The organism is Streptomyces sp. GL_148 (genome assembly GCF_057834205.1).
In genome coordinates this window covers 7439930-7554712 of record NZ_CM174396.1, presented here as the reverse complement: position 1 = coordinate 7554712, position 114783 = coordinate 7439930, and the positions used below count along the sequence as shown (strand labels likewise).

General features: G+C 71.9%; 98 protein-coding genes, 3 tRNA genes and 7 pseudogenes (2 of these 108 only partly in view). 47 read left to right on the top strand and 61 right to left on the bottom strand.

Annotated features, from left to right (window positions below):
• Both AC3IYI_RS34150 and AC3IYI_RS34145 read right to left on the bottom strand, forming a co-directional pair.
• On the bottom strand, nt 1-360 hold the 5' portion of the coding sequence (locus AC3IYI_RS34150) for a PaaI family thioesterase (protein WP_489407299.1). The gene continues 57 nt to the left of window position 1, outside the view; the window shows 360 of its 417 coding nt (coding positions 1-360); it begins with the start codon at nt 358-360; its stop codon lies beyond the left edge, outside the window.
• A gap of 58 nt (nt 361-418) precedes the next feature.
• Nucleotides 419-2452, bottom strand: a complete 2034-nt coding sequence (locus AC3IYI_RS34145; RefSeq protein WP_489407298.1) for an NADPH-dependent 2,4-dienoyl-CoA reductase — start codon at nt 2450-2452, stop codon at nt 419-421.
• Nucleotides 2453-2707: 255 nt separating this feature from the next.
• Between AC3IYI_RS34145 and AC3IYI_RS34140 the strand changes: the two genes are divergently transcribed.
• Nucleotides 2708-3421, top strand: coding sequence for an alpha/beta fold hydrolase (locus tag AC3IYI_RS34140; RefSeq protein WP_489407297.1), 714 nt, complete (start codon nt 2708-2710; stop codon nt 3419-3421).
• Nucleotides 3422-3555: 134 nt separating this feature from the next.
• On the opposite strand, the gene AC3IYI_RS34135 is transcribed toward AC3IYI_RS34140, so the two are convergent.
• Nucleotides 3556-3759: a glycosyl hydrolase-related protein gene (locus AC3IYI_RS34135; protein WP_489407296.1), complete on the bottom strand. Its 204-nt coding sequence runs from the start codon at nt 3757-3759 to the stop codon at nt 3556-3558.
• Between the two features lie 101 nt (nt 3760-3860).
• Here AC3IYI_RS34135 and AC3IYI_RS34130 point away from each other — a divergent pair, with 101 nt between their 5' ends.
• Nucleotides 3861-4982 (top strand): alpha/beta hydrolase family protein, encoded by a 1122-nt coding sequence (locus AC3IYI_RS34130; RefSeq protein ID WP_489407295.1) that lies wholly within the window; start codon nt 3861-3863, stop codon nt 4980-4982.
• 67 nt (nt 4983-5049) lie between these two features.
• On the opposite strand, the gene AC3IYI_RS34125 is transcribed toward AC3IYI_RS34130, so the two are convergent.
• The gene (locus tag AC3IYI_RS34125) at nt 5050-5406 is read right to left on the bottom strand and encodes a hypothetical protein (protein ID WP_489407294.1); all 357 of its coding nucleotides are present in this window, start codon (nt 5404-5406) and stop codon (nt 5050-5052) included.
• Between the two features lie 191 nt (nt 5407-5597).
• Here AC3IYI_RS34125 and AC3IYI_RS34120 point away from each other — a divergent pair, with 191 nt between their 5' ends.
• Nucleotides 5598-6047 (top strand): universal stress protein, encoded by a 450-nt coding sequence (locus AC3IYI_RS34120; RefSeq protein WP_489407293.1) that lies wholly within the window; start codon nt 5598-5600, stop codon nt 6045-6047.
• A gap of 42 nt (nt 6048-6089) precedes the next feature.
• Here the strand turns inward: AC3IYI_RS34120 and AC3IYI_RS34115 are convergent, their stop codons facing one another.
• Nucleotides 6090-7085: a serine/threonine dehydratase gene (locus AC3IYI_RS34115; RefSeq protein ID WP_489407292.1), complete on the bottom strand. Its 996-nt coding sequence runs from the start codon at nt 7083-7085 to the stop codon at nt 6090-6092.
• Between the two features lie 31 nt (nt 7086-7116).
• Nucleotides 7117-7761 carry a TetR/AcrR family transcriptional regulator gene (locus tag AC3IYI_RS34110; protein WP_489407291.1) on the bottom strand — a complete coding sequence of 215 codons (645 nt, stop codon included), beginning with the start codon at nt 7759-7761 and terminating at the stop codon, nt 7117-7119.
• Between the two features lie 192 nt (nt 7762-7953).
• Between AC3IYI_RS34110 and AC3IYI_RS34105 the strand changes: the two genes are divergently transcribed.
• The 4 genes from AC3IYI_RS34105 (at nt 7954) to AC3IYI_RS34090 (ending at nt 14342) form a co-directional block, all read left to right on the top strand.
• Entirely contained in the window at nt 7954-9675 is a 1722-nt protein-coding gene (locus tag AC3IYI_RS34105; protein ID WP_489407290.1) for a ricin-type beta-trefoil lectin domain protein, read from the top strand.
• Between the two features lie 110 nt (nt 9676-9785).
• On the top strand, nt 9786-12170 hold the full coding sequence (locus AC3IYI_RS34100; protein WP_489407289.1) for an alpha-N-acetylglucosaminidase: 2385 nt from the start codon (nt 9786-9788) through the stop codon (nt 12168-12170).
• A 226-nt stretch (nt 12171-12396) separates the two neighbouring features.
• Nucleotides 12397-12684, top strand: a complete 288-nt coding sequence (locus tag AC3IYI_RS34095; RefSeq protein WP_489407288.1) for a hypothetical protein — start codon at nt 12397-12399, stop codon at nt 12682-12684.
• A gap of 62 nt (nt 12685-12746) precedes the next feature.
• A complete protein-coding gene (locus AC3IYI_RS34090) occupies nt 12747-14342 on the top strand; it encodes a molybdopterin-dependent oxidoreductase (protein ID WP_489407287.1) in 1596 nt (531 codons plus the stop codon).
• A 52-nt stretch (nt 14343-14394) separates the two neighbouring features.
• Here the strand turns inward: AC3IYI_RS34090 and AC3IYI_RS34085 are convergent, their stop codons facing one another.
• Nucleotides 14395-15411, bottom strand: a complete 1017-nt coding sequence (locus AC3IYI_RS34085) for a metallophosphoesterase family protein (RefSeq protein WP_489407286.1) — start codon at nt 15409-15411, stop codon at nt 14395-14397.
• Nucleotides 15408-16190 carry a hypothetical protein gene (locus AC3IYI_RS34080; protein ID WP_489407285.1) on the bottom strand — a complete coding sequence of 261 codons (783 nt, stop codon included), beginning with the start codon at nt 16188-16190 and terminating at the stop codon, nt 15408-15410. Before AC3IYI_RS34080 ends, AC3IYI_RS34085 begins: the two co-directional genes overlap by 4 nt.
• A 515-nt stretch (nt 16191-16705) precedes the next feature.
• On the opposite strand from AC3IYI_RS34080, the gene AC3IYI_RS34075 reads away from it, so the two are divergent.
• Nucleotides 16706-17776 carry an alpha/beta hydrolase gene (locus AC3IYI_RS34075; RefSeq protein WP_489407284.1) on the top strand — a complete coding sequence of 357 codons (1071 nt, stop codon included), beginning with the start codon at nt 16706-16708 and terminating at the stop codon, nt 17774-17776.
• Here AC3IYI_RS34075 and AC3IYI_RS34070 read toward each other — a convergent pair.
• Nucleotides 17753-19054: a cytochrome P450 family protein gene (locus tag AC3IYI_RS34070; RefSeq protein WP_489407283.1), complete on the bottom strand. Its 1302-nt coding sequence runs from the start codon at nt 19052-19054 to the stop codon at nt 17753-17755. The genes AC3IYI_RS34075 and AC3IYI_RS34070 overlap by 24 nt on opposite strands.
• A gap of 144 nt (nt 19055-19198) precedes the next feature.
• Here AC3IYI_RS34070 and AC3IYI_RS34065 point away from each other — a divergent pair, with 144 nt between their 5' ends.
• Nucleotides 19199-20125 carry an SDR family oxidoreductase gene (locus AC3IYI_RS34065; RefSeq protein ID WP_489407282.1) on the top strand — a complete coding sequence of 309 codons (927 nt, stop codon included), beginning with the start codon at nt 19199-19201 and terminating at the stop codon, nt 20123-20125.
• 64 nt (nt 20126-20189) lie between these two features.
• On the opposite strand, the gene AC3IYI_RS34060 is transcribed toward AC3IYI_RS34065, so the two are convergent.
• The gene (locus tag AC3IYI_RS34060) at nt 20190-20600 is read right to left on the bottom strand and encodes a TetR/AcrR family transcriptional regulator C-terminal domain-containing protein (RefSeq protein ID WP_489411776.1); all 411 of its coding nucleotides are present in this window, start codon (nt 20598-20600) and stop codon (nt 20190-20192) included.
• 66 nt (nt 20601-20666) lie between these two features.
• On the opposite strand from AC3IYI_RS34060, the gene AC3IYI_RS34055 reads away from it, so the two are divergent.
• The gene (locus tag AC3IYI_RS34055) at nt 20667-20840 is read left to right on the top strand and encodes a hypothetical protein (protein WP_489407281.1); all 174 of its coding nucleotides are present in this window, start codon (nt 20667-20669) and stop codon (nt 20838-20840) included.
• Nucleotides 20841-20867: 27 nt separating this feature from the next.
• On the opposite strand, the gene AC3IYI_RS34050 is transcribed toward AC3IYI_RS34055, so the two are convergent.
• Nucleotides 20868-21941: an enoyl-CoA hydratase/isomerase family protein gene (locus AC3IYI_RS34050; protein WP_489407280.1), complete on the bottom strand. Its 1074-nt coding sequence runs from the start codon at nt 21939-21941 to the stop codon at nt 20868-20870.
• Between the two features lie 36 nt (nt 21942-21977).
• Between AC3IYI_RS34050 and AC3IYI_RS34045 the strand changes: the two genes are divergently transcribed.
• Nucleotides 21978-22544, top strand: a complete 567-nt coding sequence (locus tag AC3IYI_RS34045; RefSeq protein WP_489407279.1) for a dihydrofolate reductase family protein — start codon at nt 21978-21980, stop codon at nt 22542-22544.
• A gap of 145 nt (nt 22545-22689) precedes the next feature.
• Here AC3IYI_RS34045 and AC3IYI_RS34040 read toward each other — a convergent pair whose 3' ends face one another.
• Nucleotides 22690-24438: an FAD-dependent monooxygenase gene (locus AC3IYI_RS34040; protein WP_489407278.1), complete on the bottom strand. Its 1749-nt coding sequence runs from the start codon at nt 24436-24438 to the stop codon at nt 22690-22692.
• Between the two features lie 108 nt (nt 24439-24546).
• The gene (locus tag AC3IYI_RS34035) at nt 24547-25299 is read right to left on the bottom strand and encodes an AraC family transcriptional regulator (RefSeq protein WP_489407277.1); all 753 of its coding nucleotides are present in this window, start codon (nt 25297-25299) and stop codon (nt 24547-24549) included.
• A gap of 54 nt (nt 25300-25353) precedes the next feature.
• On the opposite strand from AC3IYI_RS34035, the gene AC3IYI_RS34030 reads away from it, so the two are divergent.
• A complete protein-coding gene (locus AC3IYI_RS34030; RefSeq protein ID WP_489407276.1) occupies nt 25354-26679 on the top strand; it encodes an MFS transporter in 1326 nt (441 codons plus the stop codon).
• Here AC3IYI_RS34030 and AC3IYI_RS34025 read toward each other — a convergent pair.
• A complete protein-coding gene (locus tag AC3IYI_RS34025; protein WP_489407275.1) occupies nt 26660-27250 on the bottom strand; it encodes a DUF6434 domain-containing protein in 591 nt (196 codons plus the stop codon). The genes AC3IYI_RS34030 and AC3IYI_RS34025 overlap by 20 nt on opposite strands.
• Before the next feature lie 278 nt (nt 27251-27528).
• Nucleotides 27529-29406, bottom strand: a complete 1878-nt coding sequence (locus AC3IYI_RS34020; RefSeq protein WP_489407274.1) for an ABC transporter ATP-binding protein — start codon at nt 29404-29406, stop codon at nt 27529-27531.
• A gap of 232 nt (nt 29407-29638) precedes the next feature.
• Between AC3IYI_RS34020 and AC3IYI_RS34015 the strand changes: the two genes are divergently transcribed.
• The 5 genes and pseudogenes from AC3IYI_RS34015 (at nt 29639) to AC3IYI_RS33995 (ending at nt 35948) form a co-directional block, all read left to right on the top strand.
• The gene (locus AC3IYI_RS34015) at nt 29639-31705 is read left to right on the top strand and encodes a phosphocholine-specific phospholipase C (RefSeq protein WP_489407273.1); all 2067 of its coding nucleotides are present in this window, start codon (nt 29639-29641) and stop codon (nt 31703-31705) included.
• Nucleotides 31706-31728: 23 nt separating this feature from the next.
• Nucleotides 31729-31842: pseudogene (locus AC3IYI_RS34010) on the top strand (RidA family protein); the annotation flags it as partial.
• A gap of 239 nt (nt 31843-32081) precedes the next feature.
• A complete protein-coding gene (locus tag AC3IYI_RS34005) occupies nt 32082-34616 on the top strand; it encodes a phosphoinositide-specific phospholipase C-related protein (RefSeq protein WP_489411775.1) in 2535 nt (844 codons plus the stop codon).
• A 71-nt stretch (nt 34617-34687) separates the two neighbouring features.
• Nucleotides 34688-35008: pseudogene (locus AC3IYI_RS34000) on the top strand (fused MFS/spermidine synthase); the annotation flags it as partial.
• 376 nt (nt 35009-35384) lie between these two features.
• On the top strand, nt 35385-35948 hold the full coding sequence (locus AC3IYI_RS33995; RefSeq protein ID WP_489407272.1) for a hypothetical protein: 564 nt from the start codon (nt 35385-35387) through the stop codon (nt 35946-35948).
• A gap of 52 nt (nt 35949-36000) precedes the next feature.
• Here AC3IYI_RS33995 and AC3IYI_RS33990 read toward each other — a convergent pair.
• The 5 genes and pseudogenes from AC3IYI_RS33990 to AC3IYI_RS33970 form a co-directional block, all read right to left on the bottom strand.
• A tRNA-Met gene (locus tag AC3IYI_RS33990) sits at nt 36001-36074 on the bottom strand.
• Between the two features lie 132 nt (nt 36075-36206).
• Nucleotides 36207-36797 (bottom strand): WD40 repeat domain-containing protein, encoded by a 591-nt coding sequence (locus tag AC3IYI_RS33985; protein WP_489411774.1) that lies wholly within the window; start codon nt 36795-36797, stop codon nt 36207-36209.
• Between the two features lie 93 nt (nt 36798-36890).
• Nucleotides 36891-36971 (bottom strand): annotated as a pseudogene (locus tag AC3IYI_RS33980) (hypothetical protein); the annotation flags it as partial.
• Nucleotides 36972-36978: 7 nt separating this feature from the next.
• Nucleotides 36979-39393, bottom strand: a complete 2415-nt coding sequence (locus AC3IYI_RS33975) for an NB-ARC domain-containing protein (protein ID WP_489407271.1) — start codon at nt 39391-39393, stop codon at nt 36979-36981.
• Between the two features lie 434 nt (nt 39394-39827).
• Nucleotides 39828-39901, bottom strand: a tRNA-Pro gene (locus AC3IYI_RS33970).
• Between the two features lie 119 nt (nt 39902-40020).
• Here AC3IYI_RS33970 and AC3IYI_RS33965 point away from each other — a divergent pair.
• Nucleotides 40021-40566 (top strand): DUF309 domain-containing protein, encoded by a 546-nt coding sequence (locus tag AC3IYI_RS33965; protein ID WP_489407270.1) that lies wholly within the window; start codon nt 40021-40023, stop codon nt 40564-40566.
• A gap of 98 nt (nt 40567-40664) precedes the next feature.
• Here AC3IYI_RS33965 and AC3IYI_RS33960 read toward each other — a convergent pair whose 3' ends face one another.
• From AC3IYI_RS33960 to AC3IYI_RS33945, 4 genes are read right to left on the bottom strand one after another with little or no spacing between them, the layout of a single operon-like run.
• A complete protein-coding gene (locus tag AC3IYI_RS33960) occupies nt 40665-41054 on the bottom strand; it encodes a VOC family protein (protein ID WP_489407269.1) in 390 nt (129 codons plus the stop codon).
• Nucleotides 41055-41058: 4 nt separating this feature from the next.
• The gene (locus AC3IYI_RS33955) at nt 41059-41691 is read right to left on the bottom strand and encodes a LutC/YkgG family protein (RefSeq protein ID WP_489407268.1); all 633 of its coding nucleotides are present in this window, start codon (nt 41689-41691) and stop codon (nt 41059-41061) included.
• Nucleotides 41688-43175, bottom strand: coding sequence for a lactate utilization protein B (locus AC3IYI_RS33950; protein WP_489407267.1), 1488 nt, complete (start codon nt 43173-43175; stop codon nt 41688-41690). The genes AC3IYI_RS33955 and AC3IYI_RS33950 overlap by 4 nt, the downstream gene beginning before the upstream one ends.
• Nucleotides 43172-43927 (bottom strand): (Fe-S)-binding protein, encoded by a 756-nt coding sequence (locus AC3IYI_RS33945; RefSeq protein ID WP_489407266.1) that lies wholly within the window; start codon nt 43925-43927, stop codon nt 43172-43174. The genes AC3IYI_RS33950 and AC3IYI_RS33945 overlap by 4 nt, the downstream gene beginning before the upstream one ends.
• A gap of 18 nt (nt 43928-43945) precedes the next feature.
• On the opposite strand from AC3IYI_RS33945, the gene cobF reads away from it, so the two are divergent.
• Nucleotides 43946-44698 (top strand): precorrin-6A synthase (deacetylating), encoded by a 753-nt coding sequence (gene cobF / locus AC3IYI_RS33940; RefSeq protein ID WP_489407265.1) that lies wholly within the window; start codon nt 43946-43948, stop codon nt 44696-44698.
• 181 nt (nt 44699-44879) lie between these two features.
• On the opposite strand, the gene AC3IYI_RS33935 is transcribed toward cobF, so the two are convergent.
• Together AC3IYI_RS33935 and AC3IYI_RS33930 are read right to left on the bottom strand one after the other, a co-directional pair.
• Nucleotides 44880-46151: an aminotransferase class V-fold PLP-dependent enzyme gene (locus AC3IYI_RS33935; RefSeq protein ID WP_489407264.1), complete on the bottom strand. Its 1272-nt coding sequence runs from the start codon at nt 46149-46151 to the stop codon at nt 44880-44882.
• A 38-nt stretch (nt 46152-46189) separates the two neighbouring features.
• Nucleotides 46190-47113 (bottom strand): LysR family transcriptional regulator, encoded by a 924-nt coding sequence (locus AC3IYI_RS33930; RefSeq protein WP_489407263.1) that lies wholly within the window; start codon nt 47111-47113, stop codon nt 46190-46192.
• A gap of 105 nt (nt 47114-47218) precedes the next feature.
• Here AC3IYI_RS33930 and AC3IYI_RS33925 point away from each other — a divergent pair, with 105 nt between their 5' ends.
• Entirely contained in the window at nt 47219-47611 is a 393-nt protein-coding gene (locus AC3IYI_RS33925; protein ID WP_489407262.1) for a YybH family protein, read from the top strand.
• Between the two features lie 50 nt (nt 47612-47661).
• Here the strand turns inward: AC3IYI_RS33925 and AC3IYI_RS33920 are convergent, their stop codons facing one another.
• Entirely contained in the window at nt 47662-49377 is a 1716-nt protein-coding gene (locus AC3IYI_RS33920) for a glycoside hydrolase family 71 protein (RefSeq protein ID WP_489407261.1), read from the bottom strand.
• A gap of 360 nt (nt 49378-49737) precedes the next feature.
• Here AC3IYI_RS33920 and AC3IYI_RS33915 point away from each other — a divergent pair, with 360 nt between their 5' ends.
• Complete coding sequence (locus AC3IYI_RS33915; protein ID WP_489407260.1) at nt 49738-50193, top strand: hypothetical protein; 456 nt, start codon at nt 49738-49740, stop codon at nt 50191-50193.
• 142 nt (nt 50194-50335) lie between these two features.
• Here AC3IYI_RS33915 and AC3IYI_RS33910 read toward each other — a convergent pair whose 3' ends face one another.
• Entirely contained in the window at nt 50336-52555 is a 2220-nt protein-coding gene (locus AC3IYI_RS33910; protein ID WP_489407259.1) for an NADP-dependent isocitrate dehydrogenase, read from the bottom strand.
• Nucleotides 52556-52780: 225 nt separating this feature from the next.
• On the bottom strand, nt 52781-53134 hold the full coding sequence (locus AC3IYI_RS33905; protein WP_489407258.1) for a DUF805 domain-containing protein: 354 nt from the start codon (nt 53132-53134) through the stop codon (nt 52781-52783).
• Between the two features lie 272 nt (nt 53135-53406).
• Here AC3IYI_RS33905 and AC3IYI_RS33900 point away from each other — a divergent pair, with 272 nt between their 5' ends.
• Nucleotides 53407-54411, top strand: a complete 1005-nt coding sequence (locus AC3IYI_RS33900; protein WP_489407257.1) for an NAD-dependent epimerase/dehydratase family protein — start codon at nt 53407-53409, stop codon at nt 54409-54411.
• A gap of 98 nt (nt 54412-54509) precedes the next feature.
• On the opposite strand, the gene AC3IYI_RS33895 is transcribed toward AC3IYI_RS33900, so the two are convergent.
• Nucleotides 54510-55655 carry a sensor histidine kinase gene (locus tag AC3IYI_RS33895; RefSeq protein ID WP_489407256.1) on the bottom strand — a complete coding sequence of 382 codons (1146 nt, stop codon included), beginning with the start codon at nt 55653-55655 and terminating at the stop codon, nt 54510-54512.
• Complete coding sequence (locus AC3IYI_RS33890) at nt 55652-56359, bottom strand: response regulator (RefSeq protein ID WP_489411773.1); 708 nt, start codon at nt 56357-56359, stop codon at nt 55652-55654. Before AC3IYI_RS33890 ends, AC3IYI_RS33895 begins: the two co-directional genes overlap by 4 nt.
• A gap of 216 nt (nt 56360-56575) precedes the next feature.
• Between AC3IYI_RS33890 and AC3IYI_RS33885 the strand changes: the two genes are divergently transcribed.
• The 3 genes from AC3IYI_RS33885 to AC3IYI_RS33875 are packed head-to-tail and all read left to right on the top strand — an operon-like array spanning nt 56576 to nt 58661.
• On the top strand, nt 56576-57343 hold the full coding sequence (locus tag AC3IYI_RS33885) for a glycosyltransferase family 2 protein (protein ID WP_489407255.1): 768 nt from the start codon (nt 56576-56578) through the stop codon (nt 57341-57343).
• A complete protein-coding gene (locus AC3IYI_RS33880) occupies nt 57340-57963 on the top strand; it encodes a TIGR04282 family arsenosugar biosynthesis glycosyltransferase (protein ID WP_489407254.1) in 624 nt (207 codons plus the stop codon). The genes AC3IYI_RS33885 and AC3IYI_RS33880 overlap by 4 nt, the downstream gene beginning before the upstream one ends.
• The gene (locus AC3IYI_RS33875) at nt 57960-58661 is read left to right on the top strand and encodes a class I SAM-dependent methyltransferase (protein WP_489407253.1); all 702 of its coding nucleotides are present in this window, start codon (nt 57960-57962) and stop codon (nt 58659-58661) included. Before AC3IYI_RS33880 ends, AC3IYI_RS33875 begins: the two co-directional genes overlap by 4 nt.
• Nucleotides 58662-58679: 18 nt before the next feature.
• Here the strand turns inward: AC3IYI_RS33875 and AC3IYI_RS33870 are convergent, their stop codons facing one another.
• Nucleotides 58680-59795 (bottom strand): serine hydrolase domain-containing protein, encoded by a 1116-nt coding sequence (locus AC3IYI_RS33870; protein WP_489407252.1) that lies wholly within the window; start codon nt 59793-59795, stop codon nt 58680-58682.
• A gap of 86 nt (nt 59796-59881) precedes the next feature.
• Between AC3IYI_RS33870 and AC3IYI_RS33865 the strand changes: the two genes are divergently transcribed.
• Nucleotides 59882-60763: an AraC family transcriptional regulator gene (locus AC3IYI_RS33865; RefSeq protein WP_489407251.1), complete on the top strand. Its 882-nt coding sequence runs from the start codon at nt 59882-59884 to the stop codon at nt 60761-60763.
• Nucleotide 60764: 1 nt separating this feature from the next.
• On the opposite strand, the gene AC3IYI_RS33860 is transcribed toward AC3IYI_RS33865, so the two are convergent.
• Together AC3IYI_RS33860 and AC3IYI_RS33855 are read right to left on the bottom strand one after the other, a co-directional pair.
• A complete protein-coding gene (locus AC3IYI_RS33860) occupies nt 60765-61193 on the bottom strand; it encodes a hypothetical protein (RefSeq protein WP_489407250.1) in 429 nt (142 codons plus the stop codon).
• Entirely contained in the window at nt 61190-62461 is a 1272-nt protein-coding gene (locus tag AC3IYI_RS33855) for a molybdopterin-dependent oxidoreductase (RefSeq protein ID WP_489407249.1), read from the bottom strand. Before AC3IYI_RS33855 ends, AC3IYI_RS33860 begins: the two co-directional genes overlap by 4 nt.
• Before the next feature lie 114 nt (nt 62462-62575).
• Here AC3IYI_RS33855 and AC3IYI_RS33850 point away from each other — a divergent pair, with 114 nt between their 5' ends.
• A complete protein-coding gene (locus AC3IYI_RS33850; RefSeq protein WP_489407248.1) occupies nt 62576-64006 on the top strand; it encodes a glycosyltransferase family 87 protein in 1431 nt (476 codons plus the stop codon).
• Here AC3IYI_RS33850 and AC3IYI_RS33845 read toward each other — a convergent pair.
• From AC3IYI_RS33845 to AC3IYI_RS33825, 5 genes are all read right to left on the bottom strand, one after another.
• Complete coding sequence (locus AC3IYI_RS33845) at nt 63979-64827, bottom strand: chitosanase (protein WP_489407247.1); 849 nt, start codon at nt 64825-64827, stop codon at nt 63979-63981. The genes AC3IYI_RS33850 and AC3IYI_RS33845 overlap by 28 nt on opposite strands.
• 160 nt (nt 64828-64987) lie before the next feature.
• The gene (locus AC3IYI_RS33840; protein WP_489407246.1) at nt 64988-65614 is read right to left on the bottom strand and encodes a GNAT family N-acetyltransferase; all 627 of its coding nucleotides are present in this window, start codon (nt 65612-65614) and stop codon (nt 64988-64990) included.
• 101 nt (nt 65615-65715) lie between these two features.
• Nucleotides 65716-66804 (bottom strand): magnesium/cobalt transporter CorA, encoded by a 1089-nt coding sequence (gene corA / locus AC3IYI_RS33835; protein WP_489407245.1) that lies wholly within the window; start codon nt 66802-66804, stop codon nt 65716-65718.
• 120 nt (nt 66805-66924) lie between these two features.
• Complete coding sequence (locus AC3IYI_RS33830; protein ID WP_489407244.1) at nt 66925-67317, bottom strand: TOBE domain-containing protein; 393 nt, start codon at nt 67315-67317, stop codon at nt 66925-66927.
• Nucleotides 67318-67431: 114 nt separating this feature from the next.
• Nucleotides 67432-68328, bottom strand: coding sequence for a LysR family transcriptional regulator ArgP (locus tag AC3IYI_RS33825; protein ID WP_489411772.1), 897 nt, complete (start codon nt 68326-68328; stop codon nt 67432-67434).
• 70 nt (nt 68329-68398) lie between these two features.
• On the opposite strand from AC3IYI_RS33825, the gene AC3IYI_RS33820 reads away from it, so the two are divergent.
• Nucleotides 68399-69034, top strand: coding sequence for a LysE/ArgO family amino acid transporter (locus AC3IYI_RS33820; RefSeq protein WP_489407243.1), 636 nt, complete (start codon nt 68399-68401; stop codon nt 69032-69034).
• Here AC3IYI_RS33820 and AC3IYI_RS33815 read toward each other — a convergent pair.
• Complete coding sequence (locus tag AC3IYI_RS33815; protein WP_489407242.1) at nt 69000-69662, bottom strand: universal stress protein; 663 nt, start codon at nt 69660-69662, stop codon at nt 69000-69002. The two genes, AC3IYI_RS33820 and AC3IYI_RS33815, sit on opposite strands and share 35 nt — an antisense overlap.
• A gap of 136 nt (nt 69663-69798) precedes the next feature.
• Between AC3IYI_RS33815 and AC3IYI_RS33810 the strand changes: the two genes are divergently transcribed.
• The 4 genes from AC3IYI_RS33810 (at nt 69799) to AC3IYI_RS33795 (ending at nt 74515) form a co-directional block, all read left to right on the top strand.
• On the top strand, nt 69799-70902 hold the full coding sequence (locus tag AC3IYI_RS33810) for an NUDIX domain-containing protein (RefSeq protein ID WP_489407241.1): 1104 nt from the start codon (nt 69799-69801) through the stop codon (nt 70900-70902).
• Nucleotides 70903-71094: 192 nt separating this feature from the next.
• Nucleotides 71095-73164, top strand: coding sequence for an ATP-binding cassette domain-containing protein (locus AC3IYI_RS33805; RefSeq protein WP_489407240.1), 2070 nt, complete (start codon nt 71095-71097; stop codon nt 73162-73164).
• On the top strand, nt 73161-73811 hold the full coding sequence (locus AC3IYI_RS33800) for an NUDIX hydrolase (protein ID WP_489407239.1): 651 nt from the start codon (nt 73161-73163) through the stop codon (nt 73809-73811). The genes AC3IYI_RS33805 and AC3IYI_RS33800 overlap by 4 nt, the downstream gene beginning before the upstream one ends.
• Nucleotides 73812-73819: 8 nt before the next feature.
• Nucleotides 73820-74515 (top strand): hypothetical protein, encoded by a 696-nt coding sequence (locus AC3IYI_RS33795; RefSeq protein WP_489407238.1) that lies wholly within the window; start codon nt 73820-73822, stop codon nt 74513-74515.
• 19 nt (nt 74516-74534) lie between these two features.
• Here AC3IYI_RS33795 and AC3IYI_RS33790 read toward each other — a convergent pair whose 3' ends face one another.
• Together AC3IYI_RS33790 and AC3IYI_RS33785 are read right to left on the bottom strand one after the other, a co-directional pair.
• Nucleotides 74535-74927, bottom strand: a complete 393-nt coding sequence (locus tag AC3IYI_RS33790) for a VOC family protein (protein WP_489407237.1) — start codon at nt 74925-74927, stop codon at nt 74535-74537.
• Entirely contained in the window at nt 74924-75226 is a 303-nt protein-coding gene (locus AC3IYI_RS33785; protein ID WP_243340248.1) for an ArsR/SmtB family transcription factor, read from the bottom strand. The genes AC3IYI_RS33790 and AC3IYI_RS33785 overlap by 4 nt, the downstream gene beginning before the upstream one ends.
• Nucleotides 75227-75605: 379 nt before the next feature.
• On the opposite strand from AC3IYI_RS33785, the gene AC3IYI_RS33780 reads away from it, so the two are divergent.
• The 3 genes from AC3IYI_RS33780 (at nt 75606) to AC3IYI_RS33770 (ending at nt 78142) form a co-directional block, all read left to right on the top strand.
• Complete coding sequence (locus AC3IYI_RS33780) at nt 75606-76076, top strand: RNA polymerase sigma factor (protein WP_489411771.1); 471 nt, start codon at nt 75606-75608, stop codon at nt 76074-76076.
• Nucleotides 76073-76387 carry a hypothetical protein gene (locus AC3IYI_RS33775; RefSeq protein WP_489407236.1) on the top strand — a complete coding sequence of 105 codons (315 nt, stop codon included), beginning with the start codon at nt 76073-76075 and terminating at the stop codon, nt 76385-76387. Before AC3IYI_RS33780 ends, AC3IYI_RS33775 begins: the two co-directional genes overlap by 4 nt.
• Nucleotides 76388-76690: 303 nt before the next feature.
• Nucleotides 76691-78142, top strand: coding sequence for an RNB domain-containing ribonuclease (locus AC3IYI_RS33770; RefSeq protein ID WP_489407235.1), 1452 nt, complete (start codon nt 76691-76693; stop codon nt 78140-78142).
• Nucleotides 78143-78180: 38 nt separating this feature from the next.
• Here the strand turns inward: AC3IYI_RS33770 and AC3IYI_RS33765 are convergent.
• The 4 genes and pseudogenes from AC3IYI_RS33765 to AC3IYI_RS33750 all read right to left on the bottom strand — a co-directional run.
• A pseudogene (locus AC3IYI_RS33765) lies at nt 78181-78323 on the bottom strand (arsenic resistance protein); the annotation flags it as partial.
• A 257-nt stretch (nt 78324-78580) separates the two neighbouring features.
• Nucleotides 78581-79027: a hypothetical protein gene (locus AC3IYI_RS33760; protein ID WP_489407234.1), complete on the bottom strand. Its 447-nt coding sequence runs from the start codon at nt 79025-79027 to the stop codon at nt 78581-78583.
• Between the two features lie 609 nt (nt 79028-79636).
• Entirely contained in the window at nt 79637-80005 is a 369-nt protein-coding gene (locus AC3IYI_RS33755) for a VOC family protein (RefSeq protein ID WP_489407233.1), read from the bottom strand.
• 443 nt (nt 80006-80448) lie between these two features.
• On the bottom strand, nt 80449-80901 hold the full coding sequence (locus AC3IYI_RS33750; RefSeq protein ID WP_489407232.1) for a YbhB/YbcL family Raf kinase inhibitor-like protein: 453 nt from the start codon (nt 80899-80901) through the stop codon (nt 80449-80451).
• Between AC3IYI_RS33750 and AC3IYI_RS33745 the strand changes: the two genes are divergently transcribed.
• Together AC3IYI_RS33745 and AC3IYI_RS33740 are read left to right on the top strand one after the other, a co-directional pair.
• Entirely contained in the window at nt 80900-81193 is a 294-nt protein-coding gene (locus AC3IYI_RS33745) for a nucleoside-triphosphatase (RefSeq protein ID WP_489407231.1), read from the top strand. The genes AC3IYI_RS33750 and AC3IYI_RS33745 overlap by 2 nt on opposite strands.
• A gap of 203 nt (nt 81194-81396) precedes the next feature.
• Nucleotides 81397-82542, top strand: a complete 1146-nt coding sequence (locus AC3IYI_RS33740; RefSeq protein WP_489407230.1) for a site-2 protease family protein — start codon at nt 81397-81399, stop codon at nt 82540-82542.
• Between the two features lie 149 nt (nt 82543-82691).
• Here AC3IYI_RS33740 and AC3IYI_RS33735 read toward each other — a convergent pair.
• The 3 genes from AC3IYI_RS33735 to AC3IYI_RS33725 form a co-directional block, all read right to left on the bottom strand.
• Nucleotides 82692-82765: transfer RNA gene (locus tag AC3IYI_RS33735), tRNA-Met, on the bottom strand.
• A gap of 229 nt (nt 82766-82994) precedes the next feature.
• Nucleotides 82995-83816: a hypothetical protein gene (locus AC3IYI_RS33730; protein ID WP_489407229.1), complete on the bottom strand. Its 822-nt coding sequence runs from the start codon at nt 83814-83816 to the stop codon at nt 82995-82997.
• 55 nt (nt 83817-83871) lie between these two features.
• Nucleotides 83872-85038 (bottom strand): oxygenase MpaB family protein, encoded by a 1167-nt coding sequence (locus tag AC3IYI_RS33725; protein WP_489407228.1) that lies wholly within the window; start codon nt 85036-85038, stop codon nt 83872-83874.
• A gap of 852 nt (nt 85039-85890) precedes the next feature.
• On the opposite strand from AC3IYI_RS33725, the gene AC3IYI_RS33720 reads away from it, so the two are divergent.
• From AC3IYI_RS33720 to AC3IYI_RS33710, 3 genes and pseudogenes are all read left to right on the top strand, one after another.
• Nucleotides 85891-87681, top strand: coding sequence for a virginiamycin B lyase family protein (locus AC3IYI_RS33720; RefSeq protein ID WP_489407227.1), 1791 nt, complete (start codon nt 85891-85893; stop codon nt 87679-87681).
• A 96-nt stretch (nt 87682-87777) separates the two neighbouring features.
• The gene (locus AC3IYI_RS33715) at nt 87778-88137 is read left to right on the top strand and encodes a hypothetical protein (protein WP_489407226.1); all 360 of its coding nucleotides are present in this window, start codon (nt 87778-87780) and stop codon (nt 88135-88137) included.
• A 46-nt stretch (nt 88138-88183) separates the two neighbouring features.
• A pseudogene (locus AC3IYI_RS33710) lies at nt 88184-88624 on the top strand (tyrosine-type recombinase/integrase); the annotation flags it as partial.
• A 41-nt stretch (nt 88625-88665) separates the two neighbouring features.
• Here the strand turns inward: AC3IYI_RS33710 and AC3IYI_RS33705 are convergent.
• Nucleotides 88666-88922 (bottom strand): annotated as a pseudogene (locus AC3IYI_RS33705) (transposase); the annotation flags it as partial.
• 125 nt (nt 88923-89047) lie between these two features.
• On the opposite strand from AC3IYI_RS33705, the gene AC3IYI_RS33700 reads away from it, so the two are divergent.
• Nucleotides 89048-90604 (top strand): carboxylesterase/lipase family protein, encoded by a 1557-nt coding sequence (locus AC3IYI_RS33700; protein ID WP_489407225.1) that lies wholly within the window; start codon nt 89048-89050, stop codon nt 90602-90604.
• Between the two features lie 307 nt (nt 90605-90911).
• Nucleotides 90912-91118, top strand: a pseudogene (locus AC3IYI_RS33695) (cyclohexanone monooxygenase); the annotation flags it as partial.
• A 75-nt stretch (nt 91119-91193) separates the two neighbouring features.
• Here AC3IYI_RS33695 and AC3IYI_RS33690 read toward each other — a convergent pair.
• Nucleotides 91194-91952, bottom strand: a complete 759-nt coding sequence (locus AC3IYI_RS33690; protein WP_489407224.1) for an SDR family NAD(P)-dependent oxidoreductase — start codon at nt 91950-91952, stop codon at nt 91194-91196.
• The gene (locus tag AC3IYI_RS33685) at nt 91949-92980 is read right to left on the bottom strand and encodes a glycosyltransferase family protein (RefSeq protein ID WP_489407223.1); all 1032 of its coding nucleotides are present in this window, start codon (nt 92978-92980) and stop codon (nt 91949-91951) included. Before AC3IYI_RS33685 ends, AC3IYI_RS33690 begins: the two co-directional genes overlap by 4 nt.
• A gap of 371 nt (nt 92981-93351) precedes the next feature.
• Between AC3IYI_RS33685 and AC3IYI_RS33680 the strand changes: the two genes are divergently transcribed.
• Together AC3IYI_RS33680 and AC3IYI_RS33675 are read left to right on the top strand one after the other, a co-directional pair.
• Nucleotides 93352-94308, top strand: coding sequence for a hypothetical protein (locus AC3IYI_RS33680; protein WP_489407222.1), 957 nt, complete (start codon nt 93352-93354; stop codon nt 94306-94308).
• Nucleotides 94305-95582 carry an NHL repeat-containing protein gene (locus tag AC3IYI_RS33675; protein WP_489407221.1) on the top strand — a complete coding sequence of 426 codons (1278 nt, stop codon included), beginning with the start codon at nt 94305-94307 and terminating at the stop codon, nt 95580-95582. Before AC3IYI_RS33680 ends, AC3IYI_RS33675 begins: the two co-directional genes overlap by 4 nt.
• Before the next feature lie 925 nt (nt 95583-96507).
• On the opposite strand, the gene AC3IYI_RS33670 is transcribed toward AC3IYI_RS33675, so the two are convergent.
• Nucleotides 96508-96897, bottom strand: coding sequence for a hypothetical protein (locus AC3IYI_RS33670; protein WP_489407220.1), 390 nt, complete (start codon nt 96895-96897; stop codon nt 96508-96510).
• Nucleotides 96898-97626: 729 nt separating this feature from the next.
• Between AC3IYI_RS33670 and AC3IYI_RS33665 the strand changes: the two genes are divergently transcribed.
• Nucleotides 97627-100293, top strand: coding sequence for a SpoIIE family protein phosphatase (locus tag AC3IYI_RS33665; protein ID WP_489407219.1), 2667 nt, complete (start codon nt 97627-97629; stop codon nt 100291-100293).
• A 122-nt stretch (nt 100294-100415) separates the two neighbouring features.
• Nucleotides 100416-101561 (top strand): ABC transporter substrate-binding protein, encoded by a 1146-nt coding sequence (locus tag AC3IYI_RS33660; protein ID WP_489407218.1) that lies wholly within the window; start codon nt 100416-100418, stop codon nt 101559-101561.
• Nucleotides 101562-101717: 156 nt separating this feature from the next.
• On the opposite strand, the gene AC3IYI_RS33655 is transcribed toward AC3IYI_RS33660, so the two are convergent.
• Together AC3IYI_RS33655 and AC3IYI_RS33650 are read right to left on the bottom strand one after the other, a co-directional pair.
• A complete protein-coding gene (locus tag AC3IYI_RS33655; protein WP_489407217.1) occupies nt 101718-103781 on the bottom strand; it encodes a SpoIIE family protein phosphatase in 2064 nt (687 codons plus the stop codon).
• A 199-nt stretch (nt 103782-103980) separates the two neighbouring features.
• The gene (locus AC3IYI_RS33650) at nt 103981-105276 is read right to left on the bottom strand and encodes a DUF2254 domain-containing protein (protein WP_489407216.1); all 1296 of its coding nucleotides are present in this window, start codon (nt 105274-105276) and stop codon (nt 103981-103983) included.
• A 196-nt stretch (nt 105277-105472) separates the two neighbouring features.
• Here AC3IYI_RS33650 and AC3IYI_RS33645 point away from each other — a divergent pair, with 196 nt between their 5' ends.
• A complete protein-coding gene (locus tag AC3IYI_RS33645) occupies nt 105473-107320 on the top strand; it encodes a glycoside hydrolase family 15 protein (RefSeq protein ID WP_489407215.1) in 1848 nt (615 codons plus the stop codon).
• Here the strand turns inward: AC3IYI_RS33645 and AC3IYI_RS33640 are convergent.
• The 6 genes from AC3IYI_RS33640 to AC3IYI_RS33615 form a co-directional block, all read right to left on the bottom strand.
• Nucleotides 107317-109089: a cation:proton antiporter gene (locus tag AC3IYI_RS33640; RefSeq protein WP_489407214.1), complete on the bottom strand. Its 1773-nt coding sequence runs from the start codon at nt 109087-109089 to the stop codon at nt 107317-107319. The two genes, AC3IYI_RS33645 and AC3IYI_RS33640, sit on opposite strands and share 4 nt — an antisense overlap.
• A gap of 113 nt (nt 109090-109202) precedes the next feature.
• Entirely contained in the window at nt 109203-110258 is a 1056-nt protein-coding gene (locus AC3IYI_RS33635; RefSeq protein WP_489407213.1) for a cytochrome d ubiquinol oxidase subunit II, read from the bottom strand.
• Complete coding sequence (locus tag AC3IYI_RS33630; protein ID WP_489407212.1) at nt 110255-111739, bottom strand: cytochrome ubiquinol oxidase subunit I; 1485 nt, start codon at nt 111737-111739, stop codon at nt 110255-110257. Before AC3IYI_RS33630 ends, AC3IYI_RS33635 begins: the two co-directional genes overlap by 4 nt.
• Nucleotides 111740-111777: 38 nt before the next feature.
• Nucleotides 111778-112572, bottom strand: a complete 795-nt coding sequence (locus tag AC3IYI_RS33625) for an SDR family oxidoreductase (protein ID WP_443067926.1) — start codon at nt 112570-112572, stop codon at nt 111778-111780.
• Between the two features lie 211 nt (nt 112573-112783).
• On the bottom strand, nt 112784-114364 hold the full coding sequence (locus tag AC3IYI_RS33620; protein ID WP_489407211.1) for a GMC oxidoreductase: 1581 nt from the start codon (nt 114362-114364) through the stop codon (nt 112784-112786).
• Nucleotides 114365-114512: 148 nt separating this feature from the next.
• Nucleotides 114513-114783, bottom strand: partial view of a cyclase family protein gene (locus AC3IYI_RS33615; RefSeq protein ID WP_489407210.1) — the 3' portion only. The gene runs 644 nt beyond the window's last position; only the last 271 of its 915 coding nucleotides appear in the window; the start codon falls outside the window, past its right edge — the gene reads right to left on this strand; its stop codon occupies nt 114513-114515.

Genomic DNA, 114783 nt, shown 5'->3' with positions numbered 1-114783 from the left:
GGGCGTCATGGTGATGTCGGCGAAGGCCATCCGCTTGCCGAGTTTGGTGATCCTCACGTCGATGAGCACGTCGGCGCCGACCACCGGCCGCTGGAAGCTCGTGGACTGCTGGACGGTGGTCATCGGACCGTAGGCCCCGCGCGCGGCGGAGATCGCGATGACGGTGGCGGTGTCCGCAGCGGCCATCAGGGCCTGTCCGCTGAGGCCCCCGCCGTCGCGGGCGAGGGTGTCGGACCAGGGCAGCCGCAGGACGGCGTGCCGTTCGCCCGTCTCCTGGACGGTGAGTCCGAGGGCGAGCACCCAGGGGGCGAAGTTGTCGTGGAGGATCTTGTCCGCGTCTGCCGGTGTCAGCGTCGTCACCGGGTGATTGTGGCGGCCAGGCCGCGGCCGCCACAACTCCCTTTGCGTCAGCCGGTCCTCAGAGGGAGGCGGCCAGTTCCGTGCCCTGGCGGATGGCCCGCTTGGCGTCCAGTTCGGCGGCCACGTCGGCGCCGCCGATCAGGTGCGCTTCGACGCCGGCCGCGCGCAGGGCCTCGTACAGGTCGCGGCGCGGTTCCTGGCCGGTGCACAGAACCACCGTGTCGGCGGGTACGAGGCGCTGCTCGCCCTCCACCGTGATGTGCAGGCCCTCACCGTCGATGCGGTCGTACGAGGCCCCCGCGACGGAGACGACGCCGCGGTGCTTGAGCTCCGCCCGGTGGATCCAGCCGGTGGTGGTGCCGAGCCCGGCGCCGACCTTGGTGGTCTTGCGCTGGAGCAGGTGGACCTGGCGCGGCGGGGCCGGCCGCTCGGGGGCGGTGAGGCCGCCCGGGCCGGTGTAGGCGGTGTCCACGCCCCAGTGGCGGAAGTAGACCTCGGGGTCCTGGGAGGCGCCTTCGCCGCTGTCGGTGAGGAACTCGGCGACGTCGAAGCCGATTCCGCCGGCGCCGAGGACGGCGACGCGCTGCCCGACCGGGGCACCGTCGCGCAGGACGTCGAGGTAGCTGACGACGTTGGGGCCGTCGACGCCCTCGATGTCGGGGGTGCGGGGGGTGACGCCGGTGGCGACGACGACCTCGTCGTAGCCGCGCAGGGTCTCGACGTCGGCGCGGGTGTTCAGCTTGACCTCGACCGCGTGCTCGGCGAGTTGGGTGCCGTAGTAGCGGATGGTCTCCTCGAACTCCTCCTTGCCGGGGATGCGGCGGGCGATGTCGAGCTGGCCGCCGATGTGGCCGGAGGCTTCGTAGAGGGTGACGGCGTGGCCGCGGCCGGCGGCGGAGACGGCGCAGGCCAGGCCGGCCGGGCCGGCTCCGACGACGGCGACGCGCTTCTTCAACTGTGTGGGCGAGAGGATGAGTTCCGTCTCGTTGCAGGCGCGCGGGTTGACCAGGCACGTGGTGAGCTTGCCGCTGAAGGTGTGGTCCAGGCAGGCCTGGTTGCAGCCGATGCAGGTGTTGATGGTCTCGGAGCGGCCGGCGGCGGCCTTGGCGACGAAATCGGCGTCGGCGAGGAAGGGGCGGGCGAGCGAGACCAGGTCGGCGCGGCCGTCGGCGAGCAACTCCTCGGCGATCTCTGGGGTGTTGATGCGGTTGCTGGTGATGAGGGGGACGGAGACCGCGCCCATCAGCCGCTTGGTGACCCAGGTGTAGGCGCCGCGCGGGACGGAGGTGGCGATGGTGGGGATGCGGGCCTCGTGCCAGCCGATGCCGGTGTTGATGATGGTGGCGCCGGCCGCCTCGACCTCCTTGGCGAGGTGGACGACCTCGTCGAGGGTGGAGCCGCCGGGGATCAGGTCGAGCATCGAGAGGCGGTAGACGAGGATGAAATCCTCGCCGACGGCCGCGCGGGTGCGCCGGACGATCTCCAGCGGGAAGCGCACGCGGTTCTCGTAGGCGCCGCCCCAGCGGTCGGTGCGCTTGTTGGTGGCGGCGGCGATGAACTCGTTGACCAGGTAGCCCTCGGAGCCCATGATCTCGACGCCGTCGTAGCCGGCCAGCTTGGCGAGGCGGGCGGCGCGGACGAAGTCCTCGACGGTGCGCTCGACTTCGGCGTCGGTGAGGGCGTTCGGGACGAAGGGGCTGATGGGGGCCTGGAGGGCGCTGGGGGCGACCAGGTCCTTGTGGTAGGCGTAGCGGCCGAAGTGGAGGATCTGCATCGCGATCTTCCCGCCCTCGGCGTGCACCGCGTCGGTGATCACCCGGTGCTCGGCGGCCTCCTCCTCGGTGGTGAGGCGGGCGCCCCCCTCGAAGGGGCGGCCGGCGTCGTTCGGGGCTATGCCGCCGGTGACGATGAGGCCGGCGCCGCCGCGGGCGCGCTCGGCGTAGAAGGCGGCGAGGCGCTCGAAGCCCCGCTCGTGCTCTTCGAGGCCGGTGTGCATCGAGCCCATGATCACGCGGTTCGGCAGGGTGGTGAAGCCGAGGTCCAGGGGGCTCAGCAGGTGCGGGTACCGGCTCTGGGAACTCTGCGGACTCATCGGGGTGTGCCTCCTCGCGCGGGGGGTGATGGATCTGTTCTAGCTGAGCAAGCGCTTATTGTGCAACTAGGTGCATAAGCGAGCTCCGGACCCCGCGCCCCGGAGATCCGGGGATTCCGGTGGCCACGGGCCCTCTCCGTCGACGCCTGTGGCGCAGTTCACGGCCCGGGTGATCGCCAAGGGCGGAGCCCTGCCCGCATCCCCCGCGCCGACGCTCAGCTCCCGCGCATCAGCCCGCCCGGTACCCTCGGCCGGATGACGCGGAAGCCCCGGACCACCCGGACGACCGAGCGCCACACCGTGACCGTGAACGGCGGAGTGCGCCTCGCCTACGAGGTCACCGGCCCGCCCGCCGGGCCGCCGGTGCTCCTCCTCCCCGCGCTGGGCCAGACCGCCGCCGACTGGGCCCTCGTACGGGACGAACTCGCGCGGGAGCGGCGGGTGTTCGCACTGGACCTGCGCGGCCACGGAGCCAGCGCGCGGCCGTCGGCGTACTCGCTCCCGCTCATGCGGGACGACGTCCTCGCCTTCCTCGACGCCCTCGGCCTCGACCGGGTGGACCTGGTGGGCCACTCGATGGGCGGCGTCGTCGCGTACCTGGCCGCCGCCGCACAGCCCCACCGCATCGCCCGCCTCGTCCTGGAGGACGCGCCCGCGCCGCTCCCCCGCGAGGCCGTGGCCCCCGTACGCCCCGAGGGCGAGCTCGCCTTCGACTGGGCGATGGTGCTCGCGGTCCGCCCCCAGCTCGACCGCCCGGACCCGGCCTGGCTGGCGGACCTGTCCCGCATCACGGCCCCGACCCTGGTCATCTACGGCGGCCCCACCAGCCACCTGCCGCCCGCGTCCTTCGACGAGGTCACCCGCCGCATCCCGGACGCCCGCCTGATCACCCTCCCGTACGGCCACTTGATCCACGCGGCGGCGCCCCGGGAGTTCACCGCGGCCGTCGCGGCGTTCCTCGCACGGTGAACCCGGAGGCGGAAGCACGCCCGGAAACGGCCCTGGCCACGGCCGGGCACGCGAAGCGCTACCGGTCGCCGGACGCGTGGAAGGGGGCGGGGCCCCCGCCCGGGTGATCCGAGCGGGGGCCCCGCCTTCGGGGGTCAGGCCCGGTGGAGGCGGTCCGTGACGATCTGGAACGGGCGCAGGATGAGGGGGATCGTGCCGTCCGGGGCGGGGGCGGAGACGGCCGTGCCCGCCAGGGGGCGTTCCAGGAGGTCGCTCTCGATCGCCGCCGACCAGGGGAAGCCCGCCGCCAGGGTGGCGTGCGCACGGCCGCCCCGGGATTCGTAGAGGCGGACGATCACGTCGCCGCTGCGGTCCGCCGTCGGGGCGCATGTCGCGGGTCACGTCGTGGCCGTACGTGGAGTCGTTGCGGCACCCCGCCCCCGGCGGCGGCGATCTGAGCGTGCAGACGTCCCTGGCGCGGGAGGGGATCGACACCTTCGCCCCGAACCTGCTCGGCTACGGGCTCTCGGCGCGCTTCGAGGACGGACTGGACGACCCCGGCAACGCGAGCCTGCGGCCGTTCGGGACGGACGGCAGCTGCGCCCACCCCGAGGGCTGCGACCGCACGCACAACCCGGCCGCCTTCGCCCTCGACCAACAGGGATCCCTGCTCCTGACCAATCCGCTCGGCGGCCAGCGCGCGGCGCACTCCAGCAGCACCCGGTTCGCCCGTACCGACGTCTGGGTACGCGACATCCGCCAGGTCGTCGACGACGCCGTCGCCCGGGCGAGGCCCACGGGCGGCAGGCTGACCCTGATCGGCTACTCGCTGGGCGCGGTGCAGGTGGGGCGAGCCCTGTACGCGGGCAACACGGTGGTGCCCGGAGCCGCCACCACCCTCCGCAAGGTGAACCGCGTGGTGTTCATGTCCTCCCTCTACGGCTTCCCGACCGAAGAGGCCGTCCCGCCGGCCGGTTTCACCACCTTCCCCCTCACCCTGAGCACCCGCGCCAATCTCAGCTCGGTTCCGCTGCCGCAACCCCGTGAGGCCGAGTGCACGGGACGCACCGTCCCGGGCGCCTCGGACGCGCGCTGGGACCAGATGCTCGCCCAGGACCAGATCGGAAGCACGTGGGGCGGGCCCACGCCCGGGAGCCCGACGGGCCTCAGCCGCACCCCCACCTTCTCCACGTACGGCTGGAACGCCGACGTCGCGGGTCAGCTGACCCCGCCCGCACTGGTCCTGCACGGGGTGGACGACAGCGCCCCGTCCGCGCCCTCCAATGCGACCGCCGTCTACGACGCCCTGCCCGCGGCGATGACGAACAAGGCGCTGGTCCACGTGGCGTGCGCGAGCCACGGCATGATGCTGGAGGCCTGCACCGGTGCCCGGTGCACGCTTCAGACCGGAACCGTCTACGGCGGCCGCCCCGGAGAGCCCTGGGGCGGCCCGCACGCCACGGTCAAGGCCGCCCTGACCGAGTGGATCCAGCGCGGCACCTTCAACGGCGCCTCGACCGGCCGCTTCCTGGTCAACGAAAGCGGCGTCGCCAACCCGGCCCAGGGCCAGGGCCAGGGCTAGGGCTGACCATGGGCCCGTACGTGCACCACTGTGGAGCGCGGCTGCGCGCGAGAGGCAGCCGGAAGCCCTATTTCACGCGGTAGTCGGCCTTCTCCGCGAGCTTGCCGTCCTTGTAGCAGAAGCGCAGCACCGTGTCGCCGCTCCCGGAGTCGGACAGGTACCAGGAGCACTGGCTGCCGGCGGGTACGGCGGGGCCGCCGTCCTTGAGGGCCGAGGTGACGAAGCTTTCGCCGGACGGCAGCTTCGCGCGGACCTCGGCCTCTGCGTCGCCGACCTTGACGGCCTCGTACACCTTCTGGTCGACGAGGGTCTTGTCGGCCACGTCAATGACCTTGCCCACCCCGAACAGCAGCGCCACGAGCAGTCCGATCCCCAGCACCCCGGCCACCGCACAGCCGATCAGACATCCATTGCGTCGCGCCACGTCGAACTCCTCGTTCCTCTGCCATCCGTCGGGTGGTTCCCGTCCGTCCTCCCGACTCTCGCAAGCGCAGTGGCGCCCTGCTGTTCTCCAAAGTCTTCGGTCCGCGCAACGATCGTCGTTCGAGGTCGGACCCGGTGCGGCGTGTATACAGGGATGAGAACGATCATTCGGACGAAACGCGAGGAACCATCGTGAGCCAGAACATCGAGCCTCTGATCGTCGTCGGCGTGGACGGTTCGAACCACTCGAAGCAGGCCCTGCGCTGGGGCGTGGCCCAGGCGAAGGCCATCGGCGGCCGCGTGCACGCCGTGATGAGCTGGGAGTGGAACACCAACCCGTTCGGCGTCAGCCCGGCCGAGCAGACCGAGCTGGTGCACGCCGAGGAGGCGGCCCGGCAGAAGCTCGCCGACACCGTGGCGGAGGCCGTCGGCACCTCGCCGGGCGTTCCGGTCTTCCGCCGGGTGGAACAGGGCTCGCCCGCGCAGGTGCTGGTGGACGCCTCGAAGGAAGCCGCGCTGACGGTCGTCGGCACCCGCGGCTACGGCGGCATCAAGGGCGCGCTGCTGGGCTCGGTGAGCCAGCAGGTGGTGCAGTACGCGGCCAGCACCGTCGTCGTGGTCCGCGAGGACGGCTCCGCCTGAGGGGGCTGAGGGACGGGACCGCGGCCGCGGTCCGGCCGCCGCTCAGGACGGCGCGGCGCCCAGGTCCGACGGGTCGGTGTTGGCTCCGCAGAGCACCACGGCGACCCGCTCGCCGAGCGGCCCGGACGCGGTGCGTACGGCCGCCAGGGCGGTGGCCGCGCCCGCTTCGACCACGATGCGGTGCTCGTCCCAGAGCGCGCGCCGGGCGGCGGTGATCGCCGCGTCCGGGACCAGGACCGATACGGCGTTCGGCTCCTGCACCGCGGCCAGCGCGTCCGCGGAGACCCGGGTGGCTCCGAGCGAGTCGGAGGCCACCGAGTCCACCGGGACGTCCACCGGCCGGCCGGCTTCGAGGGCCGCGTTCAGAGCCCGGCAGTTCTCCGGCTCGGCCGCGACGACCCGTACGCCGTGTTCCCGCGCGGCGGTCGCGATGCCCGCGAACAGCCCGCCTCCGCCGACCGCGACGACGACCGTGTCCAGGCCGGGCAGGGCGGTGCGGATCTCGTCGAGGAGGGTCCCGGCGCCCGCGGCGATGAGCGGATGGTCGTAAGCGTGGCTGCTCAGCGCCCCGCTCCCGGCGGCGAACTCCCGGCAGGCCGCGAGCGCTTCGGCGTACCGGTCGCCGACGAGCCGTACGTCGGCCCCGTAGCCGCGCAGCCGCTCCACCTTCACGCGCGGGGCCGTGGCCGGCAGGAACACCGTGGCGGGTACGCCCTCGGCGCGGGCCGCCCAGGCGCAGGCGAGGCCGGCGTTGCCGCCGGAGGCGATGGTGACCCCGGCCTCGGGGAGGGTGCCGGCGGCGCGGTGGGCGGCGAGGAAGTTGCGGGCGCCGCGCGCCTTGAAGGAGCCGGTGTGCTGGAGGTACTCCAGGGCGTACGAGATCCCTCCGCCCGCGGGTATCACCGTGACGGGCCGCACGGCCCCGGCGATCCGGTCGGCGGCGGCGCGCACGGCGCCGTAGTCGAGCGGCACTACGTCGAGCTGCACCGCGTCGAGCGGCCCTGCGTCGAGCTGCACCGCGTCGAGCTGCTGTTCCATGGACCCGTACTCCTGTCGTTCGAAACTCGTCTCAGGCTCCGGCGGGCCGGTTGGCCTCGATCAGCTGGCGCAGGGCGCCGTAGTACACCTCGTGGTCGGTCAGGGCGGGCAGTACGTCGGCCAGTCCGGCCGAGAGCACGGGGAACTCGGCGGGGTCCAGGGCGGCCAGCGCCGCGCGCGAGGCGGCGGTGGCGGCGGCCGGGTCCCGGTGGTCCACGAAGGCCGCGCTGCCCAGAGTCAGCAGGTACATCCGCCGGTACGCGGTCATCGCCTCGGCGGGGGTCATCCCGGCGGCCACGCTGTCGGCGAGCGCCGGTTCCACGAGCCGGGCGAGCAGCTGCCGGCCCAGCCAGGGGCGGCCGCCGCGCAGGATCATCAGCCCGGGGTGGGCGGCGAGGAGCCGGTAGAGCGCGGTGAACCGCTGCTCGGTGGCTTCGGCCCAGCCCACCGCGGCCGGGATCCGCGGCAACTGGGCGGCGAGGTGTTCGGTGCAGAGGTCGAGCAGGCCGGCGAGGTCGGTGCAGCGGCGCTGGACGGTGGCGTGCGAGACGCCGAGCCGCTCGGCGAGGGCGCGGAAGCTGAGCGCGGCGGGCCCCTGCTCGTCGAGGATCCGCAGGGCGGCGGCGGCGATCGCCGCGGGTGTCGCGCGGTCCAGGGCGGCTGAGGTTCTCGGCATGAGATACAGCGTATCATCCACTGTCACAGCCAGCGTATGGAACGTCGTACCGTACGGCGTATCAACCCTTTCGTGCGCGCTCGACTACACCCATATTGCTGGTCATTGATCAATAACCCCCGACTTATGTTGACAGCGTGTAGTCACACCGCTGCACTGAGCCCTCGACAGCCCCCACGTCAAGGAGACTCCGTGCCGCCTCGCCTGCGTGCGTCGCTCCCCTGTCTGACCGCGGCCGCCCTGCTCGCCCTCGCGCTCTGCCCCGCTCCGGCGGCGGCCGAGCCCACGGCGACGTCGGACACCCCGCTCGCGCTCACTCCGCCCATGGGCTGGAACAACTGGGCGCACTACATGTGCGACATCGACGAGGCCAAGGTCGTGGCGAACGCGGACGCGCTCGTGGCCACCGGCCTGGCCGCCAAGGGCTACGACACCGTCACCATCGACGACTGCTGGATGACCAAGAGCCGCGACGCGGACGGCAATCTGGTCGTCGACACGCAGAAGTTCCCGCACGGCATGGCCTGGCTCGGCGCGTACCTGCACGACAGGAAGCTGAAGTTCGGCATCTACCAGGACGCCGGCTCCCTCACCTGCGAGCGCTACCCCGGCAGCGGCTCCCCCGAGGGCGGCGGCCCCGACCACTACGCCCGCGACGCCCGGCAGTTCGCCTCCTGGGAGGTGGACTACGTCAAGATGGACGGCTGCAACCTCTGGGTGCCCGAGGGCAAGACCAAGGAACAGGCCTACCGGGACGCCTACAACTCCGTCGCCAGGGCGCTGCGCGACAGCGGCCGGGACATGGTGCTGTCCGCGTCGGCGCCCGCGTACTTCCAGCAGGGCGAGTGGGGCGGATCCGACTGGCACAAGGTGATCGACTGGGTCGGCGAGACCGGCCAGCTGTGGCGCGAGGGCCGGGACATCAAGGTCTACAAGCCGGCCGCCCCGGACACCTCGCGCTGGAGCTCGGTCATGGGCAACTACGGCTACAACCGCTGGCTCGGCCGGTACGCCGGCCCCGGCAACTGGAACGACCCCGACTTCCTGATCGCGGGCGCCCCCGGACTGAGCCCCGCGGAGAGCCGCAGCCAGGTCGGCCTGTGGGCCATGATGGCCGCGCCGTTCATCCTGTCCTCGCAGGTCTCCGAGCTCACCCCGGACGGGCTCGCCGCCCTCGGCAACACCGATCTGATCGCGCTGGACCAGGACCCGATGGGCGTCCAGGGCGCGGTGGTCTCCTCGAACGCCACCTTCGACATCCTGGTGCGGCCGCTGGCGAACGGGGACCGCGCGGTCGCCGTCCTCAACCGGTCCGCCGCCGCCCGCGACATCCGCGTACCGCTCGACGAGCTCGGGCTGGGGCTGGGCTCCTGCACCGTCGACGCGAAGAACCTGTGGACCGGTGGAACCCGCGAGGTGTCCGACGCCTTGACCGGAACGCTGGCCGCGCACGACACCGGTGTCTGGCGGCTCACCCCGCGCACCGGCTGCGCCGGGGCCGTGCCCACCGGGCAGATCGCCGGCCGGGGCTCCGGCACGAGCGCCGCCTGCGCCGACGGGGCGAACACCACCGGCGTCGGCGCCGTCGTGATGGCCGCCTGTACGGGCGCACCCGACCAGCGCTGGACCCTGGGCCGGTACGGCAGCCTGCGCCTGGCCGGCGCCTGCCTGTCGGCCGCCGAGGAGGGCCTCGTGGAGCTGGCCGACTGCTCGGGCGACCAGCGGCGCCGCGAGCCGGGTCAGAGCTGGACCCCCCGCCGCGACGGGGCCCTGGTCGAGGACGCGAGCGGGCTCTGCCTGACGGCGCCGGCACCCGCGGCGCCGCCCGTCGAACCGGGCACCCCCGCCGAGCGGCTGCGGCTGACGCCCTGCGGCGACCACCAGGTCGACCAGGCGTGGGCCCTGCCGGTCTGACGCCCCGCCCCATGGGGAAGCAGACGAGGCATCAGACGAGGAAGCACCCACCCACCGAGCCGAGCGAGCCGGCCGCAGCGCCGGAACCGGCCGAGACGAGGACGACGCGCATGCCGGTCCCCCTCCCACCACGCGGCCGGGCCGCCCGGCGGGTGCGCCGCCGGGTCACCCTGGCCGCGCTGCCCGCGGTCCTGCTCACCCTGGCGGTCGCCGGGGCCGCCCCCGGAGCGACGGAACCCGCCCCCGGAGCGACGGAACCCGCCGCCGGAGCCACGGCTCCCCCCGGCCCGTCCACCGCCCAGGCCCCCGCCCAGCACCCCGCCCAGCCCCCCTCGCCGTCACCCGCCCGGTCCAGTGCGGGACACACCGCGACGCCGTCCGCGCCCCGGCCTCGGGTCTTCGACGCCACTCCCGCGCGGGCCTCCCTGCAACGGCTGCTGCCCCGCCACGCCGGGCAGTTCACGCTGGTCGCCGACGCGGGAGCCGGGCCCGACGCCTTCACGGTGTCCGGCACGGCCGGCGCGATCACCGTCCGGGGCTCCACCGGCGCCACCCTACTCACCGGGGTCGGCTGGTACCTCCAGCACGTCGCCGGAGCCGACATCGGCTGGCCCGGCGACAGCATCGGCCTGCTGCCGGCCGAGCTGCCGGCGGTGCCCTCCCCGGTCACCCGCAGCGCTCGGGTGGCGCACCGGTACGCACTGAACGACACCGACGACGGGTACAGCGGCCCGTACCGCACCTTCGAGGAGCACCAGCGGCAGATCGACCTGCTCGCCCTGCACGGCATCAACGAGGTGTTCGTACAGGTCGGCGCCGAATACCCGTACTACCGGGCGCTCCAGCGGTTCGGCTACACCGCCGAGGAGCTGCGGGAGTGGATCCCGGGCCCCGGTCACCAGAGCTGGTGGCTGCTGCAGAACCTGAGCGGCTTCGGCGGTCCGGTGTCCGAGGAACTGATGCGCGGGCGGGCCACGTTGGGCGGCAGGATCGCCGAACAGCTGCGCGGTCTCGGCATGACCCCGGTCCTGCCGGGCTACTTCGGGACGGTGCCGCCGTCCTTCGCCGGGCGCAATCCGGGCGCGGTGACGGTTCCGCAGGGCGACTGGGCGGGCTTCGACCGGCCCGACTGGCTGGACCCGGTCTCGCCGCCCTTCGCCCAACTCGCCGCCGCGTACTACGCCGAGCAGCGCGCGGTGTTCGGGGACAGCACGATGTACCGGATGAGCCCGCTGCACGAGGGCGGACAGACCGGCTCGGTGGACGTGAAGGCGGCCGCCGGGGCGGTGCAGCAGGCCCTGTGGGCGGCGCATCCGGGTGCGCTGTGGGCAGTACTGGGCTGGCAGGACGATCCGACCAAGGAGCTGCTGGCCGGGGTGGACAACTCGAAGCTGCTGATCCTGGACGGGCTCTCCGACCGGTACAACCGGCTGGACCGCGAGACCCGTTGGGGCGGGACCGCGTACGCCATCGGCTCGATCTACAACTTCGGCGGGCACACGACGATCGGCGCCAACACCTCGGTGTGGATCGACCGGTTCCAGGCCTGGCGCGCGAAGCCCGACAGTGCACTGACCGGCATCGCCTACATGCCCGAGGCCACCGGGACCAACCCGGCGGCCTTCGACCTCTTCACCGACCTGGCCTGGGAGCCCGGCCCCATCGACCAGCGGAAGTGGTTCGCGGACTTCGCGGGCCGCCGGTACGGGGCCCCCGACGCCGCGGCCGCCGCGGCCTGGGAGGAGCTGCGCCAGGGACCGTACAGCACCTCCTCGGGGCTGTGGTCGGAGTCCCAGGACAGCCTCTTCACCGCCCGGCCGAGCCTGACGGCGGCGGGATCGGCCTACTGGAGCCCCAAGGCGATGCGGTATCCGGCGGGTTCGGTACGCCGGGCCGTGGACCACCTGCTCAAGGTGGACCCCCGGCTGCGCACCTCCAGCGCCTACCGCTTCGACCTGGTGAACACCACCCGGCAGGCCCTCGCCAACCACTCCCGGATCCTGCTGCCCAAGATCAAGGCGGCGTACGAGGCCCAGGACCTGGCCCTGTTCCGGCAGCTGACCGCCGACTGGGCCTACCGGGAGCGGCAGTTGGACGCGCTCGTCGGCTCCGATCCGAACTTCCTGCTCGGCTCCTGGCTGTCGGCGGCCCGCTCGCACGGCGCGGACGAGGCCGAGCAGGACCGGTACGAGTACGACGCCCGCTCGATCCTCAGCGTGTGGGGGCGGCAGAGCACCAGCGAGGGCGGCTTCCTGCACGACTACGCGAACCGCGAATGGAGCGGCCTGATCAGCGAGTTGTACGCCCGACGCTGGTCCTCCTACTTCGCCTCGCTGGAGGAGGCCCTGGTGCGGCGCGGCGCGCCGAGCGCGATCGACTGGCACGCCTTCGAGGACGACTGGGCCCGGCTCACCACCCGCCACCCTGCGCGCCCGAGCGGTGACCCGTACGTCCTGGCGACCGGCATCGCCGCCACCCTTCCCGAGGTCAACTGACCTACACGACAAAGGGGATGGGGATCTCCCGATGAGGCGCCGCTCACCCTCCGGTGGGAAGCTCCCCACCCGCCCGGGGGACAACCGGGCGGACCGGCCGCCGCTCCGGCGCGGTACTGGGTTCACTGAAGGCAACTGACGGAAGCGGATCAGGGGCGGTCACCGGAACCATCATCCGGCGGCCGCCCTTTCCGACGCCGCCCTCGCCGCCGGAAGGACGCCCGCCATGTCCGAGCCCGACCCGCACCGCACCTCGGCGACGCTGGAGCTGCTGACGCTCCTCACCGGCGGGGGCACCGCACCCGCACCCACATCCACGCCCGCGACCGCGACCGCATCCGCCGCCCTGCCCGCCACCGGCCGGTCACGTCCGCCCGCAGAGCGGGAGCAGCAGCTGCGCCGCCGCTCCGATCTGCGGGAGCGGCTGACCGACGGGATCGTGGAACTGCGCAAGCGGCGCCAGATCGCCCGCCCGCCCGAGGCGCGGACCCCTGATTCGGAGGCACCCTGGTAGCTTCGGAGGCACCCTGGTAGCTGGGGGCACATCCCACCGAGCGGGGCGGGCGGTGACTCCGCATGATCCGTACGAAGGCGGGGCGGGCCGTACCCGGAAGGCGGGGCCGGTCCGCGCTCGGCGCCGTCAGCGGACTCCTGGCCGCCTTCGCCGGGCTCGCCCTGGCCCAGCTGGCCGCGGCGGCCGTACGGCCCGAGGCCGCCCCGGTCACCGCCGTCGGCGGCGCCGTGGTCGACCACACCCCGGCCGCCGTCAAGGAGTGGGCGATCCGCCAGTTCGGTACGGCGGACAAGCTGGTCCTGACCCTGGGCATCGGCGCCGTGCTGGCCGTCGTGGCGATCGTGGCCGGGCTGCTCGCCGTACGCCGCCCGGCCGCGGGCACGGCTCTCGCGGCGGCCTTCGGCGTGCTCGGCGCGGCGGCCGCGCTGAGCCGGCCGGAGGCCGCCCGGCAGGACGCGCTGCCTTCGCTGGTGGGCGGGTTCGCGGCCGCCGGAGTGCTGTACCTGCTGGTCAGAGCCATCCCCCGGCCCACGTCGCGGACCTCCGGAGCCGGCCCGCCCGGGGCCATGGACCGGCGCGGCTTCGGCCGCCTCGCGGTCGCCACCCTGGCCCTGTCGGCCGGGGTCGGGTACGCCGGGCGGCGGCTCGGCGCCTTCGGGGACGCGGGAGCCACCGCGTCGCGGGCCGGGCTCGTCCTTCCGCCGCCCGCCGTGCCGGCCCCGCCGGTACCGGCCGGGTCGGACCTGCGGATCCCCGGGACCTCCCGCTTCATCACCCCCAACCAGGCGTTCTACCGGGTGGACACCGCGCTGGTCGTCCCGCGCGTGGACGCGGACACCTGGCGGCTGCGCGTGCACGGGGACGGGGTATCCAGGCCTCTCACCCTCAGCCTGCGGGAGCTGCTGGCCCGCCCCCTGGTCGAACACGACGCCACCCTCACCTGCGTGTCGAACGAGGTCGGCGGCCCGTACGCGGGCAATGCCCGCTGGCTGGGCGTGCGCCTCGCCGATCTGCTCCGCGAGGCGGGGGTGCGGCCACCGTCGCAGGGCGGCCGCGCCGACCAGCTCGTGGCGCGCTCGGTGGACGGGATGACCCTCGGCACCCCCGTCGAGGCCGTGATGGACGGCCGTGAGGCGCTGCTGGCCGTGGGGATGAACGGCGAGCCGCTCCCCTTCCAGCACGGCTTCCCCGTCCGGATGATCGTGCCGGGCCTGTACGGGTACGTCTCCGCGTGCAAGTGGCTGCGCGAACTGCGGCTGACCACCTTCGCCGCGTACGACGCGTACTGGGTGCGCCGCTCCTGGGCGCAGCAGGCTCCGGTCAAGACCCAGTCGCGCATCGACACCCCGCGCCCCTTCGCCGAGGTCGCGGCGGGCCGGGTGGCCGTCGCCGGGGTGGCGTGGGCGCAGCACCGGGGCATCGCGCGGGTCGAGGTACGGGTGGACGCGGGCCCGTGGCGGGAGGCCCGGCTCGGGGCGGCGGACGGCGACGACACCTGGCGCCAGTGGGTGTGGATCTGGGAGGCGGCTCCGGGCGGGCACACCCTGGAGGTCCGGGCCACGGACCGCACCGGCGCCGTGCAGACGGGGGAACGCGCCGGAACCCTCCCCGACGGGGCCACCGGATGGCACGCGGTGACGGTTCGGGTCCGGGGCTAGGGCGGGGCGTGCCGCCCGCCGTACCGGTCGGGCCGGGCCGGGTCGGGCCGCGTCAGGAGGCGACGGCAGGGCCCTCGCCCGCCGGGCCCTCGGCCGGGCAGACCATGACAGCCGGACCGGCCGCGGCGCGGGCCTCGTGGAGGAGGCCGGGCGGGGTGGCGGCGCTGAGGGTCCAGACGACGGCGCCGCCCCCGGGCCGCTCCGGGACGGCCGCGAACCGGTCCCTCAGGTCGGCCTCGGCGGTCTGCGGGTACGGGAGGTGGAGCGTCTCGTAGCGCACGGGGGCGGTGTCCACCGGGAGGATCCGGATCCGGCGGCGGTCGCCGCCCGGGCCCGGGTCCGCGGCGGGGCCTTCGATCAGGAGCTCGGTGAAACCGCGCCCGCCCGGCTCTGAGGGGCCGCGGGCGTGCGTGTTGCCCGGGTAGGCGGCGAAGGCGGCGGCGCCGGGGACCAGCCGGTGGTGGACGTGGCCCAGCGCCCAGTAGTCGTATCCGGTGCGGGCCAGTGTCCGCGGGTCGGCCGGTGCGCAGGTCCGGCGGCTCCAGGCGCCGTGCAGGCTGGTGTGCAGCAGCCCGATGTTCACGGCGCCGGGTATCGCGCGGGGGAAGCCGGCGGCGAGGTCGCGGCGCTCGTCGGGCACCGCCACCGACTGGCCGTGGACGGTGATGCCGAGGTCGGGCCAGGTCACCGACTCGGGGGCGTCGGCGCCGAGCCAGCGCACCGAGGGCGGGAGGTTCAGTTTGTGCGGCAGCGGGGTCTCGGCGTCGTGGTTGCCCGAGACGACCACGGTGTGCAGGCCCGCCTCGTGGAAGGCGCCGAGGGCGTCCTGGCAGGCGGCCAGCGCCCGGGCGTCGGCGTGACGGCGGTCGAAGACGTCGCCGGCGATGAGCACCGCGTCGTAGCCGCCCTCGACGATGTGGCGCACGGCCGCGCTCAGGGCCTCGTACGGGGCTTCGCGCCGGTCTATCGCGGGCGCCCCGGGGTAGTCCGCCAGGCCGCGCAGGGCGGAGCCTATGTGCAGGTCGGCCAGGTGGGCCACGCGTATCGGCGCGGGCGCGGAGGTGTTCACGAGCCGAGGACGAGGTCGGTCTTGAAGGCGTCCCGCTCCAGCAGCCAGCCCTCGGCGCGGAGCTTGCCCATCAGGTCGGAGCGCAGCTCGACCGCGTCCCGCAAGGTGCGCCCCTTGGCGGTGATCTCGGCGAACCAGGTCAGCTCGCCGGAGGCGGTCCGCAGCCGGCTGACTTGCGTCTCCATCGCGTGATCGAGCATCCGGCCAGGATAGTTGGCCTGTCTTACGGGACCGTGGAGCCGGGATGAAGCGGTGACCGACTCCGCCCAACCGGCAGGTTTCGCACCCCACTTGGCGAGCTTTCCGGGGAGGCGGTCCAGGACGAGGGCGCGGGAGGCGTCGAGCCCCGGCAGTTCGCCGGGCGCCAGGCCCGGGACCGGCCGGCACTTCTTGTTGGTGAAGTCGACGGTGGCGCGGGTGTGGCTGAGGTTGACCTGGACGGTGTAATTGCCGTCGCCCGCGCAGAAGTTGTGCCCGGAGGCCCGGTCCATGACGCGCCGCACGGCGGCCGGGTCCGTACCGTCGCCCTCGATGTCGAAGCGGGCCTTGTAGGCGAGGCGGATCCGGTTCTCGTCGTCGTGGCGCCGGATGCGGACGATCCAGCCCTGCCCGTTCAGGCTGCGCCCGGCGTCGTCCATGTACTGGGCGACCTCCGTCCGGGCGGGCGCGCCGAGCGACAGCGCGGCGGTCGCGGCGACCGTGGGCAGGCCGTCGGCGTCGAGCACCCGGTCCGGGTCGACGAGCAGCTTGACCTGGTAGCCCGCGCGCGACGGCGCCACCGGCGACAACCCGGCTCGCGCGCCGGAACGAATCCGGCGACTCGCCACTTTCGTGACGTTCCGCGTTTTCTGCGTTTTCCGCATATCCCCGTCGATCATTCCTCATATGGCACCAGCCCGCCAGAAAGCCCCGGAACCGCGCAGGTGAACAGGCGGCGAATCTACCCCAGGACCGGTTCGGGATCTTCGCCGTGCTTCATGCGAGATAAGGATCATGGATCGTGAATGCATTCACAAGATCCCGGCAACGGACGAAGGCGCACGTCATGGCCACTCTGCCCACCCCCCTTCGGTCACACCTTCGACGCGGTAGCCCGGCGCCGGCTGGCTTGACCTGACGACCACTGGATCCTCGCGGTGGCCAGCGCGGTGAGACCGGCTTCCCGTCCGGCGCCTCCCCCCTTCCCAGGTCCGACACGATGCGCGCCGCCCCCTCCGCCGGGCGGTGCGCATCGTAGATTTGGCGTATTGTCCGGAATTCTCCATCATTCCGTCGCACGTCAGGAGCCGGCGCAGTGGAGCTGACCAGCACGTCGTTCCTCGTCACGCTGATCGTCGTCACCGCACTCGCGATGCTCGCCGCCCTGCTCCTGTGGAACCGGATCCCCGGCCCGGGCTGGGTGCACTGGCCGGCCCGGCTGATGATGATCGGCTTGTGCCAGCTCACCGCCATCTGCGTGGTGGCCACCTGGATCAACGGGAGCTACGGCCTCTACTCCTCCTGGGACGACCTGCTGGGCACCGACACCGGGCAGAACGACTCCGCCATGACGGGGCCGCCGCTGGGACGGGCCAAGTTCGCCCTCGGCGGCGACGGGACCCGCACCACGTACTTCCGCGGCTCCCACTCGAAGCTCGCCGGACAGGTCATCGTGTGGACCCCTCCGGAGTACGACGCACCGGGCGCGGACAAGACCCGGTTCCCCGTGCTGATGCTGCTGCACGGCTATCCGGGCTCGCCCCGCTCCTGGATCGACATCGGCGACATGCCCGGCGCGCTGGAGCAGCTCGTCCAGCTGGGGGCGGCGCACCCCTTCATCCTGGTGATCCCCGACCTGTATCCCGGAGGGGTGAACACCGACTGCACGGACACCCCGCAGCGGAAGGTGGCGAGCTGGCTCGCCGAGGACGTACCGGATCTGGTCGCCAAGAACTTCCGCACGCTCCCCGAGCCCAAGGGCTGGGGCCTGATGGGCATTTCCACCGGGGGCTTCTGCGCGGCCAAGCTGCCGCTCCAGTACCCGAAGGCGTTCCGGGCGGGCGCCGCCCTGGACCCCGATCCGCTGACCGGGGACCCGGAGGTGCTGTCCGATCCCGTGCTGCGCGAGCGCAACAGCCCGATGTGGCTGGTCCAGCACGACAAGAACACGGATGTCGGGCTGTTCTTGGCCACCTCAGCTCAGGACAAGGACAGCCCGCCGCAGCAGCTGACCGACTTCACCAAGGCGGCCCAGAACTCCGGGGTCCGGGTCAAGACCCTGGTCCGCCCTCAGGGCGGGCACAACTTCCAGACCTGGATCGCGATGTACCCCGACGCCCTGGGATGGCTGAGCACGGAGATCTCACCGCCGGGCGAAGCCCCGTAGGCGGACCGGAAGCGACTCCACGCTGTTGCCGATGAAGCTGCGCTGGTGCGGGAGTTCGGCTTCGGGGACGGCCAGGTCCAGGTCCGGGAAGCGGGTGAAGAGGGCTTCCAGGGCGATGGTGGCTTCCAGCCGGGCGAGCGGGGCGCCGACGCAGTAGTGGGCGCCGTGTCCGAAGGAGAGGTTGCGGGCCGCGGTGGGGCGGGTCACGTCGAAGCGGCCGGCGTCCGGGCCGTGGAAGGCCTCGTCGCGGCCGGCCGCCGTGTAGCCGGCGAGGACCGGGGTGCCCTGCGGGATCAGGGTCCCGTCGATGGTCAGATCGCGGGTCGGGTAGCGGAACGGGAACCAGCTGACCGGCCCGTCGAAGCGCAGGGTCTCGTCGACCACGTCGGACCAGGTGACCTTCCCCTCCAGGACCAGTGCGAGCTGGTCGCGGTGGGTGCACAGGGCGCGGACGGCGTTGCTGATCAGGTTGAGCGTCGTCTCGTGGCCCGCGACCAGCATCAGCCGCATGGTGCCGATGAGTTCGGCCTCGCTGAGCCGGTCGCCGTCGCCGTCCCGGGCGGCTATCAGCGCACTCGTCAGGTCCTCGCCCGGATCGGCCCGGCGGGTGGCGGCGATGGCGCCGATCAGCTCGACGAGCTCGCGCACGGCCGCCATGACCTCGGCCGGGGTGGTGTCGGTGGCGATGATGACGGTGTGGGACAGCTCGTGCAGCCGCCCCCGGTGTTCGGGGTTCACGCCGAGGAGTTCACAGATCACGCTCATCGGGAGCGGGAGCGCGACGTGCGTGCGCAGGTCCGCCACCCCGTCGGGGGACGCCTGCGCCGCCCGGTCCAGGTCGTCCAGCAGCCCGGCCGTCAGTTCCTCGATCCGGGGGCGCAGCCGCTCCACCTGGCGGACGGTGAAGGCGTTGCCCACCAAGGAGCGCAGCCGGCGGTGGTCGGCGTCGTCGGCGGTGTGCATGCCCTGGGCGTTGGCGAAGACGCGCAGCGGCCAGTCCGGGGCGATGGTGCCGTCGTGCAGGGCGGGGAAGTGCCGGGCGTCCTTGGCCACATCGGGGTGCGCGAGGAACTCCTTCAGCGCCTCGTGACCGAGGACGACCGCGCCGGGCACGCCGCCGGGAAGCACCACCTCGGCCACGGCGCCGCGGGCGCGCAGCCGGGCGTTGAGGGCGTGCGGACAGCCGCCGGCGGGATCGATGACGTGCGGGAGCGTGGGCGCGGACGGGGAGGCGGACGGGGGCGTCGGCTCGGATGCCTGCGCGGGGTCGGTGGACAAGCCTGTCTCCTGACAATACGAACGGATCTCGGCCAACAGTGCGGCCTCGGGGGCCGGTTGTTCAAGCCCGCGCCCGCCCGTCTCGGGAATCCGCAGGCGCGCCGCACCGCCCCCGCCGCACGCGGGCGTCGTAGGGTCGCGGTCATGGCGCAGGAAGCACAGCGGACACTCGAAGGCAAGGTCGCCCTGGTGGCCGGGGCGACCCGGGGCGCGGGCAGGGGCATCGCGGTCGAGCTGGGGGCGCGGGGCGCGACCGTGTACGCGAGCGGGCGCAGTACGCGGGGCAGGCGCTCGGAGTACGACCGGCCCGAGACGATCGAGGAGACGGCCCAGCTGGTCACGGCGGCGGGAGGACGGGGAATCGCGGTGGTCGCGGACCACCTGGTGCCCGAGCAGGTCGAGGCGCTGGTCGAGCGGATCGACGCCGAGCAGGGCCGCCTCGACGTGCTGGTGAACGACATCTGGGGCGGCGAGCGGCTCTTCGAATGGGAGAGCACGGTCTGGGAGCACGACCTCGAGAACGGGCTGCGGCTGCTGCGACTGGCCGTGGAGACCCACGCGGTGACCAGCCACTACGCGCTCCCCCTGCTGCTGCGCGAGCCGGGCGGGCTGGTGGTGGAGATGACGGACGGCACGGCGGAGTACAACGCGAGCCGCTACCGAGTCTCCTTCTTCTACGACATCGCCAAGTCGGCGGTGCTGCGCATGGCGTTCGCACTCGGACACGAGGTGGGCCCGCGCGGAGCGACGGCGGTGGCCCTGACCCCGGGCTGGCTCCGGTCGGAGATGATGCTCGACAACTTCGGCGTCACCGAGGCGAATTGGCGGGACGCACTGACGGCTGTCCCGCACTTCGGCATCTCGGAGACCCCGTTCTACGTCGGCCGCGCGGTCGCGGCCCTGGCCGGCGACCCGGACCTGTCCCGCTGGAACGGGCAGTCGCTCTCCAGCGGGCAGCTCGCGCGGGTCTACGGCTTCACGGACGTGGACGGCAGCCGGCCGGACGCCTGGCGGTACATGGTCGAGGTGCAGGACCCGGACCTCCCGGCGGACCCCAGCGGCTACCGGTAGGGCCTGCCCTTCGGATCGGGCCGGGTCGGGCCGGATCGGCCGGATCGGGCCCGGTCCGCCGGGGTCAGCCCCGCTCCAGCAACGGGGCGCTGAGCTCCCACCACTCCTGGTCGCTCTGACGGGCGTTGTGCGCGGCCGTGTCGGCGGCGGCCAGAGCCTGCGCGTGGACGAAGCCGAGGAGGTGGGTCAGGGCCGCGTCCATTTCCACGTCGCTGAGACCGATGCCCTCGAAGGCCGCGAGTTCGTGCTCGTACTTGCCGATCACCCCGCGGCCCAGCGGGGGCCGGGTGACGGACAGCTCGCCGATCCAGGGGTGCCGCAGGAACAGCGCGCGGTTCTCCCCGGCGACGCGCGCGACCTTCTCCCGCCAGGCTCCGTCCGGGGCCGGCTCGGCACGCTCCATGGCCAGGTAGACGGCGTCCAGCATCAGGTCGAGCAGCTCGGCCTTGCCGGGGACGTAGGTGTAGAGGGTCATGGGGGTGACCCCCAGCCGCTGGGTCAGTGCCCGCATCGTCAGCGCGGCCAGTCCCGACCGCCCCTCGTGCGCCGCCTCGTCGGCGAACGCGATCGCGCCGTCGACGACGGCGTCGACGGTCAGCCCCTGCCGGGGCCCGCGCCGCCCGCTGGGCGCCCCCTGCCCCGCCTCGCGCCACAGCAGTTCTTCGTGCGGCGCGGCCTGGAGGTGCTGCCCGAGGAGACCGACACCACCCTCTGACCCACGGCCCCCGCGCCGCGGGCGGGTTCACCCCGTGGCGATCCCGGTGCCGCCCCCGGCGAGCGGGGCGAAGAAGCGGGCCACGTCCTGCTCGGTGACCTCGCCGAGGGTGGCCGGGGACCAGCGCGGGCTGCGGTCCTTGTCGACGACCTGCGCCCGGATGCCCTCCACCAGGTCGGGCGAGGTCAGCGCATTGCAGGAGACCCGGAACTCCTGCTCCAGCACCGGCTCCAGCGCGCCGAGCGCGGAGGCCCGGCGCAGGGCCTCCAGGGTCACCTTCAGGGCCGTCGGGGACTTGGCGAGGATCGTCTCGGCGGCCTGCTTGGCCTCCGGGTCCCCGTAGCCGAGCAGCCGGTCCACGATCTCCTCGACGGTGGCGGCCGCGTAGCAGTGGTCGATCCAGCCCCGAGCCCCGGCCAGCGCCCCCGGCCCGGGCTCGGCGGCGTGCCGCCCCAGCACCTCCCGGGCCGGGCCCACCGCGAGCTCGGCGGTCAGCGCGGGAAGCCGGTCGGCGGGGACGAAGTGGTCGGCGAGCCCGCACAGCAGCGCGTCGGCGGCGCCCACGGCGGAGCCCGTGAGGGCGAGATGGGTGCCGAGCAGGCCGGGGGCACGGGCCAGCAGGTGGGTGCCGCCGACGTCCGGGACGAAGCCGATGCCGGTTTCGGGCATGGCGACGCGGGAGCGCTCGGTGACCACGCGGACGCTGCCGTGGGCGGACACGCCGACTCCGCCGCCCATCACGATGCCGTCCATGAGGGCCACGTAGGGCTTGGGGTAACGGGCGATGTACGCGTTGAGCCGGTACTCGTCGCGCCAGAAGGCGGCCGAGGACCGCGTCCCGGCCTTGGCGTCGTCGTGGATGGCCCGGATGTCCCCGCCGGCGCACAGCCCCCGTTCGCCCGCGCCGCGGATGAGCACCTGTTCCACTCCCGGATCCCGCTCCCAGCCGGTCAAGGCCTCGGTGATGCGGAGCACCATGGGGTGGGTGAGGGCGTTGAGTGCCCTGGGGCGGTTGAGGGTGAGCACCCCGGTACGCCCTTCGACGGCGCACAGGACGGTGTCTGCGGTGTCGGCGGCGGCGGTGTCGGCTTCGGTCTTCACGCCCTCCAGTATGGAGGGCGCGTAACCTGGTCCGTTATGCGAAAGATCATCCTTATGTCGCAGGTCTCCCTCGACGGCTACTACGAGGGTCCTGAGCGGCAGATCGACTGGCACCGCGTCGACGAAGAACTGCACCAGCACATGAACGACGAACTGCGGCCGGTCGGCGGCATGCTGATGGGCCGGGTCACCTACGAGCTCATGGACTCCTACTGGTCGGCCGCCGACGCCGATCCGGCCACGAGCGAGTCGGAGAAGGACTTCGCGGGCATCTGGCGCTCCGCGCCGAAGTACGTGTACTCGCGCACCCTGGAAGCGGAGCAGGCCGACCCGAAGGCCACCGTGTTCCGGGAGGTCGTCCCGGCGGAGGTCGCCGCCCTCAAGGCCTCCGCGGGCGGCGACCTGACGCTGAGCGGGGCGGACCTCGCCGCCTCGTTCCTGCGCCACGGCCTGGTGGACGAGTACCGGATCTACGTGGCGCCCGTACGCATCGGCCGCGGCCACCGCCTCTTCCCGCCCTCCGACGGCCTGGTCCCGCTGCGACTGGAGGGGACCCGCACGTTCGGCAACGGCGTGGTGCTGCTGCGGTACGCCCCTGCCTGAGCGGGCTGTTGCACCTCGCGTCCGCCGGCCGGAACGCATGATCACCGGCGGGCCGGTCCGGCCGGGCGCCGCGACTTCGCCGGGGACGCCCGGCGCTGGATCGCCGGTCTCGACGCCCTCGGCTCCGGTGCGCAGGGAGCTGGGCCTAGGGAGTGGCCGGGCCGGACAGCGCGGCGAGGTAGCCGGACAGGGCCGCCGCCGTGCCGGACAGTGGGAAGCGGGCGCCGAGGTACCCGTCGGGGCGTACGAGGAAACCGGTCGGGCCGTCGGCGCCGTACAGCCGGGCGAACTCCCCGGCGCCGTCCCGGTATCCGGGAACGGGCAGGCCGGCGGACGCGTCCGGTGCGGCCTCGCGGGCGAGGACGGCCACGGTCCGCAAGCCGGTGGCGTCCCCCTCAGCGCCGCCCGCGCCGCCCTCCGCCAGCGCCGACCCTGCAGCCCGGGCCTGCTCGGCGGCCTCGGCCAGGGCCGCGCCGTCGGCCCCGTACAGGAGCACCGCGTGGCCGGCCCGGCCGCGCAGGACGTCGAGCAGCCGGGAGGGGTAGGCGGCGAGGGGCAGGGTCAACCCGGAGCAGTCCGGGGCCCGTTCGCCGGGCTGGGATGCGCCAGCCGGGCCGAACGGACTGCCGGCGAGCGGTCCGTCACGGTAGCCGACGAGCAGCTGGGCTTCGCGGAGCAGCACGGTCCGCGGATCGTCCTTGTCGCTCTCCATGCCCTGGGTCGCATGCCGCACGGTCCGGCCGACGACCTCCTCGCCGACGGGGCGGCGCTCGGCGTCGTAGCTGGCGAGCAGGGCGGGCCCGGCCGTTTCCCTCAGGGTGAGCGCGAGCTTCCACGCCAGGTTGCAGGCGTCCTGGATCCCGGTGTTCATGCCCTGGGCGCCGGTGGGCGGGTGGATGTGGGCGGCGTCGCCCGCGACGAAGACGCGGCCGTCGCCGTAGCGGTCGACGATGCGGTGGCTGATGCGGAAGACGGAGGACCAGCGCATGCCGGAGACCGTGGCGGGGGCGGGGGCGAGGCGGTCGATGACGGCCTGGATGTGGGACAGCTCCGGGACCCGGCCGCCCTCCAGCCCGTGCTGCACGCCGTCGCCGGCTCCGGGGCCTCCTGCCGATCCCCTTGTCGGTCCGCCGCTCGGCTGTGCGGAGAGTTCGGGCGGGACCCGCATCGACATGCGGTAGCGGCCCCGGCCGGGGAGCGGAATGCACACCAGCACGTCGTCCGTGGACCCGTCGGCGCCCTGGTGCATGGACCGCAGGCCGTACCCCTCGGGCAGGTCCCAGTCGCTCACCACGTCGGCGAGCATGTACTCCTCGGCGAAGGCCCCGCCCTCGTACGAGAGTCCCAGCCCCTTGCGCACGGTGCTGTGCGCCCCGTCGCAGCCGATGAGGTAGCGGGTGCGCAGTTCCTCCTCGCCGCCGGAAGCGGTGCGCAGGAGGCTGGTGACTCCGCCTCCGTCCCCGTCCCCGTCCCCGTCCCCATCCCCGTTCTGGGTGAACGACAGCAGTTCGGTGCCGCGTTCGATGGCGGTGCCCAGCGCCGCCAGGTGCTCTTCGAGGATGCGCTCGGTCTCGTACTGCGGCAGCGCGGCGAACCGGTACGGCACGTCGGGGGGCAGCACGAGCTCGATCCGGGAGCGTTCGGTGCCGTTGACGTAGATCAGCTGACCGCGCAGGGTCACGGCGGTCTCCATGACGGTGCGGGCCAGGCCCATGCGGTCCCAGATCTCCAGCGTGCGCGGCTGGATGCCGACGGCCTTCGCGTACGGGAGGCGGGCGGGCAGCCGGTCGACGAGACGGCAGTTCACGCCGTGCCTGCGCAGTTCCACGGCCACGCTGAGGCCGACCGGACCCGCGCCCACGATCAGCACGTCGGTCGACGGGGTGTGTGCCATGGGTCCTCCCGACCGCCTGGCCCCGAGCCGGTTCCCTCCCACCATGCTGACCCGGCAGGGCGCGTACGGCCAGACGAGCGGGTCAGCCCAGCAGGTCAGCCCAGCGGGTCAGCCCGCCGTGCCGTGGGTACCAGGGGTGTGGCCGAAGGCCCGGCGGAACACGTCGATGAACGCGCTCGCCGAGGACCAGCCGCAGCGGTGCGCGACCGCCGTCACGGGGGTGTCGACCGCCAGCAGCCGCAGCGCGTGGTGCAGGCGCAGCTGGGTCCGCCACTGGGGGAACGTCATGCCCAGCTCGGCGCGGAACAGCCGGCTCAGGGTCCGCTCCCCCGCCCCGGCCCCGGCCTGCGCGGAGAGCTCCGCCAGCCCGCGCCGGTCCGCCGGATCGGCGTGCAGCAGCGCACACACCGCGGCCAGCCGGGGATCCGCGGGAGCGGGCAGGTGCAGCGGCTGGAGCGGGGAGGCCCGCAGCTGGTCGAGCAGCACCGCCAGCATCCGGCGCCGCTCGGCGCTGTCGTCCTGCGGGGCCCGGGTGTAGGCCAGGATCAGCTCGCGCAGCAGGGGGCCGACGACCAGCACGGCGGGGGCGGAGAGGGAGAGCGGGTTGAGGTGGGTGGGCAGGCCCACGCAGTGCAGGTCGACGCGGCCGAAGGCGCGGTGCTCGTGGACGGTTCCGGCCGGGATCCACAGGGCGCGGGTGGTCGGGGCCACCCAGGTACCGGCGTCGGTGGTGACGGACAGCACCCCGGAGCCCGCGTAACAGATCTGGTGGTCGTCGTGGTGGTGCGGATCGATGCCGTGGTGGGTGTCGAGCTCACGGATGCTCGTCGCTGCGCGCGGAGTGTGGCGGATTTTCTGCATCACCCGGCAATTTATCGGAAGCGGGCCGCCCCTGGAGGGAGCGATTCTCGATCGGTGACCTCCATGAGACCGCCCCAACCCCATCCCCGGCCTTCGCCCCCTGCCCCTGCCCCTGCCCCGACGCCCACCGCACCCGCGCCCGCGCCGGCCTCGGCGCCCGGCCCGGCCCCGGCCCGGCTCCGTACGGCCGCCTTCTCCGCGGGCCACTCCTGCGTGGACGTCTACCAGGGTGCCGTCGCCGCGCTCGTTCCCTTCCTCGTCTCCGAGCGCTCGTACGGATACGCGGCCGCGTCCGGCATCGTGCTGGCCGCCTCCCTGCTCTCCTCCGTGGTTCAGCCGCTGTTCGGAGCACTCACCGACCGGTGGCCGATGCCCTGGCTGATCCCGCTGGCCACCGCCGCCGCGGGGCTGGGCGTGGCGCTGGTCGGGCTCGACGCGGGGTACACGGCCACCCTCGCCGCCGTCGCCCTGTCCGGGCTGGGCGTCGCCGCCTACCACCCGGCGGCGGCCCGGCTGGTCCGTACGGTGGGCGGCCCCGGACACGGCGCGATGAGCTGGTTCGCGCTCGGCGGCAACATCGGCTTCGCGTGTGCCCCACTGCTGGTCGTCGGCGCGCTGGCGCTGCCGGGTCCGGCGGGCTGGTGGCTGCTGGCCACCCCGGCGGCGGTGGGCGTGTTCCTCAACCGGCCGCCGTCCGCGAAGCGTTCGGCTGCCGGAATCCGGACGGCGGCCACTCCGGCCTCGGAGCCCTCCCGCCAACTCCCCGATGACTGGCGGGCATTCCTGCGGCTCTCCCTGGTGGTCGTCGTGCGTTCGGTCGTCTTCACCGGCCTGAGCACCTTCATCGCGCTGTACGTCCGTGAGCGCGGCGGCGGCGGGACCGCCGGCGCCGTGGCCCTGTTCGCCCTCTTCGCGGGGAGCGCCGGCGGCACCCTCCTCGGCGGCCGGCTGGCCGCCCGCTGGGGGCGTGTCACCACCGTCCACCGCGCCTACGCGGCGGTGGTGCCGGCCGTCGCGGGCATCCTCTTCCTGCCACTGCCACTGGTGTACGTCTGCTCGGCGTTGGCCGCCGCCGCGCTGTACGTGCCCTTCTCCCTCCAGGTCACCCTGGGCCAGGACTACCTGCCGTCCCGCATGGGCACGGCGAGCGGGGTCACCCTGGGCCTGACCGTCAGCGTGGGCGGCCTCGCGAGCCCCCTCATCGGCGCGGCGGCCGACGCCGCCTCGCTGCGCACGGCCCTGCTCCCGTTGGCCGCGCTCCCCCTGCTGGCCTGGGCCTTGGCCCGGCGCCTGCCGGAGCCCGCGGAACCGGAGCCCGCGGAACCGGAGGCCGCGGAGCCGGAGCCCGCGGAGCCGGAGATCACTGCGGCCCGAGGGTGACGGCGGCCGGCCGGGGGCTGGAGCGGTGGGCCCGCCAGGCGGCCAGGGCCTGCGGGCGGGTGCCCTCGGGGTGGCGGATGTGCCAGTCCCGGAGGAACCGGTTCAGCTCGAACTGGGCACCGATCTCCCGGGGTTGCGCTGCCCGCGCCCGGGTGGCGTGCCAGTGGGCGACCGCCTCGGCGAGGGTGCGTCCCGCGCCCTGGGCGACGTAATCCCGCATGAAGGCGTCGAAGTGGAAGCCGGGCCCGATCTCCCGGACGAAGTACTCCCGCAGCACCTGGCTGCACCGCTGCCCCGGCGGGATCACGCTGGCGCCGTCCACGGGCGCGGCCAGCTGGCGGCCCGCACCGCGGGTGGGCCGGCCGGGAGCCGGGGTCGGCGCGGGTGCCGGGAGCCCGTCCAGCGCGGCGGCGATCCGCGCCGTGACCGCCGCCTTCCCGCCTCCGGCAGGAAGGCCCATCCGGCGTGCCAGCACGGTGAGTTCGTCCAGCGTCCAGTACCAGCGGGCCAGCTCCGCCCCGCTCAGCTCCGGACTCAAAGCGGGCCGCACGTCACCTTCATTCGCACTCACGTTCCCATCCTAAACGGTCAACGGTCAACGGTCACCGGACCGCGGAGTTGCGGCGTTCACGGCCGCGCCTGTTCGCCGGCGAGGTCGCCGACGCGCACCGCCGCTACCGCGGCTATCAGGAGCTGCTCTCCGCGGAGCTGGGCGTGGGCGCCGAGCGGCGCCATCCCGCAGCTCCTCGGACAGGACCGCGAGCGGCAGCTCGCCCTCGCCGCGGAGTCTGACCGTGCTCCGTGCCGTCGCAGCGCAGCCGACACCACGCCGCCCGCCCGTCCCCCCGATCAGCGCACGTCGGCCCGCGCCGCGGTGTCGTCGATGAAGCCGCCCGACTGGTGCTGCCACAGCTTCGCGTAGGCGCCGTCCGCGGCCAGCAGTTGGTGGTGCGTGCCCTGCTCGACGATCCGTCCGTGGTCGAGGACGACGAGCTGGTCCATGGTGGCGACCGTGCTCAGCCGGTGCGCGACCACGAGCGCCGTCCGCCCCTCCATCAGCCGCCACAGCGCGTCCTGGACCAGGATCTCGCTCTCGGAGTCCAGGGCGCTGGTCGCCTCGTCGAGGAGCAGGATCGGCGCGTCGCGCAGGATCGCGCGGGCGAGGGCGACCCGCTGACGCTGCCCGCCGGACAGCTTCACCCCGCGCTCCCCCACCATGGTGTCGAAGCCGTCCGCCAGGCCGTCGGCGAACTCCGTGACGTGCGCCGCCTCGGCCGCGCGGCGGATCTCCGCCTCGGTGGCGTCCGGGCGGGCGAAGGCGATGTTGTCGCGCAGCGTGCGGTGGAACATCGCCGGGTCCTGGGGGACGTAGGCGATCAGGCTGCGCAGGTCGGCCTGACTCAGCCGGCTGATGTCCTGGCCGCCGATCAGGATCCGGCCCGCGTCGATGTCCGTCATCCGCAGCAGCAGCCGGGTGAGCGTGGTCTTGCCCCCGCCGGACCGGCCGACGAGACCGAGCTTCGACCCGCCGGGCACGGCCAGGTCCAGGCCGTCGAAGAGCGGCTTCCCGCCCTCGTGGCCGAAGACCACCCGCTCGAACCGCACGTCGGCGGCCGGCGGGCTCCGCAGTGGTTCCGGCTCCACCGGGTCGAGCACGGTCGGCGGTGTCAGCAGCAGTTCGGTGAACTGCGCGGCCTCCGTCATCGAGCTCTCCAGGCGGCGGTAGATCTGGTTGAACTCGAACATGATCCGCGTCGCCCCGGCGTAGTAGGTGAAGGCGACGATGACCGCCTCCACCCCGTGCGCTCCCCCGCCGAGCACGATGGCGAGCATCAGCCCCAGCACGTTGGTCGCCACGGACAGCGGCGCGACCAGCGTGTCGATGCGCAGGTTGCCGTAGTCCCACGAGCGCAGGGTGAGCTTCCTCGACTCCGCCACCCGGGTGCGGTGTTCGGCGGCCTCGCGCGATTCGGCGGCGAACGCCCGGACGGTGTCCATGTTCATCAGGCTGTCCGCCACGTGGCCGGACACCCGGGCGATCGCTTCCTCCCGCCGGGCGACGAGCACTTGGCGGCGGCGGATCAGGGGCGCCACGCCCAGTCCCGTGACCGTGATCATCGCCAGGAGCCCGACGACGAGCAGCGGGTCGTACTGCCACAGCACCACCGAGGCGAACAGCAGGGGCACGAAGCTGCCCATGACCGAGAACGTCAGCGTGTCGACGAACTCCTCGAAGCGGGAGGCGAAGCTCAGGACCCGCTTCGTCAGCGATCCGGCGAAGTTGTCGTGGAAGAACGCCGCGTCCTTGGCGAACAGTTCGTCCATCCCGGTGACGTACAGCTGCTCGATCCCGCGGGCGTCGAGGCGGTTCAGGCAGTGCAGCCCGATGCGCCAGAACGCCTCCGAGAGCAGCAGGACTCCGGCGAAGGCGAGGACGTAGGGCATCGCCCAGCCGAGTGCGCCGCCGACACCCTCGGCGACTCCCTCTCCTCCCTCCCCTCCCCCTCCTCCCTCTCCTCCCGCGATCCGGCCGACGAGCTTCGCGACGACCAGCGGCGCGATGTAGTGGATGCCGATGTTGCCCAGCGCCGGGAGCAGCATCGCGGGCGCCGTCAGCCATCGCAGGCGGACCAGCTCCCGCCCGTAGTAGCGAAGTGCGAGCAGTACCGGACTCCTGCGCGGTGGACTCGCGTTCAGTGAACTTTCGTGCGATTCGGGCGATCCCATCCCAACCCTGCCTTCTCGGACCGTCTGGTCAGAAAGCGGAGTGTCCCGCACGGGCGCCCGCGCGGTCCAAGGCTTTTCCTGCGATAGCCCAAAACCGGCCGACCTGGACGCGAAACCCGACCGCCGTTCGCCTGGTGTACGCGCCGGCGTCACGCGAGGCTCCCTTTCCGGAACCCCGGACACGCTGTGCTGGGGTACTCAGTCGCCCCTCAATGTGGAGGTCGTTCCCGCCATGGCAGAACTCAATCGTCGGCGTTTCCTGCAGCTCGCAGGCGGCACCACAGCCCTGACGATGCTGGGCGAGAGCATCGCCCGCGCCGCCGCCATCCCCGCGCAGGGGACCACCGGCTCCATCGCCGACGTCGAGCACATCGTGGTGCTCATGCAGGAGAACCGTTCCTTCGACCACTACTTCGGCGCGCTGCGCGGTGTCCGCGGCTTCGGCGACCCGCGCCCGGTGACGCTGCCCAGCGGCAAGTCCGTCTGGCACCAGTCCGACGGCACGAAGGAGACGCTGCCCTTCCGGCCGCCGTCCGAGGACCTGGGCATGGAGTTCCTCCAGGGCCTCAACCACGACTGGGCGGGCGGCCAGAGCGCCTTCAACAAGGGCAAGTACGACAACTGGGTGCCCGCCAAGACCGCCACCACGATGGCCCACCTGACCCGCCAGGACATCCCCTTCCACTACGCCCTGGCGGACGCGTTCACCGTCTGCGACGCCTACCACTGCTCGTTCATCGGCTCCACCGACCCCAACCGCTACTACCTCTGGTCGGGCCACACCGGCAACGACGGCCAGGGCGGCGGCCCGGTCCTCAACAACGCCGAGGCCGGCTACGGCTGGACCACCTACCCGGAACGCCTGGAGGCGGCCGGAGTCTCCTGGAAGGTCTACCAGGACATCGGCGACGGCCTCGACGCCGCCGGCTCCTGGGGCTGGATCAACGACGCCTACCGCGGCAACTACGGCGACAATTCGCTGCTGTACTTCAACACCTACCGGGACGCCCAGCCCGGCAGCGCCCTCTACGAGAAGGCCCGTACGGGCACCAACGCCGCTGCGGGCGAAGGCTACTTCGAGAAGCTGCGCGCGGACGTGGTGGGTGGCACCCTCCCGCAGATCTCCTGGATAGCCGCCCCCGAAGCGTTCAGCGAGCACTCCAACTGGCCGTCCAACTACGGCGCCTGGTATATCTCACAGGTCCTGGACGCGCTCACCGCCAACCCCGACGTGTGGGCCCGTACCGCACTCTTCATCACCTACGACGAGAACGACGGCTTCTTCGACCACGTCGTCCCGCCGTACGCCCCCGCCAGTGCCGCGCAGGGCCTGTCGACCACGCCCACCGCCCTGGACGTGTTCCCCGGCAAGGCCGGGTACGTGGCCGGACCCTACGGTCTGGGCCCGCGCGTGCCGATGCTCGTGGTCTCCCCCTGGAGCACCGGCGGTTACGCCTGCTCCGAGACCTTCGACCACACGTCGGTCATCCGCTTCATGGAGCAGCGCTTCGGCGTCCACGAGCCCAACATCTCGCCCTGGCGCCGCGCCGTCTGCGGCGACCTCACCTCCGCCTTCGACTTCGCCCGCAAGGACACCGCCCCGGCCCCGCTGCCGGAGACCGACGGCTGGTTCCCGCCGGACCGCGAGCGCCACCCCGATTTCCGGGCCACCCCGCCGGCCAAGGGGACCATGCCGCGCCAGGAGAAGGGCCTGCGTCCCACGCGCGCGCTCAAGTACGCCCCGTACGTGGACGGTGCCGCGCTCGTCGCGGAGGGCACGTTCCGGCTGACGTTCAGCGGCGGCCCCCAGCTGGGCGCGCAGTTCTACGTCACCTCCGGCGACCGCACCGACGCCCCCTGGACCTACACCACCGAGGCCGGCAAGTCGATCGCGGACACCTGGAACACCGCTTACTCGGCCGGATCCACCGACCTGACCGTGCACGGGCCGAACGGCTTCCTGCGCGGCTTCCGCAACCCCGGGACCACCCCCGGCCCCGAGGTCACCGCGCGCCACAACGCCGCCACCGGGAACCTGGACCTCACGCTCACCAACGCCGCGGGCTCCACCGCCACGCTGACGGTCGCCAACGCCTACGGCGGCAGCCCGAAGCGCCTCACGGTCGCCCCGGGCGCCACCGTGAAGCACACCGTCTCACTGAAGAACACCCGCCGCTGGTACGACGTGACGGTCACCGCGTCCGGCACCCCGGGCTTCCTTCGCCGCTTCGCCGGCAAGGTGGAGACCGGCGCGGCGGGCCTGTCGGACCCGGCGATCCTGACGGAGACCTCCTCCTGACGGAGACCTCCTCCTGACGGAGGGTCGCCGGACAGGTCGCCTGGGGCCCCGACGGCGTCACCATCGGCAAGGACGACCTCGCCGCTCAGGTCGAGCAGTGCTACGTCAACATCGCCACCGCCCTTGCCGCGGTCGGCGCAAGGCCGCCTGTTCTCCCTGCGTTTGCCCGGATCCCGCACTGGCGCCGCACCTCCGTAACCTGGGGCTCATTGGCTCACACCCTGAGTTGACGAAGATCAGCCGAGCCCTCACGGGTCGGCATGCGAGAGCGGGTACATCGGTGGAACGCAGGGCGGCTTTCGGCGGCAGTGGGCCCAGAAGGCCCAGGAGACCCAGAAGGCCCAGACTGACCGGCTTCCTGGTCGTGTTGGCGACCATGGTGGCAGGGCTGGCGGCGCCCGAGGCGGGCATCGCCGTCGCGGCGGAGGGGCCGCCGAACAAGTACGGACCGCTCCAGATGCAGAGCGTGGCCTCCGGCCTGTCCGTGGCCGTGGAGAACGGCGACATGGTCCCGACCAAGGCCATCCGCCAGGAGCGCTACAAGCGCGACAGCGAGCAGGAATGGTGGATCGAGCCCGGCGGCGAGGGCTACCACATCAAGAGCAACGTCAACGGCGCGTACTGCCTGGGCCGCACCCCCGACGGACTCACCACGGAGCTGCTGTCCTGCGCGGACGAGCGCACCGACTGGCTCTTCGACGAACTGGGGACGGACGTCTACCGGGTGCGGGTCCCCGGCCAGAGCGCCTACCTCCGCTCGCCGGGCACCGGTCACGAGGAGCGGCTGACCGTCGGCCCGGACGCCGGGGCATCCACCCGGTGGTACCTCACCCAGACCAGCCTCACCAAGGGGACGGCGCCCGCCGACCCCCGCCTCGACGAGGCCACGTTCCTCACCGCACACAACGCGTGGAACAGCTACGGTGAGGGCGGTGCCCTCGCCGTCAACCAGAGCCGCTCGCTCAACCAGCAGCTCGGTGACGGCGTTCGCGGCCTGATGCTCGACATCGCGGTGTGGAACGGCGAAGTCGTTCTGTGCCACGGCGGCAACTGCGACCTCGAAAGCGCCAGCCGCATGGGGGTCGGCTCCGAGCCGATGAGGTTCAAGGACATGATGGCGAACCTCGTCACGTCCATGAACACCGCCGACGGCCCGAAGCCCATCGTCACGATCTTCCTCGAGGACTACGTCACCGACCGGGCGCTGCTCGACAACGTCATCAATGAGGTCCCGGGCCTGAAGGACCTGGTCTTCGACCCGGCCGCCCAGAGCGTCACCGAGAACGGCTGGCCCACCCTCAGCGCCATGCGCAGCAGCGGCAAGCGACTCCTGATCTTCTCCAGCGCCGCGGCCACACCCGGGGGCGTGGCCATGCAGGACAAGTGGACCGTGGAGAACTACTGGAGCCTGGGCGCCCTCGGCGGCAACTGGGACTGCTACACCCGGTGGGACAACCGCCCGCTGACCACGACGGCCGGGCCGGGAGCCAACTTCCAGCCCCTGATGGTCATGAACCAGTTCCGCGATGCGCCCACCGTCATCACCGCCGCCATCGACAACGGTGACAAGCTCGTGGAACGCGCCCGCGACTACTGCGGCCCCGCCGCGCGCAAGAAGCCCAACTACGTGGCCGTGGACTTCTACGAGCTGCCGCTGGGCGGGTCCACGATCCGGGCCGTCGAGGAGATCAACACCTACGCGTACACCGTCGGCGCCTCCGGACCCCGCGACCCCGCCCCCGCCCCGCCCACCGGGTTCCCGGCCATCGGGACGACCGCGACCAACAAGGCGTACTCCTTCCTGCGGTCCAAGATGAACGAGTACCCGGCGCCGGTCTCGCACGGCCTCCCGCGCAGCTACACCGGCGGACACTTCGCCCCCGACGGGCAGTTCGGCGAGAACGGCTTCGAGTCGAGCTTCGTCTACGACGACGCCCTGATGGTGATCGCCCTGATCAACAGCGGCTACGGACCCGACATCGACAAGGCGAGGACCCTCGGGAACGTCCTGCTGGAGGCCCAGGCGCTCGACCCGGCGGGTGACGGCCGCCTGCGCGCGTCCTACCTGCCCAACCCCTTCATCACCCGGCAGGGCACCCCGTACGTCGGCGGATTCGCCACCTACACCGGGAACATGGCCTGGGTGGGCATGGCCTGGTCGCACCTGTACAAGGCCACGGGCGACCAGCGGTACCTGGACGGGGCACTGCGCGCCGCGCAATGGATCCAGAGCAACGCCGCCGACGACCGCGGCGCCGGCGGCTACACCGGCGGCTACCTGCACGACGACTCCGGGGCGCTGATCCGGAAGCTGACGTGGAAGGCCACCGAGCACAACATCGATGCCGGCGCGTTCTTCGCGATGCTCGCCCAGATCACCGGCGACGGGCAGTGGTCCACCCGCTCACAGAACGCCTTCGCCTTCGTCGACAGCATGCAGGCCGACGACGGCCGGCTCTGGACCGGAACCACCGAGGACGGCGTCCACCGCAACGACGAGGTCGTACCCGCCGACATCCAGGCGTGGAGCTACCTCGCCACCCTCGACGAGGACCACTCCCGGGCCTTGGACTGGGGGCTGGAGAACCACTCCGCGCAGGACGGCCCGTACCAGGGCCTGGCGTTCAGCGGCGCGGACCGCAGCAAGGTGTGGTTCGAGGGCACGGCCCAGTTCCTGACCGCGCTCAACGTGCGCGGTCGCGCTTCGGACGCGCCCAAGGCGGCGGCGTTCGTCGACAGTCTCGAACGGGCCCAGCGCGAGGCCCCCAACCACGACGGCTACGGCATCGTGGCGGCCTCCCGCGACGGCCTGGACACCGGCATGGGCGACCTCTACTACGCCTCGCTGCACACCGGCGCCACGGCGTGGTTCCTGCTGGCGGCCCGCAACACCAACCCGTTCCGGCTCTGACAGGCACTCACCCACACCGCGGGTGTTGCCGGACGGAGCACCCGTCCGGCAACACCCGCCGGGCTGTGGACGCGTTCTGCGCGGTGGAGATCGTCGCTTTGCGGCTGCTGGCTCCCTACCTCGGCCTCACCCTCGAGACCAGCACCATGGTGATCGGCATCGCCCTCACCGCGATCGCCCTCGGCTCCTGGCTGGGTGGGCGGATCGCCGACCAGGTCAACGCACGCCGGCTCATCGGTCCCTCACTGGGGCTGTCCGGAGCGGTCGTCGCACTCACCCCTGCCCTGCTCCGCACCACCGCGGAGTGGGCACCGGCGCTGCTCCTGCTGATCGCGGCGCTGACCATCCTCGTGCCCGGCGCGCTGCTCTCCGCCGTGACGCCCATCGTGACTGTCGACGCCCCCGCGACCCAGGCAGCGCTCGACGCCCGGCAACCCGGCTGGAAGATCACCACCGGCGACGACCTCACGTCGTGGATCGGCGATGCCCAACCGCTCACGGACGACCACGCCCCCGTCGACCAGCTCCTCCAGCCGTACGGGTCACGAAACAGCCGGTGAGCTCAGAGGCTCGGTGAGGCGAGGCGGCATCGACCGTCCCCTCGCACTACCGCCGCGCATCACGGTGGCCCCCAGATCCGCGGGGCCCAAGCACGGACGGATGCGCGGGCCTGTACAGGAGATGGCGGAGCGGACCGGAGCGCCCCGTACGAGTGATCATCGGTGTGTTTACGTGGAGCCGTGGGCCGTCGTCGCCAAGGATGCGCGCATGCGCCTTACATCTTCCCTGCTGAGCCGTGCCCTCGTCCCCTTCGTGGCCTCCGTCGCACTGCTGACCACGACCGCCGCCGCTTCATCCGCCGCCTTGGAGTCGTGCGGTTCGGTCATCACCGCCCCGCTCGCACCGCCGGTTCCCGCCGACGATCCCTGCCCCAGCACCGACCCGGTCGTGTGCCGCATCCGCGTCCTGCCGATGGAGGAGAAGGTGGAGGCGCAGCGGACCCGGATCCGCTACCACGGCCTCCTGGAGGACATGCACCGGACCGAGGCGAACATGCGCGAGGCGGGAGCCTCCGAGGAGGAGATCGCGAGGGAACTGGTCGACATGCGCAACCAGGCCAAGGAGATCACCCGCGCCGGCATGACCCCGGAGGAGGTCCGCATCCTGGAGGACCGGAACACGGCCAAGTACGGCAACCCTCTCGGACCCACCGCGGACCAGCTCTACGCCAAGTACGGCTCCTGGGAGAAGGTCACCGACGCCTCGATGCGCACCAGCTACGCCGTAGACCGCGAACTCAGCCTCGAATACCGCCCCTGCCCGTTGCGGTGATGCCGGAGACAGAAGAGGCCCGGATCCATGAGATCCGGGCCTCCTACAGCAGTAGCGGGGACAGGATTTGAACCTGCGACCTCTGGGTTATGAGCCCAGCGAGCTACCGAGCTGCTCCACCCCGCGTCGTGAGCACCACCCTACGGCACTCCGGCACGTGCGATCGTCGTGGCGGTCGCTTGTGGTCGCAGGCTTGAGGTGTCGACCTTTCCCCTGCCTCCTACTGCGCGGGTGCCGACACGGTGACCCCGTCCGTCTTCAGGTGCAGGCCGTCCGGAACGTGTAACCGTACATCCCCCGGTCTCCGCCGACTGTGAGCCCACTGCCGTCGGGGCGCCAACTGCACGTGCGCAACCCGCCTTCTGTTCGCTGAGCCGCCACCAGTTGCCCGCCGGCCCGGTCCCAGATCCGGAGCGTGGCGTCGTCGCCCACCGAGGCTGTCCACCGCCCGTCCGGGGAGACCGCGACCGACCTCACCGGCCGGGAGTTCCCGGTGTGCAGTGCTCCGTACGCGCCCGTCCGGGCGTCCCAGATCCGTATGGTCCCATCGTGGCCCGCGCCGAACAGCCAGCGCCCGTCGGACGTCATGGACAGCGCCAGCACGGCCCCCCGACCGCCCCTGAGCCGCGCCGTCCGGGTCCGGCTGAACAGGTCCCAGATCCACACGTCGCCGTTCGCCTCGCCGGTCACCAGGCAGGAGCCGTCCGGGAGGAACAGGACCGCGTGCGCCTCGCTGTCGGTTTCGAAGTCGGCCAGCAGTTCGCCCGAAACCGTGTTCCACAGCCGTACGGCCTGGCCCGCCGCGGTGGCCAGCCGGCTCCCGTCCGGCGCTGCGTCCAGGGCGCTCACGTCGCTCTGTACGCGCCGACTGGCATGAACTGTAAGACGAGTTCCGGTTCCGGTTCCGGTGTTCCACAATGACACACTGCCGTCATCTGAACCGCGTGCCAGCCAGGACCCGTCGGGGGCGAAGCACAGTGACGTTCCGCCCGTCCAAGTGGTGCCTTCGAGCGTCTCAGCCACGCTTGCGTCATCCGCCTGGTGCAGCAGAGTCGTCCTCGTAGAGCCGCGGGGGCAATACACCGGCAACCCACCAGCGGCGAACGGCTCCCTCGTTGTCCGCGGTGATCAGGAAGCGGCCGTCCGCGGAAAAGGCCGCGGTGTACGCGGGCGCGGGCTCAGCGCGGCCCGCGCGAATCCGTGCCACGCGCCTGCGAGAGGTCATGTCCCACAGCGCGAGCCAGCCGCCGCCTTCGGACGCCACCAGCTGGCGGCCGGTCGGAGAGGCGGCGAGCGTGTCCGCGGGACTGTCGCCGCCTCCGGAGCGCCGTGTCAAGGTCGAGACCGGGCCGCCCGTCGTCACGCACAGGTGCCCGTGACGCGTCCGCGCGGCGTACCAGCTGCCGTCAGGGGCGGCAGTCAGCCGACGCAGCCGTTCGGAGACGGTGAACAGGGGCACGGCCTGATCCGGCCGCAGCGGGTCCGCCCGCAACACGGTCCGGCCCGAGGCCATGAGTAACGACCCGTCCGCCGGGACGGTCGCGAGAGCGTCCACACTGTCCCGAAACCTGTGCCGGGCCAGCACGGCGCCGGTGCGCGGCTCGCGTACCACCAGCTCACCCATGGCGTCGCCCGTCGCCAACCACGCCCCGCCCGGGCCCGCCGCGACGGCGAGCACCGGGTGCTCGAGGTCCCCGGGCCAGCTGAGGTCGCGCGGCGGCACCGGGTCCGGCGCGTCGGGCAGCGGCCAGTGGTTGGCAAGCAGCGGCTGCAGGCCTGGCTCTGCGGCCCGCCGCGCGGCGACCTGCCCGTCCCAGTGGGGGAGGCCGGCCAGGCGGCTGTGCAGGACGGCTGTCAGGATCCGGGCGGGCTCGATGGGGGCGAGGAGGTGGGCGATCCGGCCGAGGTCACGGGCGAGGGCGGCCGCGGAATCCGTGGGGATGCGGGCGAGGTCGCCCCAGGGCGCGGACGGGCCACGCTGGTGGAGGCGCGTCTCCACCCACTGGAGGTCCCCGGCCACTCGTTCGGCCCGGGCGCTCTCGCCCGCCGCCAGCAGGTGCTCGATCAGATGGTCGAGCAGGTAGCCGTCCCCGACCGTTACCCGCGTGGGCGTGCCGGAGGGCAGCGCGTTGTCCCGCAGCGCCGCGTTGACCAGGGCCGCGTGCAGCTCTCGCAGCTCAGCCGCGCTCAGTTCGCCACGCAGGTAGTCGCGCAGCACGTCGTGGAGGGTGATCCGGCCGCCGTCCTGAGGGCTCAGCGTGATGAGGGAGAGCCGGTCGAGGTCCGCGCACAGGTCCCGGGAGCGTGCCTCGGACAGCCCGGCGGTGGCCTCCCACAACCGTACGACGAGCGGGACGGGGATCGACTCGTCCTCCACGAACACGCCGAGTTCGATGAGCCGTCGCGCCCCGCCGTCCGGCAGCAGGGTCGTCGCCGCCTCGACGCTCGCCCGCACGGCCCGCGATCGGCGCGCGGGATCGTCCAAGTCGAGCTGCGCGGCGGGGGCCTCGCCGACGGCCGGGCCACCTGCGCGCAGGTCCTCCAGCGCCTCGGCCGCGGCCAGGGCGGCGTCGGCGCCGGTGGCGGCCCGCCGGGCGATCAGACGGTTCGTCAGCCGCAGCAGTAGCGCCCACCGGCCGGTGGCACGCAGCAGCCCGGCAACCGTCTCCTCCGGAAACTCGGGCACATCTGCAGTCAGGACCGCCCGCGCCTGGTCCGGCGTCATCTCGTCGACACGCAGCCGTGCGGCGCCGTCGGGCAAGACGGCCGGGACGCGAGTGGTGACCAGCCGTACGCAGTTCCGCCCGCCCCGGAGAAAGGGCGCCAGTTGTTCCGGCTCCCAGACGTCGTCCAGGACCAGCAGGGTGCGCGGCCGGTGGTCCAGCAACCGCCCCAGGTGGTCGCCGGCCCGATCGGGATCCTCGAAGGCGGTGGAGTCGCCGGTGATGAAGGCCGTGGTCTCCACGACCTTGGCCGCGATCGCGGGACGTCCGCGGACGTCCCGGCCGATGGTGACGGTGTAGACGCGACCGCGGAAACGCCGGCGGACCCGCGGATGGGCGCAGACGAGCGTGGCGAGGGTGGTCTTGCCGAAGCCGCCGGCCCCTTCGAGCGCCGTGGTGATCCCCACCGCGCCGGCCCCGCGTCCGCAGACGGCGGCGACGGCCCGCCGGGTTTCGGTGCGGTCGACGACCCAGGCCGGGACGACGGACGGCCCTGGCGGCGGCGGGTCTTGGGCGGCTCCGGTGGGCTCCCGGCCGAGCAGCACGGCGGCCACGGCCAAGAACACCGCGCCGACCGCGAGTCCGCCGACCCACGGCCAAGGGTCGGCCCGGATGCGATCGAGTACGCCGGGCCAACGGTTGTCCGCCGTCGCCGCGTTTGCCGCGAGCGAGGCCAGCACGGCGACCCCCGCAGCCATGGCCGCCGCCAGGCAGATCGCCATCGTTCTACGCAAGCGCCGCATCCGCGCACCCCCTTGCAGCGGAGGCTACCGCCGCGTGGCGCAAGGGGCCGGAGTTTCACCAAGCAACCGGTGGCAGCCCGCTCCCATACCCGGCATTGACCGGTTGGTGGCATGACGAACTGGCCCTGTCCTCGGGCGCGAGAAGGACTGGCGGCAGCCCGGTTCGGCCTCCGGGCGCGGGTCCCGTCCTGGATCTCCGTCGGCAGCGGCCCCCAGGGGCCGGGGCCGGCGCGACATCACCGTGAAGTCCTGACCTGGGTGAGACATGCCGTACGGCGACCAGCGCACCTTGACCGGGTCAATGTGCGTTTCGGGCCGGTCAAGTGCACTGGTCCCCAACTGGTCCCCAAAAACGATCAAGGGGCCGTTTTGGATTGCTCCAAAACGGCCCCTTGATCTGCGACTCTTTCGAGTCGGGACGACAGGATTTGAACCTGCGACCCCTTGACCCCCAGTCAAGTGCGCTACCAAGCTGCGCCACGTCCCGATGTGCTTCTGATCTGGGGTTTCCCCCGTCTCGGCGGCACATGCAGAACATTACCCCACACCGAGGGGTGTCCATGCACCGGTTATCGGCGCGAGGGGGGAGGAAGAGAAGATGGAGGGGTGAACGCACGGGATCGGGACGGTGAGGGGCGGGCGCGGAACGCGCGGCCCAGGGACGGGCTGGGCCGGCCGCTGCCCTACGGGGCCCAAGGGGTCGAGCGGCAGCCCGAGGGAGTGGTGCGGTCGCCCGGGGAGACGGTGGCGCAGGCGCAGCGGCTGCTGGACGCCGGGATGCCCTTCCACGCGCACGAGGTGTTCGAGGACGCCTGGAAGTCCGGACCCGCGGCCGAGGCGCCGCTGTGGCGGGCGCTGGCGCAGCTGGCGGTCGGGCTGACGCACGCCGCGCGCGGGAACACGGTCGGCGGGGCCCGGCTGCTGCGCCGCGGGGCCGATGCCCTGGCCCTGGCCGGGCGGGACGGAGTCGGGGGCGGAGCTGGTGGCGGAGCTGGTGGCGCGGCCGCTCCCGCGGCCTGGCCCGCGTACGGGATGGACGTTCCCGGGCTGGTCCGCTGGGCCCGGGAGCTGGCGGGCCGGGTGGAGGCCGGCGCGGCCGTCGACGCGGCGGCCGAGGCCCCGCACCTCACGGGCGGACCCTGCCGGGGCTGAGCGCGGGACGGCACGGCGGCAGGGCCGGCCCCGGCGGGCGCCCCCGGGCCCGGGCATCGGCCTCCTCGGGTGAGCCCCGTCTCACGCCCGGCCAGGGCCTACGCCGGCTGGAGGAGGTCCCAGCGGTTTCCGTAGAGGTCCTGGAAGACGGCGACCGAGCCGTACGTCTCGTGGCGCGGCTCCTCCAGGAAGCGGACGCCCTCGGCGGCCATCCGGGCGTGGTCGGCGGCGAAGTCGTCGGTGTAGAGGAAGAAGCCGACCCGGCCGCCCGTCTGGTCGCCGACGCGGGAGCGCTGGGCGTCGTCCTTGGCGCGGGCCAGCAGGAGGGCGGATTCCTTGGCGCCCGGCGGGCGCACCACGACCCAGCGGGATCCGTCCGGGCGCGGGGTGTCCTCGGCGAGGTCGAAGCCGAGCGCGCGGGTGTAGAAGTCGATGGCCTCGTCGTAGTCGTGGACCACGAGGGCGGTGAGGGCGAGGTGGGAGGACATGCCCTCATTGTGCGCCGAGGAGGACCACCTCCAAGGTGCGGGGACCGTGCACGCCCTCCACCCGGTCCAGTTCGATGTCGCTGGTGGCGGAGGGGCCCGAGATCCAGGTCAGGGGGCGGGTGGGGTCCAGGAGCGGCAGCGCGCGCGGGACGGAGTCCACCACCTGGCCGGGGACGCGGACCACGCAGATGTGGTGGTCCGGGACCAGGGTGATCCGGCGCCGTCCCTGCTCGGGGCCGCCGTCCAGGACGATCGTCCCGGTTTCGGCGATGGCCAGGGCGCAGCCGGTCACCACGCTCTCCACCGCGTCCAGTTGGTGCGCGGTGGAGGCCGCGCGGTCGTGGATCCGGGTCGCGTCGACGGCCGCCATCCAGTACGGGGGCAGCCCGGGCGGTACCAGGACCGACTCGGAGCCCCGCTCGGCGAGGAGCCGCATCAGCAGCATGGCGATGCCGTCCTCGTCGACCCGGTGGACCTTGGCACGGTACTCCGTGAGGTTCGCGGCGAGCAGGTCCACGGTCTCGGCCGGGGTGCGGGCGCCGTGGACCGCGAGGTACTCCCGGGGGACCTCGGTGTCCGGGCGCGGCTCGGGCAGGGCCCGGCGGATGCGGGCCAGGATCTGCTCCTTGGCGCTCACGGGCGTGCCTCCTTCTCGCGCGCCGCCCACCAGTCGCGGAACGAGCGCTCCGGGAGCTCCGGCAGCTCCCGGCTGTCGGTCCAGGCCCGCCCGGGCCCCGGCAGCCGGCGCGGTCGCAGCCGCCGGGCGCGGGCCAGCAGCCGCTCCCCCGCGCGCAGTACGCCCGGATGGTCGAGGAGGAGCCGGGCGGCCCGCATCGCGGCGCGCTCGGCGGTGTGGCCGTCGGCGGGGCGGATGCGGACCCGGATGCCCTCGCGGGTCACCGGGCCGCCCTGGACCACACGTTCGCGCAGGTGGACCAGTACCTCGGGGATGTCGATGGCGACCGGGCAGACCTCGTAGCAGGCCCCGCACAGGGTGGAGGCGTAGGGCAGGGTGGCGTCGATCTCGCTCCCGGTGCCCCGGAGCTGGGGGCTGAGGATGGCGCCGATCGGGCCGGGGTAGACGGATCCGTAGGCGTGGCCGCCGGCGCGCTCGTACACCGGGCAGACGTTGAGGCAGGCGGAGCAGCGGATGCAGCGCAGGGCCTGGCGGCCCACCTCGTCGGCGAGGGTGTCGGTGCGGCCGTTGTCGAGGAGGACGAGGTGGAAGGCGGAGGGGCCGTCGGCGTCGGCCCCCTTCGACGGCCCCAGCCCGGTCCACATGGTCGTGTACGGGTTCATCCGCTCGGCCGTCGAGGAGCGGGGCAGGGTCTGGAGGAAGATCTCCAGGTCGCGGAAGGTCGGGACCACCTTCTCGATGCCGACCACCGAGATCAGGGTCTCGGGCAGGGTCAGGCACATCCGGCCGTTGCCCTCGGACTCGAAGACGACCAGGGTGCCGGTCTCGGCGACCATGAAGTTGGCGCCGGACACGGCGACTTTGGCGCGCAGGAACTTCTCGCGCAGATGCAGCCGGGCCGCTTCGGCGAGCTCGCGCGGGTCGTCGCCCAGCCCTTCGGGGGCCGGACGGCCCCAGCCGCCCATCTCCGCGGCGAAGATGTCGCGGATCTCGCCGCGGTTGCGGTGGATGGCCGGGACCAGGATGTGGGAGGGCCGGTCGTGGCCGAGCTGGACGATGAGCTCGGCGAGGTCGGTCTCGTACGCGGCGATCCCGGCCGCCTCCAGGGCCTCGTTCAGGCCGATCTCCTGGGTGGCCATGGACTTGACCTTGACGACTTCCTTCTCCCCGGTGGCCCGGACCAGTTCAGTCACGATGCGGTTGGCCTCGTCGGCGTCGGCCGCCCAGTGGACGGTGCCGCCCGCGGCGGTGACGGCGGCCTCCAGCTGGAGCAGGTAGCGGTCGAGGTGCGCCAGCGTGTGGTCCTTGACCGCCTTGCCCGCCGCACGCAGCCGGTCCCAGTCCTCCAACTCGGCGACGGCCCGCGCCCGCTTGTCGCGGATCGTGTGCGTGGCGTGGCGGAGGTTGGCGCGCAGCACCTCGTCCCGTACGGCCTCGCGGGCCGCGTCGGGGAAGGCCGGCATGCCCAGGTACGTGCCCGTCATGTGAGGGGTTCCTCCTCCGTCGCGGCCAGGATCTCGGCGAGGTGCAGGGCCCGCAGCGGGGCGCCCTGGCGGCGCAGGATGCCGTCGAGGTGGGCGAGGCAGGAGTTGTCGGCGCCGCACAGTACCTCGGCGCCCGTGGACATCGCGTGGGCGGTCTTGTCGGTGCCCATCGCGGCCGATACGTCGGGGTTCTTGACGGCGAAGGTCCCGCCGAAGCCGCAGCACTCCTCGGCGCCGGGCAGTTCGCGCAGTTCCAGTCCGCGTACGGCGGCCAGCAGCCGCCGGGGCCGGTCCCCGAGTCCGAGGCCCCGCAGGCCGTGGCAGGACGGGTGGTAGGTGACGGTGTGCGGGAAGTACGCGCCGACGTCGGTCACCCCGAGGACGTCGACCAGGAACTCGGTGAGCTCGTACACGCGCGGTACGAGGCCTTCGGCGAGAGCGGCCAGTCCCGGGCCCCGGCCCTCTGCCTCGGCCGCGCGCCCGATCCGGGGGTAGTGGGAGCGGATCATGGCCGCGCAGGAACCGGACGGGGTGACCACGTACGCGTACCCGGCGAAGGCCTCGGCGGTACGCCGGACCAGTGGTTCCGCCTCGCGCCGGTAGCCGGTGTTGTACTGCGGCTGGCCGCAGCAGCTCTGCGCGGCGGGGAAGTCCACGGTGACCCCGAGCCGCTCCAGGAGGCGGACGACGGCGATGCCCGTGCGCGGGTAGAGCGCGTCGTTGACGCAGGTGACGAACAGGGCGGCGCGCATGACGGGCAGAATAGCCGGGTGAAGAAGTTCTCAGTGATCGGCATAGGCGCGGGCGACCCGGACCACCTGACCCTCCAGGCGGTCAAGGCGATCGGCGCGGCGGACGCATTCCTCATCCTGGAGAAGGGCGAGGAGAAGGCGGATCTGACCGGGCTGCGGCGCGCGATGCTCGACGCGCACGCCCGCCCCGGACACCGGCTGGTGGAGGGCCGCGATCCCGACCGCGACCGGACGCCCTCCGACTACACCCCCACGGTGGACGGCTGGCGCAGCGCGCGGGCCGAGCTCTTCGAGCGGTTCATCGCGCAGGACCTGGCGGAGGGGGAGACGGGCGCGTTCCTGGTGTGGGGCGACCCCTCGCTCTACGATTCCACGCTCGCGATCCTCGACGAGGTGCTGGAGAAGGGCCGGGTCGCCTTCGAGCACGAGGTGGTGCCCGGCATCAGCAGCATCTCCTCGCTGCTGGCCCGCCACCGCACCAACCTCAACCGGGTGGGCCGTCCCGTCCAGATCACCACCGGGCGCCGGCTCGCGGAGGGCTGGCCGGCCGACGTGGACGACGTGGTGGTGATGTTGGACGCCCGCCACGCCTTCACCGCCCACCTCGACCAGGACCTGTACATCTACTGGGGTGCGTACGTCGGCACCCCCGACGAGATCCTGGTCTCGGGGAAGCTGGCGGAGGTCGCCGGCCGGATCGAGGAACTGCGCACCGAGGCCCGCGCCCGCAAGGGCTGGATCATGGACACGTACCTGCTCCGGCGCGGCTGAGGCGGTCTAGGGCCTGTCGTCAAACTCCCGTCGTCGCCCGAAGGGCGGCCGCGCGGCGTCTGGTGCGTGCTCTCGGCGCGCCGGGCGAAAGTACGCGTACTGGACGTACTCGGGCTTTCGCCCGGCGCGGCGAGAGCACGTGCCAGGCGTCGCGCGGCAGACGGGAGTTTGACGACAGGCCCTAGGGCAGGTAGGCGGGCAGGACCTCGGCGAGCCGTTCGTACTCCTCGGCCCGGTTGTAGATCTGCGCGCTCACCCGGATGCCGCCGCCGCCCGGCCAGGGCCAGATCAGTACCCGGATCCGCTGCTCGGCCGCGATCCGCTCGCGCAGGTCGCGGGCGGCGTCCGGGGTCTCGGCCATCCCGGGCGGCAGCCGCAGCGTGCGCAGGGCCAGGCCCTCGGTGTGCGGGAGCGGGGCGATTCCCGGGATCCCGGCGAGCAGGGCCGCGCCGTAGGCGGCCAGCGCGCTGTTGTGGGCCCGTACCTTGGCGGCGTCGAGCTCCTCCAGCAGGTCGAGCCCGTCCGGGGCGGCGAGCCAGCCGGTGTAGTCGAAGGTGGCCCGGTTCTCCACGGAGCGCGGGAAGCCGTGGTGGTCCTCCCAGGAGGGCACCGGCGGGCGGACCCGGTCGCGGTGGTGCGGGGCGACGGCCAGGATCGCGGTGCCGGACGGGGCGTAGGCCCATTTGTGGAGGTTGCCGAACCAGAAGTCGGCGCCCCCGCCCAGGGGGTCGGGGATCATGCCGGGGGCGTGGGCGCCGTCGACGAGGGTGGTGACGCCCCGCTCGGCGAGTTCGGCGAGCAGCCGGGGCGCGGCGATGATCCGGGCGGTGGGCGAGCTGATGTGGTCGAGTACGGCGACCCGGGTCCGCGGGGTGACCCCGGCCAGCACGGCTTCCCGTACGGCGTCCTCGTCGGGGAGGCCGGTGCCCAGGGCCACGGTGGTGAGCGGGGCGCGCCGGGCGGCGGCCGCGACGACCGTGCCGTAGCCGTGGTCGGTGACCAGGATCTCGTCGCCGGCGGCGAACTCCACGGCGTCCAGGGCCACGTTGGCCGCCTCGGTGGCGTTGGACACGAAGGCGAGTCCGTCCGGATCGGCGCCGAGCCGGGCGGCGATCCGGGTCCGGGCCTCGACGAGCCGGTCGGCGGCGCCGATGAAGAAGGTGTCGGGGTCGGCGTGCGCCTGGGCCCGCAGGGCGGCCTGTGTCTCCTGGACGGGGATCGGCACCGCGCCGAACGACCCGTGGTTCAGGTGGCTGACGTCCTCGGAGAGCCGGAACAGCTCCCGCCCGCCCGGGAATTCGGCGGGACGGCGCACGGACCCGCTGCGTGAGGCGGCCCCGGACCGCCCGGCGGCGTCGGCGGGGTCGACTCGACTGGCGCGATCGGCGCACTCGGCACGGTCGGCGCGCTCAGCACGGTCGGTCGGCTCGGCGGGCTGGGCTGGCTGGGGCACGTGGGACCTCCGTGGGTGCGACGCGGCTGTCGGCCCGATCATGCCCCGCCGTCCACCGGAGCGACAGCCCCTCCTGCGGCCATCGCGGGGACGAAGGCGCGGCGGCACCGCAGGAGCAGCTCCCGTACGGCGGGGCTGCGGCTGTCGCGCCACACCAGGGAGAGCAGGGCCGGGGTCTGCACGTCCTCGATGGTCCGTGCGGTGAGCCGGTCCCGGTAGGAGCCGGCCATCGAAGCGCTCAGGACGGCGACCCCGAGGCCGCGGGCGGCGAGGTCCGCCATGGCGTCGGAGGCGCCGGCCTCGAGGGCGATCGCGAGTTCCAGTCCCTGTCCGGCGCAGGCCTGGTCGAACACCGTGCGCAGTCCGGTGCCCGGCGGCATGCAGATGACCGGGTACCGGTCGAGGTCGCGGAGGGTCACCCGCTCCGCTCCGGCCAGAGGGTGCCCGGGCGGGACGGCGACGACCAGGCGCTCGCTGATGAGGGTGAGCGCCTCCAGCCCGTCGGGGGTGGTGGCGGCGGTTCCCACGAGGGCGAGGTCGACGGCGCCGGTGCGCACGGCCTGCACCAGCCGGTCGGAGTTGTCCTCCAGCAGGGCGATCTCCACACCGGGGTGGGCCCGGTGGAAGGCGGCGAGGGCGTCGAAGAGGGGGGTGAGGGTGCAGCCGACGACCATGCCGACGGTGAGGCGGCCGCGGATCAGGCCGGTCACCTCACCCACCGCCTGGGCGAGGGCTCCGGTGGCGGCCAGGGCCGCGCGGGCGTGGTCGAGGGCGGCCTTGCCGGCGACGGTGAGGGTGGCGGTGCGGCCGGAGCGGTCGAAGAGCTCGGCCCCCAGTTCCTGTTCGAGGCGGCGGATCTGGGCGCTGACCCCGGACTGGCTGATGTGGACGCGCTCGGCGGCGCGGGTGAAGTTCTGTTCTTCGGCGACCGCGACGAAGTATTCGAGCTGCCTCAGTTCCATGACGGGAGATTCTAGCTCTCAGCAGAACCAGCTGTTGGACTTCTGATCACCGGGCAGCGAGGCTTGAACCGCACCCGGAACGATCGCCGAACGCAGGAGGAAACCGTGCCGGAGACCACCGACTACGCGTCGTACGAGAAGGCCCTGCACCCCGAGGACATCACCCGCCTGTTCGTCGAGCGCTCCAACGCCGGTGACGCGGCCGGGGTCGCCGCCCTCTACGAGGTGGACGCCGTGATGGCCTTCCCGCCCGGCGAGCTGACGGTCGGGCGGGAGGCCATCCGCGCCCTGTGGGAGCAGGTGCTGGTGAACCGGCCCCGCTTCGAGCCGGAGCCTGCGCTGCCGACGCTGGTGAGCGAGGGCATCGCCCTCACCTCCACCCCGCCGAGCGACGGCACCGGGGCCCGCGCCCAGGTCGTACGCCGCCAGCCGGACGGCAGTTGGCTCCGGCTGCTGGACCAGCCGGAGTTCGCACCGGCCCCGGGCGGAGCCTCGTAGGAGTGCCGGCCTCAGGTCGCCGGCGGGCGCAGTCGTCCGCCGTGGCGGACTCAGCTCCGGCCGCTGCTGGCGGCGTGGTACTGGAGGTCCTGGACCTCCACCCTGCGGTCCACCCGGTAGCGCAGCTCCACCCGGGCCCCGGTCCTGCCGTCCCGCACCACGGCCGCCGAGCCGGCGCCCGGACTCAGGGGCAGCAGCTCGGAGTGGACCCCGGCCGGGGCCGCGTGCGCGTCTTCGGCCGCCCCCACGGCCGTACGGATGCTCGCGGGCGCGGTCAGGAAGCTCAGCACCTCCACCGTGTCCCGGGCCGCGGCGCTGCCGCCCCGCAGCGACATCACGAGGGACTGGCCGCCGCTCGGGTCGGCGGCGGCGAACTGGGTGCGCGAGCTCAGGTACAGCGTGTCCCGGACGATCTTCGGCCAGCCGCCCGTCTTGAACCGGGTGAGGTAGTACGAGGAAAGGTCCAGGTAGGCGTGGCCGTTGTGCAGGGAGGGCGCGAACTGGCTGCCCTCGCTGTAGTCGTTCCAGGTGGTGAGCTGGACCCAGTCGGCCCCGTCCTCGATGGCGCGGTTCCATGTGGCGCGCAGGGTCGCGGTGTTGCCCGCCTCGTCGTAGATGCCCTGGTTGGGACGGGCGTCCTGGACGGATACGGGCTGCATCCAGATCTTGCCCGCGGCGTGGGCGCGCCGCACGTCGCGCGTGGAGCTCTCCTGGCCGACGTAGCTGCGGCTGCCCCACTCGGAGAATCCGTAGCTGATGGGCTCGAACGCGCCGCTGTGCGCGCCGAAGTCGAGGAAGAGCGGGACGAACGCGGTACGGATGCCGTGGCGGGACTTCAGGACGTCCATGACCCGGGTCCACCAGGCGACGCCCTTCTCCTCCGCCTTGAACGGCGAGACGACCAGCCGTCCGTCGGGGAGCCGGTGGGCGGCCGGGGCCTTGCCGAGTTCCGCGAGGAGGTCGGCGAGCACGGCCGGGTCGTCGGTGCCCAGGGAGGTCATGTCCGGCATCAGCATGATCTTGAAGGCCGGGTCCACCGAACGGGCCGCCTCCATCAGGAGGTTGCAGCGTTCGCGGTTCTTCCCGGAGAGGGAGAGCAGGTCGAGGGTGAATCCGTCGATGCCGGCGGCGCGGGCCGTGCGGACCTCCTGCTGGAGGTTGGCGAGCTCCCAGTTCCCGGTCCGGGGCGGGACGGGCAGCGGCCGGTCGCGCAGCAGGCCGCCGTACCGCTCGTGCTTGCCGTTCTCCCCGTCCGGCTTCAGGTAGTTGCGGGTGTAGTAGTCGACGTCGGCGTCCGCGTTGTCCAGGGAGAGCGGGTACGGGGTGAAGTAGTGGGCGAAGACCAGCTTCTTGCCGGCGGCGCCGGAGCGCAGGGCGGCCGGCTGAGGCAGGTCGAAGGGCAGGGCGCCGGTGGGGCGCGCTCCGCCGTCCGTACCGGACCCCTGGGGCTTCGGGTCCGGGGACCGCCCGCCCGGGCTCTGCGGGGCGGTGGCGCCCGGGCCGGTGGCGGCGGGGCCGGTGGTGGTGGGCGCGGGGCCGTCGCCGGGGGTCCCGGGCAGCGTGCCGGCCGGGACGGGTCCCGAGCGGGCCCGTGCGTCCGCGACGGTACGGGGCTCCCAGGCGAGGCCCGTCGCGGCGAGGACGCCCACGAGGAGGAAGGCGGACAGGAGGAGGCTCAGCAGGGGTCTTCGACGCCGGAAGCCCGCACGGCGCCGGTGCGACGCGGGTCTCGCGCCCCGCCCTGCCCGACGCCGGTCCGCGCTCATCCTGACCCCTCCCCCGAATATGCCCGCGCCATTCCCGGGCATCGGGCGGCACAGCAGAAGTACAGCGGATTCCGGGCCCCCGGACAACTGTTCCCCGGCGCGGCTGCGAGCGGGCCGCGGGGCGGGTGCGGGGCTACGGGCGCCCCGCCTGCGACGGGAGCCTCACCCCACGGGCTCCTTCGTCATTGGACAAAGGCACGCCAGCTGTACAACTCCTGCGATCACCGGGCGCCACGGGCGATTCGCCGGAATAGGGAATTCCCCTGGCCTTTCGAAGAAAGTGGCGCATAATCATCTCCATGCGGCTTGAAACTACCCTCTTGCCGCGGATGGTCACGTATGCAGGGGGGCATCGTGCCGATGAGGGAATCCAGAGGCGCCGGTAGTACGTTCCCGGCGGCCTCCGCGGAGCTGTCCCGTCTTTTCACCGCCGTGCGGCGGGGCAAAGTGCTGACCGTCACAGGACGGTTCCGCGAGCCCCGGAGCCTGCTCGTGCGGGAGATCGGGAAACGGCTCGCGTCCAATTTCTACGACGGCGTGGCCGTGGTGTCCATGGACCAACGGTTCGGAGTCCGGGACCTGACCGCCGCGCTGGGCTGCGTACCGGGCATGCCGTTCCTGCCGTGCGGCACGTCGAACGCCGCGTCGTGGCTGGCGGAGCGCGACATGCTGCTCGTCCTCGACGGCTGCGAACACCTCGCGTCCGAGGCCCTGGACTGGCTGCGCGAACTGCTCGCCGTGGCTCCCGGAGTGCGGATCCTTGCCGCCGGACGCGACCCGCTGGCCTTCGCACCGGAGCAGGTGCACCCCCTGTGACCGGGTGCGCGAACGGGTCCGCAAACGGGTGCGCGAACAGGTCCGCGAACAGGTCCGCCCCGGTCGGCGACTGCCGACCGGGGCGGACCCGTGGAAGCGGTGGGCCTCAGCCCTGACGGACCTCAGCCATCCCTGGCGGACTTCAGCCGAGGATCGCGAGCGCCGCGTTCAGCGTCGCGGACGGCCGCATGATCGCCGAGGCCTTGGCGGCGTCGGGCTGGTAGTAGCCGCCGATGTCGGCCGGGGCGCCCTGCACGGCGATGAGCTCGCCGACGATCTTCTCCTCGGACTCGGCCAGCGTCTTGGCCAGCGGGTCGAAGGCGGCGGCCAGCTTCGGGTCCTCGGTCTGGCGCGACAGCTCCTGCGCCCAGTACAGGGCGAGGTAGAAGTGGCTGCCGCGGTTGTCGATGCCGCCGAGCTTGCGGCTCGGCGACTTGTCCTCGTTCAGGAACGTGCCGGTCGCCCGGTCCAGGGTGTCGGCCAGCACCTGGGCGCGGGCGTTGCCGGTCGTGGTGGCGAGGTGCTCGAAGCTCGCGGCCAGTGCGAAGAACTCGCCCAGGCTGTCCCAGCGCAGGTAGTTCTCCTTGACCAGCTGCTGGACGTGCTTCGGGGCGGAGCCGCCGGCGCCGGTCTCGAAGAGGCCGCCGCCGTTCATCAGCGGGACGACCGACAGCATCTTGGCGCTGGTGCCCAGCTCCAGGATCGGGAAGAGGTCGGTCAGGTAGTCGCGCAGCACGTTGCCGGTCACCGAGATGGTGTCCTCGCCGCGGCGGATGCGCTCCAGGGAGAAGGCGGTGGCCTCGACCGGGGAGAGGATCTTGATGGTCAGACCCTCGGTGTCGTGGTCGGCGAGGTACGTCTTGACCTTGGTGATCAGCTGCGCGTCGTGCGCGCGGCCCTCGTCCAGCCAGAAGACGGCCGGGTTGCCGGTGGCGCGAGCGCGGGTGACGGCGAGCTTGACCCAGTCGCGGATCGGCAGGTCCTTGGCCTGGCAGGCGCGGAAGATGTCGCCGGCGGCGACCTCCTGCTCCAGGACCGTGGCGCCCGAGGCGTCGACCAGGCGGACGGTGCCCGCGGCGGCGACCTCGAAGGTCTTGTCGTGGCTGCCGTACTCCTCGGCCGCCTGGGCCATCAGGCCGACGTTGGACACCGAGCCCATGGTGGAGGGGTCGTAAGCGCCGTGGGCGCGGCAGTCGTCGATGACGACCTGGTAGACACCGGCGTAGCTGCTGTCCGGGAGGACGGCGAGGGTGTCGGCCTCGGCACCGTCCGGGCCCCACATGTGGCCGGAGGTGCGGATCATGGCCGGCATCGAGGCGTCGACGATGACGTCGGACGGGACGTGCAGGTTGGTGATGCCCTTGTCCGAGTCGACCATCGCGAGGGCCGGGCCCTCGGCGATCTCGGCGTCGAAGGAGGCCTTGATCGCGTCGCCGTCGGGCAGCGCGCCCAGGCCGTTCAGGATGCCGCCGAGGCCGTCGTTGGGAGACAGGCCCGCGGCCGCGAGGGTCTCGCCGTAGCGGGCGAAGGTCTTCGGGAAGAAGGCGCGGACCACGTGGCCGAAGATGATCGGGTCGGAGACCTTCATCATCGTGGCCTTGAGGTGCACGGAGAACAGGACGTCCTCGGCCTTGGCGCGCTCGATCTGGGTGTTGAGGAAGGTGCGCAGCGCGTCGACGTGCAGGACGGACGCGTCCACGACCTCACCGGCGAGCACCGGTACGGACTCGCGCAGCACGGTGACGGCGCCGTCGGCGGCGACGTGCTCGATGCGCAGCGTGCCGGCCTCGGCGATCACGGTGGACTTCTCGGTGGAGCGGAAGTCGTTCTCGCCCATGGTGGCGACGTTCGTCTTCGACTCGGAGGTCCAGGCGCCCATGCGGTGCGGGTGCGTCTTGGCGTAGTTCTTGACCGAGGCGGGGGCGCGGCGGTCGGAGTTGCCCTCGCGCAGGACCGGGTTGACGGCGCTGCCCTTGATCTTGTCGTAGCGGGCGCGGTTCTCGCGCTCCTCGTCGCTCTTCGGGTCGTCCGGGTAGTCCGGAAGCGCGTAGCCCTGGCCCTGGAGCTCGGCGACCGCGGCCTTGAGCTGCGGGATCGACGCCGAGACGTTGGGCAGCTTGATGATGTTGGCGCCCGGGGTCTTCGCCAGTTCGCCGAGCTCGGCGAGGGCGTCCGCGATCCGCTGGCCCTCTTCCAGGTACTCGGGGAAGCTGGCGATGATCCGACCTGCCAGGGAGATGTCACGGGTCTCGACATTCACACCGGCCGTCGACGCGTACGCCTGGATCACAGGCAGGAAGGAATACGTCGCGAGGGCCGGGGCCTCGTCAGTGTGCGTGTAGATGATGGTCGAGTCAGTCACCGGATGCTCCGCTCCACAGTCTGCGTCTCTCGTCTGCAACATTGCTCGACATCAAGATATCTCGTGATCGGGCCGGTCTGGACAGCCCCCCGGCGCAAGCCCCCACGAGACACACGTCACGCTCGGTGGCCGGGGCCGCCCGGGCGGCCCCGCAAACGGCGAAAGCGCCGCCACCGGCTGCTTTCAGCCAGGGCGACGCTCAGGCACTACCGGTCACGGACCTGCTCAGGCGTGGACGGCCTTCGGGCTCGGGCCGTACTGGTTCGGGTTCGGGTGACCCTCGGTGGCCATCAGGACGAGCGCCCAGATCCAGCCGACGAGCGGGATGAAGGCGACGAGGACGAACCAGCCGGACTTGCCCTGGTCGTGCAGGCGGCGGACGGAGAGGCCGAGGTTCGGCAGGAAGGTGGCCAGCGCGTAGATCCCGTAGAGCAGCGGGGAGGTGGTGAGGACCGCGTCGAGGATGGCGACGATGATCAGCGCGGCGGTGTTGAAGAGGAAGAACATCCAGAACTCCTGGCGGCGCGCGCGGCCGGAGAAGTCGACGTACTTCTTCAGAACATCGGTGTAGTAGTGCATGGGTCCCCCCAAGAGACGGTGTGCCGGCCGGTCCCCGATGGAGCGAGCCGGGGCAGAACTTATGCCCCGCTTACGTCGCGGTCAAGCCACTTGACGAGGCACCAAAAGGGTTACTTTTCGCCGCTCGACGGCTCAAACACACCGGTACCGGGCGCAACTTGAGACCCTCTGCCCTCGTTTCGTCGCCGCCCGTGACGAAAAGACCTGACGGAAGTCTTACGGCGGGGCGTGGGAGCCCGCCGCGCTCCCCTGAAGTCCGTAGCGTCCCGGTCATGCGCGTACTCGTCACCGGCGGATCCGGGTTCATCGGCTCCCACATCGTTACCACTCTGCGCCTTCGCGGCCACGATCCCCTCGTCCTGGACCTCGTCCCCCCGGCGGACGACGCCGAGTTCGTACGGGCCGACGTCCGCGACGCCGAGGCCGTACGCAACGCCCTGCGCGGGGTGGACTCCGTCTGCCACCAGGCCGCGATGGTCGGCCTCGGCAAGGACTTCGCGGACGCGCCGGCGTACGTCTCCCACAACGACCTCGGCACGGCGGTGCTGCTGGCCGCGATGGCGGAGGGCGGGGTCCGGGACCTGGTCCTCGCCGGCTCGATGGTGGTCTACGGGGAGGGCCGGTACGAGTGCCCGCGCCACGGGGTGGTCCGCCCGGGCCCGCGCCGCGCCGCCGACCTGACCGCCGGCCGCTTCGAACCGCACTGCCCCGTCTGCGGCTCGGAGCTGACGCCGGGGCTGGTCGCCGAGGACGCGCCGACGGATCCCCGCAACGTGTACGCGACCACGAAGCTGGCCCAGGAGCACCTGGCGGCCTCCTGGGCGCGGTGCGTGGACGGCCGGGCGGTGTCGCTGCGCTACCACAACGTGTACGGCCCGGGGATGCCGCGCGACACCCCGTACGCGGGGGTGGCCTCCTTCTTCCGCTCCTCGCTGGCGCGGGGCGAGGCCCCGCAGGTGTACGAGGACGGCGGCCAGCGGCGGGACTTCGTCCACGTGACCGACGTCGCGGAGGCCAACGCCCTGGCCCTGGAGGCCTCGACGCCGCTCGGCGCGTGCACCGCGTACAACACCGGCAGCGGAACCCCGCACACGGTCGGTGAGATGGCCACCGCCCTGGCCACGGCCCACGGCGGCCCCGCCCCCGTCATCACCGGCGAGTTCCGCCTGGGCGACGTCCGCCACATCACGGCCGACTCCCACCGCCTGCGCACGGACCTGGGCTGGCGCCCCGAGGTCGACTTCACGAAGGGCATGACGGACTTCGCACACGCCTGACGCCGCCGAATCCAGCCCCGCCGGCGTGTGAGGCGCGGGGCCGGGGGGGGGGGGGGGGGGGGGGGGGGGGGGGGCGGCGCCCCCGGCCCCGGCCGGGCTCAGGCCGGCAACGGCAGGGTCACCTCGAACCGGCACCCCCCGGGAACGTTCCGCACCGCGGCCCGCCCCGCATGCGCCTCCACGATGCCCCGCACGATCGCCAGCCCCAGCCCCGCCCCCGCCGGAGGCGCCGGTACCGAGGCCACCCCCGCCGGAGGCGTCCGCGCCTCAGTGCCCCGCCAGCCCGTGTCGAAGACCCGCGGCAGGTCCTCCGGCGGGATCCCGCCGCAGCCGTCCGTCACGGAGACGACCACCGCTCCCCCGCCCTCCCGTACGGAGGCCGCGATCGCCACCGTGCCGTCCGTCGGCGTGTGCCGGATCGCGTTGATCAGCAGGTTGGCCAGGACCCGCGTCATCTCCTTGCCGTCCACCTCCACCGGCACCCGGTCCACCGCTCCGCCGTCGAGCCGCACCCCGCGCTCCCGCGCCAGCGGGTGCACCCCGGACAGCGCGTCGCCGACCAGGTCGTACACGGACATCCGGCTCGGGCTCAGCGCGAGCGCCCCCGCGTGGATGCGGGACAGTTCGAAGAGGTCACCGACCATGGAGTTCAGCCGGTCCACCTCGGTGCGGATCTGCCGGTGGTACCGCGCCGGGTCCTCCGCCATGCCGTCCTCCAGCGCCTCGGACATCGCCCGCAGCCCCGCCAGCGGGGTCCGCAGATCGTGCGAGATCCAGGCCACCAGCTCCCGCCGCGAGGTCTCGAGCGCCCGCTCCCGCTGCCTGGAAACCGTTAGCTTCTCGCTCGTGGCCGCCAACTCCCGTGACAGCGCGGCCAGTTCTGCGGTCGCCAGCCCCGGAGGCGCAGCGAAGCTGCCTCCGTCACCGAAGTCCCGCGCGGCCAGCGACAGTTCCCGGCTGCGGGCCACCACCCAGCGCCCCAGCAGCAGCGCCACGGCCAGCGAGACCACCGCCGCCATCGCCACGACCAGGGTGACCACCCCGAGGTCGTGCCGGGAGAGGAACATCGCCTGGGCCACGGCGAGCGTCCCGGCCAGCATCGCGGTGACCGTCACGGCGGCGATCACCGTCAGGGACACCGCCACCGACCGGTGCCGCACCAGCCTCAGCACGAGCGCGCCGGCCGCGCCCGCGCACACGGCCCCGCCGAACGCGAACAGCGCGATGAGCAGGAGGTCCTTCATGCCGCGGCCACCTCGCCCGGTTCGAAGCGGTAGCCGACGCCCCACACGGTCTGGATCAGCTTCGGCCGCCCCGGGTCCTCCTCGACCTTGGCGCGCAGGCGGCGTACGTGCACGGTCACCGTCGACAGGTCTCCGAAGTCCCAGCCCCACACCTCGCGCATCAGCTCCTCCCGCCCGTGCGCCTGGCCCGGATGCCGCAGGAAGTGCGCGAGCAGGTCGAACTCGCGGACCGTTAGGGCCAGTTCGCGTCCGTCCTTCGCGGCCCGGTGGGTGGCCGGATCGAGCGTGATCCCGGCGCCCGTGAGGCGGGCCTCCGCCGCACCGGCCCCCGCGGCCGCCGTGGCCCCGGCGGCCGCCGCGCGCCGCAGCACGGAGGTGACCCGCAGGACCAGCTCGCGCGGGCTGAACGGTTTCGTGACGTAGTCGTCGGCCCCCAGCTCCAGTCCCGCGATCCGGTCGTCCTCGTCGCCCCGCGCGGTCAGCATGATCACGGGCACCGGGCCGGTCGCGCGGAGCCTGCGGCACACCTCCAGCCCGTCCAGACCCGGCAGCATGAGGTCCAGTACGACCAGGTCCGGCCGGACGGCCCCGGCGCGGGCGAGCGCCGCGGGGCCGTCGGCGACGCTCTCCACCGTGTAGCCGGCGCGCCTCAGGTAGCCGGTGACGACCTCCGCCACCGTCGGGTCGTCGTCGACGACCAGGATCCGCGCGGGCGCCGGTTCCGTACCGTCCGCGCCCGTACCGCCGCCACCGCCACCGCTGCTGCTACTGCTACTGCTCACGCCGTCACCGCTCATACCGTCCAGCCTCCCACCCACGGGCTCCGGTCCGGACCCCGGACCGCGTCCGTGGGGGCGACGTCCGCGTTTCGTAAGGAGTCCACGGCCCTTTTGCGCGGCCCCGGTTCCTACGGTGAAACCGTGAGCGAAACCGTGACGGTAGACGTCGTACTTCCCTGTCTGAACGAGGCCGAGGCCCTGCCCTGGGTCCTCGCGCGCATCCCGGCCGGCTGGCGGGCCCTGGTCGTGGACAACGGTTCCACCGACGGCTCCGCCGAGCTCGCCCGGGCCCTCGGCGCGACCGTGGTCACCGAGTCCCGGCGCGGATTCGGCGCCGCCTGCCACGCCGGGCTGCTCGCTGCCGAGGCGGACGTCGTCTGCTTCTGCGACTGCGACGCCTCGCTGGACCCCGGGCTGCTGACCGGCTTCGTGGCGGCCGTCGCCGCGGGCGAGGCCGATCTGGTGCTCGGCCGACGCCGGCCGCAGGGCCGCGGCGCCTGGCCCGCGCACGCCCGGGCCGGGAACCTGGCGCTGGCCCGGCTGCTCCGCCGCCGGACCGGCCTGCGGCTGCGCGATCTGGGCCCGATGCGGGCCGCGCGACGGGAGGGCCTGCTCGGGCTCGGCCTGTCGGACCGGCGCTCGGGCTACCCGCTGCAGATGGTGGTCCGGGCCGCGGACGCGGGCTGGCGGATCCGGGAGGTGGACGTGCCGTACCTGCCGCGCTCGGGGAAGTCGAAGGTGACGGGCACCTGGCGGGGCACCTGGCAGGCGGTGCGCGACATGAGCCGGGTCCTGGCGCAGCCGGCCGACGGCCCGGCTGCCGGCCGGGCCGGTGCGGGCACGCCCTCCGGCGGTGCGCCCTCCGGCGGAGCGCCCTCCGGCAGTGCACCCTCCGGCGGCGCCCGATGAGCACGACCACGCTGCTGGTGATCGCGAAGGAGCCGGTCCCGGGCCGGGTCAAGACCCGGCTCACCCCGCCGTTCACCCCGGCCGAGGCGGCCGCGCTGGCCGTGGCCGCGCTCTCCGACACCCTCGCCGCCGTGGCCGCGGCCCCCGCGCGGCGCCGGGTCCTGGTCCTGGAGGGCCGGCCCGGCCCGTGGCTGCCGCCCGGCTTCGAGGTGGTCCCCCAGTGCGCCGGGAGCCTGGACCTGCGGCTCGCCGCCGCGTTCGGGGCCTGCGACGGGCCGGCGCTGCTGATCGGCATGGACACTCCGCAGGTCACGCCGGAGCTGCTGGACGTCGACTGGTCGGCGTACGAGGCCTGGTTCGGGCCCGCCGTCGACGGCGGGTTCTGGGCGCTCGGACTGGCCGTCCCGGACCCCGCGCTGCTGCGCGGCGTACCGATGTCGGTCCCCGAGACGGGCGCGGTCCAGTACGAACGGCTGCGCGCGGCCGGGCTGCGCACCGGCCGGCTGCCCGTGCTGCGTGACGTCGACACCGCCGAGGACGCCCGCCTGGTCGCCGCCGAGGCCCCGGCGGGCTCCTTCGCCGCGCGGCTGGCGGGCCTCACCCGGCCGGTCCTGCGGTGACCACACTCACCTCGGGCGGGGCCCGGCCCGGCGGTCCGGTCACGGCCTGGTCGGCAGACCCGTACACGGTGGCCCTGCGCCGCGGCCGGGGGCCGCTCTACCTGCGGCGGGGCGACGGCTGGCTGCTCCCGCTGGACGTGGAGCGCTGGTGCGAGGCTCCGGACGGCGCCGACCGGACGGTGCTGGGGCGCTGCCGGGGCGCCGTCCTCGACATCGGCTGCGGCCCCGGCCGGCTGGTGTCCGCGCTGGCCGCCCGCGGGCACCGGGCCCTGGGCATCGACGTCAGCCCGGAGGCGGTGGCCCGGACCGCCCGCTCGGGCGCCGCCGCCCTGCACCGGTCGGTCTTCGACACCCTGCCGGGCGAAGGGCGTTGGGACACGGCGCTGCTCATCGACGGGAACATCGGCATCGGCGGTGACCCCTCGGCGCTGCTGCGCCGGGCGGCCGAGCTGCTCGCGGTGACCGGCTCGCTGATAGTGGAGTGCGCGCAGGCGGAGAACGGGGCCGACGTGGACGAACGCTGCGAGGTGCGGGTCGCCGACGGCCGCGGCGGCCTCGGTGCGCCGTTCCCCTGGGCCCGGGTCGGCCCGGCGGCCCTGGCCCGGCACGCGGCGGCCGCGGGCTGGACCCCGGCCGGCCACTGGACGGCGACGGGCCGGTCCTTCACCGCATTGGCACGCGGGACCGCAGCCCCGTAGCCGGGGGGCGTAGCGCCGTCAGTGCAGTCCCGCGTACGCGGCCATGACGATCTCCATGCCGCGGTCGTCATCCTGCCGGTCCCGGTCGATCATCTGGTTCATCACGTAGGCCACCGTCATGCGTGCGTCGGGATCGCTCACGACCAGCGAGCCGCCCCAGCCTCCCCACCCGAAGGTGTTGCCGAACTTCCCGAAGCCCGCCGTCCAGGACATCGGCGTACCCAGGACGCGGTCCGCTCCGCTGAACACCTCCTGCCACGCGGGCTCGCACCCCTGGGGGGACAGCAGTCGCACACCGCCGGCCGTTCCCCGGTTCGCCAGGACCGACTGGACCAGGGCGACGGAGCGGGCGGTGCCGAAGCCGTTCACCGCGGGGATCTGCGCACGGCGCCAGGCCGGGGAGTTGACGTCCCTGACCCGGACGGCGGCGCCGGTGCTCTTCGGGCGTGCGCCGTCCGGTCCGGGCGGCGCGCTGGCGGCGTACTGGTCGGTCAGTGACGGCGGCGCGATGAGCGGTGCGACGCGGTGGTCGTGCTCCGCGGGGAGCCCGATGTGGAAATCCGCGCCCAGCGGCCCGGCCACCTCCTGCGCGAAGAACGCGCCGGGGCTGCGGCCGGTGATGCGGCGGACGATCTCGCCCACGAGGAACCCGAAGGTGAGCGCGTGGTAGCCGGCGGCCGTTCCCGGTTCCCATGCGGGCGCCCGCGCGGCCAGCCGCGCCGTCACGTCCTCCCAGTCGTAGAGTTCCTCGACCGCCCGCAGTCCGGGCAGATCCGGCAGCCCCGCCGTGTGCGACAGCACGTGCCGCACCAGCACGCCCTCCTTGCCCGCCGCGGCGAACTCGGGCCAGTAGGCGGCGACCGGCGCGGACAGGTCGAGCAGGCCGCGGTCGGCCAGGATCAGCGCGCACAGGGCCGTCATGTTCTTGGTCGTCGAGTTCACGGCGGTGAGGGTGTCGCGCTCCCAGCTGACGGAACGCTCCGCGTCGGCGTACCCGCCCCAGAGGTCGACCACCGGCTCGCCGTCGAGGTAGACCGCCGCCGAGGCGCCCACGTCGTCCTTGCCGAGCAACCCCGCAAGTGCCTCGTGGACCGAGTCGAACCGCGGCTCGCAATATCCCTTAATGTCGTTCATGGGCGTAAGCCTCGGGCAGCACCACGGCTCACCACCCGACAATTCCCGCACGGGATGTGTCGGGCGGGAACGGAAGGACGGACGGCGTGCTGGAGCGGCTGAACCAGGCGTTGGAGCACCTGGAGTCCCGCCTCGACCAGGAGATCGACATGGCCGAGGTGGCCCGGATCGCCGCCGTGTCGGAGTACCACTTCCGCCGGCTGTTCTCCGCGCTCGCCGGGATGCCGCTCCCGGTCTACGTCCGGCGCCGGCGGATGACGCTCGCCGGGGCGGAGGTACTGGCCGGGGAGCTGACGCTGCTCGATGTCGCGGTGCGGTACGGGTACGGCTCGGGCGAGGCGTTCGCCAGGGCGTTCCGCTCGGTGCACGGCATCGGGCCGGGCGAGGCACGGCGCACGGGCGCGGTGCTCACGGCGCAGCCCCGCATGTCCTTCCGTGTCGTCGTCGAGGGAAGTACGACCATGCGGTACCGGATCGTGGAGAAGGAATCCTTCCGGATCGTCGGCAGGAAGGCCCGGGTGCCGCTGGTGCACGAGGGGCCCAACACGGCCGCCACGGACCACGTGGAGAGCCTGGACGAGCAGGCGATCGTACGGATGAAGGCGCTGGCCGGCCGGGAGCCGGAGGGGATCTTCTCGGCGGTGGTGCACCTGACCGGCAGCCGGGAGGAGGGCGCCGAGGTGGACTACTGGGTCGGCGTGGCGACCGCCCCGCAGACGGCCGCCGAGGAACTCGACGCCCTCGACGTGCCGGCCGGGACCTGGGCGGTCTTCGACAACCGCGGGCCCTACCCGAGCTCCCTCCAGGAGCTGTGGCGGGACGTGTTCACCCAGTGGTTCCCCTCGAACCCGTACACGAGCCGGCCGGGTCCGGAGTTCCTCCGGACGCAGCCGGTGGAGATCGGCGCGGAGACCGACTCCCAGCTGTGGATCCCGGTGGAGCGGGGCCGCAGCGGGAGCGCCGACTGAGCTACGTGTCCCTTCGGGCCGGGGCGGATTCGCCAGGGCCGGGCCGTGAGCGCCGCCACCGGCCCACGGCCGCCATCGCCCCGGCGGCGATCGCCACCGCCGCGAGCACCAGGAGCAGGTTCCGTCCGTACGGCAGCGGCAGGGCCGACGGGTTCGGCGGCGCCCCCGGTCGCAGCAGCAGGGGCAGGGTGACCAGTACGAGCACGCCCGCCGTCAGCAGGGCTCCCCGTACGAGGCCCCGCGCGGGCACGGCGGCGACCGCGAGGCCGGCCGCCAGCACGAGGGGCGCGATGATCCCGTCGTGCAGGACGACCGCCCCGCCCATCCACACCAGCACGTCGAGGGGGTCGGGCAGGTCCGCCAGCAGCCGGCCGCCGATGGCGATCAGCAGCAGTCCGGCGCCGCCCAGCAGCAGGCGCACGCTCTTCACAGCACCTCCAGCAGCGTGACCCATTTGGTCTGCAGGACTCCGGGCCGGTTCGGTGCGATGACGCGCGCCGGGTAGCCGTGGTCGGCGGTCAGGACCTGCCCGTTCAGTTCCAGCGCGAGCAGGGTCAGCGGGTCCTCGGCGTAGTCCCGGCCCATCTCCATCACCCGGTAGGCGCCGCTCGTTTCCAGCGAGGTGACCCTCAGCCCGGCCCCGGCCGGGGCGCCTGCCCGTGCCATCAGGTCGCGGATCCGGACGCCGCTCCAGCGCGCTTCCACGCTCCAGCCCTCCACGCAGGCGATCGGCAGCCGTGCCTGCGCCCTTGGCAGGGCACGTAGTTGACTCAGCGTCAGGGTGTAGGGGGTGGGGCCCCGCACCTCCAGCCGCCAGTCCCGTACCGCCCGCTCGGTGACCCCGGCGGCCGCGGCCTTGCGGTTGACCGGGAGCCCCTGCGGTCCGTGGTCGGGGTGCCGGGGCGCGAGCAGGTCCAGCCGCTTCAGCGGGGTGAGGGACTGCCCGACGGTGGCGAGGGTGACGGCTCCGACGGCCGCGCCGACGCCGAGCATCAGGGAGCGCCGGTCCGGGCCGTCCTGGGCGGGGAGTTGGAGCGTTCCGGGCGAGCGGCGACTCCAATGGGCCCTGATCTCGGGGGCCTTGACGGCGAGGTGCAGGAGCAGCGAGCCGGTCACCACCCAGGCGAGGGCGAAGTGCGTCTGGATGAAGCCGAACGGCCACGGGTACCACTCGGCGATGTTGAGGAGTCCGGTGAAGACCTGGAGGACGGCGGAGGCCACGAGCACCGCCACCGACAGCCGCTCCAGCCCGTGCCGGACACCGCGCACCGGGGGCCACACGAACAGCCTCGGGTACACCGTCCACAGCTTCGCCAGCAGGAGCACGATCGCCGCGAGCCCGGTGGCGATGTGCAGGCCCTGGCTGAGCCGGTAGCCCCAGACCGGGCGGCTGGGCAGCGAGTCCGCGGCCCAGCCGGGCGGGTGCTGGAGGTAGTGGCTGATCAGGCCGGTCGCGAAGCAGACGGCGAAGGCCGCGCCGAGCCAGCGGCCGAGGGAGGTCGCGGTGCGGGCGTCGTGCAGCCGGCCCCCGAAGGAGGGCGGCCGGAACGGGAAGCGGGAGGCGGGTTCCGGCGAGGTGGGGGGCGGAGGTGAGGACGGCGGCCCGGACGGGGGTACGGGCGGCGGCCCGGGCGGGGGGCCGGGCGGCCCGGGCGGGGGTACGGGCGGCGGCCCGGGCGGGGTTGCGGACGGAGTCATGCCCTCCATGAGAGCGCCGCCGGGCCCACCACGGGCGGCCCGACACCTTACGAAACGCGGACGCCGGGCCGGGTCGCCCGCCCGGCGGCGCCCCGCGCTGCCAGGCTGGCCCGTATGGACCACCCCCGCGCCCGGACCCTCCTCACCGTGCTGCTGCTCGCCGCGCTGGCCGCCGTGCTCGTGCCCGCCGTCAGCGAGGAGGGCCACTTCGCCGACCCGGCCGGGCTCACCTGGTGGTACGCGGCCGCCTGGACGCTGTTCGGCACGGCCGCCTGGTCGCTGCGGCGGGTGCCGGAGCGGTACGTGGTCCCGCTCGTGCTGGCGGGTGCGCTGGCCGTCTGCGCCGCGGGACTCTCCGGGCCGCCGCTGACCAGCACCGATTCCTTCCGCTACGCCTGGGACGGGCGGGTGCAGGCCGCCGGGATCTCCCCGTACGACCACGCCCCCGCCGATCCGGCGCTGCGCGCCCTGCGCGACGACTGGCTGTTCCCGCGCGGCGGGGCCGCCTGCGCCGGGCCCGACCGGGTGGCCGTCGAGCCGGGGGTGTGCACCCGCATCAACCGGCCTGCCGTCCACACCGTCTATCCGCCCGTCGCGGAGGGCTGGTTCGGGCTGGTCCACGTCCTGTCCCCGCCGGGCGTGCGGCACAAGGCACTGCAGACCGGCGGGGCCCTGCTGGCGCTCGCCGTCACCGGGGCGCTGCTGCTGGTCCAGCGCCGCCGGGGCGCGAGCCCGCGTACCGCCGCGTACTGGGCCTGGTGTCCCGCGGTGGCGGTGGAGGCGGTGAACAACGCGCACGTCGACGTGCTCGCCGTCCTGCTGTCGGTGGCGGCGCTGGGGGTGGTGGTGCGCCGACGCCCGCTCGGCGGAGCCCTGTTCGGGCTGGCGATCGCGGCGAAGCTGCTGCCCGCGGTGCTGCTGCCGGGCGCGCTGGCCGGCGTACGGAGGTGGCGGGACGCGGCGGCGCTGCTGCTGCCCGCGGCCGCGGTGGTGGGCCTGGCGTACCTGCCGTACGTGCTGGTCTCTCGCGCGTCTGTCTTCGGCTACCTGGGCGGCTACGCCGAGGAGGAGGGGTACGAGGACCCGGGCGCGGGCGGCCGCTACGCAACTCTGCGCCTCGTGCTCCCGGACTCCTGGTCGGTGCCCGCGGTCACGGTCGGCATGCTGGCGGTGACGGCGTACGTCTGGCGGCGCGGGGATCCGCAGCAGCCCTGGAGCGCGGCGCTGTTGGTGACGGGAACGGCGTTCCTGCTGATGACTCCGGGGTACTCCTGGTACGCACTGCTGCTGATCGCGCTGGTGGCGCTGGACGGCCGCGCCGAGTGGCTGGGGGTGGCACTCGCCGGGGCGGCGGCGTACGTCTCGGTGCGCGCGCTGGGCGGGGCGACGATCCCGGTGGCGTACGGGCTGGCCGGGGCGGCCGTGCTCGCGGGGTGGGCGCTGCGGCGGCGGGCGGCGGCCCGGGGCGGGACGGGAGTTCGCCCCGGGCCGCCGCCTCACGCTCCTCGGAGCAACGGTCAGCCGATGTGGAACGGGTCCCCGTAAACCTTCCAGTCCAGGGGGGTGTTGAGGTTCAGGTTGCCCTTCTTGAGCCACACCCGCTGGGCCGTGTCGACGCGGCTGGTGTCGCTGTGCGCCTCCTCCTGCTTCATCGCCCAGACCCGGGCGTCGAGGAAGGCGTTCAGCCAGGTGGTCTCGTTGCCGCCCTGGGCCGGGGGCTTGGCCTTGGTGAGGGCGCGCTTGCGGATGTTGCGGAAGCTGGTGGAATCGGTGCCGTCGCCGTGCATGACGATGGCGTCGTAGTAGATGAACTGGCCGAGCACGCCCACTCCGTCGGACTTGCCGCGGCTCACGGACGGGTTGAAGTAGACCCGGTCGCGCTCGTGGTCCTGGGCCTTCTTGAAGTCGGAGTCGGAGGCCGCCTTCACCCAGTCCTTGGTGAAGTTGGGGTCGAGGCCGGCGTGCGAATCGCTGCCGTCGACCTTCCGCAGGGCGGGGAGGTACTTGGCGAGCACGTTGCCGGGCTTGATCTGCGTGTAGTACTCGACGAGTTCGAGCATGTCGTGGGTGCCGGAACAGAAGCCGATGATGCCGGCCGTGTAGCCGCGGCCGTCGTCTATGTCCTCGATGTACTTGTACTGCGCCTTCCAGTTCAGCGAGGAGTTCTCGGCGCTGGAGACGATCTGCATGGCGATGTCCTTCTTCACCGGGTCGTCGAGTCCGACGGCGGCGGCGGCCGACACCTGCGCGGTGGCCGGCGCCGCGGTGGGGGCGGCGGCGGTCGCGTGGGCGGTGACGGGCACGGCGAGAAGGGCGGCGCCGAGCAGGGTACTTACGGCCAGTCGCTTGCGGTGGGGGGTGAACACAGTTCCTCCATCAGGGAGTTAATGCTCGGGCGACTTCGTTAGGAAACTTTACTACCAGAAGTCGCGCCACCTCAAGGCCCCGGCACGGCCCACTCCGGCCGCCCCGGGCCGCGGCCCTGCGCGAGTGGGCCCGCGTCACCGCGCCCGGGCGGGGCTCCGCTCAGCCTTCGGAGCGGCCAGGGGTCCGAGCCGCCAGGCGGTCCAGCAGGCCTTGCTTCACGTCCGGCCACTCCGGACGCGTGATGCTGTACACCGCCGTGTCGCGGATCCAGCCGTCCCGCATGACCATGTGGTGCCGCAGTACGCCCTCGAGCTTGGCGCCGATCCGGGTGATCGCCGCCCGCGACTTCTCGTTCCGCACGTCCGTGAGCAGCTCGACGCGGTTCATCCCCATCGCCTCGAAGGCGTGCGTCAGCATCAGCAGCTTCGCCTCGGTGTTCGCACCGCTCCGCTGCCAGGACGCGGCGAGGAAGGTCCAGCCGATCTCCAGCCGCCGGTTCGCGGTGTTGATCACCATCAGCCGGGTGGACCCGATGACCCGCCCCGTCGCCGCGTCCACCGTCGCGTACGGGATCTGCGTGCCCGCCGCCCGCGCCGCGATCGCGTCCTCGATGAAGCCCCGGACATCGTCCGGGTGCGGGACGATCGTCACCGCGAGCTCCCACAGACTGCCGTCGCGGACCGCCTCGCACAGCCCGTCGTGGTGGCGGAGCTCCAGCGGCTCCAGCCGCACCCGCTCACCGGCCGGCTCCGCCATCGCCGACTCGTCCGCGTCCACCTGCTGCATGTCCGACCTGCCCGTCCCTCGTGGTTGCGCGCCAACACGCGGACGTTATCGGCCTGGCCGGGCGCCCTCATCCGGTTTTCCACCGCGCCGGCCGGGCACGGTCAGAGCCAGCCGTTGCGCCGGAAGCCCCGGTGGATGACGAAGCACGCGACGGCCATCACCCCGAGCACGAGGGGATACCCGTAGGTCCAGTGCAGTTCGGGCATGTGCTCGAAGTTCATGCCGTAGATCCCGCAGACCATCGTCGGGACGGCGATGATGGCCGCCCACGCGGTGATCTTGCGCATGTCCTCGTTCTGGGCGACGGTCACCTGCGCGAGATGGGCCTGCAGTATCGAGTCGAGGAGGGTGTCGTAGGCACCGATCTGGTCGGTGGCGCGGGTCAGGTGGTCGGCGACGTCCCGGAAGTAAGTGCGCATCTCCGTCGGGATGACCGGGATCGGCAGGGTGCTCAGCTGCTGGAGCGGCCGGCCCAGCGGGGCCACCGCCCTGCGCAGTTCCAGCAGTTCGCGCTTGAGCTGGTAGATCCGGCCGGCGTCCCCGTGGCCGCCGTGCTCGCTGAAGACCATGGTCTCGACGGCGTCTATGTCGTTCTGCACCGCGTCCGTGACGGCCACGTACTCGTCGACCACGTGGTCGGCCAGCGCGTGCAGGACGGCGACCGGCCCCTTGGCCAGGTGCTCGGGGAAGGCCTCCAGCTCCTCGCGGACCGACCCGAGGGTGCCCCGGCCGCCGTGCCGGATGGTGATGACGAAGTCGTTGCCGGCGAAGGCCATGAGTTCGCCGGTCTCCACCACCTCGCTGTTCGCGGTCAGTTCCTCGTGCTCCACGTACCGCACCGTCTTGAACACGGCGAAGAGGGTCTCGTCGTAGCGCTCGATCTTGGGCCGCTGGTGGGCCTGGACCGCGTCCCCGACGGCGAGCGGGTGCAGGCCCAGCAACTCGGCGAGCCCGGCGAGCTCCTCCTGCGAAGGCTCGTGCAGGCCGACCCAGACGAAGCCCTCGCCCGTCTTGCGGACCCGGCTCAGTGCCTCGCCGACATCGGCGTGGCCGTGGCCGTCCTGGCGCACGCCGTCGCGGTACACGATGCAGTTGACGACGGCGCTGCCGAGCGGGGAGCGGACCGGGTGACTGAGGTCGACGGCCCGCCGGTAGCTGCGGCGCACGGCCCGGCGCAGGTTGCTGAACATGGACAACGGACGTACTCCCCTTCGGCGGAACACCGGCCAGTGTGCCACCGGCACGCGCACCCCCGGACCACGGGGTTACGGAGCGGCACGCGGGTGTCCTGCGGTGTGGGCGACCGCCGCTCAGGCCCGGTCGATGAAGACGCTCGTGGACTTCACCCGCGCCGTCGCCCTCGCTCCGACCTGAAGGCCGAGTTCCTCCACGGCCTCCCGGGTCAGCAGCGACACGACCCGGTGCGGTCCGGCCTGGATCTCCACCTGAGCGTCGACCGTGCCCAGTTTCACGCCCGTCACGATGCCGGGGAAGGCGTTGCGCGCAGAGGTGTACGCGGCCTCCTCCCCGTCGCCGCCCTCCTGCGCGACCTCCACGCAGAACGCCGCCAGGTCCGGCCCGTCGACCATCCGCCGGGTACCGTCCCGACGCGTCGGGAACCGTTCCGCGTCGGCCCACCGCCGGGCCGTGTCTACGCTGACGCCGAGCAGCCGCGCCGCCTGGCCGATCGTGTAGGACTCCATGCCCGCAGCCTAAGCCCTCGCCCGACCGGTCCTCGCAGGCCAAGGGGCCCGGCCCCGGCCCCGACCCGGCAGCGCCCCGTACGGCTTCCGCCCGCCGGCTGCGACTGACGCCCGCTACCCGAGCGCTGCCGCCGCCGCCCGCGCGACGGCCTCCGCGACCATCGAGAGCGCCGGCGAGTCCAGCTTCCACTGCTGCCAGTACAGGGGTACGTCCAGGGTCCGCCCGGGTGCGATCACCACCAGCTCCCCCGCCTCCACCAGCGGGCCTGCCTGTGCCTGCGGCACCATCGCCCAGCCCAGCCCGGCGACCGCCGCATCGCAGAACCCCTCCGACGTGGGCACGTAATGGCGTACCTCCGAGGCCCGGGCGCCCGCGTCCCCCGTCACCTGCCGCACGAACTCGTCCTGGATCAGGTCCAGCCGGTCGAACACGACGACCGGCACCCTCCGGAGGTCCCGCTCCACCGCCTCCCGCAAGTGCCGCGCCGCGAAGGCCGGGCTCGCCACCGGCAGGTACCGCGCGATCCCCAGCCTGCGCACCGTGCACCCCGCCACGGGCGCCGGCTGCGAGGTGACCGCCGCCATCACGCGTCCGTCACGCAGCAGTTCGGTCGCGTGCGCCTCGTCCTCCCGGTGCAGTTCGAAGCAGACCGGCGGATCCTGCGGCACCCCCGTCAGCGCGGGCAGCAGCCACGTGGCCAGCGAGTCCGCGTTGACCGCGATCGGCAGCCGTACCGGCCCCAGGCCCTCGGCCATGCCGAGCTCGGCCCGCGCGTCGCGCTCCAGCCGGACGAGCTGGCGCGCGAAGCGCACGACGACCTCGCCGGACTCCGTCGCCCGTACGGGCTTGGTCCGCATCAGCAGCACCCGCCCGGTCCGCTGCTCCAGGGCCTTGACGCGTTGGCTGACGGCCGACGGGGTCACGTGCAGGGCGGCGGCCGCCGCGTCGAAGGTGCCCTCGTCGATCACCGCGAGCAGGGTCCGTACCTGGTCAACAGGCAGCTCATCCATCACACCGGCTAACGGTACGTAAGAATCTTTAGCTGTACTCCTCGCCTCGCCGCTGCCTACGGTCGAAGACATGACACACGGCATCATCCCGGCCGCCCTCGCGGGCTTCGGCACCGGTCTTTCCCTCATCGTCGCCATCGGCGCCCAGAACGCCTTCGTCCTGCGCCAGGGCGTACGCCGCCAGTCGGTCCTCGCCGTGGTCGCCATCTGCGCCCTCTCGGACGCGGCCCTCATCGCCCTCGGCGTGGCCGGCGTCGGCGCGTTCGTCACCGCCTGGCCGCCCGCCCTCACCCTGGTCGGCCTCGTCGGCGGCACCTTCCTGATCGGCTACGGAGCCCTCGCCGCCCGCCGGGTGCTGCGCCCCGACCCGGGCGCCGCCCTCGCCGCGGACTCCCCCGGCGGGGCCGCCGGCTCCGCCTCCGCCCGGCGCGCCGTGCTGACCTGCCTGGCCATGACCTGGCTCAACCCGCACGTGTACCTCGACACCGTGCTGCTGCTCGGGTCCATCGCCGCCGGCCGGGGCGACCTCCGCTGGGCCTTCGGCGCCGGGGCCGTCCTGGCGAGCCTCAGCTGGTTCGGCGCGCTCGGCTACGGCGCCCGGCTGCTCAGCGGCCCGCTCGGCAAGCCCTCGGCCTGGCGGGCACTGGACGGGCTCGTCGCGGCAACCATGGTCACGATGGGCGGCCTCCTCCTCGCCCGGGCCTGAACCCGGCTGCCCCAGGCGCCGCGTTGCCCGCCGCGCCGGACGCCGCGTTGCCCGCCGCGCCGGACGCCGCGTTGCCCGCCACCCCGGACGCCGCGTTGCCCGCCGCGCCGGGCGGCGCGACCCCCGCCGCGCCGGCCCCTAAGTCCGCGGGCGCGGCCCGGCGCAGCCGCCTCAGCCAGGCGCCCGGCCGTACGGGCGCGGGCACGGTGAGCACCGGGCACACCGCGCGTCCGCGCAGCCGGCGCGCCACCCCGCCCGCGTAGCGGCGGGCGGGCCGGGCTCCCACGACGAGCAGGTCGTCGGGTCGTCCGGCCGGCTCGCACAGGGTCCGGCCGGGGTCGCCCCGCAGCACGTGCCGGCGTACGACGGGCACGCCCGCCGGGTCGCCGCCGAAGGCCTCCTCGAAGGCCCGGTCGAGGGTCGCGGCGGCTTCCGCCTCCCACAGCGCGGCCCACGCCCGGTCGGGGAACCGGGCGAACATCCCTTCGCCTTCGGGCGGCGACCAGGCCACCACAGCCACCAGTTCCCGCCCTCCGAGCCGCGCCTCCCGGGCCCCTGCCCTCAGGGCGGCGAGGCTGCCGAGCGAGCCGCTCACCCCGACCACCACGCGGCGCATCTGGTCTGCCACCGTCCCCCAAGGTCCACCCCATGGACCCTCCCCGAGTGGGTACGGATCACCGTGCCCCACCACCTCGCGCCCACACCCACACCCCCACCCACACCCACACCTCGTACGCCGTCCCCCTTCGTCTCCAGGAGCCCCCGTGCCGGATCAGCCCTCGTCCTCGCCCCCGCCCTCAACCCCGCCCTCACCCCCGCCGCCACCCGCGTCCCCGCACACCGACTCGGTCCGCGCCTACTACGCCGCCCAGCCCTCGCCCCTCGTGGCCGCCACCGGGATCGTGCTGGACCCGCGCGGGCGGGTCCTCGTCCTCACCACCTCCTACAAGGCGGAGCTGGAGCTCCCGGGCGGGGGCGTGGAGGACACCGAGACCCCGGAGGAGGGACTGGCCCGCGAGCTGAAGGAGGAACTCGACCTGAGCGTGCCGGTCGGGCGGCTGCTCGCCGTGGACTCCCGCCCGCCGGGGCCCCTCGGCCGCTCCCTCGTCGTCCACGTCCACCTCGTCGGACCGCTCACGCCCGAGGAGGCCTCCGCGATCTCCTTCCCGGACGGGGAGGTCACCGAGGCCCGCTGGCTCACCCCGGAGGAGGCCTACGAGGCCCTGGACACCCGGAAGACATCCCGCCTGCGCGCCGCCCTGGCAGCCCTGTGCTCCGGCTCCCTGGCGCACCTGATCGACGGGGTGCCGCAGCCCGGCTCCCCTGCCGGCCTGGACCCGGCCCGCCGGGCGGAGCTGGAACACGCGGGCGCCTACGACACCGCCGGCCACCGCGCCGCCCGCCCCAAGGCCCTCACGGCGGCGAGCGTGCTGTTCACCGACTCCGCGGGCGCGGTCCTGCTGGTGCGGCCCGCGTACGGCGATCCGGACCACTGGAACCTGCCCGGCGGCGGCATCGACAGCGACGTCGGTGAGATCCCGCGCGCCGCGGCCCGCCGGGAGGTCCTCGAGGAGCTCGGCCTCGACCTCGCCCCGGGCAGGCTGCTCGCCGTCAACTGGTCCCACCGGTCCGGCTATCCGGCCCGGGTGCGCTTCCTCTACGACGGCGGCACCCTCGACGCCGCCGCCCTGGCCCGGATCCGCCTGCCGGAGACGGAGCTCCTCGCGTGGCGCGCGGTCCCCCCGGCCGAACTGCGGCGGTTCGTCAAACCGGCGCTCCGCCGCCAGATCGAGGCCTGCCTCACGGCCCGCGCCACACCGGGCGGCACGCTCGAACTGCACGCCGGCCGGCTGGTGCCCCAGGGGTAGGCAGGCAGGACGCACGCCCGGCGTTTCGGCCATGGACCTCGGCCGCAGGGCCCGTACCCCCCATGGGTGGGTGCACCACACACGGGGTGTCTCCCGAGCTCGCGTACGGAATCCATCACGGCTCAAATACGTGTGTTCGATGGCGCAACCGCCGTCGTTGACCCCGGTGAACCGGATCCGGGGATGGGGGACATGACCATGGGGGAAGTGACCGGCGGCAAGGACCGAACGAACGAGGAGGTCCCACCGGACGTCTCGGCGGAGACCGAGCCCAACGTCTCGGACTCGGAGCGGCTGCTCTTCGGCGGCGAACTCGCCTACGACATCGGCTGGGAACGCCATGAGGGGGCCTGGCTGAAGCTCGGCCTGTGGACCATGGCCAAGGAACTGCCGCGCATGGTCGCCATGGGCGTGCGCCTCGCGCACCTCGCCGACGCCCGCGCGCTCCGGGTGGTCCTCGGCGCCGAATTCGGCCGCGGCATCACCCAGGCCGTCGGGCTGATCGCCGTCAACGGCGTCCTGGGCCACATCCTGTCCGCCGGATCGACCAACGAGCGCCTGGCCCGGGCCGTGCCCGCCCTCGCGGCGGTCGCGGTCACCGCGCTGCTCGGATCGCTGCTGCGCTCCGCGTCGACCGCGTCGACCGGCGCGCTGGAGCCGAAGGTCCAGCGGGTGGCGACCGAGCGGTACCTCGGACTGGTGCACCAGGTGGAGCTCTCCGCGATCGAGGACGACGAGTTCCACCGCCTACTCGACGCCGCCCGCTACGGTGCGGACTCCGCGCGCCGCATGGTCCGGTACTGCACGAACACGCTGAACTCCCTGATCTCCCTCATCGCCGCGGCCGGTGTGCTCACGGTGCTGCACGTCGGGCTCCTGCCGCTCCTCGTCATGATGACCCTGCCCAGTGCGTGGAGTTCGCTCACGATCTCCAAACAGCGCTACGTCTCCTTCCACACCTTCGTCCAGCACGCCCGTGCCGGACACCTGTTGGGGCAGCTGCTGACCCAGCAGGAGGCGGCGGCCGAGGTCCGCGTGCACGGGATCGGACCGTTCCTGCTCGGCCACTTCCGCGGCATGGCGGAGACCAGCGAGCGAGAACAGACCCGGCTGGCCCGCAACGCCGCCCGGATCGGCTTGACGGCCGACGGCGCCGGCGGTCTCGCGACCCTCCTCACCTACGGGGCGCTCGGACTGCTCCTGTGGAGCGGGGCGATGGACCTCGCGGTCGCCGGTACGGCCGTCCTGGCGATCCGTACCGGTGCGTCGAGCCTGGACAGCCTCGTCCTGCAGATGGCCGATCTGCACCAGGAGTCCTTGCACGTCGCCGACTACGAACGCCTCTGCGCAGAGGCCGCGGACCGCGCCATTCCCGCCACGGGCCAGGCACTGCCCGAGGATCTGCGGGAAGTCCGCTTCGAGAACGTGACCTTCACCTACCCGGCGAGCGCCGGAGAGACCCCTGAGCCGACCCTGCGCGAGGTCTCCCTGTCCTTCCCCATCGGCAAGGTCATCGCGGTCGTCGGGGAGAACGGCTCGGGCAAGTCCACCCTGATCAAGCTTCTGGCCGGCCTGTACCTGCCCGACGAGGGCGGCGGCACGATCTGGTGGGACCACGTCGACGCCGCCCGGGCGGACCGCCGGCAGATCTTCGCCCGGGTCGCGCTCATGTCCCAGTCCTTCTACCAGTGGCCCTTCACGTTCCGCGTCAACGTGGGAATCGGCCGCCCCGACCGCCCCCTCGACGACGGGGCGGTCGGGGCCGCGGCCGCCTTCTCGGGCGCCGACGCGTTCCTCACCGGTCTGCCCCACGGCCTCGACACCCTCCTGGCACGCGGCTACAAACGCGGCCGCCAGGCCTCCGGCGGCGAATGGCAGAAGATCGGGATCGCACGGGCCTGGTACCGGCACGGCCAGATCATGGTGGTGGACGAGCCCACCAGCGCCCTGGACGCGGTCGCCGAGCAGCGGTTCTTCGACCGTCTCCGGAGCCTCGCGGCGACCGGGCAGACGGTGGTCCTGATCACCCACCGGCTGCACTCCGTACGCCACGCCGACGTCATCCACGTGCTCAAGGGCGGGCAGGTCGCCGAGTCGGGCACCTTCACCGAACTCATGGACTCGGACGGCGCCACCAGCTCCACGGACGAGTTCCGCACCGCCTACCTGGTACAGGCGTCCGCCTTCGCGGAATCCCTCCCCATCCAGCGCGACCACCCACCCGTCACCCGAACCGAAACGAAGACCGGAGACCCCTCGTGAGCCGTGCCCCGGACGAGCAGGCCGAGCGGGGCAGCCACACGGTTCCCGCCGCGACCGGACCCGAGCGCTACAAACTGCCGGTCGACGTACACCTCCTCCTGGTCCGCCACGGACCGGACGGAGGGGCGGAGCTCCTGCTGTCCCGCCGCGCGGGAGCCGTGTACGCGGCGGGGCTGTGGCACGCGCCGTCCGGCCATCTCGACGGGCCGCACGAGGACGTCGTCACCGCGGTGATCCGTGAGGCGGCCGAGGAGACCGGCGTGCGGATCGAGCCCGCCGCGGTGCGGCTGGCCGTGACCGTCCACCACCGCGGCCCCCTGGGCCGGGCCCGGATCGGCCTGTTCTTCGAGGCTCTGGCCTGGCAGGGCATCCCGGAAGTACGGGAGCCGGACGTCTGCGACGCCATGGGCTGGTACTCCCTCGACGCCCTGCCGGAGCCGATGTTCGCCTACTGCCGCGCGGCCCTCGACGCCTACCGGGCGGGCCTGCCCGGCGCCGTGCACTTCCAGGAACCCGGCGACCCGGTCGCCCACCACCAGGACGCTCCCGACCGCACCCGGCAGCTACCGGGCCCCGCTCGGGCCCCACGGACACCGGGTCCACCGGGTCCACCGCCCCGGGAGTCCAGGAGCAACGAGACGGCATGATGATCAGCATGACGGAGATACCCGGCTATGAAAGTCGCCCACTGGCCCACCGGCCGGAGCTGCTGGAGGAACCCCTCTTCTGGCTCGGCCACCTCTACTCGGGCGCCCTCGACGAGGACACGGAAGAACTGCTCTTCGGCGCCGACTACGACGCGGCCGAGGCGTTCCACCGGGAGCTGTACGAACGGGCGCAGTGGCCCGTCTTCACGATTCCTCTTGCCGCCGGGCATCTCCTTCACGTCGTCCACCGCGCGTGGAAGGACGACCCGGGCGTCGACTATCTCCTGCACCACCCCGGTTGGGAGCGTGCGCTGCTCCTGGCCAAGAAGGAGGCGCACTTCATGGGTCCCGCCCTGTCCTGGCCCGAGCTGCTCTCCGCGGCCGACAACGGGCTGCCGGGAGGCAGCACGACCGATCCCCATAGCCGGATCCTGCTCCTGCTGTCCTCGCTCGGAGACGACAGCACGCCGGACGGCGCATCGCCCCGCCTGGCGGCAGCTCTCCGCGCCCGGACGGCCGTCGAGGCTCCCGAGGAACTCGCCGCCGCCCTCGTCGACTGCCAGGGTGCGGCCGGGGAATCCCGCTGGACCAGCAGGGACGGCGTTCGCGTGGACGACGGCGCGCACTCCTACCGGAACCCGGGCAACGCCTTCGCCCTCCCGCCCGAAGAGCTGGCCCGCGTGTCGGCGGCCTTCGCCCTCTGAGGGCGCTCCTCCCGGCAGGCTACTTCGGCTCGGTCGCGAGCTGGATCAGGTTGCCGCAGGTGTCGTCGAAGACCGCGGTGGTGACGGGGCCCATCTCCAGCGGCTCCTGCGTGAAGCGGACACCGAGGCCGCGCAGGCGCTCGTACTCCGCCTCGACGTCGTCGACGGCGAACTGGGCGAGCGGGATGCCGTCCTCGACGAGCGCGTCGCGGTAGGTCTTGGCGGCCGGATGGCCGGCGGGCTCCAGGAGGAGTTCGGTGCCGCCGGGCTCGTCGGGCGAGACCACGGTCAGCCACCGGTCCGGCCCGCCCAGCGGGACGTCGTGCTTCTTCACGAACCCGAGGACCTCGGTGTAGAAGCGCAGGGCCTTGGCCTGGTCGTCGACGAAGACGCTGGTCAGGTGGATCTTCATGGGGTGCTCTCTTCCGGTCCGGACGGGTCGGGCGTGCGCCATCGCTCGGCGATCTGCCGCAGCGGGGCCGTGTTCAGGTCGTGGAACTTGTACCGGCCCTCCCGCCTGGTCTCGACGAGTCCGGCGGCCTCCAGCACGGCGAGGTGCTGGGAGACGCCCTGGCGCGAGATCCCGAGCTGGTGCTTCATCGTCAGCCGCGAGCAGATCTCGAACAGTGTCTGCCCGGACTTCTCCGCGAGCTCGTCGAGGATGGTGCGGCGGGTCGGGTCGGCCAAAGCTCTGAAGAGTTCGTCGGCCACCACCCCAGGATAGGCAAGCAACGACTTGCCTATCAACTCCAAGAAGACTTTCGACCGGCCGCGAATCCTTTTCGGACCTCCCCGCCTCTTATCCGTGTACCGGCCGAACGGGCCGACAGGACCAGGAGGAAACACCCATGATGATCACCAGCATCGTAGTGATCGGAGCCCTGCTCGTGGGCGCGTGCAGCTGGCACCTGCTGCGGCGCTACAAGAGCCGGATCTGACCAGGGCCCGGCGCGGGACACCTTCCGGGAACGACTGGAATGAGCAGCACGTGAAACAACGCTTCCCCTGGCCGGACGAGCGGCTGATCAAGGCCGCTCAGGACGGCGACGTCACTTCACTCACCACCGTCGTCATGGAATCGCAGCCCCATGTGCGCAAGTTCGCCCTGTCGCTCTGCGCCTCGCCGCAGGACGCGGAGGACGCGGCGCAGGAGGCACTGATCATCCTCTACCGGAAGATCGGCACCTTGCGGGCCACCGGTGCCCTCGCCTCCTGGATGTTCCGGATCGTGCGCAACGAATGCCTCCGGCAGATACGGCTGCTCGCCCCGCGGAGCGAGGAAGCGCCGGCCCGTTCGGCGTCCGCGGAACGGTCCGCCGAGGACGCCGTGCTGCACAGGCTGGAGGCGGAGCGGATCGCGGCGGCGCTCAGCTCCCTCCCCCGCGACCAGCGGCAGGTCCTGATCCTGCGGGACGTCCAGGGCCTGCCCGGCAAGACCGTCGCCGATTCACTGGGCCTGAGCACCGCCGCGATGAAATCGCGGCTGCACCGGGCTCGCGCAGCACTGCGTCACTCACTGGCGGCCATCGACCAACCAGCCGAAGGAGACTCACTACGGTGAACACCGTGAAGCTGCCGCCCGCACCATCCGCGGCGCCCGAAACGAACTTCGCCAGCACGTCCGTCCCGCGCCACCTGGCGCGCGGCGCCATCGGCTTCGGGCTGATCATCGGCGCGATCGCCCTGGTGCCCGTCGCCGGCCCGGTCACCCTGCTGGCGGCCCCGCTGGCCCTCGTGGCCTTCCGCGGCTGCCCCACGTGCTGGATGGTCGGCCTGGCGCAGACCATCTCCCGCGGCCGCCTGCAACGCCAATGCGAGGACGGCGTCTGCACCCTCACCAAGACGCACCCGGCGGCGAAGGCCGCGGAGTAGCGGCGGCCGGATCCGAACACACGAAAGGCCGTTCTCTCGTGGATGAGAGAACGGCCTCCGACCTGCGTTTCCGCACAGTCGGGACGACAGGATTTGAACCTGCGACCCCTTGACCGCCCGCGGGCGAGCGACCAACCCACTGAGCGGACACGCCTCAGCCCTCACGCGACGGTCACCTTCCGGCCGTCCGCCCGTCGCCTGAGGCCGCACTGCCCCTCACCCGACGGCATCGTGGTTGCAGGGCCTCCCCCGACCGGACACGCTCACCGTGCCCGCCCGCGGCCCCAGACCTACGCTCGGGGCATGCGACGCCGCCAGATGCACATGTCCGACGAGGCCCAGGCCGCCCTGCTCTCCGCGCTCCAGGAACTCCGGACGGAACTGAAGATCCCCACGAAGTTCCCCAAGCGCGTGCTCGCGGCGGCCGACGAGGCCGTGGCCAAACCGCAGCCGCCCGCCGAGGACCGCACCGACCTGCCGCTGTTCACGATCGACCCGCCGACGTCCAAGGACCTCGACCAGGCCATGCACCTGGAGCGGCGGGCCGGCGGCGGTTACCGCGTGCACTACGCCATCGCCGACGTGGCCGCCTTCGTCGAGGCCGGCAGGCCGCTGGACGCCGAGGCCCACGACCGGATCGAGACGCTGTACTTCCCCGACCTCAAGGTCCCCCTGTATCCGCCGGTCATCTCCGAGGGACCGGCGAGCCTGCTGCCCGACCAGGTCGTGCCGGCCCTGCTGTGGCAGCACGACCTCGACGCCTACGGCAAGGTCACCGCCTCGTCCGTGGGCCGGGCAAAGGTCCGCAGCCGGGCGAAGCTCCACTACCAGGGCGTCCAGCAGGCCATCGACGCCGGAACGGCCGAGGAGCCCATCGCGCTGCTGCGCGAGATCGGCAAGCTGCGGGAGGCCGTCGAGGCCGACCGCGGCGGGATCTCGGTGAACCTGCCGGACCAGGAGGTCACCCTCGAGGACGGAACGTTCCGGCTGAGCTACGTGGCCACGCTGCCCGTGGAGGGCTGGAACGAGCAGATCTCCCTCATGACCGGGATGGCGGCGGCCCAGATCATGCTGGACAGCGGTACCGGGATCCTGCGGACGCAGAAGGAGACGTCCGATCAGAACGTGGTCCAGAGCGTGCACGACATCGCCACGTCACTAGGCATCGATTGGCAGGCCAACCTCTCGTACGCCCAGCTGGTACGCAAGCTCGATCCGAACGACCAGAAGCACATGGCCTTCCTCAGCGAAGCCATGGCGATGCTGCTCAGGGCCAAGTACACCGTCTTCCGCGACCACCAGATCCCGACCGACAAGATCCACGCGGCCATCGCGGCCCCTTACGCGCACTGCACGGCTCCGCTCCGGCGCCTGGTCGACCGATTTGCCGGTGAACTGTGCGTGGCCGCGTGCGCCGACAAGGCCCCGCCGGACTGGGTGCTGGAGGCCCTGTACTGCCTGCCCTGCGACATGGAGCGGGGGAAGGGGAAGGTGGCCGACCGTGATTCGGTGGACCTGGCAGAGGCCGCGATGTTGAAGAACCGCGTGGGCGAGGTCTTCGACGTCACGATCATCAACACCGAAAAGGAAGTCGGCAGTCCGAAGGAGGGCACGGCGCACCTGGCGGAGCCCGCCGTCATGGGCAAGATCACGTCCGGCATGCCCCTCAAGCTGGGCGCGAGCGTCCGCGCCGAGCTCAAGCGCGCCGACCCGTTCTTTGTCGGCAAGCAGAAGGTCCTCTTCAGAGTGGTGTAGCGGCCCCTCACCCGCGCACTGCGGTATTCGCCGAGCCGGGAGTTGCGGGTCGCGCCGGTGAAGACGACCGCCCGCGAGGCCCGGGATCCAGGCGAAAGAGGCGGGCGACAACCCGTCCGGCTAAGGCCATGACTACACGGAACGCCGCGTAGAAGGGGATCACGGAGGCCACGTGGCAGAGGCAGGTCCTGTCCAGTCGAGGTGTGGCTTCCGCGACACACTGCGTCACCAACTCGGAGCACGCTGCCCGCACCTGCTCGCGGACGGTGACCACGGGACGTGGACGTTCGCCATCGACGTCCCGGCACCGCGCCACCGCCGGACGACCGTCCGCCGCGGCGGATTCGGCAGCCACGACGCGGCCGAGGCGGCGCTGCGGAGGTTCCTCGAGGGCGAGGCCGGCGGGTTCAACGCCGACCCGAACCAGAGCGTCACCGACTACCTGACCGCCTGGCTCGCCGCCCAGGCACTCCCCTCAAGCCGACCACCATGGCGCGATACCGGGACTACGTCCACAACGACCTCGCGCCCGCCTTCGGCACCCTCAAGCTGGACGAGCTCGGACACCGTCACATCGCCGCGTTCGTCACCGGCGAGCTCGCCGCAGGCCGCGGCAAGACCACCCTCTGCCGTTGCCTGGCCACCCTCTCCAGCGCAATCGGTGACGCGGTCCGCCAACACCGCCTCGCCCACAACCCCGCCAGTCCCCCGGCACTTCACCGGCCGCCGTCGCCCGAGCGACGGATCTGGGCCGCGGACGAGGCCGTCCGCTTCCTCCGGCACTGCCATCAGGCAGACCCGGACTTGGCCAACCTGTTCGAGTTCCTCATCGGCACCGGCCTGCGCAAAGGAGAGGCCCTCGGTCTGCACTGGGACGACGTCCACCTGGCCGCCACGATCACCATCACCGCCGGCGTCCCCCTCACCGTCGTCTCCAAGACCTGCGGCACTCCACCCTCTCGACCACCGCCAAGATCTACAGCCACCTCACCCAACAAGCCGACCGCGAAGCCGTCGACACCATCGACCACACCCTCACCCGGGCTCAGAAGCGAAACGACCGACGGGCCTGGCTGGAACGGCTGCGACCACCACGCGACCACATCCAGCACCTCCGCGAACCCTCAACCGGCTCCGCTCCCCCGCCCCGACCGGCTTCCATCCCACCGCCGGCCAACCCCGAAGCGGGCGTGCGACCACAATGCGACCACCAGGACTCCGGGCATGGAAAAGGCCGTCCTCTCGTGTGTGAGAGAACGGCCTCCGACCTGCATGAAGCAAAGTCGGGACGACGACTCTGTCCTGCCATCAGGCACTCGGCGGGACGAGGAGGCATCGACCGACCCACGAACTGCCGCGGCGGGTCATGGTGGCCCGCGGATACAACCAACCGCTGGGTGCAAGCGGTCCTTGCCGATCTTCCGCCCGGCCTCATCGAGGTCCGTGATCTCTACCGCAGGTAGCCCACGATCAGCACATGCCCCCGGAACAGCGTCACCGGGCAGGGATCGGCTGAGTGAGGTTCACCGGGTTGCCGTCGGGATCGTAGATGTGGGCGACGCGCTGTCCCCACGGCATGTCGTTGGGGCCGCTGCGGACCGAGCCGCCCAGCGCCTCCACCCGGCCGAGCGTCTCCTCGACGTCATCGACACCGATGCTGAGCAGGATCCGCGGCGCCGCCCCGTTCCCCGGGTCCGCCTTGGCCACCAGCCCGAGGTCGGTGTCGCCGATGCGCAAGCCGAGGTAGAAGGCCGGGCCTTCCGCCGGTATCCGGAAGATCTCCTCAGCGCCGAACAATTTCGTATAGAAGCTGAGCAGAACGTCCTGGTCGGCGGTAATGATCACTGGCTGGATGGTGGACATGGCACTCCTGTCGAGAACGGTCATGTCGCTGGGTAGACCGTTCGAGGACGGTGAACTCATCGGCAAAAAACCACCCCGCCGGACGATCTGCGCCGCACACTGCCGCCCACGACCAGCACGAGCACCCCGAAACGAGGTCACGCCACCCCGCTGACCAGCACTTCAAGATGGCGGAGCTTCAATGTTGGGCTGCCGCCAGTCGTTGCGGCAGCCCAACGTCGAGCGCTGGCCCGACCTGGTCGCCGAGGTCCGCATGCGGCTGGCCAGGCTCGGCGTCGGCGATGCCAAGGTCGTATTCGACGACGAAACCCTCGGGATGCCGGACAGAAGTGCGTCGAGCGGTACGAGCGCCGGGCCCACGGCCTGGTACACCGCAGGACGGTCGGCGCGGCCCGGTTCGTCCAGCTGTACGGCGCCCACCGCTACGACCAGAGGTGACGCACTCAGCGCTGATAGGTCCCGACCAGGGTGCCGGAGGCCAGCTCCCTGCCCTTCAGGGCACGGTGCACGTCCTCGACGCCCGGGCGGTCGTGCAGCGGCAGCGGCTCGGACAGGGCGTACAGCCGGAAGAAGTACCGGTGCGGCCCGTGCCCCGGTGGAGGCATCGGCCCTCCCCAGCCCACGCGCCCGAAGCCGTTGGGCCATGGCAGGCCACCGTGGGGCTTCTGACCCTCCGCCGTCCCGGTCGTCCCCGGATCGATGCCGGTCACCAGCCAGTGCAGAAAGGTCGCCCCTGGCGCATCCGGGTCCTCACACAGGAGCACCAGCTCGCTGGCCTCCTGGGGCACCTCCGACCAGGTCAGGGGCGGTGAGATGTTCTCCCCCTCACCGCTGTACCGGCGGGGGATCACCGCTTTATCGTCGAACGCGGCGCTGCTGAGTTCAATTCCGCTCATGCCGGCCGCCATACCCGCAGGCGGCGGCGCCGGCACCGGTCCGCACGCCAAATCCCCCGTTCGGCCGATCTCACCCGGCCCGCCTCCGGCCGTCATCACACTGTTCACCGCGGACCTCGACATCGTCGCCACGGTCCACGCGCACCGCGATCCGTTCACCGACGCCCTCAAGCGGCGCGCCGACATCGAAGTCGTCCACCTCACCCCGGCCAACCGAGAGAGCATGCCCGAGGAGCTCGCGGCCCGGCTGCAGGGGCCCCGGACACCCGAACGGCCACCTTCTCATTTCTGAGAACACGGCGGGTCACCCCGCTGGACGCCATCGGCGCGCAAGTCACCGGCAGACAGGACCTACCGCCGGACGGCACGGTCCTGTGCATCATGCGGCGGTTTGAGAGTGACAATTGTGGGTGAGTGCCGTGCCGGTCGGTTCACGGAGCGCAGGTCGCAGGTCCTGCTCGGATGGACCGGCTGCCGAGCCGGCAGGAGACGACGATGAACGGCTCCGTCCGTGTCGGACGTGTTGTCGGGGTACCGCTGCGGATGCACTGGAGCGTGCCGCTGCTGGCGGTGCTGCTCGCGTACGGTCTCGGCCGCCAGGTCCTCCCCGCGTTGGCTCCGGGACGTTCGGATGCCGTGTACGCCTTCGCCAGTGCCATAGGGGCCATGCTGCTCATGGGCAGCCTGCTGCTTCACGAGACGGCACACGCCGCGACGGCCCGCAGGAGGAAGATCTCGGTACAGGACGTCACGCTGTGGGCACTGGGTGGGATGACCAGGATGGGGCGACCGCAGACCGCACCGGCTGCCTTCGCAGTGGCGGTGAGCGGGCCGCTCGCCAGCCTGGCCATCGGAGGCGTAGCGCTCGGAGCCGGAATAGGGCTGGATGCGCTCCTCGGCTGGGCGGTGCCCGCGGCCGTCCTGGTGTGGCTCGGCTGGGCGAACCTGTTCCTGGGCGTGTTCAACCTGCTGCCCGCTGCACCGCTCGACGGCGGAAGGGTGCTGCAGGCGCTGCTGTGGTGGCGCACCGGAGACCGGCAGCGTGCGGAGCGGGCCGCATCCCGCAGCGGTCAGGTCATAGGAGTGCTGCTGGCGGCCGTCGGATGGATTTCCTTCCTGCGCGGGGCGCCGGACGGGCTGTGGCTCGTCCTCGTCGGCGTCTTCATCACGGTCGTCGCCGGCGCGGAACGGCAACACGCCGTTCTCCACACGGCCGTACAGGGTGTGGGCGTTGCCGATGCCATGTCCAGCCCGGTGGCCACCGGTCCCGACTGGCTGACCGTCCGGCGATTCATCGACGAGGTGGCAGTGAAATCACGGCATTCCGCCCTGCCTCTGCTCGACTTCGAAGGCCGTCCCAGCGGAATCGTGCACATGCGCAAGCTGGCCTCGATCCCGGGAGCGAACCGGGAGGCGCTACGCGTACGAGAGGTGGCGACGGCGCTCGCGCAGTGCGCGACTGCCGCTCCGAACGAGCTTCTGAGCGAGGTTCTCGACAGGCTCGGCCCAGGGACCGGCATGCCCATCCTCGTGGTGGACTCGGGCCATCTGGTAGGGATCGTCACCGCGAAGGACATATCCCGGCTGATGCAGCGACACGCTCTGGGTGGCGTGGCCAAGGGTCCAACCGAGCCGTCGTAGCCCAGGGACCGGCCGACGAGTTCTGGGCAACCCTGAGGGCATCCGCTCAAGGCGCCACAACTCCGCAGTGCACTGAATGTCGATGCCTTGGTTGCGGTGATGCCGGATACAGAAGAGGCCCGGATCCATGGGATCCGGGCCTCCAGCAGTAGCGGGGACAGGATTTGAACCTGCGACCTCTGGGTTATGAGCCCAGCGAGCTACCGAGCTGCTCCACCCCGCGTCGGTAGCACCACCCTACGGCACTCCGGCGCGCGCGATGGCCATGGCGGTCCCTTGCGGTCGCAGGCTTGCCGACAGGCTGCGGGGGGGGCGGCCCCGGCGTCGAGCTGGACGGGGAGTCTCTCAGGCCGCCCGCGCACGGCTCCACGCGCGACTGCACCCTGCCGCCCGCCATACCCCTGGCCGCGCTCCGGGCCATGGCACGGGCGAAGTTGGACCGCGGCCTCGGCTCAGACGCTGACGAACTCCCCGAGACCGACCCCCTTCTCGCCCACTGGACGCGACAGGTGCAGCCGTGCGTGGAAGTATCCGTCGGCCTCCTTCCCCGAAGGGTCCTCGCCAAGTGCAGTCACCGCGCCGATCGCGTACCGCTGCTCCGCAGGGTCCGTGAAGCGACGCTGCGGATGGGTGGCCTCCGCCCTTTCGATGGTCAGGCCGTAGGACTCCAGGCAGGCGGCGATGTCCTGATACGAGACGGTCCGCAGCACGAAGGAAGCCACCCAGACCTGCGCCTGAGCGGCGCCGAGGAGGGAGTGGAAGGTTCGGGGGGTCAGGAAGCTGGCGCCTCCGGTGAGAGTGATCAGCTGGACGGTCCGCGCGGCGCGGAGCAACCCCGCACTGGGCTCCGCCACCTCCAGGTTCTCCGGGAAACACTCATCCAGCAGGCCGACTGCCCGCGCGTACGAGAGCGCGGGCGCGGACTTGTCGAGCCCGAGGAACCGCACCGCGTCGGGACGGCGGCGGGCCACATAGAAATCCCGGTCCCATTCGATGAGTTCGTCGGTGCTCAGCTTGGCCGCCTCGGCCGAGGTGTAGTGCTCGTTCAGCTCGTCCAGTGTGAGGTCATGGTTGATCAGCGCCGCGTTGATGCCGTACGAGCTGCAGAGGTCCAACACGGTGAACGGTTCCGCCGGGCCCGACAGCTGTGCGCGCCGAGCCTCGATGATGCGGCGGAAGGGTACCTGCGCGTGTTGCGGCATCCGATATTCGGACAGCAGGGTGAAATAGCCGCGCGGGTCGGGAAGTTGGTAAACCTCATCAAATGCGGTCATGCCCGAAACGGTCATCAGGAGTGCCCTGCCTCTCCGATCGATGGAAGCTGGACGGTCACGAGCTACGCTCCTCCGCGGACATAGGGCATCCCGGGCGTGGAGCGGGGAGTGAGGGTGAGGACCAGCTCTCGCGCAGTTCTGTCGGGATCTGCAGTTCGGTGCGCTGTCCGTCGGTGAGGGTACGGACGCTGCCGACGAGGAGGAGACGCCCTGCCTGGTCGAGGACGGTGCGGGCGGCCTTGTTCGTGTCCTCGCCGCGTTCCAGTACGCGTACGAGCCTCGCCCCCGCTGCCGTGATCCGGCTCCACAGTCGGGCCCTGGGCACCTGCAGGGCGTCGGCGACGCGCTTGTCGACGACCTGGCGGATCATCGCGGTGACGACGCCGTCGAAGGCCTTGCCGGGGATGAGCTCCTCGTAGAAGTCGATCAGGCCGCGGGTGAGTGCGATGCCTTCGGGTGAGGGGCCGAAGTGGCGTTCCACGACGAGGGCGTTGACCTCGCGGGCCTCGGCGAGGGTGGTGGGCATGATGTCCTCGCGGATGCCGAGCATGGCGCCGGCTACGCGCCAGATGTAGTAGTAGTCCTCGGCTTCCGCGTCGGTGACAGAGATGCCAAGCCGCTTCATTCCGTCGAGTACCTGGACCGAGAAGATCAGCAGGGCGGAGAGGAGGTCCTCCTGACAGACCGGGACCCCGTCGCGTTCCCTGTTCCAATCAGGCGACTTGCCGACGAGGTGGCGTACGGCGGCGTGGATCAGGCGGGTCTTCTGGATGGTGGGGACTAAGGCGCCGCCGGTACCGAAGGGTGTGGGTCCCATCAGGTGCATCACGAACTGCGAGGTCTCCGCCAGCCGCCGGTGCGGGCGGTTGAGTTGGTGGGTGAGGTCGAGTACACGGGAGGGCACGGGTGCGGCGTAGCAGTTGACCATCGCACCGTAGGAGAGCACGGAGGCGACGTGCACCCCGTCGTCGACGAAGAAGTCGTAGGCGCTCGCGATCCGGGCGGCATCGGCCCAGCCGGGCGGGTTGTCGGTGGCGGTAAGGAAGTCCCGGACCGAGGGCGGCAGGTTCTCCGGAATCGGCTGGTCATTGCTGCTGAACTCGAGCAGCACCCGGTTGACCTCGGCGGTCTTTCCGGACGCCGCAAGATCGGCGATGACCGCGTCGGCGAACGGATCACCCTCATGGCGCAGGGCATCAAGGGCCTCCGGGGTGTACCGCATGCGGACCGCCTTCATCTTCTCCAGACCCGGGCTCGGATCCGGGCTATTGATCACAACGCCGCTCTGCCTGCCCCGTCACTGCCGGTTGCAATCACCAGCCGGCCGGCGGTGGTGGCATCTCGGCCACGGGCGCCTCGGCTTGACCGTCGCCGACCAGGCCGGTCTGACGCCTCGAACAGCAGGAGGACGTACGCCCGGCGGCGGCAGAGCCCTCGGGATGCCGGACAGGAGCGCGCCGAGCGGTACGAACGGCGGGCCCTCGGCCTGGTACACCGCAGGACGGTCGGCGCGGCCCGGTTCGTCCGGTTGTACCGCGCCCGCGGCTACGACCAGCGGTGACGCGCTCAGCGCTGATAGATCCCGACCAGGGTGCCGCACCAAAATGACCATCCTGCCGTGCACTGCCGTGGCCCGAGGATGGGTCATCGTCAGCCTCTGGCGCGGGGCCGACGCGCCTGGCTGGAACGGCTGCGACCACCACGCGACCACATCCAGCACCTCCGCGAAGCCCTCCACCGGCTCCGCTCCCCCGCCCCGACCGACTTCCACCCCACCGCCAACCAGCCCCAAAGCGGGCGTGCGACCACACTGCGACCACCAGGACTCCGGGCATGGAAAAGGCCGTCCTCTCACATACGAGAGAACGGCCTCCGACCTGCATGAAGCATGGTCGGGACGACAGGATTTGAACCTGCGGCCCCTTGACCCCCAGCGCCAATTCGGCCGCCCATGCTCTGATCGGGTGAAAGGTGAGTGGACATCCGGCGCGCCCCGGGCGCCGCCGCATCTGCAGAAACGATGGGGGCTTGGTAGGACGGGGGCGTTCCACCGCGACCGAAAGGTGCTCGCCTCATGCCCACCACCACCTGCAGCGCGCCAGGGCACGGGACGCCCCCGCGTCCGAAGTCCCGTTGGGGACGCCGGCTTACGGCGTTCTTCGCCGGCACCCTGATGGCTGCCGCTCTGCCCCTGGCCGTCGGAGCCCCGGCGGCCCATGCGGCCGTCGGCATCTTCGAGTACCCCGTCCCCACACCAAACAGCACACCGATCGGCATCACCACCGGGCCGGACGGCAACATGTGGTTCACCGAGACCAACGGCAACAAGATCGGGCGGATGACCCCGACGGGGAGCATGATCGCCGAGTACCCGGTGCCCACCCAGTTCTCCGCCCCGCACGACATCACCACCGGGCCGGACGGCAACGTCTGGTTCACCGAGCGGAGCCTTGTGTCCAACAAGGTCGGGAAGATCGACCTCAGCGGCACCATCACCGAGTACCAGGTGCCCGAAACCTTCAGCGAGCTCACCGGGATCATCTCCGGGCCGGACGGCGCACTGTGGTTCACGGAGCAGAACGGCAACCGGATCGGCCGGATCACCACCGCGGGCGCCATCACCGAGTACGCCGTGCCCACCGGGCACAGCCAGCCGAACGGTATCGCCGCCGGGTCGGACGGCAACCTCTGGTTCACCGAAACGGCGGCCGGACAGATCGGCAGGATCACGCCCGCCGGCGCGGTCACCGAGTTCCCGATTCCGGGCGGCGGCGCCCCAACCGGGATCGCCGCCGGTCCTGACGGCGCCCTGTGGTTCACCGAGTTCGGCGGCGAGAAGATCGGCCGGATCACCACGGCCGGTGCCATGAGCGAGTACCCCATCCCCACCACCACGGGGCAGCCGGAGGAAATCACCGCGGGGCCGGACGACAGCCTGTGGTTCACCGAGCGCAACAGCGGGAAGATCGGGCGGATCAGCACGGCCGGCGTGATCGCCGAGTTCTCCCTGCCCTCCTCGGAGCGCGGCCCCTGGGGCATCACCACGGGTCCGGACAACGACATCTGGATCGCCGAGACCGCGAACTACATCGGCCGTCTCGACCTGACCGATGCCGACCTCGGCGTCACGAAGTCCGACGCGGGCTCCGACCCCGTCGATGTGGGGCAGAACGTGACGTACACGCTCACCGCGACCAACAACGGCCCGCAGACCGCCGAAGGGGTCGTCCTCAAGGACACCCTGCCCGCCGGACTCCAGTTCGCCTCGGCATCCGCCGGCTGCACCGCCGCCGGCACCACTCCGGACGTCGTCACCTGTGACATCGGCACGCTCACCGCCGGGAACAGCGCCACGCGCACCATCACCACGACGGCCACGACCGAGGGGACCCACACCGACACGGCAGCGGTGGCCGGCGCCGTCTCGGACCCCGTCCCGGCCAACGACCTCGCATCGGAGACCACCACCGTCGCGGCGACCACGTGCTTCGGCGAGCAGCCGACGATCACCGGCACCCCCGGCGACGACCAGATCACCGGCACGCCCGGGCGCGACGTCATCCTGGCCCGCGACGGCAACGACACCATCAACGCCGGCCCCGGCAACGACCTCATCTGCGGCGGCCCCGGCGCGGACAACATCACCGGCGGCCCCGGCATCGACCAGATCGCCGGCGGCCCGGGCAACGACATCCTCCACGGCAACCCTGGCAACGACACCGTGACGGGCGGAGACGGCGACGACTCTCTGTTCGGTGAAGACGGCAACGACAACCTCGACGGCGGCCCGGGCACGAACACCAACAACGGCGGCCCCGGCACCGACATCTGCACCAACCCCAGCACTGGCCCCAGCTGCCCCTGACACCGAGTGGGTGCTCCCGGCTCCGGGAGCACCCACTGATCTTGACTGGCGTTGATCCTCTTAGGGCCTCACGAATTTGGATGGCCGAGTGCGATCGTGGTCGCGGTCTTCGTTCCGTGTTCGGGAGTCAGCAGGTCCGAGGCCCGCAGGATCAGCACCGGTAGACGCGGCCGCGGTCAGCGGTGGTGCGCGCGTTACCGGGACTACGTCCACAACGACCTCGCGCAGGCCTTCGGGACCCTGAAGCTGGACGAGCTCGGACACCGTCACATCGCAGCCTTCGTCACCAGCGAGCTCGCCGCCGGCCGCGGCCGGACCAGCCTCTACCGATGCCTGGCCACCCTCTCCAGCGCTCTCGGCGACGCCTTCCGCCAGCACCGCCTCCCCCACAAACCCCGCCAGTCCCCCAGCCCTTCACCGGCCACCGTCGCCCGAGCGACGGATCTGGACCGCTGACGAAGCCGTCCGCTTCCTCCAGCACTGCCTCCAGGCAGACCCGGAGATGGCCGACCTGTTCGAGTTCCTCATCGGCACTGGCCTGCGCAAGGGCGAGGCCCTCGGTCTGCACTGGGACGACGTCCACCTGGCCGAGCGTGTCCTCTATGTACGGTGCACGCTCTCCGCGATCGACAACAACCACCTCGTCATCACCACGCCCAAGACCCGTACCAGTCGGAACTGGGTCGCCGTCTCACCCCGCGTCGCCATCGCACTCGAGCGCTGGGCCCGGTCAAGGGCCCGCCGCGACAGCGACCCAAACGATCCATTCACCGGACTTGTCTTCTGCAGACCCGACGGCCGACCCCTGCACCCCCACACCGTCCTCGACCGGCTCCGGCAACTCTCCAAAGAGGCTGGTGTACCGCAGGTGACCATTCACGACCTGCGCCACCTGGCCGCCACGATCACCATCACCGCCGGAGTCCCGCTCACCGTGGTCTCCAAGACGCTGCGGCACTCCGCCCTCTCGACCACCGCCAACATCTACAGCCACCTCACCCAACAAGCCGCCCTCGAAGCCGGGGTCGGTTGGGTGAGGCCGGTGGCGGTGAGGCAGCCGTCTCTACAAGGTGGGGTCTGAGCTGGATTCTGCGCAACTCGCGACGGAGGACACGGTCGAGGTCGTCGGGTGTGTCGAAGGCGGTGTTGGTCATTGCTCTGCGCACGAGTGACCAGACGGCCTCGACGGGGTTCAGGTCGGGCGCGTAGGGCGGGAGGCGGATGGTGGTGAGCCAGTCGTGAGCTTTCGGGACAACCTTCGCGCAGTTCCGGTCACCCTGGGATATGAACAGATTGCACAGGGTAGTCAGGTGCCTCGTGAGGAGGGCTCTCCTCCACACGTCCCCGGACCCGACGAAGGAGTCGCATGTCCCTCCCGACGCAGCAGGTGGAAACCGCCTACGGAACGATCGCCGGACGGATCGAGAACGGAGTAGCCCGATTCCTCGGCATCCCCTATGCCGCGGCCCCGGTCGGCGCCCACCGCTTCGCCGCGCCGGTCCCGCCCGCCGAGTGGGACGGCGTGCGGGAGGCCTTCGAGTTCGGCCCGACACCGCCCAAGCCCACCGTCGAGGGCCAGTTGGGCGCCCTGATGCCGGACCCGTCGGTCCCCGGCGACGACTGGCTCAACCTCAACGTCTGGACCCCGGAAGCCACGGTCGGGACGGGGCTCCCCGTCATGGTGTGGATCCACGGCGGCGCCTTCACCACCGGCTCCTCCGCCGTGACCGCCTACGACGGGGCCACCTTCGCCCGTGACGGCGTCGTCTGCGTCACCCTCAACTACCGCCTGGGCGTGGATGGTTTCGGCTACATCCCCGACGCTCCGCTGCCCGCCAACCGAGGACTGCGCGACCAGATCTTCGCCCTGGAGTGGGTCCGGGAGAACATCGCCGCCTTCGGCGGGAACCCCGACGACGTCACCGTCTTCGGCGAGTCCGCAGGCGCGATGAGCGCCCTCACCCTGCTCTCCCTCGACACCGGCCTCTTCCACAAGGCCATCGCGCAGAGCGGCACCGCGCACATCACCCAGACCCTCGAGGACGCCACGCTCGTCCTGGAGGCCATCGCCGCCGAGGCGGGCGTCGCGCCCACCGCCCAGGCCCTCGCCGGGCTCCCGATCGTGGAGCTGATCGCCGCCCAGAAGGCGGTCGGCGCCGCCATCACCACCACCGCGGACCCGGTCAAGTACGGTCCGACGACCATCGCCTCCTGCGGCATGTCCCTGATGCCCGTGATCGACGGGGACCTGATCACCCGGCGCCCCATCGACGCCATCGCGGCCGGCGCGGGCAGCGGCGTCCCGCTCCTCGCGGGCACCAACACCGAGGAGTTCCGGCTCTTCATCGTGCCGACGCCGATGGTCTACTGGCTGCTCCCCGGGCAGTTCAAGGACCGCGTCGAGGCCTACGGTGCCCCGGCCGACTTCTACGACCAGTACAAGGTGAACAGCACCTCCGCCTACCCCCGCAACGCGCCGTCCGGGGCCGCTGCGGCCGTCCTCACCGACCGGATGTTCCGGATCCCGACCTTCCGGGTCGCCGAGGCCCGGGCCGCCTCGGGCGCCGAGACCTACGTCTACGAGTTCGGCTGGCGCTCGCAGGTGCAGCCCAACAGCATCCAGGTGCGGCTCGGCGCGTGTCACGCCCTGGAGCTCCCCTTCGTGTGGGACACGCTCGCCGTTCCGGACAGCCTCCCCATGACCGGCCCCACCCCGCCGCAGGACCTCGCGACGGTGATGCACGCGGCGTGGGTGGCCTTCGCCCGGTCCGGCCGCCCGGGCTGGTCCGCGTACGACACGGGAACCCGCCCGGTCATGACCTTCCGCAAGGACAACGGCGAGGACGACGTGATCGTCCCCGACCCCCGGGAGAGCGAGCGCAAGCTCTGGGAGGGCGAACTCGCCCCCACCGAAACCGCCTAGTGCTGTGGCCGGGAAGGTTTGCCGGGTCGCGGCGTCCGGTGCGGTGCATCGCAAGGCGGAGGACCGCGGCTCGTACTGGACGTACTTCCGCGGTCCGACAACGCGGCGAGGTGCCGTGCCGGGCGTCGCGACCCGGTGAACCTTTCCGGTCACAGCACTAGACCGGATCCAGATCCAGCAGGCGGGCAGCCATCGCGCGCATCTCGACCCTGCGGATCTTCCCGGTGACCGCCATGGGGAACTCCTCCACGACGTGGACACAGCGCCGGATCTCAGCGACGGGCCCTACAGCGCCGCGGCCCTGGTCATGGCCACCGGTCCGTGGCACGTCCCGCGCCCGTTGGACGTGCCGGGGCTCGACGAATTCGCCGGGCCCGTGCTCCACACCGCCCGCTGGGACGACAGCGTCGACCTGGCCGGGAAGCCTGTGAGCGTGGTCGGCAGCGGCGCCTCCGCCGTGCAGGTCGTCCCGGCCATCATCGGCCGGGCGGCAGCCGTGCACCTCTTCCAACGCACCGCCCAGTGGGTCCTGCCCAAACCCGACCTGGCCCTGTCCCCACGTACTCGCCCGCTGGCCGACCCCTGTATATCAGCCGACTCCCAAGTCCTCAGGGGGCCGTTCGATGGCCTGGGAGCGCAGTTGCTGGGTGAGACCCCCGTCGAAGAGGTAGGTCGCGCCGTTGGCGAAGTCGAAGACCGGTGTCGCCAGCGCCGCGACGGCGTGGACCACCTCGGCAAGGGTGGCGTAGCGCTGTAGTGGGACGTCCCGGACGAGGGCGTCGAGGTGCGCCCCGTCGGCAGAGGTGGTCGAGGAGGCGTCGATGGGGCCGATCGCGATGGCCCGGGTCGAGATGTGGAGCGGGCCGTACTCCAGTGCGAAGCTGCGGGTGAGGCTCTCGACGGCGGCTTTGGCCGCGTCGTAGCCGGCCTTGTAGCGGTGTGCCCGGGTTCCGCCGACGGAGCCGAGGACGAGCAGGGCGCCCGGTACGCGGTGGGCCGCCGCGGCCTCGGCGACCGTACGTAGGACCGCGTAGGTGGTCACCAGGTTGTCCTCAATCGCCGCACGGAAGGCGTCCACGTCGTTGGCGGCGATCCGGGCGAGGTGGGGTACCCGTCCGGCCGCGTGGAAGAGCTCCACGCGTTCGGCGCCGTCCAGGAAATCGTCGACGAGTTGGGTGAAGCGTTCCGTGCGGCAGTCGACAGCCTGCCATCCCGGCACCGTGCCGGCGGGGGCCCCGGCCGGTTCAGAGTCGATGAGGAGAAGGTGTCCCGGCTGGGCGGCGAGGTGTGCGGCGAGCGGGCGGCCGATGAAGCCGGCTGCTCCTACGACGATGCGGTGGACCATCATGCCGCCAGGATTCGGTGGTAGAAGTCGGTGAGGGCGTCCGCTGCCTCGTCCCACCGCGGCAGGGTCAGCGCCCCCGGCCCGCTCACCATCCGCTGTCCTTCCGGCTGGACGGTCAAGGCCTCCTGCCAGCGCAGCACGGCCATATCGTCGTCCCACGGCTCCACGATCTGCCAGTCCTCGATCACCGGCCCATAGGCGTCCGCTCCCACCGGCGGTGGTGCCAGGATCCGGCGGCCTTGCTGCGCCGCGGCCACCAGCACGCCGCTTGACCACACCCGCTGGTAGGGCAGCGCGACCCAGTCCACCTGCTCCAGCAGCCGCCCGAACTCAGAACCGGGGTGGAAGCCCGGAAGGTAGCGGACGCGGTCGTGGGCGGCCGCGATCTCGGTCAGGGTGTGGTGGGTGGACGGATCGTCCGGGTATCCCGCGACCAGCAGCCGCTGCTCCCCGGTGGCGTGCCGAACGAACGCCTGCGCGAAGGCCGCGGTCCGCTTGTAGGGGCGCAGCCGTCCGAAGCAGCCGATCGTCGCGCCGTACGGAGATCCCCCTCGACCGGGGACGAGGTGGAGGTAGAGGGGGTGGGGCAGGTGCAGCGCCGGACCGGGCAGCCGGCTACGGATCCGGCGAGCGGCCAACTCGTGCTCCTTGGTGAAGAAGTGGGCGCCGTGCGTGAGCGAGTCGACCTCGTCGATGAACGCCACATTGCCGTGTGTCCCCTCTTCGTGCGGGGCAAGGTCGTGCACCGTCTGCACCAGCCGCGTCCCCCTGGCGGCGAGCTTCCGCAGGAGGGCGACCGCCTCGGTGTCGCCGAGCAACCTGGCGAGCATTTCAGGCCAGTGCAGGTGCACGATGTCCGGCGCCGCACCGACCAGGTGAGAGAGGTCTCCGGGGGCGAACCCTGGTTCGTCGCGACACAGCCCCGGGCGCAGCACCACAGCCCCTCGTGCTGCGAGGTGGCTCTCCTGGAGTGCGACGTAGTCGTTCCAGCTGCACGTCTCGGGTATCTGGAGCACTCGGAGTCCGGTCACCGCACAGCCACCTTCTGAAACCCCACTGTGGGGCAGAGGTCCCTGGCTGCGGGGAGGGCCGGGGGTGACGGCGCCGTACGGGTCATGAATCCTCCGCCGTGGATGGCAGTGCACTTGACGTGTCCGTGATGAATGTTCACAGGTGAGGCGGTTGGTAGCGCCCAGGATCCGGGAAGTGGCCGGATCCCGCCGGCGCCGACGCGCGTGCCGAGTTCTTCTTGACGGCGTTACCGCTGTCCATGCGCCGCTTCCGCCGGTCCCGAGAGCCGGCGGGTACACCGTTCACCTCGACAGTTCGGCGATCGGCGCATGGGCCGGACTCGGCGAGCGCGGCTGGTATGGGAGGTGGTGGCGCCGGGTAGGGCGGAACCATGCCCAACATCCCCCTGGCCGAAGTGGCGCTGCGAAGGTTACTGACGGTCGTCGACCAAACGGCGGAGTTGGCAACAGGGTTGGCGTCCGCCCTCCGGATCAGCCCGAATGACGCCGCGGCCCGCACCGCCGTGCCGGCACCGCTCGGCGTCGACGCACTGGCGTTCGGGCCGACCGACTTCGAGGCGGTGGCCCGCCATCTGGAACCGCTGGACCAGTTGATCGCGGCCGTCCCGCCCGATGCCGACGGGATGCGGTGGCGCTACCTGGACGAAGCCGTTCTGTTCCGGTGCGAGACGGAAGTGCCCACGCAGTTCGATGACTTCACCACATCCCTGGACATCAGCCAGGTGATCGGTCTGACCAGCGGCTACCTTGGCGGCCGTACGGACGTCCGGGCACGGGATGAGGCCGGCAGGCCGATCAGGCAGCTGGAGCGCAGTATCAGCCGGGCCCAGCCCGTCTATCTCGCGCTGTCCGGCGCCGACGTGCTCGACGTCTGCAAGCTGGAGACCATCGATTACGGCCCGGACGAGCAGCTGCTGCGCTGGCGGCAGGTCCACAGTGCGAACGGCTCCGCGCTCCAGGACGACGGCTCGGTGTCCTTCGCCCGGACCCCGGGCGGCACCAGCGTGACCATCTGCGCCTATCAGCAGTTCGTCCTCCCCCCGTTGTGGCGGGCGATCACCCCCGTGCTGTGGTCCGGGCTCCGGCGCGCTCTGGTGGAGGACGCCTACCGCAGGTCCTTCCTCACCACCCTGAGCACCCTGGTAGCGCACGGGCAGGGCGCCGCCGTGCCGTTGGAGGAGACGCCCGGTGCCGACTCCTCGCTCTGGGACGCCGTCGCCCGGGCGGCCGAGCCGTTGACCCCCGTGGCCCTGCGGCGGTCGGCCCGGCCCGCGTATACCGACAGTTCCGGCTTCCGCCACTTCAGGCCCGAAAGGCAGCCCCGTTGACCCCGTCGGCCACCCGGCAGCGCGAGTATCCGTACGCCTTCCACATCGCCCTCGACGGCAATGGTCTCAACGGACTCGAAGGCCGGGCGGGCGTCTGTGTGTTCCGCTACGACCCCGCCACCGGCCGGTACGCGTACAAGATCGACTACTACGACGGCATCGCCGGCGGTCATGCCGTCAGTGTCAGCCCGGACCACGCGCTCGGGTTTCTCGGGAACACCGGCCAGCACCTGCTCTTCTATGACGCGGCGACGCTCGCCGAGGCCGACCGCCTGTCCACCCTGCGGGTCGAGACCACCGACTCGTCCATCAAGGGCACCACGCACATCGCCTGGCTGGGCGACCGGGAGATCGTCGGAGCGATCGGCGAGCACCTGTGGCGGTTCGACCTCGACAAGCTCGACCGCCCCGAACGCCTGGGCCCGCATGGCCTGAAGCTGCCCCACGCCATGAAGACCACGGCGTCGGGCCGATACCTCGTCTACGGCGGCATGGACCACCCCGGCCGCGGTGAGGCCCGCGAGGTCGGCATCTTCGACCTGCACACCGGCACGGCCCGCCGCGTCGAGTTACCCGCCACCTGCTGGCATGTGGCAGTCCACCCTCACGAGGACCGCTTCTACGCCCTCTCCTTCCGCGTCCTGCCCCAGGAAGGACACGACTGGCACGAATGGGCCATGGCCTACCTCAAGGAGTACGTCTTCGAGATCGACGCCGAACACGCGCAGGTCCTGCGCCATTGGACGGCCCCCCGCGAGACCCCGGCGCACATCAACTCGGACGTCTGCGTCTCCGACCGCGAACTGATCTACTGCAACGGCGGCAGCGGCACAATCGTCATGATCGACCTGGACGACTTCGCCACCCACCGGATCATCGACGAGCGCCCCGGCCTGCCCGAGCAACTGCTCGCCGCCCGCCAATCACTCCATCAGGTGACCGACGCCTTCACCCGCGGCTCACCGACCGCGAGCAGCAGGCACTTCCTCTCCGCCCTGCGGGTCTCGCGCGGAACCCTGCTCGATTCGGTCTACGCCTGCCAGCTCTCCGCCGACCAGACCCTGCTGTTCACCGCCAACCGCGGGCTGAACACCATCACCGTCTACGACTACCCCGCCAACACGGTCCGACAGCGGGTGCACATGCCGGAACTGCGGCAGTACGTCGCCGGCCTCTCCTGGCGGCACGACCCGCGCCTCGGCTTCCACCACAGCACACTGGTCTCTCCTCGTAAACGCGAATTCACGACCCAGGCCGGTGACTCCCCAACCTGACGCTCAGCGCCCACTACGGCTCAAGACGATGCTGCCCCTGGGCAGACCGAGATCCGGACCAGTTGCGGACCACCCGCTGCCACCCCGGCCATGGGCAGACGTTTTCCTGGTCAACGGGGGTACGAGCGGTGTACCAGGAGCAGACGAAGAATCTGCTGGGCGTCCCGCGGAGCTGGGTCAAACGCGTTGCCCTTGGCGCAAAGACAAGGGGAAAGAGCAGGTCACAGGGGGCGCATGGGTCGTGGTGGTCGCAGGTGGTCGCACGAGACTGGAGGTGTCGACTTTCCCTCCGCCTCCCGGAGGCGATCCCCATGCGTACCACCGGAGACCGCGGCCGCATCTACCGGAGATGTGGCTGCCGCGACACATTGCGTCACCAACTCGGAGCGCACTGCCCACACCTGTTCGCTGACGGTGACCACGGGACGTGGACCTTCGCCGTCCCGAAGACCCGCACCAGTAAGAACTGGGTCGCCATCTCACCCCGCGTCGCCACCGCGCTCCAACACCGGTCCCGGGCAAGGCCCCTCTCCCGCAACGATCCAGGCGATCCGTTCTCCGGACTCGTGTTCTGCAGACCCGACGGCCAGCCACTCCGACCTCGGGGCATGCTCGACCGGCTCCGCTCCCCCGCCCCACCCGCGTTCAGCACCATGGCGAACCAGCCCCGAAGCGGGCGTGCGACCACGCTGCGACCACCAGCATTCCGGGCATGGAAAAGGCCGTCCTCTCGTGTGTGAGAGAACGGCCCCCGACCTGCGTAAAGCATGGTCGGGACGACAGGATCTAAGGGCGCACAGCGTGCACATCCGTACATGCTGTGCGCCCATCGACGTGGGCGCTGGTCCCCAACTGGTCCCCAAGGGGCACCACCTGACCCTCGGGCCCGCCCGCCGTCACAGACGGCCACCCGGGGGAAAGCGGCTCAGTCCTCCCAGTCGATGATGCAGAACTCCGGGCCCATCACGTTTGCCCATGTCAGATCCGCATGTGCAGGCACCCAGCGCTCGACCGTGGTGTCGAAGAGCTCCGGAAAGACGGCGCCCAGCTTCGCGGTGACCAGCTCCTGATTGATCAGCTCGGTGTCCGGGGTCGCAACCCGGGGCGTCTGCTGGGCTGCGAGGGCATCGAGGGACGTGTTCAACGCCGCCCACCAGGCTCCTGGGAGGCCCGGGTCTTCGAGCATCAGGGCACCCTTCCCGACTGGCGCGGCGGTGATCAGCTCCAGCTCGTCCGCCCGCCACATCACTGGCTCGCCCGGCGCCCGCCAAGGCAGTCCCTGGTACCACTCCGGCATCACAACGTCCCGCAGCACCGCGGCAGCCTCGGTGCCGTTCCACCCCTGTTCGCCGATCCGCTGCCATTTTGAGAGCTCCTCGGGGACGAACGACCGTAACAAGAAGAGCTCTCGTCCACGGCCCCACCGTCAACACAGCACCCACTCTCCAGCATGCGGAATGGAGGTGCACTGATCACCGTCAGCAGTAGGGTGCTGCCCTGCTTCGGTCATCGCCGCTTGCATCCCTTCGTCCCGCCGCCTCGGGGGAACTCACTGGTGACTGTCTCCCCGACCTGCCAGGCGGCCGCCCGTAACGCGCACAACGCACCGCACATAATGCCCACTGGCCAACCCGGGCCGCCGCCGCAACGCCGGTGTCGACTCGGCGTGAGCAACTGGAGCGGTGCGTGCGAGGGGGCCGACTGCGGCCGGCACGTGGTTGAGCTCGTCCACCCCTCATTTCGCTGAACCAGCATGCCTTCCCGCACGGCACGTGGGCGTGGGATCCACACCGGCTTGACGGCGGCCCGGATCGCTACTGCTCGGCGACCGTCGCTCCCCGCTGCCGACGGCCCATAGAGGTTGGAAACTGGAGTAGTGAGCGACCTCCTTGGATATTTCCGGCGTCGGCTGCTCGGCTCGACCACGAGCTCTTCCTCTCTCCCTCGGCGTCCCCGCTCAGGACACCACCAGGAGCAGCAGGAGCACGCCCAGCCCCCCAAGGGAAGGGCGCGGCGGCCGCAAGGCCTGTCCTCCCTGCTGAGCGTGCGCAGCGTGGCCGGCGAAGTGTTCCTCCTGCAACTGGCCGTCGTGGTGCTTCTCGTCGCCGCCGCGGTGGTGGCGCTCGTGGTGCAGGCCCGGAGCGACGCCATGCTGGACGCCCGGCACCGTACGCTCGCCGCCGCCGGAACGTTCGCCGAATCTCCGGGCATCATCGCGGCCCTGCGCAGCCCCCATCCGAGCGCGGTGCTACAGCCGAGCGCCGAGGCGGCCCGGGAGATCGCCGGGGTCGACGGCATCAACGTGTACACGCTCGATGGGCGCACCCTCACCCACAGTGACCCGCGACAGATCGGGAAGCACGTCGTCGGCCCCTTCTCCAAGGCGGCGGCCGGCACATCCTTCACCGAGACGTTCGAGGGGTCCCTGGGGCAGTCCGTGGTCTCGGTGGTCCCCGTCAAGGACGCCACCGGCCGCGTCATCGCCATCGTCTCCTCCCCGGTCACGGTCCAGAACGTCCAGAGCATGGTGAACCGGCAGCTGCCGGTCGTCCTCGGCAGCGCAGCCGCGGTGCTCGCCCTGTCCGCGGGCGGGACGGCTCTGGTGAGCCGTCGGCTGCTGCGCCGGACCCACGGCCTGGGACCCGCCGAGATGACGAGGATGTACGAGCACCACGACGCGGTGCTGCACGCGGTGCGAGAGGGCGTACTGATCGTCGGCGGCGGTGGACGGCTGCTGCTGGCCAACGACGAGGCGCGGCGGCTGCTGAACCTGCCGGCGGACGCGGAAGGACTCCCCGTCACCGGGCTGGGCCTGGAGGAGGGGATCGCCGAGCCGATCGCATCGGGCCTTTCCGCGACCGACGAGCTGCACATGGCAGCCGATCGGCTGCTGGCGGTGAACATCCGGCCCACCGCCCCCTACGGGCAGGCCGGGACCGTCGTCACGCTGCGGGACACCACCGAGCTGCGGGCCCTCACCGGCAGGGCCGAGGTGGCCCGCGAGCGGCTGAAGCTGCTCTACGACGCGGGGGTGCAGGTCGGAACGACGCTGAACGTGGAGCGCACCGCGGAGGAACTGGCGGAGGTGGCGGTCCCTCGGTTCGCCGACGTGGTCACGGTCGACCTGCTGGACCCGGTGCTGCGCGGCGAGGAGCCGCCCGAAGCGAACACCGAGATGCGCCGCACCGCCGTCGTCGGCCTTCAGGGCGACCACCCGCTCTCCCCCGTCGGCGAGCTGATCCGGTTCGCTCCCACCGGTCCCATGGCCGCCGGGCTGGCCGGCGGCCATGCGGTCCTGGAGGCGGACCTGCCCGCCACCCATCACTGGCGGGCCCAGAACCAGGCCAACGCCCTGCAGATCCTGGACCGCGGCCTCCACTCCCTGATCGTCGTGCCCCTGCGGGCCCGGGGCGTGGTGCTGGGGATGGCCGGCTACTGGCGGGGGCAGGACTCCCCACCGTTCGACGAGGAGGACGTGTCCTTCGCCGAGGAGCTGACCGCCCGGGCGGCACTGTCCGTCGACAATGCCCGCCGCTACACCCGCGAGCACAACATGGCCGTCACCCTGCAGCGCAGCCTGTTGCCCCGGGGTGTACCGGAGCAGTCCGCCGTCGAGGTCGCTCACCGCTATCTGGCCGCCCAGGCGGGGGTGGGCGGTGACTGGTTCGATGTCATCCCGCTGCCCGGCACCCGGGTGGCCCTGGTGGTCGGCGACGTCGTCGGCCACGGTCTGCACGCCGCCGCCACCATGGGCCGCCTGCGCACCGCCGTGTACAACTTCTCCACCCTCGACCTGCCCCCGGACGAGCTCCTGAGCCACCTGGACGAGCTGGTCACGCACATCGACACCGACGAGCAGGAGTGGCAGGGGATCACCGGAGCCACCTGCCTGTGCGCCATCTACGATCCCGTATCGGGGCAGGTGGCTGCCGCCACCGCCGGGCATCCGGGCCCCGCTCTGGTCCGCCCCGACGGAACCGTGTCCTTCCCCGAGGTGCCGGTCTCCCCGCCACTGGGCCTGGGCGCGGGCCTGCCCATGGAGACCATGACGGTCACCCTGCCCGAAGGCTCCCGGCTGGCACTCTTCACGGACGGGCTGATCGAGAGCCGCGACCGCGATCCGGACGCGGGCCTGGCAGCGCTGCGCGCCGCCCTGGCCGGGCCCGCCCGTACCCCGGAGGAAACCTGCACCGCGGTGATCGACGCGATGCTGCCCACCAGGCCCAGCGACGACGTCGCGCTGCTGGTGGCACGCACCCGCCGACTGGACCCCTCGCGGATCGCCGAGTGGGACGTGTCCCCCGAACCTGCGGCGGTGTCCCCGGTGCGCAACGCCTGCTCCCGCCGACTGGCGGACTGGGGCCTGGAGGACATCGCCTTCACCACGGAACTCATCCTCAGCGAGCTGATGACCAACGCCATCCGCTACGGCACCGAGCCCATCCGGGTGAGGCTGCTGTACGACCGCAGCCTGGTCTGCGAGGTCTCCGACGGGTCCAGCACCTCCCCGCACATGCGCCGGGCCGCGGACACCGACGAGGGCGGCCGCGGCCTGTTCCTCGTCGCGCAGTTCGCCGAGCGCTGGGGCACCCGCTACACCGCCCGCGGCAAGATCATCTGGAGCGAGCAGGCTCTCCACGACGGGGCTGCACTGCCCGCAATGGATCTCGGGGAGGCGCTCTTGGCCGGGTGGGACGACGAGGGGTTCTGAGAACGCGCCGGTACGGCAGCCGCAGGGAAGACGGCGGACACCACGGTCCGGGACTGCGCTGCCGAGGCCGCCGAACGTACGCTGGCCTCGATCAGTACGCGACCGCCCGTTATGGAGCCTTTGTGCCCGCACCCCGTGTCCGGACAGCCTCTCTCGCCATCTGCCTGACCCTCGCGGCGGCGCCCCTCGGCGCCTGCGCGGACAAGCCCGCCGCCGCGCCCAGAGCACCCTCGGTGGCCACCTCCGCCCCGGACGCCGGCGGCATGGCCGCACTGACGGCAGAGGCGAAGAAGGAGGGCGTGCTCAACACGATCGCGCTCCCGAGGGACTGGGCCAACTACGGCGCACTGATCGACGGCTTCGAGAAGAAGTACGGGATCAAGGTCACGGTGGAGAACCCGGAAGGTACCAGCCAGGACGAGATCAACGCCCTGAAGGAGCACAGGGGCGGAGGCCGCGCCCCCGACGTGATCGACGTGGGGGGCTCGTTCGCGCAGTCCGCGGCCCGGCAGGGCCTGCTCGCTCCGTACAAGGTCGCCCCGTACGACGAGATCCCCGAGGAACAGAAGGACCCGCAGGCCCGCTGGTTCAACAACTACGGCGGCTACATCTCGATCGGCTGCGACGCCAAGCGTGTGAAGACCTGCCCCTCGACCTTCGCCGATCTGCGCAAGCCCGAGTACAAAGGCCAGGTAGCGCTCAACGGCGATCCCACCAAGTCCGGCTCCGCCTTCGCCGGCGTGTACGCGGCGGCCTTGGCGAACGGGGGTTCCTTCGACAACATCCAGCCCGGTATCGACTTCTTCGCCGAGCTCAGCGAGAACGGCAACTTCAACCCGGTCGAATCCTCACCGGACACGATCGCGAAGGGCCAGACCCCGATCAGCATCGACTGGGACTTCCTCAACCTCGGATACGCCGACGAATTCCGCAAGAAGGGCGCGGACGTCGACTGGCGGACCGCCATCCCCTTCGACGGCAGCTTCGCCCAGTATTACGCGAACGGGGTGAACAAAGACGCCCCGCACCCCGCGGCGGCACGTCTGTGGCAGGAGTACGTCTTCAGCCCGGAGGGCCAGAACGTCCGGCTCGGCGCCTATGCACGCCCCGTCCTCATGGACGCCATGGAGAAGGACGGCACCCTCGACAAGGCCGCCGCGGAGAAACTGCCGACGGTCGAGGGCGCTCCGACGTTTCCGACGGAGGCGCAGAGGGAGAAGGCGAGAGAGACCGTCAACCGCGGCTGGGCCGAGGCCGTCTCGGGCTGAGGACTGGGGGCGCTCCTGGCCGGGCGTGCGCCCGCCCCTCCTGGCTGGAACCTGCCCCCATACCGGCCTGGTGGAGCTGCTCCGCGGCTCGGACCTGCGCCGATCGGATGAAACCGGGCATGGCCATGACGACTCATCGGCTCAATGACGACGCTCTCAAGGGGCGCGGCGGACGCGGGCGAGGACGAGAACCGTGTCGTCGGCCGGCGGGGTGGGCAGCAGGCTCGCGAGAATACGGTCCGCCATTGCTTCCAACGCTGCCGGGGCTCTGCCCAGTTCGGCGCGCAATGCTTCCAGGCCGGCCCCGATGTCACGGCCGCGTGCCTCGATGAGGCCGTCGGTATACAGGGCAAGGGTCGCGTTCCGGGGGAGTTCGATCTCGGTCGTACGGAACGGGACGCCTCCGACGCCGAGCGGGACTCCCAGAACTTCGTCGATGGCCTCCACCGTGCCGTCCGGCCGGAGGACCAGTGGCGGGGGGTGGCCGGCGCTGGCGATGCGGGCGCGTCCGGTCTTCGGGTCGTAGACGATGTAGAGGCACGTCGCAAGCTGGATGCCGGCCTCCTGGGCGCACTCGTCGAGCTCGGCGAGCAGACCGTCAGGCTCGCTGTCGTGCCTGGCCAGAGCCTTGGTGGTGATACGAAGGCGGCCCATGGCGGCGGCGGCCGACACCCCGTGCCCCATCACGTCGCCCACCACGAGAACGACCCGGCCGTCCGGCAGATTGATCACGTCGTACCAGTCGCCGCCGACCTCGGTGATCCGACTGCCGGGTACGTACCGGTGGGCCACTTCCACGTACGGGCTGGTCGCCAACGCGCTGGGCAACAACGCCCGCTGCAGGGTGAGGGCGATGTCCTGGACGCGGCTGTACAGACGGGCGTTGTCCAAGCAGATCGCAGCACGTGAGGAGAGCTCACTGGCCAGGCTGACGTCGTCCCGGGTGAAGGCCGGCCGGCCCTCGGACCGGCCGAACATGGCGATTCCCTGGACCGTGCCCCTGGCGATGAGCGGGGCGACGAGGACGCAGGCCAACCCGCTCTCGGCGAAGAGCCGTGCGCGTGACTCGATGAGGACGGTCCTGGCCAGGAACTCCTCGTTGACCACGGCGGAGATGGCGCGACCGGTCCGCAGCATGTCGTGGATGACGGAGCCGGGCGGATACCGCACCGTCTCCACCCCGCTCACGAGCTCGGTGGCCGGAGGGGGCAGGATCGTCCCGGAGGCGATCCTGCGGGTGAACAGCGGCCGCGCCGGCTCAAAGTCCTCTGCCTCGTCCATCCACTCCACGACTTCGACCACGGCGCCGTCGCAGAAATCCGGCATTGACGCGTCGACCAGCTCCTGGGCGGTGACGTTCACGTCCAGGGTGGTCCCGATACGAGTGGAGGCCCCGTCCAGCAGAGCCAGCCGCCGACGGCTGGCGGTGGCTTCCAGGATGGCCTGTTCCCGGTCCGTCACATCCACCATCAGCCCACCCACTCCGGGGCGCGAGCCGACCGCCTGACTCAGGGCAAAGAAGCTCACCGAACGCACCTGGTCACGGTCCGGATGCCCCCGCGGACGCATACCCACCAGCGCCCCCACGACCGGCGCTCCGCCCAGGGCGACCGCGCGGAGCATGCGCTGGTACTCGCCGCCGTCGGACATGATCATGATTTCGTCCATGTGCAGCCCGAGGTGCGCGTCGATCGGAAGGCCGTCCATGTCGGCGAGCGCCTGATTGAGGTGGACGTACCGGAGGTCCGGGTCGAGCATGACCAGACCGATGGGGCAGGTCTCGAAGAGGGCGTCGAGGAAGGCGAGGTTGGTCTTGACCCGATCGAGCTCGTCGCTGCGGCTCGCGAGGATCATCACCACCGAGGGTCCTCCGGCTCCGGTCACGGAAAAGACCCGGAAGCCGCAGTCGAAGACCGTGCCGTCACGATGCCGTGCCGTCAGCCGGCCCCTCCAGTACCCCAGGGTCCGGCCTCGCTCCGTCAGCCGGGCGCACGCATCGGAGTCGCCAGGGGGCCCGTCGGCGAAGAGAACGGCGCCGGGCTTCGACAGGACGGCTGTCGAGTCGTACCCGAAGAGGTCCGTCGCGCCAGGCCCCCAGTAACAGACGTGGTCGCGGTCATCGATGCCGAAGACGGCCACGGGCACATGCTCCAGCAGGGTGCCCGGCTCGGACCAGAACGGGCCGTGAGCCTTCTCGCCCCCCGGCCGAGCCGATGGCACGAGATATCCCCTTCCACTCGCCGTTCCATCCATTATCCGGAAACCACGGGCATTCCGCGGCGCGGAGCGGTTTTGTTCGGACGAACGGGCCGGCCGGGCCGCTACGCAGCTTCGTCCACGACGAGGCACGTCGCGGCGGGGGCATCGGGCGTGGTCGGCGACGCGACGCGAGCGGTGCGCTTCCGAAGGAGTGAGCGGCTCATCGGGAGGGCTCGCTCCGGGGCCGCCGCCCACCGCCGATACCCTGCCGGTCGGCCGTCTGCGCGCTGGCGCGGCGGGCGGGGTCGGTGAAAGCCCGCCGGACGGATTCCTCGAGGAGAGCAAGCTCCGCGCGTACCGCCGGCAGACGCTCGGCCGGCTGGGTTTCGAGCAGGTCGTCCAGCAGCGCGCGGAGCCGCCTGCACACCTGGAGGGACGTGGCCCCGTACTCACGGATTTCGGTGACGCCGAGCAGCAGGTAATCCTCCCAGCCGCGGCCCGGCACCACCAGCCGGGGCCGGCCCTCGCCGTCGGCGAGCACGTACCGGCCGCGGAGCCGGGCCCGGCCGACCACGTGCAGGAACGTGTCGATGTGGTTGAGCACCTGCACGGCGGTCGTGGGGTCGTTCACGGCGGGAGAGAGGGCACGGATGGCTATGTCGACGAGGATGCGCAGGGCGAAGGCGGGATCCTGCTCGATGGTGCGCTCGGTTCCGAGGGCGACGAGCCCGGTCACCCGCCGTGGGTCGGGCGCCCGCTCGGAGCCGTGGGCCTCGACGAGGGTGGTGCCGGGCGGTACGAAGTCGCCGACCTGGTGGGCCAGGACGAGGACGCAGTCGTGGCGGACGGCGGTGGCGATCAGCCCCGCCGCGTCGAACGCCTGGATGACTCCGCCCCGTTCGGACCGGATGTGGGTCACCGGACCGGCAGGCGGCAGGGAAGCCTCGTCGCGTGCCGAGGAGCGGTGGATGCGTTCCGTCGCACGGATGAGCACCTTCTCGCCCAAGCGCCCCACCAGGTCCGCGATGGCCACGGGCCGGAGGTTGTGGGTGAACCGGTTGAGGTAGATCAGCAGAAGCATGAGGCTGACGGAGACGGCCACGCCGGACAGGGTCACCCCCAGGTCGGGGACGGTGTCCGACTCGATTTTGCGCAACAGGGAAAAGGCGTACGCGAACGTTCCGGTGAACGTGGCCAGGACGGCCTTCTGCAGCCGGTCGCGGTACCACAGGCGCATGTAGCGCGGGGACAGCGTTCCCGTGGCCTGCTGGACGACGAGTACCCCGATCGTCACGACGAACCCCAGCAGCGCGACCATGGATCCGACGACCGAGCTGAGCACAGTGCTCGCAGTCGTCGCGGAGTACTGCCAGTCGTCCGGCAGCCAGCCCGCCCTGTGCACACCGGCAACCCACTCGGCGAGCACCGCCCCCAGCAGGAGTCCGATCAGGGGGACGATCCACAGGCTTGCCTTGGCGTACTGCCGCAGCCGGAAGCGCGCCGCCCAGGACATCATCGCCGGCTCGCGTGCGGCGCAAGGTTCGACAGCACGGGCAGCCTCCGGATTCGGCGGTGCGATGCGGCCTGAACATCCAGTTCGTGCGTTCCCATGCTAAAGGCGATTCCCGGCATGTGCAGAGGCAGCCGGCTCGCCGGGCTCGCCGTGAATTCCGCGCTTAACCTGGCTGGGTGGCGTCGAAAGGGGTTCTCCCATGGCTGACTACCCGCTGATCGAAAATCACGGCCTGATCGGTGATCTGCAGACCGCGGCGTTGGTGACCACGGACGGAACGATCGACTGGTTCTGCTGCCCGCGATTCGATTCGCCCAGCGTGTTCGGGGCTCTTCTCGACTGGGAGAAGGGCGGGCATTTCACGGTCAGACCGGCGGACGAGACGTACACCACGAAGCAGTTGTACCTGCCGGACACCGCGATTCTCGTGACGCGATTCATGACCGAGTCCGGTGCCGGAGAGGTGGTCGACTTCATGCCGGTGACCGGAACGACAGCCACGGACCGCCACTGCCTGGTCCGCATGCTCCGGTGCGTACGCGGCAGCATGACGTTCCAGATCGACATCGCCCCGCGGTTCGACTACGGCCGCAAGCCCCACACACTGCGCATCACCACGAACGGAGCGGTGTTCGCCTCGGACGACCTGGAACTCACCCTCAGCGTGGTGCGGGAGCCGGAGGACGAACGGGTGGTGCACAGGCTCACCGGCGAGCACGACCTGCGGGTCTCGCTCGCGCTCGAGGCCGGACAACAGCGGGGTCTGGTCATGGAGTCGGCCGCGCAGGGGCCGCCGCGCGAGATCCGCGTCGCCGAGTTCCAGGAGCTCTTCGACGACACCAGGCAGTTCTGGCGGTCGTGGCTCCACCAGTCCCGGTACACGGGCCGATGGCGCGAGATGGTGGAACGCTCCGCCGTGACGCTGAAGTTGATGACGTACGCACCCAGCGGCGCCGTGGTGGCCGCCCCCACGGCGGGCCTGCCGGAACAGTTGGGCGGCGAACGGAACTGGGACTACCGGTTCACCTGGATCCGTGACGCGTCCTTCTCCGTGTACGCCCTGCTGGGACTGGGGTTCACGGAGGAGGCGAGGGCATTCATCGGCTGGCTGGGCGACCGTGTCAAGGAGAAGGCCGGCAGCACCACCGACACGGGACCGCTGAACATCATGTACCGGGTGGACGGTTCCTCCGATCTCTACGAAGAGACCCTGGATCACTGGGAGGGATACCAGGGATCCGCCCCGGTGCGCATAGGCAACGGCGCGGCGACCCAGTTGCAGCTGGACATCTACGGCGAGGCACTCGACAGCATCTCCTTCGCCCACCAGCACGGCATCCACCTGGACATCCAGGGCTGGACATCGCTGCGCACCCTGCTGGACTGGCTCGTGGACCACTGGGACCAGGCCGGTGAGGGCCTGTGGGAGACCCGCGGGGGGCGCCAGCACTTCACCTACGGCCGGGTGATGTCCTGGGTTGCGTTCGACCGCGCGCTGCGGCTGGCGGTCGCCCACGGGCGGCCGGCCGAGAGCGGCCGCTGGGCCGCCGAGCGCGACAACATCTACGGGCAGATCCTGGCGAAGGGCTGGGACCCCGACCGCAAGGCCTTCGTCCAGCACTACGGCAGCGATGTGCTCGACTCGTCGCTGCTGCGGATGCCGACGGTGGGTTTCATCACGCCGGACGACCCGATGTGGACGTCCACCTTGGACGCGATGGACCGGGAGCTGGTCAGCGACAGCCTGGTCTACCGCTACAACCCCGAGGCGTCGCCCGACGGTCTGCGCGGCTCCGAAGGAACCTTCTCCCTGTGCACCTTCATGTACGTCGACGCCCTGGCACGGGCCGGGCGGGCCGATCAGGCCAGGCTCGTGCTCGAGAAGATGATGACGTACGCCAACCACCTGGGCCTGTACTCCGAGGAGATCGCCCTGACGGGCCGGCAGCTCGGCAACTTCCCGCAGGCGTTCACCCACCTGGCGCTCATCGATGCGGCCATCACCTTGGATGAGACCTTGAACCGCATGCGGCAGGGCGGCAGCTAGTCCGGAGGAGACGGTACGGGGCCGAGGAGAACGACGAGGTCGCCCTCTTGCGGGATGACGGCCTGCGTCTCGTCCACCGGCTCCAGCCGGCCGTCGTCGCGGACCACGAACAGCGTTTCATGTCCCGGCGGGAGCTGATCGGACGCGGGCTGCACCAGGAACCGGGCGCCCTGCTCGTACCGTGCCGCCAGGACGTGTCTGACGAGTGAACCGCCGAACAGGACTGCGCCGCCCGTGTAGGGCGCGACGACACCGTGGCTCTGGTGGGGCGGTCCGACCCGGTAGACGGGTCCCTCGACGTTGTCCTCGACCAGCACCGAGGCGAGCGCGTTGAAGTCGTCGTCATCGGTGAGCAGGAAGACGGCGTTGACTCCCTCCAGCCGCGCCCTGGGGTTGGTGGCCGTCGCCAGCAGGTCCCCTCTGGCCAGTTTGATTCCGGCGCCCTTGATCCGTTCGCGCTCCTCGTCCAGTCCCGCCCACATCTGCACGTCGAGCCCCGCCGACTGCAGGGTTCTTCCCAGTGCAATCACCCACGGAGCGCCGCCCACCAGGAGGGGCTGTGTGCGGTTCGGCGTGGCGACGCCGAGCCGTCGGGCCACGGGGCCGGCGGTCAGGGCGTACAGCACGACCGTCGAGACGATCACGAGGAAGGTGATGGGAAGGATTTTGGAAGCGCCGCGCAGCCCCAGTTGGACGAGGGTCGCGGAGAAGGCCGCCGCGGTGGAGGCCGCGACGATGCCCCGCGGGGCCATCCATCCCGCGAAGGCCCGTTCCCCCAGGGTCATGTCCTTGCCCATGGTGGCGGTGAAGGCCACGAGCGGCCGCACCACGAGGACGAGGAACGCGACGAGGACGAGAGTGGGAAGGAGCACGGGCGTCAGGGAGGCCGGGGTGACGCTGGCCGAGATGGAGATGAACAGCAGCCCGATGATCAGCTGGACCAGCGTCTCGAAGAAGGGCCGGCGGGCGGGCATGTCGAAGCCCCGGATGTTGGCCGCGGCCATACCGGTGACGATCGCGGCGATGAGCCCGGTGTCGTCGCGGACGATGTCGCATCCTGCCGAAACGGCGATCACCGTGGCCAGTTGCGCCAGGGTCCCGAGCGCCTCACCGAGCCGGAGCACGCGCAGGGTCAGCCACAGCAGCGCGACCCCGACGGCTCCGCCCACGAGGCCGACTGCCATGCTGATGAGGAACTGGCCGATCTGGTACCCGCGACCGATGTCGATCTGGTGCGTCGTGGCGATGGCGTGGAAGACGAGTGCCCCGAGGATGGCGCCGATCGGGTCGGTCAGCGTCCCTTCCCAGATCAGCAGGCGCCGTACCTTGTCCGTCGGCCGCACGTACTGGAGCAGGGGCCCCACGACCGTGGGCCCCGACACGACGAGGATCATGCCTACCATCGCGGACACCCTGAGCGACATGCTGAACAGGGCCGGGGCGACGGCACAGACGCCGAGGAAGGTAAGGGCGACTCCGAAAAGCAGCAGCCTGCCCACGATCGCGCGGGGGTGGCCGGTGAGGTTGCGCAGGTCCAGGCCGAGCCCGGCGTCGTAGAGGATCACCGCCACGGACAGGGACACCAGGGCGGAGAACTCCTCCCCGATCAGCTGGTCCGGATGGACGACGTCGGTCAGGGCGCCCGCGACGAAACCGACCGGCAGCAGCAGGATCAGCGCGGGGACGCGCAGTTTGCCGGCGAGGATCTGGCAGGCGGCGGCCAGGGCCACGACCAGGGCGATGCCGAGCAGGATGTCGTCCTCGCTCACGGCGGTTTCCTTACTCGCCTCACGGGCGCGATGGGGGACTCGACGGGGTTCCGGAGGCCGGCTGCCCCGGCGGTGGCCGATTCGGCTGCGGCCAACGGGGCGGCGCCGCAAGGTCAGTCGCCGTCGGCTCCGTCACCCTGCGCGGGGCGGGTCCGGCGCAGGTCGGACTCGGTGAGGGGCTCCAGCTCGCCGTGGGTGTCCATCCAGTAGAGGAGGAAGACTGCCGGGGCGACGAGCAGCAGGGCGACGAGACTGACCACTGACAGCCAGGTCAGCGTCTGGGAATCGCCCGCGGCGTCCGCCACGGTCAGGGACGTGGGGATGAGGTAGGGGCGCTGGGCGAGGCCCCAGGCGAAGACGGCCGCGGCGACGAGGCCTACGGCGCTGAAGCGAGCCCAGCGGGCCTCCCTCCGCAGCACGAGCACCGCCGTGGCGGCGAAGAACAGGGCGGACACGACCGCGAGCGCCAGTCCCGCGCCGTGGGTGAGTCCGTGCCAGACGTGGGGGGCGTCGCCGCGGGTGACGAGGAGCACGCCCACCGCCACCAGGGCCACCGCGACGAGACTGAGGAGGGCGCGGAGCCGGAAGTAGCCGACGAGGTCGGGTGCGTCGAAGCGGGTGGCGTCGGCGGTCAGGAACACGGCGCCGAGGAGCGCGGTCGCGGCGACGGTGAAGAGTCCGAACAGGAGGGACGCCGAGGTGGCCCAGGCGTCCGCCGAGGCTTCGGTGCCCGGTGCGACCCGGCCGGTGGCGATGGCGCCGACGGCCACCCCGAGGAAGAACGGGGTGAGCACGGAGGCGATGGCGAACGCGGCACCGTAGAGGCGCCGCCGGGCCAGTCGGCGGCTGGGCTTGCGCAGCGCGAATCCGGCACCGCGCAGGACCATCCCGAGGGCAGCCAGCGCCAGGGGAAGCCACATCGCGGTGAACACGGTCTGGAACAGCACGGGGAATCCGGTCCACATGATGATGAGGGCGAAGATCAGCCAGACGTTGTTGACCTCCCACACGGGGGCCATGGCGTGATCGATCAGCCATCTGGGGCGCTTGCCGCGCTCGGCTCCGCCGGCCGCCAGGTCCCAGAAGCCGGCCCCGTAGTCGGTTCCGCCGGCGCAGGCGTAGGCGGTCACGGCGAGCAGCATCGCGAAAGCGACGACGTCGGCGATCATGGCCCATCACCCCCGGACGCAGTGGACCCGCTGTCTCCCGAGGAGCGGGTGTCGCCGGCCGGGACAGGAGGGCGGGGGCCGTACGGGGTGACAGCCTCCGGTGCCTCGGCCGGCCGCCCGTCCGTCTGCTCGTCGGCCAGTCGCCAGCGGTCGCGCATCTTCAGCAGGACGGTGAGGAACGCCCCGAAGATGAACACGTACACCACGATCACCAGGCCGAACATGATCCAGAGGGTGGTGGAACGGGTCGATGTCACGGCCTCGGCGACGCGCATGTTCTGGTAGACGATCCAGGGCTGGCGGCCCACTTCCGTCGTGATCCAGCCGCATTCGACGGCGACGACGGAGCCGACACCGGCGCAGGCGGCGCTGCGGTAGAACCACTTCGAGGCGGGCAGCCGGCGATGGCGCAGCCAGACCAGGCCGTACCAGAGGGCGAGGATCACCAGCAGGGTGCCGATTCCGACCATGATGTCGAAGGCCCAGTGGGCGATCGTGGCCTGAGTGGCGTTCGGCCGGTCGCTCGCCGGTACGGAGGTCAGCCCGGTCACCGTGGTGTCCGGGCTGAACCCGGCCAGGATGGAGTCGAGCTGGGGGATCTTGATACCGCCGGAGATCGATCCGTCCGGGTGGAGGCGGCCGAACAGGTACTCCGGAACGTGGCTGTCGGTCTCCCAGACGATCTCCATCGCCGCGAACTTCACGGGCTGCTTGTGGAACACCGCCCGGGCGATCGAGTCGCCCAGCACGAGCTGCACCGGAGTGGCCGCAGCGGCGATGGTGAAGGGGACCGCGAAGCCGAGCCGGTGGTAGCGGTCCCGACGGCCGCGAAGCCATCCGACAGCGTAGACACCTGCCACGACGTAGCCCGCCGTCACCAGCATCGCCACCACGAAATGCCAGTACTGGGGCCCGAACATCGGGGTGAAGATGACCTTCCAGACGTCCACGTCGACCGGATTGCCCTGGGCGTCGAGCGAGAACCCCTGCGGGGTGTTCATCCAGGAGTTGGCGGCCAGGATGCCGAAGGCCCCGAGCAGCGCTGTGGCCGGCAGCGGCAGCCCGAGCAGGAAGTGGGTGCGTGGCTTCAGCCTGCGCCAGCCGTACAGGTAGATGGCGATGAGCACTGCTTCGAGGAAGAATGCCCAGGCCTCGACGCCGAACCCGATGCCGAAGACATCGCCCCACTTGCCCATCAGCCCCGGCCAGAGCAGGCCGAACTCGAACGAAAGCACAGTGCCGGTGACGACGCCGATCGCGAACTGCACCGCCATCACGGCCGACCAGCGCCGGGCCAGCAGCAGGGCTGTGGCGTCGTTCCGACGCAGGCCTCGGTAGTGCATGACGAGGGTGATGAGCGGCAGTGCCACTCCCATCGGCACCAGGATGATGTGGGAGGCGAGGGTGAACGCCATGAGCTCCCTGGCCGGGAACAGTTGGGCGGGGGCGTCTGCCGCCAGCAGATGGACCGTGGTGTGCATACGTTCCTTTGCCGCTCGGGATGACTGGCCGGACGGGGTCAGCCGCCGGTGGCGAAGCCGGGGAAGAGGGTCATCCCACCGTCCACGAAGAGCGTGGTGCCCACGACGTAGTCCATGAGGTCGGAGGCGAGGGCAACGGCCGCGTGGGCGATGTCCTCGGGCTCGCCGATGCGCTCGTACGGGATCAGCCGCAGCAGATCCTTCCGAGCGTCCTCCGTCTCCCACGCGTCCCGGTTGATCGGTGTCTTGATGGCTCCGGGAGCGATCGCGTTCACCCGGATCTTCTTGGGCGCGAGTTCCTGCGCCAGGGTCGCCATCAGCATCTGCACGCCCCCCTTGGAGGAGGCGTAGTTCGCGTGCCCCGCCCAGGGAATGACCTGGTGGACGGAGCTCATGCAGATGATCTTTCCGGCCGCACGGGACACCTCCGGGACGACGCCGCGCCGCAGGAACTCCTTCGTCGCTTCGCGAGCGCAGAGGAACTGGCCGGTGAGGTTGACGTCCAGCACCTTCTGCCACTGGGCGAGCGTCATCTCCTCGAACGGGGCGTCGCGTTGCAGTCCGGCGTTGGCGACCAGGATGTCGATCGTGCCGAACTCCTGGACCATCCGGTCCATCATGGCCACGACCTGGTCTTCCTGGGACACGTCCGCCTCGTACGCGGCGGCGCGCACGCCGAACGAGGCGATTTCCGCGACCACTTTCTCGGCCTCTTCCGCGCCGGCCACGTAGTTCACGACCACATCGGCGCCGGCCCGGCCCAGGCCGATGGCCGTTGCCCTTCCGATTCCGCTGTTGGCACCGGTGACCAGCGCCTTCTGGCCCTTGAGCAGATGAGCGGGGATCACTCCCTGCGGTACATCCTCAGTGGAACTCACGATCGACTGCCTCCTCGACTGCCCGGTCCGGATGCGGTCCGCCGGACCGCTGCCCGACAGAGTCCGAACGTCACGGAAGCACCCTCTTCGGAGATCAGCGGCCCAGGCGAGGCACTCTTGGGCCACACGGCCGAGCATCATCCCCCGGTCGGAGCAAGCTCCGGGGTCAGCTCAGCCGTTCCACCAGGTGGTCGCCCACCCGCAGGGCGTTCGCGATCGCCGTGAGGGACGGGTTGACCGCCCCGATACTCGGGAAGAAGCTCGTGTCGACCACGTACAGGTTGTCGAGATCGTGGGCCTTGCAGTTCACGTCCAGCGCGGATGTGGCCGGGTCGTCGCCGAATCGTACGGTGCCGGCCTGGTGCGCCGTGGCGCCGATCGGCATGCCCTTGTGGAGGTAGATGCTGCGCGACAGGAGCTGGTGCTCGTGCATCCCCAGATGGCCGAGCATGCCCTGGAGTTTGTGCCGCAGGCGCTTCAGCCCCGCCATGTTGTTCTTCTCGTCGAGCACGAGACGGATGGTGCCGTCGCCGTCGACGGTGACCCGGTTGTCGGGGAGGGGAAGGTCCTCGCCGCACAGCCAGAAGTCGACCGCGTGGTGGGCCATGACTTCGAAGGGCATGTCGGGGGTCACGGCACCCGCCCAACGGGGCGCCTCACCATGGATCTGGTCGGAGTCCGACTTGCCGAGCATCTGGATGCCGCCCAGCGGGTAGTCCCAGTCGTCGGCACCGAGGTACCAGTCGTGCAGGGCCAGGGTCTTCTGGAACTTGGTGTCGTTGGGCTCCTTCGAAATGGCCATCAGCGCAAGGTTGTTGTGGCGCATGTAGTGCCGGCCGACCACATCGGAACTGTTGGCCAGCCCCCGGGGGTGGCGGTCGTTGGCCGAGGCCAGCAGGAGAACCGCCGAGTTGACCGCCCCGCAGGCGACGACCACGATGTCCGCGGAGTAAGAGGCCTCGACCCCGTCCTCGCTCCGCGTCAGGACCGTGCTGACGCTACGTCCGGTCGGGTCGGTCTCCAGCCGGACCACCCGGGCATTGGTGATCATTTCGACGTTCGGATGCCGCAGGGCAGGCTCCACGCAGATGACCTGGGCGTCCGACTTGCCGCGTACCAGGCAGGGGAAGCCGTCCACGCGGTCGCAGCGGATGCAGACGCTGGACTCGGTCGCCCGCCCGTTCTCGTCCTGGCTCAGGTTGACGCCGATGGGCAGGTGGAACGGGTGCATGCCCCGCTTCTCCAGATCGTCGCTCAGCTGCTGGATCCGTGGCTCGTGCTCGACCGGCGGGTAGGCGTACTGCGCGCTGTACGGCCCTTCCCACGGGTCCTCGCCGTGGCGTCCGTGGACCAGGTAGAGGTGCTCGGCCTCCGTGTAATAGGGCTCCAGGTCCTCGTACCGGATCGGCCAGGCCGGCGACAGCCCGTCGTGGTGGCGGAGTTCCCCGAAGTCCTCGTGCCGCAGCCGGAAGAGGGCGGCGCCGTAGAACTTGGTGTTTCCCCCGACGTAGTAGTTGACCTCGGGCGGGAATTCGTCGCCGTGCTTGTCCAGCCAGAACTCCGGGGCACGGTACTTGCCCTTCACGAACACGGCGGTGGAGTCCCAGTTGTCCCGCTCGCGGGGGAGGTAGTCACCGCGTTCGAGGATGAGTACCCGTTTGCCGGACGGGGCGAGCCGGTGGGCGAGCGTACCGCCGCCGGCGCCCGAACCGATGATGACGACGTCGTAGTGCGGGGAGTCGCCCACGGCGACCACCGTCCTTGCGCTCGTGGACCCCGCCCTTTCGCCGGGCCCTGACTCCGCGCGCTGCCGGGACACGGCAGCCACCCCACCTCTTCGAACGTATCCCCCCTTCCCGTGTGCGGCGACCGGGAGGGTTTCACGCCCATGGGCGTCACAGAACGGCGATCGGGTTCACGGGCGAGCCGGTGGCCGACGGGAGCCGGAGCGGCGCGATCACGCACAGGAACGACCACCGGCCGGTGCGTGCGCACGCCTCGGTCAAGTCCTCGAACTGCAGGTAGTCCATCAGATGCAGTCCCATGGCGTGCATGGCCAGCACGTGCACGGGAAAGTCGATCCCGGCCACCGCGCTGGGGGCGGTGTCGTGGTTGCCGTCCGCGCCCAGCACGGAGACCTGCCGCTCGGCCAGGAACCGCACGGCC

Coding starts and splice junctions, on each gene's coding strand:
- AC3IYI_RS33825 (WP_489411772.1), bottom strand. CDS start 68,328: ATGGATGAGCTGCCTGTTGACCAGGTACGGACCCTGCTCGCGGTGATC.
- AC3IYI_RS33975 (WP_489407271.1), bottom strand. CDS start 39,393: ATGGCGATCTGCCTGGCGGCGGCCATGGCTGCGGGGGTCGCCGTGCTG.
- AC3IYI_RS33725 (WP_489407228.1), bottom strand. CDS start 85,038: ATGCGGTACACCCCGGAGGCCCTTGATGCCCTGCGCCATGAGGGTGAT.
- AC3IYI_RS33950 (WP_489407267.1), bottom strand. CDS start 43,175: ATGACGGGCACGTACCTGGGCATGCCGGCCTTCCCCGACGCGGCCCGC.
- AC3IYI_RS33840 (WP_489407246.1), bottom strand. CDS start 65,614: ATGCAGCAGGTGGACGCGGACGAGTCGGCGATGGCGGAGCCGGCCGGT.
- AC3IYI_RS33680 (WP_489407222.1), top strand. CDS start 93,352: ATGCCCAACATCCCCCTGGCCGAAGTGGCGCTGCGAAGGTTACTGACG.
- AC3IYI_RS33730 (WP_489407229.1), bottom strand. CDS start 83,816: ATGACCGCATTTGATGAGGTTTACCAACTTCCCGACCCGCGCGGCTAT.
- AC3IYI_RS34045 (WP_489407279.1), top strand. CDS start 21,978: ATGCGAAAGATCATCCTTATGTCGCAGGTCTCCCTCGACGGCTACTAC.
- corA (WP_489407245.1), bottom strand. CDS start 66,804: ATGTTCAGCAACCTGCGCCGGGCCGTGCGCCGCAGCTACCGGCGGGCC.
- AC3IYI_RS33920 (WP_489407261.1), bottom strand. CDS start 49,377: ATGAGCGCGGACCGGCGTCGGGCAGGGCGGGGCGCGAGACCCGCGTCG.
- AC3IYI_RS34015 (WP_489407273.1), top strand. CDS start 29,639: ATGGCAGAACTCAATCGTCGGCGTTTCCTGCAGCTCGCAGGCGGCACC.
- AC3IYI_RS34065 (WP_489407282.1), top strand. CDS start 19,199: ATGGCGCAGGAAGCACAGCGGACACTCGAAGGCAAGGTCGCCCTGGTG.
- AC3IYI_RS33895 (WP_489407256.1), bottom strand. CDS start 55,655: ATGAAGGACCTCCTGCTCATCGCGCTGTTCGCGTTCGGCGGGGCCGTG.
- AC3IYI_RS33870 (WP_489407252.1), bottom strand. CDS start 59,795: ATGAACGACATTAAGGGATATTGCGAGCCGCGGTTCGACTCGGTCCAC.
- AC3IYI_RS34040 (WP_489407278.1), bottom strand. CDS start 24,438: ATGGCACACACCCCGTCGACCGACGTGCTGATCGTGGGCGCGGGTCCG.
- AC3IYI_RS34115 (WP_489407292.1), bottom strand. CDS start 7,085: ATGGAACAGCAGCTCGACGCGGTGCAGCTCGACGCAGGGCCGCTCGAC.
- AC3IYI_RS34035 (WP_489407277.1), bottom strand. CDS start 25,299: ATGCAGAAAATCCGCCACACTCCGCGCGCAGCGACGAGCATCCGTGAG.
- AC3IYI_RS34090 (WP_489407287.1), top strand. CDS start 12,747: ATGATCCGTACGAAGGCGGGGCGGGCCGTACCCGGAAGGCGGGGCCGG.
- AC3IYI_RS33830 (WP_489407244.1), bottom strand. CDS start 67,317: ATGGAGTCCTACACGATCGGCCAGGCGGCGCGGCTGCTCGGCGTCAGC.
- AC3IYI_RS33645 (WP_489407215.1), top strand. CDS start 105,473: ATGGCTGACTACCCGCTGATCGAAAATCACGGCCTGATCGGTGATCTG.
- AC3IYI_RS33930 (WP_489407263.1), bottom strand. CDS start 47,113: ATGGAACTGAGGCAGCTCGAATACTTCGTCGCGGTCGCCGAAGAACAG.
- AC3IYI_RS33790 (WP_489407237.1), bottom strand. CDS start 74,927: ATGAAGATCCACCTGACCAGCGTCTTCGTCGACGACCAGGCCAAGGCC.
- AC3IYI_RS34095 (WP_489407288.1), top strand. CDS start 12,397: ATGTCCGAGCCCGACCCGCACCGCACCTCGGCGACGCTGGAGCTGCTG.
- AC3IYI_RS33700 (WP_489407225.1), top strand. CDS start 89,048: ATGTCCCTCCCGACGCAGCAGGTGGAAACCGCCTACGGAACGATCGCC.
- AC3IYI_RS34005 (WP_489411775.1), top strand. CDS start 32,082: ATGGTGGCAGGGCTGGCGGCGCCCGAGGCGGGCATCGCCGTCGCGGCG.
- AC3IYI_RS33855 (WP_489407249.1), bottom strand. CDS start 62,461: ATGACTCCGTCCGCAACCCCGCCCGGGCCGCCGCCCGTACCCCCGCCC.
- AC3IYI_RS34060 (WP_489411776.1), bottom strand. CDS start 20,600: ATGACCCTCTACACCTACGTCCCCGGCAAGGCCGAGCTGCTCGACCTG.
- AC3IYI_RS33690 (WP_489407224.1), bottom strand. CDS start 91,952: ATGATGGTCCACCGCATCGTCGTAGGAGCAGCCGGCTTCATCGGCCGC.
- AC3IYI_RS34145 (WP_489407298.1), bottom strand. CDS start 2,452: ATGAGTCCGCAGAGTTCCCAGAGCCGGTACCCGCACCTGCTGAGCCCC.
- AC3IYI_RS33740 (WP_489407230.1), top strand. CDS start 81,397: ATGAACGGCTCCGTCCGTGTCGGACGTGTTGTCGGGGTACCGCTGCGG.
- AC3IYI_RS34100 (WP_489407289.1), top strand. CDS start 9,786: ATGCCGGTCCCCCTCCCACCACGCGGCCGGGCCGCCCGGCGGGTGCGC.
- AC3IYI_RS33750 (WP_489407232.1), bottom strand. CDS start 80,901: ATGAGCGGAATTGAACTCAGCAGCGCCGCGTTCGACGATAAAGCGGTG.
- AC3IYI_RS33915 (WP_489407260.1), top strand. CDS start 49,738: ATGAGGGAATCCAGAGGCGCCGGTAGTACGTTCCCGGCGGCCTCCGCG.
- AC3IYI_RS33805 (WP_489407240.1), top strand. CDS start 71,095: ATGACCATGGGGGAAGTGACCGGCGGCAAGGACCGAACGAACGAGGAG.
- AC3IYI_RS34140 (WP_489407297.1), top strand. CDS start 2,708: ATGACGCGGAAGCCCCGGACCACCCGGACGACCGAGCGCCACACCGTG.
- AC3IYI_RS33820 (WP_489407243.1), top strand. CDS start 68,399: ATGACACACGGCATCATCCCGGCCGCCCTCGCGGGCTTCGGCACCGGT.
- AC3IYI_RS33755 (WP_489407233.1), bottom strand. CDS start 80,005: ATGTCCACCATCCAGCCAGTGATCATTACCGCCGACCAGGACGTTCTG.
- AC3IYI_RS34020 (WP_489407274.1), bottom strand. CDS start 29,406: ATGGGATCGCCCGAATCGCACGAAAGTTCACTGAACGCGAGTCCACCG.
- AC3IYI_RS33795 (WP_489407238.1), top strand. CDS start 73,820: ATGACGGAGATACCCGGCTATGAAAGTCGCCCACTGGCCCACCGGCCG.
- AC3IYI_RS33650 (WP_489407216.1), bottom strand. CDS start 105,276: ATGATGTCCTGGGCGGCGCGCTTCCGGCTGCGGCAGTACGCCAAGGCA.
- AC3IYI_RS33995 (WP_489407272.1), top strand. CDS start 35,385: ATGCGCCTTACATCTTCCCTGCTGAGCCGTGCCCTCGTCCCCTTCGTG.
- AC3IYI_RS33960 (WP_489407269.1), bottom strand. CDS start 41,054: ATGTCCTCCCACCTCGCCCTCACCGCCCTCGTGGTCCACGACTACGAC.
- AC3IYI_RS34110 (WP_489407291.1), bottom strand. CDS start 7,761: ATGCCGAGAACCTCAGCCGCCCTGGACCGCGCGACACCCGCGGCGATC.
- AC3IYI_RS33745 (WP_489407231.1), top strand. CDS start 80,900: ATGCCGGCCGCCATACCCGCAGGCGGCGGCGCCGGCACCGGTCCGCAC.
- AC3IYI_RS33770 (WP_489407235.1), top strand. CDS start 76,691: ATGCGACGCCGCCAGATGCACATGTCCGACGAGGCCCAGGCCGCCCTG.
- AC3IYI_RS33945 (WP_489407266.1), bottom strand. CDS start 43,927: ATGCGCGCCGCCCTGTTCGTCACCTGCGTCAACGACGCGCTCTACCCG.
- AC3IYI_RS33630 (WP_489407212.1), bottom strand. CDS start 111,739: ATGCACACCACGGTCCATCTGCTGGCGGCAGACGCCCCCGCCCAACTG.
- AC3IYI_RS33900 (WP_489407257.1), top strand. CDS start 53,407: ATGCGCGTACTCGTCACCGGCGGATCCGGGTTCATCGGCTCCCACATC.
- AC3IYI_RS33850 (WP_489407248.1), top strand. CDS start 62,576: ATGGACCACCCCCGCGCCCGGACCCTCCTCACCGTGCTGCTGCTCGCC.
- AC3IYI_RS33720 (WP_489407227.1), top strand. CDS start 85,891: ATGCCCACCACCACCTGCAGCGCGCCAGGGCACGGGACGCCCCCGCGT.
- AC3IYI_RS33880 (WP_489407254.1), top strand. CDS start 57,340: ATGAGCACGACCACGCTGCTGGTGATCGCGAAGGAGCCGGTCCCGGGC.
- AC3IYI_RS33905 (WP_489407258.1), bottom strand. CDS start 53,134: ATGCACTACTACACCGATGTTCTGAAGAAGTACGTCGACTTCTCCGGC.
- AC3IYI_RS33635 (WP_489407213.1), bottom strand. CDS start 110,258: ATGATCGCCGACGTCGTCGCTTTCGCGATGCTGCTCGCCGTGACCGCC.